The organism is Methylophilus sp. VKM B-3414 (assembly GCF_032248435.1).
GTDB lineage: Bacteria > Pseudomonadota > Gammaproteobacteria > Burkholderiales > Methylophilaceae > Methylophilus > Methylophilus glucosoxydans.
In genome coordinates, this window is record NZ_JAVTLI010000007.1 from 111,780 (window position 1) to 226,355 (window position 114,576).

Annotated in this window: 113 protein-coding genes and 2 tRNA genes (2 of these 115 running past the window's edge); 51 read left to right on the plus strand and 64 right to left on the minus strand. The window is 51.6% G+C overall.

What is annotated here, in order from left to right; translation table 11 throughout:
• The 6 genes from msbA to Q9292_RS07835 form a co-directional block, all read right to left on the minus strand.
• Positions 1-377, minus strand: partial view of a lipid A export permease/ATP-binding protein MsbA gene (msbA, locus tag Q9292_RS07810; RefSeq protein ID WP_313986557.1) — the 5' portion only. 1,378 nt of this gene lie to the left of the window's left edge; the window shows 377 of its 1,755 coding nt (coding positions 1-377); its start codon is at positions 375-377; its stop codon lies off the left edge, out of view.
• Between the two features lie 95 nt (positions 378-472).
• Entirely contained in the window at positions 473-901 is a 429-nt protein-coding gene (locus Q9292_RS07815; RefSeq protein WP_194748325.1) for an ExbD/TolR family protein, read from the minus strand.
• 33 nt (positions 902-934) lie between these two features.
• Positions 935-1,540: a MotA/TolQ/ExbB proton channel family protein gene (locus tag Q9292_RS07820; RefSeq protein ID WP_194748326.1), complete on the minus strand. Its 606-nt coding sequence runs from the start codon at positions 1,538-1,540 to the stop codon at positions 935-937.
• Positions 1,541-1,669: 129 nt separating this feature from the next.
• The gene (locus tag Q9292_RS07825) at positions 1,670-4,078 is read right to left on the minus strand and encodes a DNA internalization-related competence protein ComEC/Rec2 (protein ID WP_313986560.1); all 2,409 of its coding nucleotides are present in this window, start codon (positions 4,076-4,078) and stop codon (positions 1,670-1,672) included.
• Positions 4,079-4,083: 5 nt separating this feature from the next.
• Positions 4,084-4,788 carry a lipoprotein-releasing ABC transporter ATP-binding protein LolD gene (gene lolD, locus Q9292_RS07830; protein WP_313986562.1) on the minus strand — a complete coding sequence of 235 codons (705 nt, stop codon included), beginning with the start codon at positions 4,786-4,788 and terminating at the stop codon, positions 4,084-4,086.
• Entirely contained in the window at positions 4,781-6,079 is a 1,299-nt protein-coding gene (locus tag Q9292_RS07835; protein WP_194748329.1) for a lipoprotein-releasing ABC transporter permease subunit, read from the minus strand. Before Q9292_RS07835 ends, lolD begins: the two co-directional genes overlap by 8 nt.
• A 226-nt stretch (positions 6,080-6,305) precedes the next feature.
• On the opposite strand from Q9292_RS07835, the gene Q9292_RS07840 reads away from it, so the two are divergent.
• Positions 6,306-6,509: a CsbD family protein gene (locus Q9292_RS07840; RefSeq protein WP_194748330.1), complete on the plus strand. Its 204-nt coding sequence runs from the start codon at positions 6,306-6,308 to the stop codon at positions 6,507-6,509.
• A gap of 119 nt (positions 6,510-6,628) precedes the next feature.
• On the opposite strand, the gene ppc is transcribed toward Q9292_RS07840, so the two are convergent.
• On the minus strand, positions 6,629-9,409 hold the full coding sequence (gene ppc, locus Q9292_RS07845) for a phosphoenolpyruvate carboxylase (RefSeq protein WP_313986566.1): 2,781 nt from the start codon (positions 9,407-9,409) through the stop codon (positions 6,629-6,631).
• Positions 9,410-9,732: 323 nt separating this feature from the next.
• Here ppc and Q9292_RS07850 point away from each other — a divergent pair, with 323 nt between their 5' ends.
• Positions 9,733-9,954: a hypothetical protein gene (locus Q9292_RS07850; protein ID WP_194748332.1), complete on the plus strand. Its 222-nt coding sequence runs from the start codon at positions 9,733-9,735 to the stop codon at positions 9,952-9,954.
• 7 nt (positions 9,955-9,961) lie between these two features.
• On the opposite strand, the gene Q9292_RS07855 is transcribed toward Q9292_RS07850, so the two are convergent.
• From Q9292_RS07855 to rsmD, 5 genes are read right to left on the minus strand one after another with little or no spacing between them, the layout of a single operon-like run.
• A complete protein-coding gene (locus Q9292_RS07855) occupies positions 9,962-10,216 on the minus strand; it encodes a hypothetical protein (protein ID WP_275356031.1) in 255 nt (84 codons plus the stop codon).
• Positions 10,209-10,616: a lactoylglutathione lyase gene (gloA, locus tag Q9292_RS07860; RefSeq protein ID WP_313986571.1), complete on the minus strand. Its 408-nt coding sequence runs from the start codon at positions 10,614-10,616 to the stop codon at positions 10,209-10,211. Before gloA ends, Q9292_RS07855 begins: the two co-directional genes overlap by 8 nt.
• A 60-nt stretch (positions 10,617-10,676) precedes the next feature.
• Positions 10,677-10,931 carry a YfhL family 4Fe-4S dicluster ferredoxin gene (locus Q9292_RS07865; RefSeq protein ID WP_275356035.1) on the minus strand — a complete coding sequence of 85 codons (255 nt, stop codon included), beginning with the start codon at positions 10,929-10,931 and terminating at the stop codon, positions 10,677-10,679.
• A gap of 34 nt (positions 10,932-10,965) precedes the next feature.
• Complete coding sequence (coaD, locus tag Q9292_RS07870; RefSeq protein ID WP_313986576.1) at positions 10,966-11,454, minus strand: pantetheine-phosphate adenylyltransferase; 489 nt, start codon at positions 11,452-11,454, stop codon at positions 10,966-10,968.
• A 56-nt stretch (positions 11,455-11,510) separates the two neighbouring features.
• Complete coding sequence (gene rsmD, locus Q9292_RS07875) at positions 11,511-12,071, minus strand: 16S rRNA (guanine(966)-N(2))-methyltransferase RsmD (RefSeq protein ID WP_313986578.1); 561 nt, start codon at positions 12,069-12,071, stop codon at positions 11,511-11,513.
• Positions 12,072-12,207: 136 nt separating this feature from the next.
• On the opposite strand from rsmD, the gene Q9292_RS07880 reads away from it, so the two are divergent.
• Positions 12,208-12,405, plus strand: coding sequence for a PLDc N-terminal domain-containing protein (locus tag Q9292_RS07880; protein ID WP_194748338.1), 198 nt, complete (start codon positions 12,208-12,210; stop codon positions 12,403-12,405).
• A gap of 61 nt (positions 12,406-12,466) precedes the next feature.
• On the opposite strand, the gene Q9292_RS07885 is transcribed toward Q9292_RS07880, so the two are convergent.
• Complete coding sequence (locus tag Q9292_RS07885; protein ID WP_313986581.1) at positions 12,467-13,792, minus strand: pitrilysin family protein; 1,326 nt, start codon at positions 13,790-13,792, stop codon at positions 12,467-12,469.
• 32 nt (positions 13,793-13,824) lie between these two features.
• On the minus strand, positions 13,825-15,225 hold the full coding sequence (locus Q9292_RS07890; RefSeq protein WP_409934484.1) for a M16 family metallopeptidase: 1,401 nt from the start codon (positions 15,223-15,225) through the stop codon (positions 13,825-13,827).
• A 174-nt stretch (positions 15,226-15,399) separates the two neighbouring features.
• On the opposite strand from Q9292_RS07890, the gene ftsY reads away from it, so the two are divergent.
• From ftsY to ftsX, 3 genes are read left to right on the plus strand one after another with little or no spacing between them, the layout of a single operon-like run.
• Complete coding sequence (gene ftsY, locus Q9292_RS07895; protein WP_194748341.1) at positions 15,400-16,386, plus strand: signal recognition particle-docking protein FtsY; 987 nt, start codon at positions 15,400-15,402, stop codon at positions 16,384-16,386.
• Positions 16,387-16,388: 2 nt separating this feature from the next.
• Positions 16,389-17,066 carry a cell division ATP-binding protein FtsE gene (gene ftsE, locus Q9292_RS07900; protein ID WP_194748342.1) on the plus strand — a complete coding sequence of 226 codons (678 nt, stop codon included), beginning with the start codon at positions 16,389-16,391 and terminating at the stop codon, positions 17,064-17,066.
• Between the two features lie 10 nt (positions 17,067-17,076).
• The gene (ftsX, locus tag Q9292_RS07905) at positions 17,077-17,967 is read left to right on the plus strand and encodes a permease-like cell division protein FtsX (RefSeq protein WP_194748343.1); all 891 of its coding nucleotides are present in this window, start codon (positions 17,077-17,079) and stop codon (positions 17,965-17,967) included.
• An 854-nt stretch (positions 17,968-18,821) separates the two neighbouring features.
• On the opposite strand, the gene Q9292_RS07910 is transcribed toward ftsX, so the two are convergent.
• Together Q9292_RS07910 and Q9292_RS07915 are read right to left on the minus strand one after the other, a co-directional pair.
• Complete coding sequence (locus Q9292_RS07910) at positions 18,822-20,468, minus strand: electron transfer flavoprotein-ubiquinone oxidoreductase (protein ID WP_313986592.1); 1,647 nt, start codon at positions 20,466-20,468, stop codon at positions 18,822-18,824.
• A gap of 13 nt (positions 20,469-20,481) precedes the next feature.
• Entirely contained in the window at positions 20,482-21,420 is a 939-nt protein-coding gene (locus tag Q9292_RS07915) for a LysR family transcriptional regulator (protein WP_194748345.1), read from the minus strand.
• Positions 21,421-21,570: 150 nt separating this feature from the next.
• Between Q9292_RS07915 and Q9292_RS07920 the strand changes: the two genes are divergently transcribed.
• From Q9292_RS07920 to Q9292_RS07935, 4 genes are read left to right on the plus strand one after another with little or no spacing between them, the layout of a single operon-like run.
• Entirely contained in the window at positions 21,571-22,323 is a 753-nt protein-coding gene (locus Q9292_RS07920) for an electron transfer flavoprotein subunit beta/FixA family protein (protein ID WP_313986595.1), read from the plus strand.
• Positions 22,320-23,249 carry an FAD-binding protein gene (locus Q9292_RS07925; RefSeq protein ID WP_275356052.1) on the plus strand — a complete coding sequence of 310 codons (930 nt, stop codon included), beginning with the start codon at positions 22,320-22,322 and terminating at the stop codon, positions 23,247-23,249. The genes Q9292_RS07920 and Q9292_RS07925 overlap by 4 nt, the downstream gene beginning before the upstream one ends.
• 48 nt (positions 23,250-23,297) lie before the next feature.
• Entirely contained in the window at positions 23,298-24,077 is a 780-nt protein-coding gene (locus Q9292_RS07930; RefSeq protein ID WP_313986601.1) for a ferredoxin--NADP reductase, read from the plus strand.
• Between the two features lie 46 nt (positions 24,078-24,123).
• On the plus strand, positions 24,124-24,585 hold the full coding sequence (locus Q9292_RS07935) for a GNAT family N-acetyltransferase (RefSeq protein WP_313986604.1): 462 nt from the start codon (positions 24,124-24,126) through the stop codon (positions 24,583-24,585).
• Between the two features lie 12 nt (positions 24,586-24,597).
• On the opposite strand, the gene Q9292_RS07940 is transcribed toward Q9292_RS07935, so the two are convergent.
• A complete protein-coding gene (locus Q9292_RS07940; RefSeq protein ID WP_313986607.1) occupies positions 24,598-26,016 on the minus strand; it encodes a DHA2 family efflux MFS transporter permease subunit in 1,419 nt (472 codons plus the stop codon).
• Between the two features lie 253 nt (positions 26,017-26,269).
• On the opposite strand from Q9292_RS07940, the gene Q9292_RS07945 reads away from it, so the two are divergent.
• Together Q9292_RS07945 and Q9292_RS07950 are read left to right on the plus strand one after the other, a co-directional pair.
• Entirely contained in the window at positions 26,270-26,920 is a 651-nt protein-coding gene (locus Q9292_RS07945) for a tetratricopeptide repeat protein (protein WP_409934485.1), read from the plus strand.
• A 35-nt stretch (positions 26,921-26,955) separates the two neighbouring features.
• Complete coding sequence (locus tag Q9292_RS07950) at positions 26,956-27,510, plus strand: outer membrane protein (RefSeq protein ID WP_313986610.1); 555 nt, start codon at positions 26,956-26,958, stop codon at positions 27,508-27,510.
• A gap of 47 nt (positions 27,511-27,557) precedes the next feature.
• On the opposite strand, the gene Q9292_RS07955 is transcribed toward Q9292_RS07950, so the two are convergent.
• Positions 27,558-28,490 carry a response regulator transcription factor gene (locus Q9292_RS07955; RefSeq protein ID WP_275356059.1) on the minus strand — a complete coding sequence of 311 codons (933 nt, stop codon included), beginning with the start codon at positions 28,488-28,490 and terminating at the stop codon, positions 27,558-27,560.
• Positions 28,487-31,954, minus strand: coding sequence for an ATP-binding protein (locus Q9292_RS07960; RefSeq protein ID WP_194748353.1), 3,468 nt, complete (start codon positions 31,952-31,954; stop codon positions 28,487-28,489). The genes Q9292_RS07955 and Q9292_RS07960 overlap by 4 nt, the downstream gene beginning before the upstream one ends.
• Positions 31,955-32,184: 230 nt before the next feature.
• Between Q9292_RS07960 and Q9292_RS07965 the strand changes: the two genes are divergently transcribed.
• The 4 genes from Q9292_RS07965 to Q9292_RS07980 are packed head-to-tail and all read left to right on the plus strand — an operon-like array spanning position 32,185 to position 38,183.
• Positions 32,185-33,771: a site-specific DNA-methyltransferase gene (locus tag Q9292_RS07965; protein WP_313986614.1), complete on the plus strand. Its 1,587-nt coding sequence runs from the start codon at positions 32,185-32,187 to the stop codon at positions 33,769-33,771.
• A gap of 24 nt (positions 33,772-33,795) precedes the next feature.
• Entirely contained in the window at positions 33,796-36,453 is a 2,658-nt protein-coding gene (locus tag Q9292_RS07970; RefSeq protein ID WP_313986617.1) for a DEAD/DEAH box helicase, read from the plus strand.
• Between the two features lie 5 nt (positions 36,454-36,458).
• Positions 36,459-37,109 carry a DUF4433 domain-containing protein gene (locus tag Q9292_RS07975; protein WP_313986619.1) on the plus strand — a complete coding sequence of 217 codons (651 nt, stop codon included), beginning with the start codon at positions 36,459-36,461 and terminating at the stop codon, positions 37,107-37,109.
• A complete protein-coding gene (locus Q9292_RS07980; protein ID WP_313986621.1) occupies positions 37,110-38,183 on the plus strand; it encodes a macro domain-containing protein in 1,074 nt (357 codons plus the stop codon). It begins immediately after the preceding gene.
• 47 nt (positions 38,184-38,230) lie between these two features.
• Here the strand turns inward: Q9292_RS07980 and Q9292_RS07985 are convergent, their stop codons facing one another.
• A complete protein-coding gene (locus Q9292_RS07985; protein WP_313986623.1) occupies positions 38,231-39,466 on the minus strand; it encodes a leucine-rich repeat-containing protein kinase family protein in 1,236 nt (411 codons plus the stop codon).
• Positions 39,467-39,656: 190 nt separating this feature from the next.
• On the opposite strand from Q9292_RS07985, the gene Q9292_RS07990 reads away from it, so the two are divergent.
• Positions 39,657-39,878, plus strand: coding sequence for an antitoxin (locus tag Q9292_RS07990; protein ID WP_275356071.1), 222 nt, complete (start codon positions 39,657-39,659; stop codon positions 39,876-39,878).
• Between the two features lie 10 nt (positions 39,879-39,888).
• Here Q9292_RS07990 and Q9292_RS07995 read toward each other — a convergent pair whose 3' ends face one another.
• The 16 genes from Q9292_RS07995 to Q9292_RS08070 all read right to left on the minus strand — a co-directional run bounded on the left by Q9292_RS07995 (position 39,889) and on the right by Q9292_RS08070 (position 54,191).
• Positions 39,889-40,452, minus strand: coding sequence for a HupE/UreJ family protein (locus Q9292_RS07995; RefSeq protein ID WP_313986626.1), 564 nt, complete (start codon positions 40,450-40,452; stop codon positions 39,889-39,891).
• Positions 40,453-40,657: 205 nt separating this feature from the next.
• Positions 40,658-41,311, minus strand: coding sequence for an urease accessory protein UreG (gene ureG / locus Q9292_RS08000; RefSeq protein ID WP_194748484.1), 654 nt, complete (start codon positions 41,309-41,311; stop codon positions 40,658-40,660).
• 29 nt (positions 41,312-41,340) lie between these two features.
• Positions 41,341-42,039, minus strand: a complete 699-nt coding sequence (locus Q9292_RS08005; RefSeq protein ID WP_313986630.1) for an urease accessory protein UreF — start codon at positions 42,037-42,039, stop codon at positions 41,341-41,343.
• Positions 42,036-42,536, minus strand: coding sequence for an urease accessory protein UreE (gene ureE / locus Q9292_RS08010; RefSeq protein ID WP_275356076.1), 501 nt, complete (start codon positions 42,534-42,536; stop codon positions 42,036-42,038). The genes Q9292_RS08005 and ureE overlap by 4 nt, the downstream gene beginning before the upstream one ends.
• 43 nt (positions 42,537-42,579) lie before the next feature.
• Complete coding sequence (gene ureC, locus Q9292_RS08015; protein WP_313986632.1) at positions 42,580-44,283, minus strand: urease subunit alpha; 1,704 nt, start codon at positions 44,281-44,283, stop codon at positions 42,580-42,582.
• Positions 44,284-44,292: 9 nt separating this feature from the next.
• Positions 44,293-44,601, minus strand: a complete 309-nt coding sequence (locus tag Q9292_RS08020) for an urease subunit beta (protein ID WP_275356077.1) — start codon at positions 44,599-44,601, stop codon at positions 44,293-44,295.
• 201 nt (positions 44,602-44,802) lie between these two features.
• On the minus strand, positions 44,803-45,105 hold the full coding sequence (gene ureA / locus Q9292_RS08025; protein ID WP_018985924.1) for an urease subunit gamma: 303 nt from the start codon (positions 45,103-45,105) through the stop codon (positions 44,803-44,805).
• A gap of 36 nt (positions 45,106-45,141) precedes the next feature.
• On the minus strand, positions 45,142-46,008 hold the full coding sequence (locus Q9292_RS08030) for an urease accessory protein UreD (protein WP_313986638.1): 867 nt from the start codon (positions 46,006-46,008) through the stop codon (positions 45,142-45,144).
• 132 nt (positions 46,009-46,140) lie between these two features.
• The gene (gene urtE, locus Q9292_RS08035) at positions 46,141-46,830 is read right to left on the minus strand and encodes an urea ABC transporter ATP-binding subunit UrtE (RefSeq protein WP_194748366.1); all 690 of its coding nucleotides are present in this window, start codon (positions 46,828-46,830) and stop codon (positions 46,141-46,143) included.
• Positions 46,831-46,858: 28 nt separating this feature from the next.
• Positions 46,859-47,602, minus strand: coding sequence for an urea ABC transporter ATP-binding protein UrtD (gene urtD, locus Q9292_RS08040; RefSeq protein ID WP_194748367.1), 744 nt, complete (start codon positions 47,600-47,602; stop codon positions 46,859-46,861).
• Positions 47,599-48,888, minus strand: coding sequence for an urea ABC transporter permease subunit UrtC (gene urtC, locus Q9292_RS08045; protein WP_194748368.1), 1,290 nt, complete (start codon positions 48,886-48,888; stop codon positions 47,599-47,601). The genes urtD and urtC overlap by 4 nt, the downstream gene beginning before the upstream one ends.
• Positions 48,889-49,000: 112 nt before the next feature.
• On the minus strand, positions 49,001-49,918 hold the full coding sequence (urtB, locus tag Q9292_RS08050; protein WP_194748369.1) for an urea ABC transporter permease subunit UrtB: 918 nt from the start codon (positions 49,916-49,918) through the stop codon (positions 49,001-49,003).
• A gap of 130 nt (positions 49,919-50,048) precedes the next feature.
• Positions 50,049-51,287 carry an urea ABC transporter substrate-binding protein gene (gene urtA / locus Q9292_RS08055; protein ID WP_194748370.1) on the minus strand — a complete coding sequence of 413 codons (1,239 nt, stop codon included), beginning with the start codon at positions 51,285-51,287 and terminating at the stop codon, positions 50,049-50,051.
• Between the two features lie 61 nt (positions 51,288-51,348).
• On the minus strand, positions 51,349-51,687 hold the full coding sequence (locus tag Q9292_RS08060; protein WP_275356083.1) for an FmdB family zinc ribbon protein: 339 nt from the start codon (positions 51,685-51,687) through the stop codon (positions 51,349-51,351).
• 54 nt (positions 51,688-51,741) lie between these two features.
• Positions 51,742-52,965 carry a formamidase gene (gene fmdA / locus Q9292_RS08065; RefSeq protein WP_313986645.1) on the minus strand — a complete coding sequence of 408 codons (1,224 nt, stop codon included), beginning with the start codon at positions 52,963-52,965 and terminating at the stop codon, positions 51,742-51,744.
• A gap of 41 nt (positions 52,966-53,006) precedes the next feature.
• Positions 53,007-54,191, minus strand: coding sequence for a porin (locus Q9292_RS08070; RefSeq protein ID WP_194748373.1), 1,185 nt, complete (start codon positions 54,189-54,191; stop codon positions 53,007-53,009).
• Between the two features lie 158 nt (positions 54,192-54,349).
• Here Q9292_RS08070 and Q9292_RS08075 point away from each other — a divergent pair, with 158 nt between their 5' ends.
• From Q9292_RS08075 to rpoH, 3 genes are all read left to right on the plus strand, one after another.
• A complete protein-coding gene (locus Q9292_RS08075) occupies positions 54,350-54,976 on the plus strand; it encodes a hypothetical protein (protein ID WP_313986649.1) in 627 nt (208 codons plus the stop codon).
• A 357-nt stretch (positions 54,977-55,333) separates the two neighbouring features.
• On the plus strand, positions 55,334-55,783 hold the full coding sequence (locus Q9292_RS08080; RefSeq protein WP_313986652.1) for a hypothetical protein: 450 nt from the start codon (positions 55,334-55,336) through the stop codon (positions 55,781-55,783).
• A 545-nt stretch (positions 55,784-56,328) separates the two neighbouring features.
• Complete coding sequence (rpoH, locus tag Q9292_RS08085; protein ID WP_194748485.1) at positions 56,329-57,183, plus strand: RNA polymerase sigma factor RpoH; 855 nt, start codon at positions 56,329-56,331, stop codon at positions 57,181-57,183.
• Positions 57,184-57,270: 87 nt separating this feature from the next.
• On the opposite strand, the gene Q9292_RS08090 is transcribed toward rpoH, so the two are convergent.
• Positions 57,271-59,226: a dynamin family protein gene (locus tag Q9292_RS08090; protein ID WP_194748376.1), complete on the minus strand. Its 1,956-nt coding sequence runs from the start codon at positions 59,224-59,226 to the stop codon at positions 57,271-57,273.
• 230 nt (positions 59,227-59,456) lie between these two features.
• Here Q9292_RS08090 and Q9292_RS08095 point away from each other — a divergent pair, with 230 nt between their 5' ends.
• From Q9292_RS08095 to Q9292_RS08125, 7 genes are all read left to right on the plus strand, one after another.
• Entirely contained in the window at positions 59,457-59,852 is a 396-nt protein-coding gene (locus tag Q9292_RS08095) for a gamma-butyrobetaine hydroxylase-like domain-containing protein (protein ID WP_194748377.1), read from the plus strand.
• Complete coding sequence (gene ubiE, locus Q9292_RS08100) at positions 59,836-60,603, plus strand: bifunctional demethylmenaquinone methyltransferase/2-methoxy-6-polyprenyl-1,4-benzoquinol methylase UbiE (RefSeq protein WP_194748378.1); 768 nt, start codon at positions 59,836-59,838, stop codon at positions 60,601-60,603. The genes Q9292_RS08095 and ubiE overlap by 17 nt, the downstream gene beginning before the upstream one ends.
• Positions 60,604-60,607: 4 nt before the next feature.
• A complete protein-coding gene (locus Q9292_RS08105) occupies positions 60,608-61,204 on the plus strand; it encodes an SCP2 domain-containing protein (protein WP_313986657.1) in 597 nt (198 codons plus the stop codon).
• A complete protein-coding gene (ubiB, locus tag Q9292_RS08110) occupies positions 61,204-62,751 on the plus strand; it encodes a ubiquinone biosynthesis regulatory protein kinase UbiB (RefSeq protein ID WP_313986660.1) in 1,548 nt (515 codons plus the stop codon). The genes Q9292_RS08105 and ubiB overlap by 1 nt, the downstream gene beginning before the upstream one ends.
• Before the next feature lie 11 nt (positions 62,752-62,762).
• Complete coding sequence (locus Q9292_RS08115) at positions 62,763-63,206, plus strand: DUF2147 domain-containing protein (protein ID WP_313986663.1); 444 nt, start codon at positions 62,763-62,765, stop codon at positions 63,204-63,206.
• A 137-nt stretch (positions 63,207-63,343) separates the two neighbouring features.
• Positions 63,344-64,810: a sodium:solute symporter family protein gene (locus Q9292_RS08120; RefSeq protein ID WP_194748382.1), complete on the plus strand. Its 1,467-nt coding sequence runs from the start codon at positions 63,344-63,346 to the stop codon at positions 64,808-64,810.
• Between the two features lie 155 nt (positions 64,811-64,965).
• Positions 64,966-66,417 (plus strand): sensor domain-containing diguanylate cyclase, encoded by a 1,452-nt coding sequence (locus Q9292_RS08125; RefSeq protein ID WP_194748383.1) that lies wholly within the window; start codon positions 64,966-64,968, stop codon positions 66,415-66,417.
• Positions 66,418-66,427: 10 nt separating this feature from the next.
• Here the strand turns inward: Q9292_RS08125 and mutM are convergent, their stop codons facing one another.
• The 5 genes from mutM to Q9292_RS08150 are packed head-to-tail and all read right to left on the minus strand — an operon-like array spanning position 66,428 to position 71,346.
• Positions 66,428-67,282 (minus strand): bifunctional DNA-formamidopyrimidine glycosylase/DNA-(apurinic or apyrimidinic site) lyase, encoded by an 855-nt coding sequence (gene mutM, locus Q9292_RS08130; protein ID WP_313986667.1) that lies wholly within the window; start codon positions 67,280-67,282, stop codon positions 66,428-66,430.
• Position 67,283: 1 nt separating this feature from the next.
• Entirely contained in the window at positions 67,284-68,180 is an 897-nt protein-coding gene (locus tag Q9292_RS08135; protein WP_313986670.1) for a DUF4340 domain-containing protein, read from the minus strand.
• 33 nt (positions 68,181-68,213) lie between these two features.
• Positions 68,214-69,608, minus strand: a complete 1,395-nt coding sequence (locus Q9292_RS08140) for a GldG family protein (protein ID WP_194748386.1) — start codon at positions 69,606-69,608, stop codon at positions 68,214-68,216.
• A 30-nt stretch (positions 69,609-69,638) separates the two neighbouring features.
• Positions 69,639-70,382, minus strand: coding sequence for an ABC transporter permease (locus Q9292_RS08145; protein WP_194748387.1), 744 nt, complete (start codon positions 70,380-70,382; stop codon positions 69,639-69,641).
• Between the two features lie 22 nt (positions 70,383-70,404).
• Positions 70,405-71,346 carry an ATP-binding cassette domain-containing protein gene (locus Q9292_RS08150; protein ID WP_313986673.1) on the minus strand — a complete coding sequence of 314 codons (942 nt, stop codon included), beginning with the start codon at positions 71,344-71,346 and terminating at the stop codon, positions 70,405-70,407.
• A gap of 284 nt (positions 71,347-71,630) precedes the next feature.
• On the opposite strand from Q9292_RS08150, the gene Q9292_RS08155 reads away from it, so the two are divergent.
• From Q9292_RS08155 to pth, 8 genes are all read left to right on the plus strand, one after another.
• Positions 71,631-73,337 (plus strand): tetratricopeptide repeat protein, encoded by a 1,707-nt coding sequence (locus Q9292_RS08155; RefSeq protein WP_313986676.1) that lies wholly within the window; start codon positions 71,631-71,633, stop codon positions 73,335-73,337.
• Positions 73,338-73,344: 7 nt separating this feature from the next.
• The gene (gene lolB, locus Q9292_RS08160) at positions 73,345-73,971 is read left to right on the plus strand and encodes a lipoprotein insertase outer membrane protein LolB (protein ID WP_313986679.1); all 627 of its coding nucleotides are present in this window, start codon (positions 73,345-73,347) and stop codon (positions 73,969-73,971) included.
• A gap of 116 nt (positions 73,972-74,087) precedes the next feature.
• Positions 74,088-75,524 (plus strand): carbonic anhydrase family protein, encoded by a 1,437-nt coding sequence (locus tag Q9292_RS08165; protein WP_313986681.1) that lies wholly within the window; start codon positions 74,088-74,090, stop codon positions 75,522-75,524.
• Positions 75,525-75,562: 38 nt separating this feature from the next.
• Positions 75,563-76,465, plus strand: coding sequence for a 4-(cytidine 5'-diphospho)-2-C-methyl-D-erythritol kinase (ispE, locus tag Q9292_RS08170; RefSeq protein ID WP_313986684.1), 903 nt, complete (start codon positions 75,563-75,565; stop codon positions 76,463-76,465).
• Between the two features lie 12 nt (positions 76,466-76,477).
• Positions 76,478-76,554: transfer RNA gene (locus tag Q9292_RS08175), tRNA-Gln, on the plus strand.
• Positions 76,555-76,678: 124 nt separating this feature from the next.
• Complete coding sequence (locus Q9292_RS08180; protein ID WP_194748486.1) at positions 76,679-77,614, plus strand: ribose-phosphate pyrophosphokinase; 936 nt, start codon at positions 76,679-76,681, stop codon at positions 77,612-77,614.
• Between the two features lie 110 nt (positions 77,615-77,724).
• Entirely contained in the window at positions 77,725-78,333 is a 609-nt protein-coding gene (locus tag Q9292_RS08185; protein WP_194748393.1) for a 50S ribosomal protein L25/general stress protein Ctc, read from the plus strand.
• 99 nt (positions 78,334-78,432) lie between these two features.
• Positions 78,433-79,005, plus strand: a complete 573-nt coding sequence (pth, locus tag Q9292_RS08190; protein WP_194748394.1) for an aminoacyl-tRNA hydrolase — start codon at positions 78,433-78,435, stop codon at positions 79,003-79,005.
• A gap of 38 nt (positions 79,006-79,043) precedes the next feature.
• On the opposite strand, the gene katG is transcribed toward pth, so the two are convergent.
• The gene (gene katG / locus Q9292_RS08195; RefSeq protein WP_409934488.1) at positions 79,044-81,251 is read right to left on the minus strand and encodes a catalase/peroxidase HPI; all 2,208 of its coding nucleotides are present in this window, start codon (positions 81,249-81,251) and stop codon (positions 79,044-79,046) included.
• 223 nt (positions 81,252-81,474) lie between these two features.
• Positions 81,475-81,828, minus strand: coding sequence for a hypothetical protein (locus Q9292_RS08200; RefSeq protein ID WP_313986694.1), 354 nt, complete (start codon positions 81,826-81,828; stop codon positions 81,475-81,477).
• A 280-nt stretch (positions 81,829-82,108) separates the two neighbouring features.
• Here Q9292_RS08200 and Q9292_RS08205 point away from each other — a divergent pair, with 280 nt between their 5' ends.
• Positions 82,109-82,984: a LysR substrate-binding domain-containing protein gene (locus tag Q9292_RS08205; RefSeq protein ID WP_313986696.1), complete on the plus strand. Its 876-nt coding sequence runs from the start codon at positions 82,109-82,111 to the stop codon at positions 82,982-82,984.
• Here the strand turns inward: Q9292_RS08205 and Q9292_RS08210 are convergent.
• Complete coding sequence (locus Q9292_RS08210) at positions 82,979-85,750, minus strand: EAL domain-containing protein (protein ID WP_313986699.1); 2,772 nt, start codon at positions 85,748-85,750, stop codon at positions 82,979-82,981. The two genes, Q9292_RS08205 and Q9292_RS08210, sit on opposite strands and share 6 nt — an antisense overlap.
• 217 nt (positions 85,751-85,967) lie before the next feature.
• Between Q9292_RS08210 and ychF the strand changes: the two genes are divergently transcribed.
• Positions 85,968-87,053 carry a redox-regulated ATPase YchF gene (ychF, locus tag Q9292_RS08215; protein ID WP_194748399.1) on the plus strand — a complete coding sequence of 362 codons (1,086 nt, stop codon included), beginning with the start codon at positions 85,968-85,970 and terminating at the stop codon, positions 87,051-87,053.
• 54 nt (positions 87,054-87,107) lie between these two features.
• Here the strand turns inward: ychF and Q9292_RS08220 are convergent, their stop codons facing one another.
• Positions 87,108-87,719 carry an HD-GYP domain-containing protein gene (locus tag Q9292_RS08220; protein ID WP_313986702.1) on the minus strand — a complete coding sequence of 204 codons (612 nt, stop codon included), beginning with the start codon at positions 87,717-87,719 and terminating at the stop codon, positions 87,108-87,110.
• A 164-nt stretch (positions 87,720-87,883) separates the two neighbouring features.
• Between Q9292_RS08220 and Q9292_RS08225 the strand changes: the two genes are divergently transcribed.
• The 6 genes from Q9292_RS08225 to Q9292_RS08250 all read left to right on the plus strand — a co-directional run bounded on the left by Q9292_RS08225 (position 87,884) and on the right by Q9292_RS08250 (position 93,563).
• A tRNA-Met gene (locus Q9292_RS08225) sits at positions 87,884-87,960 on the plus strand.
• A 255-nt stretch (positions 87,961-88,215) separates the two neighbouring features.
• A complete protein-coding gene (locus Q9292_RS08230; protein WP_313986704.1) occupies positions 88,216-89,145 on the plus strand; it encodes a hypothetical protein in 930 nt (309 codons plus the stop codon).
• On the plus strand, positions 89,142-89,591 hold the full coding sequence (locus Q9292_RS08235) for a hypothetical protein (RefSeq protein WP_313986706.1): 450 nt from the start codon (positions 89,142-89,144) through the stop codon (positions 89,589-89,591). The genes Q9292_RS08230 and Q9292_RS08235 overlap by 4 nt, the downstream gene beginning before the upstream one ends.
• Positions 89,588-91,642 (plus strand): AAA family ATPase, encoded by a 2,055-nt coding sequence (locus tag Q9292_RS08240; RefSeq protein ID WP_313986709.1) that lies wholly within the window; start codon positions 89,588-89,590, stop codon positions 91,640-91,642. Before Q9292_RS08235 ends, Q9292_RS08240 begins: the two co-directional genes overlap by 4 nt.
• 31 nt (positions 91,643-91,673) lie before the next feature.
• Positions 91,674-92,762 carry a hypothetical protein gene (locus Q9292_RS08245; protein ID WP_313986712.1) on the plus strand — a complete coding sequence of 363 codons (1,089 nt, stop codon included), beginning with the start codon at positions 91,674-91,676 and terminating at the stop codon, positions 92,760-92,762.
• 366 nt (positions 92,763-93,128) lie between these two features.
• Complete coding sequence (locus Q9292_RS08250) at positions 93,129-93,563, plus strand: heme-binding protein (RefSeq protein ID WP_313986714.1); 435 nt, start codon at positions 93,129-93,131, stop codon at positions 93,561-93,563.
• A 111-nt stretch (positions 93,564-93,674) separates the two neighbouring features.
• Here Q9292_RS08250 and Q9292_RS08255 read toward each other — a convergent pair whose 3' ends face one another.
• Entirely contained in the window at positions 93,675-94,571 is an 897-nt protein-coding gene (locus Q9292_RS08255; RefSeq protein WP_313986717.1) for a LysR family transcriptional regulator, read from the minus strand.
• Between the two features lie 118 nt (positions 94,572-94,689).
• Between Q9292_RS08255 and Q9292_RS08260 the strand changes: the two genes are divergently transcribed.
• On the plus strand, positions 94,690-95,676 hold the full coding sequence (locus Q9292_RS08260) for an MBL fold metallo-hydrolase (RefSeq protein WP_313986720.1): 987 nt from the start codon (positions 94,690-94,692) through the stop codon (positions 95,674-95,676).
• Positions 95,677-95,736: 60 nt separating this feature from the next.
• Here Q9292_RS08260 and Q9292_RS08265 read toward each other — a convergent pair whose 3' ends face one another.
• The 6 genes from Q9292_RS08265 to pqqA (Q9292_RS08290) form a co-directional block, all read right to left on the minus strand.
• Positions 95,737-95,913 (minus strand): SDR family oxidoreductase, encoded by a 177-nt coding sequence (locus tag Q9292_RS08265; protein ID WP_313986973.1) that lies wholly within the window; start codon positions 95,911-95,913, stop codon positions 95,737-95,739.
• Positions 95,910-96,920: a MalM family protein gene (locus Q9292_RS08270; protein WP_275356111.1), complete on the minus strand. Its 1,011-nt coding sequence runs from the start codon at positions 96,918-96,920 to the stop codon at positions 95,910-95,912. Before Q9292_RS08270 ends, Q9292_RS08265 begins: the two co-directional genes overlap by 4 nt.
• 271 nt (positions 96,921-97,191) lie before the next feature.
• The gene (gene pqqA / locus Q9292_RS08275) at positions 97,192-97,263 is read right to left on the minus strand and encodes a pyrroloquinoline quinone precursor peptide PqqA (protein ID WP_081624291.1); all 72 of its coding nucleotides are present in this window, start codon (positions 97,261-97,263) and stop codon (positions 97,192-97,194) included.
• 130 nt (positions 97,264-97,393) lie between these two features.
• A complete protein-coding gene (locus Q9292_RS08280; RefSeq protein WP_313986724.1) occupies positions 97,394-97,747 on the minus strand; it encodes a transcriptional regulator in 354 nt (117 codons plus the stop codon).
• A complete protein-coding gene (locus Q9292_RS08285) occupies positions 97,744-98,103 on the minus strand; it encodes a DUF6516 family protein (RefSeq protein WP_313986727.1) in 360 nt (119 codons plus the stop codon). The genes Q9292_RS08280 and Q9292_RS08285 overlap by 4 nt, the downstream gene beginning before the upstream one ends.
• A gap of 156 nt (positions 98,104-98,259) precedes the next feature.
• On the minus strand, positions 98,260-98,331 hold the full coding sequence (pqqA, locus tag Q9292_RS08290) for a pyrroloquinoline quinone precursor peptide PqqA (protein ID WP_081624291.1): 72 nt from the start codon (positions 98,329-98,331) through the stop codon (positions 98,260-98,262).
• Between the two features lie 257 nt (positions 98,332-98,588).
• Here pqqA (Q9292_RS08290) and Q9292_RS08295 point away from each other — a divergent pair, with 257 nt between their 5' ends.
• The gene (locus Q9292_RS08295) at positions 98,589-100,724 is read left to right on the plus strand and encodes a TonB-dependent siderophore receptor (protein ID WP_313986730.1); all 2,136 of its coding nucleotides are present in this window, start codon (positions 98,589-98,591) and stop codon (positions 100,722-100,724) included.
• A gap of 66 nt (positions 100,725-100,790) precedes the next feature.
• On the opposite strand, the gene pqqA (Q9292_RS08300) is transcribed toward Q9292_RS08295, so the two are convergent.
• The 3 genes from pqqA (Q9292_RS08300) to Q9292_RS08310 all read right to left on the minus strand — a co-directional run bounded on the left by pqqA (Q9292_RS08300) (position 100,791) and on the right by Q9292_RS08310 (position 103,072).
• A complete protein-coding gene (gene pqqA / locus Q9292_RS08300) occupies positions 100,791-100,862 on the minus strand; it encodes a pyrroloquinoline quinone precursor peptide PqqA (RefSeq protein WP_081624291.1) in 72 nt (23 codons plus the stop codon).
• Between the two features lie 133 nt (positions 100,863-100,995).
• The gene (locus Q9292_RS08305) at positions 100,996-101,862 is read right to left on the minus strand and encodes a mechanosensitive ion channel family protein (RefSeq protein ID WP_313986733.1); all 867 of its coding nucleotides are present in this window, start codon (positions 101,860-101,862) and stop codon (positions 100,996-100,998) included.
• A gap of 418 nt (positions 101,863-102,280) precedes the next feature.
• A complete protein-coding gene (locus Q9292_RS08310; RefSeq protein WP_313986736.1) occupies positions 102,281-103,072 on the minus strand; it encodes an alpha/beta fold hydrolase in 792 nt (263 codons plus the stop codon).
• Positions 103,073-103,233: 161 nt separating this feature from the next.
• Here Q9292_RS08310 and Q9292_RS08315 point away from each other — a divergent pair, with 161 nt between their 5' ends.
• A complete protein-coding gene (locus Q9292_RS08315) occupies positions 103,234-103,542 on the plus strand; it encodes a BON domain-containing protein (RefSeq protein WP_194748498.1) in 309 nt (102 codons plus the stop codon).
• Positions 103,543-103,701: 159 nt separating this feature from the next.
• Here the strand turns inward: Q9292_RS08315 and Q9292_RS08320 are convergent, their stop codons facing one another.
• Together Q9292_RS08320 and Q9292_RS08325 are read right to left on the minus strand one after the other, a co-directional pair.
• Positions 103,702-104,004, minus strand: a complete 303-nt coding sequence (locus Q9292_RS08320; protein ID WP_313986739.1) for a hypothetical protein — start codon at positions 104,002-104,004, stop codon at positions 103,702-103,704.
• A 116-nt stretch (positions 104,005-104,120) separates the two neighbouring features.
• Positions 104,121-104,705 (minus strand): cytochrome c, encoded by a 585-nt coding sequence (locus Q9292_RS08325; protein WP_313986976.1) that lies wholly within the window; start codon positions 104,703-104,705, stop codon positions 104,121-104,123.
• Between the two features lie 456 nt (positions 104,706-105,161).
• On the opposite strand from Q9292_RS08325, the gene Q9292_RS08330 reads away from it, so the two are divergent.
• From Q9292_RS08330 to Q9292_RS08340, 3 genes are all read left to right on the plus strand, one after another.
• On the plus strand, positions 105,162-106,439 hold the full coding sequence (locus Q9292_RS08330; protein WP_313986742.1) for a cyclopropane-fatty-acyl-phospholipid synthase family protein: 1,278 nt from the start codon (positions 105,162-105,164) through the stop codon (positions 106,437-106,439).
• A gap of 74 nt (positions 106,440-106,513) precedes the next feature.
• Positions 106,514-107,926: a sorbosone dehydrogenase family protein gene (locus Q9292_RS08335; RefSeq protein ID WP_313986745.1), complete on the plus strand. Its 1,413-nt coding sequence runs from the start codon at positions 106,514-106,516 to the stop codon at positions 107,924-107,926.
• Positions 107,927-108,018: 92 nt separating this feature from the next.
• Positions 108,019-108,720, plus strand: coding sequence for a response regulator transcription factor (locus Q9292_RS08340; RefSeq protein WP_313986747.1), 702 nt, complete (start codon positions 108,019-108,021; stop codon positions 108,718-108,720).
• On the opposite strand, the gene Q9292_RS08345 is transcribed toward Q9292_RS08340, so the two are convergent.
• Positions 108,707-109,312, minus strand: a complete 606-nt coding sequence (locus Q9292_RS08345) for a Yip1 family protein (protein ID WP_313986749.1) — start codon at positions 109,310-109,312, stop codon at positions 108,707-108,709. The two genes, Q9292_RS08340 and Q9292_RS08345, sit on opposite strands and share 14 nt — an antisense overlap.
• Positions 109,313-109,594: 282 nt before the next feature.
• On the opposite strand from Q9292_RS08345, the gene Q9292_RS08350 reads away from it, so the two are divergent.
• Positions 109,595-110,062: a PA2169 family four-helix-bundle protein gene (locus Q9292_RS08350; RefSeq protein ID WP_194748504.1), complete on the plus strand. Its 468-nt coding sequence runs from the start codon at positions 109,595-109,597 to the stop codon at positions 110,060-110,062.
• A gap of 201 nt (positions 110,063-110,263) precedes the next feature.
• Here the strand turns inward: Q9292_RS08350 and Q9292_RS08355 are convergent, their stop codons facing one another.
• Positions 110,264-110,500, minus strand: coding sequence for a DUF2171 domain-containing protein (locus Q9292_RS08355; protein WP_194748505.1), 237 nt, complete (start codon positions 110,498-110,500; stop codon positions 110,264-110,266).
• Positions 110,501-110,797: 297 nt separating this feature from the next.
• Here Q9292_RS08355 and Q9292_RS08360 point away from each other — a divergent pair, with 297 nt between their 5' ends.
• Positions 110,798-111,001 carry a hypothetical protein gene (locus Q9292_RS08360; protein WP_313986752.1) on the plus strand — a complete coding sequence of 68 codons (204 nt, stop codon included), beginning with the start codon at positions 110,798-110,800 and terminating at the stop codon, positions 110,999-111,001.
• Between the two features lie 117 nt (positions 111,002-111,118).
• On the opposite strand, the gene pqqA (Q9292_RS08365) is transcribed toward Q9292_RS08360, so the two are convergent.
• The 4 genes from pqqA (Q9292_RS08365) to Q9292_RS08380 form a co-directional block, all read right to left on the minus strand.
• Complete coding sequence (pqqA, locus tag Q9292_RS08365) at positions 111,119-111,190, minus strand: pyrroloquinoline quinone precursor peptide PqqA (RefSeq protein WP_081624291.1); 72 nt, start codon at positions 111,188-111,190, stop codon at positions 111,119-111,121.
• A 138-nt stretch (positions 111,191-111,328) separates the two neighbouring features.
• Positions 111,329-112,486 carry a Na+/H+ antiporter NhaA gene (gene nhaA, locus Q9292_RS08370; RefSeq protein ID WP_313986754.1) on the minus strand — a complete coding sequence of 386 codons (1,158 nt, stop codon included), beginning with the start codon at positions 112,484-112,486 and terminating at the stop codon, positions 111,329-111,331.
• A 43-nt stretch (positions 112,487-112,529) separates the two neighbouring features.
• Entirely contained in the window at positions 112,530-113,645 is a 1,116-nt protein-coding gene (locus tag Q9292_RS08375) for a phospholipase A (protein ID WP_313986757.1), read from the minus strand.
• A 26-nt stretch (positions 113,646-113,671) separates the two neighbouring features.
• Positions 113,672-114,576, minus strand: the 3' portion of a protein-coding gene (locus Q9292_RS08380) for an aldo/keto reductase (RefSeq protein ID WP_313986759.1). The gene runs 154 nt beyond the window's last position; only the last 905 of its 1,059 coding nucleotides appear in the window; its start codon lies off the right edge, out of view — the gene reads right to left on this strand; it ends in the stop codon at positions 113,672-113,674.

Consider the following 114,576-nt stretch of genomic DNA (forward strand, 5'->3'; position numbering starts at 1 on the left):
GAATGCATGTCAAAAAAACTGACCGGCAACAACATCAGCTTGGCAAACACCTGTTTGCGCATCACTTCGACCACTAGCCTGGTCACAGCGCGCAAGCAGTAAATCGAGAAGAATGAAGCCACGGCACGAACGACCATTAAGCCAACCAGCATCAGCGGCAAAGTAAATGCTTCCTGCACCGAATGCTGGACAAAGCCTTCATCGGTGACTTTTTTAATCAGGGCCAGAAAAGCGGTGTTACTGAGCGACAACACGGTGGTTGCCACCATGGAGACCAGAAAATAAAACTTGTAACGCCAGGCATATAAAAACAGGCGCTTGTATAACAGTTTGGGATTGACGATTTTAGGTAAATCGACTTTTTGTTTGCGGGCCATGCGGGTTCTCTGATTACTTAAAAACAAGCAAGCCCGTCGGTCACAACGGGCTTGCCTGGCACTAAACGGGACAGCTCACAAACAGCCACCACACATTAGTGGCTGTTTACCTGTGTGGCAAAGGTGATGTGTGTGTAATTCGCCATCCGGGAGGCTTCCATAATATTCACCACAGACTGGTGCGAGGCCTTGCCATCGGCATTAATGATAATGGTCGGCTCTTTGTCTGCCGGACCGGCCTTGCCTGCTTCGATCAAGGCGGCTGACAAATCAGACACCACGGCGCCATTCGCTTCTTTGCCATTCACCAGGCAACGGCCGCTGGCATCGACCTCCACGGTAATTGTCAATGGTTTTTCTTGAGGGGCATTGGCATCCGCGGTCGGCAAGTTAATCTGCAACTCACTGGTACGTGAAAAGGTTGCACTCACGATCAGGAAAATAATAATCACCAGCAACACGTCAATCAACGGAATAAAGTTGATTTCGAGCTCTTCGTCGCGGCTACCACGTTTAAAGTTCATGAGACTGCCTTTTTTTATCCTGTCGCAAAATGCTTATCCGCGGTCGCCGTGGATGATTTCTACCAGTTTAACGGCTTGCTGCTCCATATCCACCAGAAAACCGTCCACTTTGCTCTTGAAATAACGATAGGCAATCATCGAGGGCACCGCCACCACAATCCCGGCCGCCGTGTTGTACAAGGCCACCGAAATGCCGCGCGCAAACTGTGCCACATCGTGACCACTGTTCGTGAATGAACCAAACAGCTCGACCATCCCGATCACCGTCCCCAGCAGCCCCAGCAAAGGCGCTACAGTGGCAATGGTCCCCAGGGTGGGCAGGTATTGTTCCAGCTTGTGTGCAACCGCACGGCCGGTTTCTTCAATCGCTTCTTTGGTAACCTCACGTGAGTGCCCCATATTCGCCAACGCACTGGCAAAAACGCGACCAAGTAAAGAGTGTGCTTCGAGACGGCTTAAGGTTTCACGTGTCACGCCGCCCTGCTTTAACCAGTTTTGCACTTCAGGCAATAACTGGTCCGGGGTGACAACTGAAGCTCTCAAGGCCCAGAATCGCTCGACAATAATGGCAAACGAGATCACAGAAGCGATAACCAGAGGCCAGATTGGCCAACCGGCCGCTAAAATAATTTCCCACACAGTGATGACTCCAATGGTTTTTTTAAACTTCCGCTACTTTAGCGTTAACCTGCCCTAAGGGCAAGTTTTGTGCGGTATCTAAGCGGTTACAAAACCGCTTTTGCGCATTGTGGGCGATCGCAGAGGCAGTCAATCCCAATAATGCGGCTCAACCTGGCGCCAGGTTAAGACCGTTGGGTGATTGCCCTGTGTAAAATCCAGCATCACCGCGCCATGTTGATCTGAGCGGTAGCGTTGACTGTCTATCGCTTCGTAGCGTGATAACACCGCCTGCTTGGGGTGGCCGAACCGGTTAAGATAGCCCACCGTGGCAATCGCGATGCTGGGTTTTACCGCCTGGACAAACGCAGGACTGGAGGAGGTTTTGCTGCCATGATGCGGCATGGTCATCACCGTAGAAGCCAGATTTTTTCCAGACTGTTCCAGCAACCGTTGCTCACCATATTGTTCGATATCCCCTGTCAATAACAGACTGCCATGGGCAGAGATCACCTGAATCACACAGCTTTTATCGTTATCTTTAAGGGGAGTTTCTGGTTGCGCCAAAGGATAAAGCACCTTGAAACTGACCTGGTCCCATTGCCAATGCTGTCCGGCCTGGCAAGCAAGATGTGGCATGCTTGCCGCCTGCGGAATCGCCTGCAGTTGCGCAAAAAAAGTCGCGTCTGCGCCCAGTGAGCTTAACAAGCGTGTGGCTGGCACGCCAGCCAACACCGAGGCCATGCCACCGACATGATCATTATCGTCATGCGAGACCACCGCCAAATCCAGCCGGGACAGGCCCAAGTGGCGCAAATAAGGCAGCACAATCCGTTGACCGGCATCACTGTCTTCATGATAGACCGGCCCCGCATCGTAAAGCATGGCATGGCTAGCCGTTTGCACCAGCACACTCAAGCCCTGGCCGATATCCAGCACAGTGACGCGCATGTCCCCTGGCTTGAGCACTGACGGGGCAGGCAAGCATAAAGGCAACCAGAGTAGCAGCCCAAACCAGCGTAATGGCCAGCCTTTGGGTAACAGCAACACCAGCATGCCTAACATTGCCAGCAGCCAGGCAGACAGTGACGGTGTAGGCAGATACCAGACTGCCCAGGATAACTGGCTGAACCAATGTAATAGCCAGGCCAGTCCCTGCCACAACTGTGCTGCCAGCATTAACAAGGCATCCACCGGCAACATAGCGCCGGCAATCGCCAGTGGCACCACGCCCAGGCTAACCAGTGGAATCGCCAGAGCATTGGCAAACGGGGACACCAGAGACACCTGGTTAAACAAGAGGATCAGGATAGGCACAAAGACCAGCGTAATCATGCTCTGTGTATGCACCGCGGCCCGCCAGGCACTCGGAGGATGCAAGCGTCCGCCCATGCCAAAAGCGAGCAAGGCCACTGCGCCAAAAGACAACCAGAAGCCCGGCGCCAGCACCGCCCAGGGATCCAGCACGACGACCACCCAGAGTGCCACACTGAGTATCCAGGAAAAAGGGAATTGGCGGCGCAGACTCAGCATACCTAGCATGGTCAGCAACATCCATAAGGTACGCTGTGTCGGAATGGAAAATCCGGCCAGGGCGGAATAAACCACCGCCACTAACGCCCCACCCACCCGGGCCGCCAGTGTGGAGGGCACATATAGCGCCCAGCGCGGTTGCTTTCGCCACACCCAGCCCGTCAATAAATAACCGAGGCCAGCCAGCATCGTAATATGCAGGCCAGAAATACTGATTAAATGATTAATCCCGGTATCGACAAACAATTGCCAGTCCGCACGCGAGATCTGGCTATCATCACCGATAACCAAAGCGCGCAGGACGCCACTGGCCGGGCTGGTTCCCAGCACCTGCTGGATTCGCGCCCCCACCAGCGCTCGCCAGCGCGCAACCATGGCAGCGGGTTGCCAGACCATGGCTTGCAGCTTGCGCATCGGTGCTTTGGAGACTATAGAACCCGCTGCGCCAATCTGGTTGGCCAGGCACCAGGCAGCATAATCAAAACCATGCGGATTGCGCGTGGCATGGGGACGTTTGAGCTTGACGGTGAATTGCCAGCGCTCTCCTGCTTGTAATAACGGTAAGACATTACGCGGCGTGGCCGGGGCATGACGATATGACTGCTCGTAGAGGTGTAAGCGCAGCCTGGGGGGCAACGGGCAATGTGCGTTGAAGGTGCGCTCAACGGCAACATCCACATGCTGGCCTCGTGCATCGCGCGCTGGCACGCTCACAATCACAGCTTGAATCTTGAGTGGCTGTTGTTCACACGCCTGAGGCAGCGCCGTTTGCAAGCGCCAGGCCGCGCGCGCCTGCGCCCAGGCAAAGCCGATGGCAGCCACGAGCAAAATACAGCCAAGCCGACGGCAAAAAAGGCGAACCGCTGAGGTTAGCCTGACACCCCCAATATGAAGACTGTTCGCCAGTAGCGCGACCAGTCCCAAGGCTGCTAGCCAGCCCAGCCAAACCGGGCGCGACCATAATTGCGCTTGTTGCTGAAACAGCCAGACACCGAATAATAATCCCAGTGTGGCGCCCGGCAACATGACGGCTACTCGTCAGCCAGTCCTTGTGCGTCCGGCAACAGGGGTTGCAAGCGCCCATCCTGCAAACGATATTGCTGATGCATGCGTGCCGCCAGCGACAGATCATGGGTGACGACCACCAGCGCAGTGCCCTGTTGCGCCTGGATCTGCAACAGTAACTCAAACACTTGTTGTGCCGTTTGCCGGTCCAGGTTGCCGGTTGGTTCATCGGCCAATATGCAGCGTGGCTGCGTGACTAATGCACGGGCCAGGGCCGCGCGCTGACGCTCACCGCCTGACAACTCACCAGGGGTATGTTGCAGACGATGCGCCAGACCGACCTGCGTCAAATAATGTGCAGCCTGTTCCAGCGCCTGTGCCCGTGGCATGCGACGAATCAATAGCGGCATGGCCACATTTTCCAACGCACTGAACTCGGGCAGCAAGTGATGAAACTGATAGACAAAGCCCAGATACTGGTTACGCATGGCACTTTTTTCAGCTTCGGAGAGCCTGGTTAACGGCTTGCCCAACCACTGCACCTCGCCATGCGTAGGCGCGTCCAGACCGCCCAGCAAATGCAACAAGGTACTTTTACCACTGCCCGAAGCGCCAACAATCGCCACATGATCACCTGCCGCCAGTTGCAAGTCGACCCCGGTCAGCACCGAGGTATCCAACTCTTCATACCGCTTGGCCAAGCCCTGGCACTGCAATACCCAATTACTCATAACGCAAGGCCTCCGCCGGATTCATACTCGCCGCACGGGCACTGGGATACAAGGTCGCGACCAGACTGAGCAGGATAGACAGGCCCACAATCGCCGACACATCCGACCACATCAGCTTGGAAGGCAAATCACTGATGTAGTAGACGTCTTTGGACAAAAACTGCACATTAAAAGTATGTTCAATCCAGGGCACCACGGTCTCGATATTGAGGGCCAGCAACACGCCCAGCACCGCCCCCGACAAGGTGCCGATAATGCCTATCATCGCGCCTTGCACGACAAACATTTTGCGTATGCTTTGCGGGGTTGCGCCCATGGTGCGCAGGATGGCAATATCTGCACGTTTGTCAGTCACCGCCATCACCAGTGTAGAGACAATATTAAATGCTGCCACCGCCACGATCAGCGCCAGGATAATAAACATCACTCGTTTTTCGAGCTGGATCGCCTTAAAGAAATTGGCATGTTGCTGGGTCCAGTCAGTGACGTAATAGTTGGGTCCCAGTGCCTGTATCAGCTCGCGGCTGACGCGGTCGGCCATAAACAAGTCATCCAGCTTGAGGCGCAAGCCAGAAACCTGATCACCCAGCCGGTAGAGCTTGGCCGCATCGTCCAAATGAATCAAGGCCAGGCCCGCATCATACTCATACATGCCAACCTGAAAAATCCCAGCCACAGTAAATTGCTTGATGCGAGGCACCAGTCCCGCCGGAGTCACCTGCCCTTGCGGCGCCATCAACACCACCTTGTCGCCAACACGCACGCCCAGCGCCAGCGCCAGGTCTGCCCCCAATACAATATTGAATTGGCCTGGCTGCAAATCGGTCAGCTTGCCAATTTTCATCTGGGTTGCCAGGTCAGAGACTTTGCCTTCCTGTGAAGGTAACACGCCACGAATCAGCAAGCCCTGCACCGCTTCGTCATGCGTCAACATGCCTTGCGCCATGATGTAAGGCGCCACACCGGTGATAGGGCTGGCAACCGCCTTGGCCGGAATCTGTTCTATCTGCTGCTGCAAATGCTGCCAGTCTGGCAACCCGGCTTCAAAACTACGCACTTCAATATGCGAAGCCACGCCTAAAATACGCTTTCTGAGCTCATCCTGAAAGCCGTTCATGACCGACAACACGACAATCAGGGCCATCACACCGAGGGCAATGCCTATCATGCTGGTGAGGGAGATAAACGAAATAAAGTGATTGTTGCGTTTGGCGCGTGTATAGCGCCAGCCTATCCAAAACTCATAAGGCAGGCGCCGCGCGAGCGCGCTGAAAAAGGTGTCATTCTTCATGGCCGCATCTTAACAGCTTTTAATGGCATCGCGATACCTGCCCACATTGAAAGCGCTGCTCAACCCAGGCGCGCCTCAATAGCTTGTCAGCCAAATCCGACCCAAAAATGCGGGCATGGCCGACTGAACCCGGGCAAGCTTGCCTTTAAGATGCACTCAGGTCGATGGCATGCACACCGACTGACACAACGATCTAAATCAAGAATGTAATCATAGGAGACTCGAGATGAACAAAGACATTTTTGAAGGCAACTGGAAGCAGCTTAAAGGCAAAGTCAAAGAACAATGGGGAAAACTGACCAACGATGACTTGGATGTAATCGAAGGCAAACGCGACCAGGTCGCAGGCAAAATCCAGGAACGCTATGGCATCACCAAGGATGAAGCCGAGAAACAGCTCAAAGCCTGGGAAGACAAACACCGCCACTAAGGCCTGCGCCATACCCACTTAGCATGATGCAACGCTTGGCGTTTTAGCATCATTGTCTAAGCAGAGGCGCCCCGCAGGACAAGCCCAGCTTGTCCTGCGTTGTATCTGCCTATCAGGCCTTAACCTGTATTGCGCAAACTGGTAGCAATGCCATTAATGGTCAGCGGAATGGCCCACTTGAGTTTTTCATCGGTTTCGCCATTGCGGTAACGCTGTATCATTTCCACCTGCAAGTGATTGAGCGGATCCAGATAGGGCAAGCGGTCGCGAATGGACTTGGCGATGACCGGCTGAGTGGCCAGACGTTGCGTGGTGCCCAGCAGCAGATTGACCGCGTCGGTGGTCAGCTTGTGTTCATGCGCAATGCGGCTGAAAATTTCTTCGCGCAAGGCTTTGTCGGCCAGCAAATGGGCATAATGGCGGGCCACGATCAGGTCGGTTTTGGCCAGCACCATATCGACGTTGTTGATCAGGGTATTAAACAGCGGCCAGTGTGCCTGCATCTCCAGCAACATTTCCAGACGCGCCTGCTTCAAGGCTGGGTCGTGCGCTAAAAACTGGTGAATGGCGCTGCCCAGACCATACCAGCCTGGCAGCAGCAAGCGGCACTGCCCCCATGAGAATCCCCACGGAATCGCCCTTAAATCCTCAATCCGTCGCGTCGATTTGCGCGCGGCGGGCCGGCTACCCAGATTGAGTCCGGCAATTTCCTCAATCGGCGTGGTATTGAAAAAGTAATCGGCAAAGCCCGGGGTTTCATAAACCAGGCTACGGTAGCTGGTCATCGCCGTGGCTGAGAGGGCTTCCATCACGCTTTCAAACGCACGCCGTTTGGCGGGCTCCAGCTGGTCGGCCGGGAACAAGGTGGCATCCAGCGTCGCCGCAATCAGGGTTTCCAGATGCTGGCGGCCGACCACCGGGTCTGCATAACGCGTGGAGATGATTTCGCCCTGTTCGGTCAGGCGAATCTGGCCATCGACGGTGCCGATGGGTTGCGCCATGATGGCCTGATAGGTCGGGCCGCCGCCGCGGCCAACCGTGCCGCCGCGGCCGTGGAACAGGCGCAACTTGACGTTGGCCTGGTTAAACAGTTCCACCAGCGAAATTTCTGCTTTATACAGCTCCCAGTTCGAGGTCAAAAAACCGCCATCCTTGTTGCTATCCGAGTAGCCCAGCATGACTTCCTGCTCATTGCCCTGGAAACGGATCACATGGCGGATGCCGATCAGGCTCAGCCATTTGCCCATGATCATGGGCGCGTCGCGCAAGTCGGCAATGGTTTCAAACAGTGGCACAATATTCAGATCGACCTGGATATTGGCCGAGCCCCACACGCCGCGCAACAAGCCAGCCTCACGTTGCAGCAAGGCCACTTCCAGCAGGTCAGACAAGGTTTCAGTGTGCGAAATAATATACTGGCGTACCGCATGCTCACCAAAGCGCTGGCGCACCTCACGTACGGCTTCCAGCACGCCGATTTCCTTGTGCACCAGCTCGGAATATTGCTGGAAAGGCGAAAACAGCAGGCGCGGTTGCTTCAGTTCTTCGAGCAAAAGGCCGATTTTCTCTTCCTCGTTAAAACTGGCGTAGTCAAAATCGTAGCCCGCCTTATGTAACAGCTCGCTAATCACCGCTTCATGCACGTCAGAGGACTGGCGGATATCCACGGTGGCCAAATGAAACCCAAACGTGACTATGGCTTTAATCAACTTGCCCAGCCGCGGATAAATCAAGGCCTCGCCATGGTGATGGCGCAAAGAGTCGGCAATGGTCTGCAAGGGGTGCAGCAAGGCCTCAGGATCTTCGTAAGGCTCGTTGCCGACTTCTTCCGGCAAACTCCAGCTGGCATCGGGTAGCAAATGGCTGGCGGTCACCAGCAAACGGTCATGCACGCCATTGAGCGCGAGCCGGTAGGGTTCATCCAGGCGATGCGATGACTGGTCGCGCGAAGCTTTCGCCAAGGCCAACACTGCCTCATCCACACCAACCACGCGCGTGGACACAGCCAGCTCGCGCTTGAGCGCGGCCAGCTCTTGCAGATAGAACTTGAACAAAGTGGTGGCCTGCAGGCGCACACTATCGCGCAAGGTGGTGCCATTCACAAACGGGTTGCCGTCACGGTCGCCACCAATCCAGCTACCCATGCGCAAAATACCTGGCAAGTCCATGCCGGGCAGCCAATCTGCCAGGTCGCGCTCGATATCCTGCAGGATTTCAGGGATCACATGTAAGAAGGTACTTTCGTAATAGGTCAGTGCGTTTTCAATCTCATTGAGTACACTGAGCTTGGAGTAGCGCATCATGCGGGTTTGCCACAAGGCCGACACCGCGCCTTGCAATAACAGCTTGTTGCGCGCCAGTTGGCGCTCAGACACCATGTGCCCACGCTGTCCCAGCAACTCCGCAATCAGTTGCTCAATGTCTAGCACACTTTTACGCTGCACCTCGGTCGGATGCGCGGTCAGTACCGGTGAGATCAACGCGTCCTGCAACAGTTGCTGGATTTTTTGCGGCGCGATGCCGGAAGCCTTGATTTGTGCCAGCGTGTGCGACAGCATGCCAGGCGCAGGTGTATTTTGCTGGCAATGGCCGAGCTCCTGTCCGTAAAGATCTTCGGCCAAATTCACCAGATGCTTGAAATAAGCCAGTGCACGCACTACGCGCACCGTATGCTCCAGACTCAGGTCAGCGAGCAACTGCTCAAGATCTAAAGAAGCCTGCTGGTCATGATTCTGGTGAAAACGCAATGCGGCTTGCCGGATGGCGGCAATTTTCTGCGCAACCGCTTCGCCCTCCACCTCCAGAATGGCCTGATCAAGTAAATCACCTAACAACTGAATATTGTTGGACAGCCGCATTTCCGCCGTTAGCATGGCGTCGGCTGCAAGTTTTTTTATCATGATGCCTCTCCTCTAGCTTAGGTTATCCCTAGCAACAAGCAGGCCATCTAAAAAAAAGATTTTTTTACTTTAAAATCAGCGTATTGGAAGAAACGAAATTCAAGTGCCTTATACGAAGTGACTCCCATGCACTGCCAACAGGCAAACCGGTGCACCGATTTGGGCCTCGAATCACATCGGCAACAGTCGCGTTGAACGCAGACTTTCCATCAGCCCCTGAAACGGCAAGGCCGCAGAGTTTGATGGATTTTTTGCGGAAATTTGCACTAGCAAAGACGCTACGACTATGCATCACACTCGGTTTCCTGAGGCATAATAGACAGATGAAATGCATCAATCTCGATCATTGGATGGCACAAATCCTGTCCGTCTGGCAATCGTTGGCCGCGCAGAGCGTTTGGCTGCAGGATGGCTTTTTGCTGCTGATGTGCCTGATCATCGGCTTGCTACTATTTCTGTTTGGGACCGTGATCGGCTTGTTTACGCAATCACTGTGGGGCATTTTTACGACGGGTCGCCAGGGCAGCGACGAAGAGCACAAGTAAATAAGCGCTATTCTGGCGTCAGCCAGCGGGCAATCGCGTCGAGCTCTGCCGCACTGTCGCTGTCAAAATCTGCATACTGATGACCGCCGGTTCTGGCATACCAGTATTCACTATTCCAACGGTCACCTTCTATTTTATGCAATACCGCATGTATCCAGTTGGCAGTGGGATCACTGTACACCTGCGCAATCTGATGTGCGCCATGCCAGTCTCCGGCTTGCGCCAGCCTCACTGCCTGCAATAACAATGTCCGGTTAGACATGCTTGGGGTATTCAATCGTCCCCTTCTGGATGAATTCGATTTTATAGCCATCCGGGTCTTCGATAAAGGCAATGACGATGGTACCGTGTTTCATCGGCCCCGCCTCGCGCACCACTTTGCCGCCCTTGGCCTTGACCAGCTCACACGCTTGATAGGCATCGTCCACCTCAATCGCCATATGACCATAGGCGGTGCCCATGTCATAATTGGTTTTGCCGTAGTTGTAGGTGAGCTCCAGCACGGTGTGGTCGTACTCGTTACCATAGCCGACAAACGCCAGTGTAAACTCGCCGTCAGGATAATCCTGGGTACGGATTAATTTCATGCCCAGTACGCCAGTATAAAAGTCGATGGAACGTTGCATATCGCCCACGCGCAACATGGTATGTAAAATCCGCATTGATGTCTCCTTGATCTCTGATTTTTTTAATCTGTTGTGGACGTAACCGGTCCACTCGGCTTAACCCCGCGTGGCAACGATGCGCTGATATTTCTCCAGCAATTGCTCCTTGGTTTCGCGCCGCTCAGGGTCTAGCGGAATGCAGCTGATCGGGCAGACCTGCTGACATTGCGGTTTATCGTAATGGCCGACGCACTCGGTACACAAGTCGGGGTTGATTTCATAAATTTCTGCGCCTTGCGAGATGGCTTCATTCGGGCACACGGGCTCACACACATCGCAGTTAATACATTCATCGGTAATAAATAAAGCCATGATTTTCTTTACATCGCTACAGAGGCGCCATCACTCAGGTGATCGCCAGTTTTTGCTTGATTGCCCGTTCGACGCCAGGTGAGACAAACTGGTTCACATCGCCTCCCAGGCGCGCCACTTCACGCACCAGGCTGGAGGAAATAAACATGAACTCTTCCGCCGGGGTCATGAACAGCGTTTCCAGTTTGGGATAGAGCTTGCGGTTCATGCCCGCCAACTGAAACTCATATTCAAAGTCACTGGCCGCACGCAGGCCACGGATCACCATCTGCCCGCCCTGCGCCTGCACAAACTGCATGAGCAAGCCGTCAAAGCCGACCACACGGATGTTATCGCCTGCAAACACCGACTCTGCCAGCGCAACCCGCTCTTGCAGGCTGAACAAAGTTTGTTTGCTGGTGCTGCCAGCCACCGCCACAATCACCTGGTCAAACAGCTTGGCCGCCCTGCGCACAATATCCTCATGCCCCAGGGTGATGGGATCAAAGGTGCCTGGATAGACGGCAATTCTGGTTTTACTCATCGCTTGCTTCCGTAATCATCGTTGTGTCGTTGCTGGCTGCCGCTGACTTGATTGCCTTAATCCGTGCCAGCAGCCGCATCGGCTGACGCGGGTTGCAGCAGGTGAAAATAGACCTGACCCGCTTTGCCCGATTTGACCACCTGCCAGCATGCATCGGATTTTAACGCATATTCGGCCTCAACATATAGCCAGCCTTCAGGCGCCAAATGTCTGGGCAGCACGGGCAACAATTGCGCCAGCCAGTCCTGGCGATACGGCGGGTCACAAAAAATCACGTCAAACGGCTGTTGATTGCTGCTCAGAAAAGTTCTGGCATCCATTTGCTGGATGCGGGCCTGGGTCGCCTCCAGCAAACGCTGGTTCTGGCACAAAGCTGCATAAGGCGCTTTGGCCAATTCGAGCATGGTGACCGCTTTGGCATTGCGAGACAGCGCTTCAAACCCCAGGGCGCCGGTCCCCGCAAACAAATCCAGGCAGGTTTTGCCTGTCAAGTCCTGGCCCAGCCAGTTAAAGACGGTTTGCCGCACGCGGTCTGGCGTCGGGCGTAGCCCTTCGGCATCGGGAAACTTGAGCACACGGCTACGCCATTTCCCGGCATTCAATCGTACCTGATTCATGAGCGGTGGTTGATTCGAATAAATAAAGCAGCATTATCCCAGATTTTGCATCCCGACTACCCATAGCCTGCGCTAAACCGAGGGTGCACCCAAGTCATCGTGTTATGATTTCGTTAATTCATCAAGGAATATTGCTATGGAGTTTTTATTTGGCTTTGGTCTGCTGGGCGGCGTGATCGCGCTGGCGCTGTCACTGTTTTGGGTATGGATGCTGATTGATTGCCTGGCCAATCAAAGTGAAGACAAGCTGGTGTGGTTTCTGGTGATTTTCTTTTTAAACCTGCTGGGGGCCTTTTTATACTACTGGCTGGCGAGAAAAAAGCGCATGGCTTAATCTGCCTCCGCTCACCGCATCAGACAGAAAAGCAAAAGCCGGCAAACTGCCGGCTTTTTTGTTATTCCGCACCAACGATCACGGTGGCAAAATGCTCAGGATGGATGCGGCGCTTGAACGCATCATTCACCTGTTGCACAGTGACAGCTGCGACCTTGTCATTAAAGCTATCCAGGTAATCCAGCTGCAACTTGTAAAAGCCGATCATGTTCAGGTACTCCAGAATCTTGCTATTACTGTCTATACGCATGGGAAAACCACCAATCAGGTTATCCTTGGCCGCAGCCAGTTCCTTTTCTGTCACGCCTTGATCGACAAATTTCTGTACGGTGGCCATCACCAGTTTGAGCGCTTCTTCACTTTGCTCTTTTTTGGTTTGCAGCCCGATCTGGAACGGTCCCAACTGACTCATGGGCATAAAGTAGCTATACACGCTATACGCCAGACCGCGCTTTTCACGGACTTCCTCGGTCAGACGTGACACAAAGCCACCGCCGCCCAAAATATAGTTACCCACATACAGCGCAAAGAAATCTGCATCGCCGCGCTTATTGCCAGGCTGGCCAACCAGGATGTGTGCCTGCATGGCAGGATGCGGCACTTTTTTCAGTTTAGGCGCAGACAACGCTGGCACGGCTGGGATATCGGCCACCGCAGGTCCTGCTGGCAGGCCGGCGCTCAGACGCTGCGCAATTTGCCGGGCCTGATCCGGGGTCAGATCCCCCATCAGGGCGATCACGGCAGACTTTGCCGTATAGTGGCTTTGATAAAACTGCCGCAACTGGCTCACCGTCAGCGATGGCACCGTACCCACTTCACCGTTTTGATCCAGGCTATAAGGATGCATGCCGTACACCGCCTGCATAAAGGCTTTTTGCGCAATGCTATCCGGCTCCGTTTCGGCCTCTTGCAGCGCGGCCACAATACGGGTTTGCTCACGGCTCACGACGGCTTCAGGAAAATCCGGCTGGTGTAACACCAGCGTAAACGCGTCCAGTGCGGCCTGCTGTTCGCTGGTCAAAGTACGCAACTTAAAGCTGGCGCGGTCTGCATCAAAACTGCCGCCCAACACCGCACCCACATCGGCAAAGCGGTTAGTCAGCGTTTCCTCTGCCAACCCGCCCGCGGCCATGCCCATCACATGATGGGTTAACGCGGCGGCACCACTGCTGTCTGGCTGGTCATAAGCGCTGCCTGCACGAAAATTGATGCTGACATCCATCATGGGCAAGGCATGATTTTCAACAAAATAGACTTCGCTGCCCTCCGCGGTGGTCCAGTGCTGAATATTCAGTGCGGCGCATGCAAGGCTGGCATAGCCTTGTAGCAGGCTGATCAACAAGACGGTGTTGAATACCCTGTGTTTAAATAAAGTAACGACTTTCATGAAATTCCCAAATCAAACGTTCAAAGAACGGATTAATGTTGATGCGGCCGACCGGCGGGCTTCTGGTTAGGATCCATCGGTTGTGGGTCTAGGCTGACCAGCGTCATTTGGTCTGCGACCAGATATTTTTTAGCCACGGCCTGCACTTGTTCAGAGGTGACCGCCTGTACGCGTGACGCATTGGTTTGCAGCAAAGATAAAGGGTAATGCATGGTTTCCAGCTGGCCGATCTGCATGGCCTGATAAAACATGGAGTCACGTTTGTAGACATCGGCGGCAATGACCGCGGCTTTCACTCGATGCAGCTCAGCCAGCGTGACGCCATTGTTTTTGACTTCTTCAATTTGTGCCCAGATCGCCTTGATCAGCGCCTCTTGCGAGACGCCTTCACTTGGCGAGGCCGCCACCTCAAATGTCGAGGTTTGACCGCGGTTGGTACTGTCATACCCCGTGTCAATTTCAAGCGCAATCGCCTGCTCACGCACCAGTTTCTGGTTGAGGCGTGACGCATCATTGCCACTCAGAATGCTGGACAACACTTCAAGCGCATAAGGCTCCCAGTCCTGCTCGCTGTAAGCCGCCGCATTTTTGAGCGCGGGCGCGTGAAACCCCATCACAAAAAAGGGCAGCTTGGCTGGCGCCTTCACAATCGCCCGGCGCTCACCAATCTGGGCGGGCTCCACCTGTGGCTTACGCACAGGTAAAGGCTTGGCCGCCAGTTTGCCAAAGTTTTTTTCAGCCAGCGCAAACACCTCCTGCGCCTTGACGTCACCGACCACCACCACTGTGGCATTATTCGGCGCATACCAGGTGCGGTACCACTCACGGGCATCATCAGCAGTCATATTTTCAAGATCATTCATAAAGCCGACCACCGGGCGGCCATAAGGATGGGCACGATAGACCGAAGATTCAAATTGTTCGTTGACACGTGATTGCGGCTTGTCTTCAGTACGCCAGCGGCGTTCCTCTTTCACCACCTCAATCTCTTTGGCAAACTCGGCATCGGTAATCTGCAAATGGGCCATGCGGTCTGCTTCCAGCGTAAAGGCCAGCGGCAATCTGGATTTTTCCAGTTGCTGGAAATAACAGGTGTAATCTTTGCTGGTAAAGGCGTTTTCTTTACCGCCCGCAGCCGCAATCTGGCGGGAAAACTGCCCGGCCGGGACTTTTTGCGTGCCTTTAAACATCATGTGTTCCAGCACATGGGCGACGCCGGTTTTGCCATTGACTTCATCCAGCGAACCGGCGCGATACCAGACTTGCGAGACAACGACGGGCGCTCGATGGTCTTCCTGCACAATGACTTTGAGTCCGTTTTTAAGGGTTTTCTGCGCAATCTCTGCCTGTGCTTGCGCGGCATGAGCGCTCATCAACAGGACCAGGCACAGCCCCAATCGTGGCAAGCGCGCAAAAGAATAAGATTTTTTCATATCTGACTTTATGAATGATGAATAGGTTGTTTTTAGCTTGATGTGTATCGCCATGCATGTGACCGACACAGCGCGGACTAAGTTCGGAGGCCTGGCGACTCAAGTGCTCAGCTTGACGTGGCGGGAAACGTCGATTCGGCTTAAAATAGTCATATTACAGAGTTTTAGATTGCCATGTTTAATCCTTTCGCCAAAAAATCCGAGCCAGCGACGCCTGCCCAACCTGAACCGACCAGCCTCAGCTGGGCGCAGCGTCTCAAAAACGGGCTGGCCAAAACCCGTCAGCAGCTGGGCGGGCAGTTAAGCGCCTTGTTTGGCGGTGGCAAGATTGATGAAGACATTTACGAAGAACTCGAAACCATCCTGCTAACTTCGGATGTCGGCGTAAGTGCCACCCAGCACCTGCTCGAACAACTGCGCAGCCGTGTCAAAAAGCATGATCTGCAAGACACCATTGCACTGAAACAGGCGTTGAAAGACACGCTGCTTGACCTGCTGACGCCCTTGCAAGTGCCGCTAGAGGTCAAGGATCACCAGCCATTTGTGATGATGATGGTCGGCGTGAATGGCGCTGGCAAAACCACCACTATTGGCAAACTGGCCAAGTATTTGCAGGCCCAGGGCAAAAGCGTGCTGATTGCCGCAGGGGATACGTTTAGGGCCGCTGCCCGTGAACAGTTGCAGGTGTGGGGCGAGCGCAACGATGTGCACGTCATTGCCTCAGAGAGTGGCGACCCGGCGGCAGTGATTTACGATGCGGTGAACTCGGCCATGGCCAGAAAAATCGACGTGGTCATCGCCGATACCGCAGGCCGCTTGCCCACGCAACTGCACCTGATGGATGAGATTAAAAAAGTGCAGCGTGTCATCGACAAAGCCTTGCCCGGTGCGCCACACGAAATTTTGCTGGTGCTGGATGCCAACACCGGCCAAAACGCGGTCAACCAGTTAAAAGCCTTTAACGAGGCGCTTGGTGTCACCGGACTGGCCTTAACCAAGCTGGATGGCACCGCCAAAGGCGGCGTCATTGCCGCGATTGCGCACCTGAGCCAGCAATCGGCAAGTAAGATTCCGGTGCGTTTTATTGGCGTGGGGGAAAGTATTGATGACCTGCGCCCGTTTGACGCCCATGACTTTATCGACGCCTTGATTGATGACTAGCCATGATTGTGTTTAAAAACGTCAGCATGCGCTACCCCAATAGCGCACACCTGTTCCGCCAGGTCAGCTTCAATATAGACAAAGGCGATTTCGTGCTCGTCACCGGCCACTCTGGCGCAGGCAAAAGCACCCTGCTTAAATTGATGGCGGGCATTGAAGCGCCTTCTAGCGGCCAAATTCTGATTAATCAGCAGGATATCGGCAAACTGCATCCCAATGCCGTGCCCTATTTGCGTCGCCGTTTTGGCCTGGTGTTTCAGGACCACAAACTGCTCTACGACCGCAACAGCTTTGACAACGTGGCCTTGCCGCTCAGCATCCAGGGCATCACCGGCGAAGAGGCTGCTCGCCGCGTACGCGCAGCGCTGGATAAAGTCGGCCTGCTCAATAAAGAAAAAGCCATGCCGATCACCTTGTCCGGCGGCGAGCAACAACGGCTCGCCATTGCGCGCGCTGTGGTCAGCCGCCCCTCGATTGTCATTGCCGATGAACCGACCGGCGGCCTTGATCAGACGGCCTCGCTTGAAATCATGCAGTTACTCAAAGCCTTTAATGAAGTGGGCGTGACCGTGGTGATTGCCATGCACGATGTCGCCCAAGTCAGCAGCATCGCTTACCGTACACTGCACATTGACCACCAAACCATTAGCACCCTGCCTGCACAGACGGCCATGTTATGAGAATGAGTGCATGAAAAACTGGCTTAACCAACACACGCTGGCCTTAGACCTGGTCTTGCAGCGTTTAAAAAATCACTGGCTCAATACCCTGATTATCTGCATGGTGATCGGTATTACCGTCACCCTGCCCGGCCTGCTGTTTGTCGCGCTGGATAACTTGCAGGACATGTCTGGCGCCATCAAGCAGGATGCGCAAATCAGCGTCTTTTTCAAACCGGCGACCTCCAGCAACCTGATTCAACGCCTAATCAACGATACACAAGGCCTGCCACAGGTCAAAGAAGTGCGTTATGTCTCCAAAGAAGATGCTATCGAGCAACTGTCCCAGCAGTTTTCGCAAAAAAACTTGCTAGTCGATTTGCCGCAAAACCCGCTACCAGATGCCGTGTTCATTACCTTGACGGATACCCAACCTGCCACCGTCAAACCGGTACAAACCCTGCTGCAAACCCGGCCAGAAGTCGATGAAATCGTCATTGATAGCGTGTGGATAGAACGCCTGCACTCCATGCTGCTACTGGGCAAACGCATTGCCATTATTTTTGCCAGTCTGCTCGGCATTGCCATGATTACCGTCATCAGCAACACCGTGCGCATGCAGGTTCTCACGCATGAAGCCGAGATTGAAGTCAGCCGCCTGATCGGCGCCACGCATAGCTTTATCCGGCGCCCGTTTTTGTATATGGGCGGCGCCTATGGCCTGGGCGGCGGCCTGATTGCCGTCGCACTCTTATTTGCCATTGTCTGGAACCTGCGGCAGCCGGTGCAATTGCTGGCTAACAACTATCAAAGCCATTTTCAGTTGGCTTTTCATCTGGTTCATGTGGGTGGGCTGATCTTGCTGTGTACTACTGCGATTGGGTGGATTGCCGCATTTATTGCGCTGACGCAGAAGAAATAGCAATATCACTCACTCGGTTAATAGCTCCAGAGCCTGACACAGCCCTTCCGTGAATAATTAAATTTTTTCTTGGGCTAAGTTGCGTTTGGTTAGTTACGATTTAGTGTCGCTCTTGAGTACAGCCAAGATAGATGTTTCATTCATTTCGCCTCTCGGCGAGTTACTTTTCTTTGCTTGCACAAAGATAAAGTAACCAAAAGAAAGTGCACCCCAGCTTCCGCTTGTTTCCTGCGTTGCTCACCAAAATAAGCGCTCGCAGAACTCATCCTAGCGGCCTGCACACATCGCAGGCCACCGCGGGATTCGAACAGCCGCTCGCTTCATCTTATTTTGTCTGCGCTACTCGGCGCGGCAGATGGGGACCCAAACACCAGATGAGCGCAACGATCAGTGGATTGAATAAAAAAATTGGTGTTTTCCAACCGTTCAAACTTGAACAGTGTGACTTTGACGAGATAAATCCCATTCCATCACGCTGAGTAGCGCAGGTGAAGTGGGAGTTTTCTGCCATCAACTGTTTGAGTTCCGCAGTGGCTTGCGGTTTGTGCAAGCCGCCAGGGCGAGTTTGATGGCAGCCCACTTTACCGAGCAACGCAAGGGAGCCGTCAGGCCGTGATGGCTGGGTGCCCTCCTCTTTGGCTACGGCCGCCACTTTGTGGCTTAACCTAAAGGTTAGCCTACGCCGCAACACTCCGTTAGTTGTGGTTACTTTCTGTGGGGCAAGCAACAGAAAGTAACTCGCCTACAGGCGAAAAGAAACGTTACTAGATGAGTTACCTACCCTACCCGCCCCCACCACACTTCATCTCGTATAAGCCATCCAAGGATCCATTCAGGTAAGGTAGCTTCGCCAATTACTGCGAAACATAATTCGGCCCACTGCCCCCTTCCGGCGGTACCCAATTAATATTCTGCGTTGGGTCTTTAATGTCACAGGTTTTGCAATGGATGCAATTCTGCGCGTTGATCTGCAAGGCCTTTTCTCCGGCCTGCTCCACAAACTCATACACACCTGCCGGGCAATAGCGCTGTTCTGGGCCGGCATATTTTGGCAGATTCACACGCACGGCCCTATCCGCCACGCCCAGTTTCAAATGGCACGGTTGTTGATGGTCATGCGAAATATTGCATAAGCTGACCGAGCTCAGTTTATCAAAGGTCAACACGCCATCCGGTTTGGCATACACGGGCGGACGGCTATTGGCAGCCTCGGCCAAAGTCGCATGGTCTGCGCTGCCATGCTTGAGCGTCCACGGCAAGGTCACGCCCCAACTGGACAGCCACATTTCGACGCCGCCCAATGCGGTGCCGCCCCAGGTGCCAAAGCGGGACAAATAAGGCTTGACGTTGCGCACCGCAGACAATTCTTGCCAGACCCAGGACGCACGCAGTTTTTGCGGATAAGCACTCAACACTTCGGGACTGCCTTGTGCGATGGCATCAAACACGGCTTCCGCCGCCAGCATGCCGGACTTCATGGCGTAATGCGTGCCCTTGATTTTGGGCACATTGACCAGCCCTGCACTGCAGCCCAGCAAGGCCCCGCCGGGGAAAGCCATTTCCGGCAAGGACTGTATCCCGCCCTCTGAAATGGCACGCGCCCCATAGCTCAAGCGTTTACCGTCTTGCAGCAAGGCCTTGAGCTTGGGATGGGTTTTATAGGTCTGAAACACGTCAAAGGGGGACAAATACGGATTGCGGTAATCCAGATGCACCACATAGCCCACGGACACCAGGTTTTCGCCATGGTGATAAATAAAGCCACCGCCACCGGTGCTGGCATCCAGTGGCCAGCCCAAGGTATGCTCGATCAGGCCTTTTTGATGCAACTCGGGTTTGACACGCCAAACCTCTTTAAAGCCGATGCCGTATTTGGCAGGGCTGGACGTTGCCCGCAAGCCATAACGGGCTTCAAGCTGCTTGGTCAGTGAGCCACGTGTCCCCTCGGCCACCAGCGTGTATTTGGCGCGGATTTCGATGCCTGGGGTGTAGTTGGCGGTCGGGTTACCTTGCTTGTCCAGGCCCATATCGCCGGTAATCACGCCAGTCATGCAGCCTTGATCGTCATAACTGGGGGCTTGTGCAGAGAACCCGGTATAGATTTCTACGCCCAGTGCTTCTGCCTGCGTCGCCAACCAGCGGCAGACTTCTCCCAGACTGATAATGTAATTGCCATGGTTGCGCATCAAGGGCGGCAGTGACCACTCCGGCATGGCCCAGGCATTTTCTTCACCCAGCACCACAAAGGTATCTTTATCGACGGCGGTATTGAGCGGCGCGCCCAAGGCCTGCCAGTCAGGGAACAACTCCTGCAGGGCTTTCGGGTCCAGCACGGCACCAGAGAAAATATGGCTACCGACTTCGGCGCCTTTTTCCAGGACACACACGCCCAGCTCCTGGCCTTGCGCCTGCGCCAGTTGTTTGAGACGGATGGCTGCGGACAAGCCCGCCGGGCCCGCCCCCACAACCAGCACATCGTACTCCATGACATCTCTTTCCATCTTTGCTCCTTCGTCAGGCAATGGCCGGGATATCGATCAGGTCGCTACGCGTCGCCCCTTGGGTAAACGCCTGGCAGAACGCCAGAAACTGTCGAATGCCACCGGTCTGGTATTTTTGCCTGTGCCATAAAAAATAAAAATTGCGGTGAAATTGCAAGCCGTGGTTCTCAATCGGCACCAGGCTGCCGCGCCTGAATGCATCCTTGAGGGCCAGCCGCGAAATACAGCCAATGCCAAGGCCCGATTCTACCGCGCGCTTTATCGCCTCGGTATGTTCCAGCTCCAGCGTAATATTGAGTTTTGAATAATCCTGTTTAAAGGCGCGGTCAAAGGTCTCGCGCGTGCCTGAGCCCTTCTCGCGCACGATCCAGGGCTGTAGCAGTAAATCCGCTTTGTGGATGGGTTTGCCGCTTTGCGCCCACAGTGCCAACGGATGCGTGGGCGCGGCAAAAATGACCAGCTCATCGGCAATCCAGGGCGCCACCGCAATATCGGGATGATTGCACTCGCCTTCTATCATACCCAAATCCAGTGTGTGATTGGCAATCTGCTCGACGATGGTACGTGTGTTCTGCACCTGCAACTGGATGTGGCTTTGCGGATACTGCTGCAAAAACTTGGCCACCAGCAAGGTGACCAGATAATTGCCCACGGTCAGCGTCGCGCCAATCTTGAGATGGCCGTAGCCCTGCTGCCCCTGCAGCATGCGCTCGATTTCACGCGCGCGGTCCAGCAATTCGACCGCCTTGGGTAACAGCTGCTGCCCGGCTTCATTGATGCGCAAAGACTTGCCGACCCGGTCAAACAACTGGATATCAAACTGTTTTTCCAGCTCGATCAGGGCGGTGCTGGCGGCTGATTGCGACAAGGCCAACTGGTCGCAGGCACGGGAGACACTGCCAGTGCGGCTAATCGCGACAAAGATTTCCAGTTGCCTGAGGGTGTATTTCATGGAGGGGGCTGCGTGGCCGAGAGTTGCGCCGCGTCAAAATCAATCTACAGAATAGATATATAATATTATAATAATCAATTTAATAAATATTACAAGCTGGCTTAAAATGCCCGGTTACGAGTAAATACCCCCAACAAAGGCAAACGTTTTATGAAAGCATTGGTAGCGATCAAACGGGTCGTTGATTATAACATTCAAGTCCGCGTCAAAGCGGACGGTTCGGATGTGGATATCGAGGGCGTCAAAATGGGAGTCAATCCCTTTGATGAAAACGCCATCGAAGAAGCCATCCGCCTCAAAGAAAAAGGCATTGTCACAGAAATCGTCGCCGTCACCATTGGTGCCGCGACGCATCAGGATATCTTGCGCCATGCCCTGGCCATGGGCGTGGACCGTGTGACGCTGGTTGAAACAGCAAACAGCCTGGCCCCGCTGGCCGTCGCCAAGGTGCTCAAAGCCGTGGTCGAGCGTGAACAGCCTGCCTTGATCCTGCTGGGCAAGCAAGCCATTGATGATGATGCCGGCCAGACCGGCCAAATGCTGGCGGCCCTGCTCAACCTGCCACAAGCTACGTATGCCTCGCAGATCACCATTGCCGATCATCAGGCGACCGTGGTGCGCGAGATTGATGGCGGCACGCAAACCTTGTCCGTGAGCCTGCCAGCTGTGATTACTGCTGACCTGCGCCTGAACGAGCCACGCTACGTCAAACTGCCCAACCTCATGATGGCCAGAAAAAAACCCATTGAGACCCTCCCGCTTGATTCGCTCAATCTGTCACTCACCCATAGTGTGCAACAACTGAAGGTCGCCGCCCCACCAGAGCGCCCAGCCGGCGTGATGGTGAAAGACGTGAATGAATTATTGAGCAAACTGCGTACGCACGAGGGACTGCTGCCATGAGAACATTGATTATTGCCGAACACGACGGTCAACATTTAAACGAACAAGTGGCACGCGCCGTGACTGCGGCCCAACACTGGCAGCAACCAGTGGATGTATTGATTGCTGCTGCACAAGCTGACGGCCTGGCAGCACAAGCCGCCGCTTTGCAAGGCGTCAGCACCGTGCTGGTTGCGACCGATGCCGCACTGCAACACCCGACCGCTGAACACCTGGCTGCGCTGGTTGTGCCGTTGGCGGCCAATTACAGCGTGGTGCTGGCTGCGCACAGCGCTTTCAGCAAAAACGTCATGCCACGTATCGCCGCCCTGCTCGATGTCAACATGCTGTCTGACGTGCTCGAGATCGTGAATAGCAACACCTATGTGCGTGGCATTTACGCCGGTAACGTGCTGGCAACGGTACAAAGCAGTGATGCCAAACAAGTACTCACCGTGCGTGGCAGCAAGTTCTCTGCCGCTGCGACTGGCGCCAATGCTGCCATTCAATCGGTGACTGTGCCAGCTGCACCAGAAGGCAGCCGCTGGTTGGCAGAAGCCTTTAACAAATCCGAGCGCCCCCCATTGGCCGCCGCTAAAGTAGTGGTCTCTGGTGGCCGTGCGCTGGGCAGTGCGGATGCATTTAAAGACGTGCTGGCCCCGCTAGCAGATAAACTGCATGCCGCCATTGGTGCCAGCCGTGCCGCGGTCGATTCCGGCTACGCCCCCAACGACCTGCAAGTCGGCCAAACCGGTGTAGTGGTCGCCCCAGAGCTGTACATCGCCGTTGGTATTTCCGGCGCCATCCAGCATGCCTATGGCATGAAAGACAGTAAAGTCGTGGTCGCCATCAATCAGGATCCAGAAGCGCAAATCTTCAAGATTGCCGACTACGGCCTGGTGGCAGATTTGTTTGAAGCCGTGCCGCAATTGACGGCTGCGTTATAATTAAGTGTTTACCAATTAACCTTTTGAATTCAGAAACCTGTTCATCTCATGAGTAAAAAATATTCCACCGAAACGGTGTTGAGCGTGCATCACTGGAACGACACCCTGTTCAGCTTCAAAACCACGCGAGACCCTGGCCTGCGCTTTGAAAACGGCCAGTTTGTGATGATCGGCCTCGAAGTCGATGGCCTGCCATTGACCCGTGCTTACAGTATCGCCAGCCCCAACTACGAAGAGCATCTGGAGTTTTTCAGTATCAAGGTGCCGAACGGCCCGCTGACCTCACGCCTGCAACACCTGAAAGTGGGCGACCCTTTGCTGGTGAGCCGCAAACCGACCGGCACACTGATTACCTCAGACCTCAAGCCTGGTAAAAATCTGTATTTCTTCTCTACCGGCACCGGCCTGGCGCCGTTCATGAGCCTGATCCAGGACATCGAAGTGTATGATCGCTTTGAAAAAGTCATCCTGATTCACGGCGTGCGTTACGTGAACGAACTGGCCTACGAAGACTTCATCACCAAAGAACTGCCGAATAACGAGTTTTTTGGCGAAGAAGTGCGTAACAAGCTGATCTACTACCCCACTGTCACACGCGAGCCATTTAAAAACATGGGCCGCCTGACAGACCTGGTGGAAAATGGCAAACTGTTTACCGATATTGGCTTGCCGCCATTGAATCCGGAAACGGACCGCGCCATGATCTGCGGTAGCCCGGCCATGCTGGTCGACACGGCCGCCATGCTGGACAAGCGTGGTTTCAAAGTCTCGCCGCGCATCGGCGAACTGGGTGACTACGTGATTGAAAAAGCCTTTGTTGAAAAATAAGGGTTAAGACACATTGCATGTTCGGCTGTCATGAAAGCACACGCGCATGACAGCCCATGCCACCCTTCAGTTTGAACCTGCCACCCTGGCTGACCTGCCCGCCTTATGCGCGCTGCTCGCGCAACTGTTTGCCCAGGAACACGAATTCTCCCCTGACCACGCTGCCCAGCAGCAAGGCTTGAGCCACATTCTGCAACACCCTAACATCGGCCATATTTTAGTAGCACGGCAACAAGGGCAAGTGATTGCGATGGTAAGCCTGCTGTTTACGATTTCGACCGCATTAGGCGGCCGCGTGGCATTGCTCGAAGATATGGTGGTCGATCAGACCTGTCGCGGCCTGGGCATTGGCTCGCAATTGCTGACTTTTGCGATTGCGCACGCGCGCCAGCAGGCGATCCAGCGCTTGACCCTGCTCACCGACCAGGATAATCAGGCTGGCCAGCACTTTTACAGAAAACATGGTTTTCAACCGTCAGGCATGCAAGTCTGGCGCCTGATCCTGTAAAGGTTTATGTCGTTAGCGCTTGCGGTCCTGCATGCCCAGTGCCACCATGATCGCCAACACAATCACGGCAGATAGCAGCAAGAAGCCTTGGGCATAGGCCTCGAAAATACCCGGCGGCAGCTGTCCATAAATACGCTCACGCCACTCCATAAATACCGCCATCATGGCCACCCCTACCACGCCGCCTAACTGGCGGGCATAACTGACCACCACCGAAGACTGGCCCAAATGCTGCGGCTCCATTTCATGCAAGGTGGCCAGATTTAATGCCGGCAAAATCAGGCCAAGACCAATGCGGCCCACAATGGTCGCTGCAACAATTTCCCAGTAGCGCACCTGATCGGCGGCCACGGCAAATACAATAAAAGATGCGCCGAAAATGACCAGGCCAGCCAGCGTAATCCGCCGTGGAGACAGTTGATCAGCCATCCGGCCAGCGATCGGGATGGTCAACACCAGGGCCATGCCTGAAGGCAACAGCAACACCCCAGCCTCTGTGGCCGAAAAGGCCATGGCATTTTGTAAAAATACCGGGATCAGATAAGTGGAGGCATACAGGCCAAAGCCATAGGCAAAGGCCACTAAGGTGCCGCGGCTAAAGGTGGGCCGCTGGAACAGATGCAGCTGTATGATGGCATGCGGTAATTGCCGGGCATGCCGCATATAACAAAGCAGCGACCCTACCGTGAGCAAGGCCTGCCCCAAGGTCCATGGCGCAAACAGCCCACTGTGATGCAAGCTGGAGACAAACTCAATCAAGCCGATGGTCGCCGCCGACAACCAGCCCAGGCCCGCCCAGTCAAACGCATTGACCGGCTGCTGCCTGGGCGCAGGTAACCATCGCCAGGCACACAGCAGGGCAATCAGCGCAAACGGCACGCCAAGCAGAAAAATCGCCTGCCAGCCAAACTGATCCAGCAACCAGCCACTGATAGAGGGCGCGATAGCAGGCGTAAACGCAATGCCGACGATGAGGATCCCCGACGCGCGTCCCTGAATGTCTGGTGGGAACAGACGCATGAGCGCCATCACCCCCAGCGGCTGCAACACGCCTGCAGCCAGCCCTTGCAGCAGCCGCGCAATCACCATATGCACAAAGCTGTGCGCATAAAAACCTGCCACGCTGGCCGCCACCAACAGCCACAGCGTCCACATAAACACGCGCCGCAAGCCAAAGCGCTGCAACCACCAGGCGGCAGGCAACATGCCTATGGTCATCGCCGCCAAAAATGCCGTCATGGCCCACTGCACATGATCCTGCCCCAAATGAAACGTGCGCGTCAACGCTGGCACCGCCACGTTAAAGCTGGACGTACATAACACCCCCGCCATCGTGCCGACGCCAATGATCAATAACACCATCCATTTGTAGCGCTCCCCATACCGCTGGGACAAGGCTTCAAAAGAATGTGGCAACAGGTGCAGGGACATGGGGTGGATGGCTTGAGTGGGCTAACAAGAAAGAGGACCTTAGCATGCATTTTTTGCAGTGTCACGCTGTCCGACCCTGCAAAAAAAGCAGAGTTCGCGCACCCTAGCTTACAGCCAGCTTTCAAGCGCGCGAGGACAAAACAGCAACTGTTTGATTTTTATACCTATTCAATCAGCGGCGCAGACTGGCATCGTTTTTGCAAAAATGGGATGACTCAACTGCATTTAATTCAATAATTTACGAGGAGTGATTGTGAAACGCTGGATGATCTATACCTGCCTGGCATTGCTGACCAGTGCTGCTTTTGCCGATGAAATGTTAGACAACGAACTGGCCACGCTGCAGCATGCCTGGGCCAAAGCGACCTATCAAACAAGCAAAGACCAGCAAGAACCCGCCTTCAAAGCCCTGACCGAGCAAGCCCATCAACTCACGACCCAGCATCCTGACGCCAATGAAGCCATGATCTGGGAGGCGATCGTGTTAAGCGGTTACGCGAAGAGCATGGGGCCACTGCATCCGGTGAATGCCTTGAAAGCGGCTGAACAAGCCCGCGACCTGTTGCTGGCCAGCATCAAAACCAACCCGCAAGCGCTGCATGGCTCCGCATATACCACACTGGGCTCGCTCTACTTCCGCGTCCCTGGCTGGCCGATTGGCTTTGGTGACAAGAAAAAAGGCCGCGAGTATCTGGAGAAAGCACTGCAACTGAACCCGACCGGCATAGACAGCAACTATTTCTATGCAGACTTTTTACGTGCCCAAGGCGACTACAGCCAGGCCGTGACCTACTACCAGAAAGCCCTGCAAGCCCCTGCCCGCCCCGGCCGCGAAGATGCCGATGCTGGCCGCAAGCAGGAGATTGAAGAAGGCCTGCGCCTGGCACAAAGCAAACTGAAATAACCGTATTTGAAATAACGTCACTTGGAGAAGCACTGATGCGTCAATCTGTTTTCAATCTGTTGGTCAGCAGCCTATTGCTGACAGCCCCGCTGCTTGGGCATGCCGAAGGCTTTTATGGCGGCTTTAATGTCGGTGTAGCCAACAACAACCTCAGCACGCCAAATGGCGTGGACAAGGAGAACCAGGCGATCGCTGGTGTCGTCGGCGGCTATCGATTCAATCAATATATTGCTGTCGAAGGCCAATATACCGGGATAGGTAAGGTGACGGATAACCTCAGCGGCAGCGCCAAGGCCGATGCACTCAGCTTGACGGCTGTGGGCAGCATACCCCTCAATGATTCCTTTGATTTTTATGGCAAACTCGGTGTCGCCGCCACCAAAAGCAAAGTCTCCTCTGGCTTGAGCGCCTATAACGATGCAACACACACCGGGACCACCTATGGCCTGGGTATGGAATATCACTACGACAAAACCTTGTCCATGCGCGTAGGCTGGGATCACTACCGAGCAGAAGTGGATGTCACTGGTGGGGGCAGTAAAGGCTTTGATACCAACGTCGGTACGGTGGGTCTTATCTACAACTTCTGATATTGAGCCGGCATGCGGCTGGCAACGATGACTCGCCTGCCAGCCCGCTAAAACTTGATTTTTGAGGCGACCAGCGAAGCAGCTGCAGTTCTGGTTTCAACCCCCAGCTTCTGGAACACATGCTCAAGATGTTTGTTGATCGTGCGCGGGCTGGTGCCTAAAATTTCGCCCACATCCTTGTTGGTTTTGCCTTTTACCGTCCAGTACAACACCTCGGATTCACGCTTGGTGAGTTGAAACAGCTTGCCCAAGGACTCGATCTGCGCCTCGTCAGAATACTCGCGCAACACTACCACCCATTGCTCTTCGCTGGTATTAGCCACAGTCAGGCTCAGGCGGGCGTTGCCCTGATTCACATTCAGCGTCTGCATGGACTGGCCTTCGGATAACTGTTGCACACAGTTTTCCAGCCATTGGTAAATCATGGGCGGCAAGGTTTGCACGGCATGATAAGCCTCTTTGGCGGCCCACTCTGCAAAGTATTGCTCCAGATATTGCTTGGCCAGCGGGGTTTGCCATATCAGGCGCTTGTCGCCGGGCAAGATGGCAATGGTCGCCTGACCAAACGCATCCAGCGCCGAGGTGGCCTGATGCATTCTGGTGGCATTTTGCACATGCGCCTTGAGGCGGGCCAACACTTCTGCCGGCCTGACCGGCTTGGTGACATAATCCACGCCACCAGCATCAAACGCCATGGTCACGTGCTCCACTTCGGTCAAGCCGGTCATAAAGATGACCGGGATATGCTGGGTTTCTGCCGCAGCTTTAATCCGCCGGCAGGTGGCAAAGCCGTCCATCCCGGGCATCATGGCATCCATGAAAATCACTTGCGGCTGCATCAGGTGCGCGATTTGCAAGGCCATCTCGCCAGAGTTGGCCACCAGCACCTGATAACCGGACTCATCCAGCGCGTCGTGCAGATAGGCCAGGTTTTCTGGCACATCATCCACAATTAACACGGTATGGCTGGGACTGGTCATTTGGCATACTCCTCAATCAAGCGCAGCAGTTTAGCAAAATCAAAGCGTTCCATGGCCTGTTGCAGTGCGTAAATAAATGTTTGATGTTGCGGATGCTCGCGGCTCAGTGTGGCCAGCACCTCGCGCACGCCTTTGACATAGCCCATGCGGGCAAACTGCACCAGGTTATCCAGTAATACCTGCGGAATCGCTTCCGCAGGCGTGGCCGCAGCCTCAGCACTCGCTTGCGGCGCCAGCACAGGGGCGGCTAACGCCGGTGCAGTGCCCTGGCTAGCTTCATAGCGCCAGGTCAGGTTTAACTGATGGCCTATCCAGTCCAGCACCTCTTCGAGGTTCACCGGCTTCACAAAAAAGTCGCGCGCCGGAATCTTGGCCTGATTATCCAGGTTACGGTCATAGGCATTGGCCGACACAATCGCAATCGGCAACTGTGCGTGATGCACCTGGCGGATGATGTAGGCAGCCTCCCAACCATCCATCACCGGCATCGCCAAGTCCATTAAAATCGCATCCGCCTTAAGCATCTGGTATTGATTGACGCAGGCCTGGCCATTGGCGGCCTCATGCACAATAAAGCCCAGCGGCTGCAAGGTGTTGCGCAACAACTCGCGGTCCACCTCTTCATTATCCACCACCAGGATGGTTTTCACCGGCCCTTCATAACCCAGGCGCTGGCGCACCGTTTTCTTGGGGAGATGCGCAGTTTCACGGATCTGCGGCAAGAACAGGCGAATTTCAAAGCGCGTGCCGTGGCCGAGCACGCTCTCAAACTGCATTTCGCCACCCATTAACTGCGTCAACAACTTGCTAATGGTCAGGCCCAGGCCGGTGCCGCCTATGCCAACCACATCGGCCGCGCTACCGCGCTCAAACGGCTCAAAGATTTTTTCCACCTCATTAGGGGCGATACCCGGCCCGGTGTCGGCAATATCAATTTGCGCAATCTCGCGCGCATAACTCACCTTGAATGTCACACTGCCCTTGCTGGTAAACTTGACCGCGTTACCGACAATATTGACCAGAATCTGCATCAGGCGCTTATGGTCTGCCCGCACGTACTCGGGCAGGTTGCCTTGCTTTTCAAAAATAAATGCCAGGCCTTTGTTTTGCGCCTGAATCTCAAACATGCTGACAATCTGGTCGATAAACTCGGGGAAATGCAGCGGTTTGACATCAAAGGTCATTTTGCCGCTTTCAATGCGCGCAATGTCCAGCGTACTTTCGATCAATGACAGCAAATGCTCGCCGCCGCGGCTGATGGTTTTAATCGCCTGCTTGCGGTGCTCGGGGATGCTGGCATCGTTAGTGAGCAACTGTGCATAGCCCAGAATACTGTTGAGCGGTGTGCGCAACTCATGGCTAATACCGGTAATGTAGCGGCTCTTGGCCTGGTTGGCCTCTTCCGCCAGTCGGCGCGCCTTTTGTAGCTGGGCATCGGTTTTTTTGTGCGACTCGATCTCTTCAAGCAACAAGCCGGTTTGCCGGTTGGACTCTTCCTGTGCCACCCGGCGGCTAGCCGAGGTCAGCACCAGCCACCAGGCGACAATGCCGCCCAAAAACAGCAAGGCGACAAAAATCTTCAAATAGCCCAACCTGAAGTGACGCATCAACTCGGGATATTCGCGGCCAATGGTCAAGGCATCATGCAGGTAAATCAGGCCAATGGTGGCACCAAACAGCACCACGGCAATCACCATCAACAACAGAAAATGCGCCACGCCGCCATTCAGGTGTGGCCACAAGCGCTGCGGCAAAAAGCGTTTGTTTAACGCCTCCCACTGCGCACTGAGCCGCGCTTGCGGCTTGCACGCGTCATGGCAGCGTGCATCGAGGCAGCAGCATAACGAGCAAATGGCCCCGCCATACGCCGGACAATGCGCCATGTCATTCATTTCATATTCACGCTCGCAAATCACGCAGCGCTGGGTCTTGGTCGGCTGCAAATACTTGGGCCGCGGTCTGGCCAGGTAATACTTGCCCTGGGTCCACCAGGCAATCAGCGGTGACATCACCAATGCAGTGATCAACGAAATAAACGTAGAGAATGACTGCGCCACCACGCCCATCGCCCCGGTGTACGCCGCAATCGACACCGCCGAGGCAATAAACATGGCGCCCACACCCACCGGGTTAATGTCATACAAATAAGCGCGTCTGAACTCGATGCCCTTGGGGCTGAGCCCTAACGGTTTATTGATCACCAGATCCGCCACCACCGCCGCAATCCAGGCAATCGCCACATTGGCATACAGGCCTAAAATCTCTTCCAGCGCCTGGAACACATTGAGCTCCATCAGCACAATGGCAATCATCACGTTAAACGCCACCCACACAATGCGGCCAGGGTGGCTATGCGTCAGCCGGGCAAAAAAGTTAGACCACGCCAGCGATCCGGCATAGGCATTGGTCATATTCACCTTGAGCTGCGACACACAGACAAATAGCGCAGTCACCGCCAGCGCCACATGGTGGTTGCTAAACACATGCTCAAAGCCTATCCAGTACATATGCGTCGGATTCACCGCCGAACTTAAAGGCATATCGCGGTTAAACACCAGATAAGCCAGCAAGGCCCCCGCCAGCATTTTGAGCATGCCCAGCACCACCCAGCCCGGCCCAGCCATCAGCACGCCCAAATTCCAGCGCCAGTAGTTTTCTTTATTGCGCATCGGCATAAAGCGCAAAAAGTCCACCTGCTCGCCAATCTGCGGGATCAACGCCACGCCCACCGCCGTCGCCGCACCAAACATCACCCAGTTAAAATGCCCGCCCTCAGGCGAGATCCCGGCAAAATGGCTGAGCCGGTCAATCACACCCGGATCCATCTTGAAAATCGCAAAAAAGGGCAGCAGCATCAGCGCAATCCACAGCGGCTGCGTGATCATCTGAATGCGGCTGATCAGCGTCACCCCATGCGTCACCAGCGGAATCACAATCAACGCACTGACCAGATAACCCAGATAAAGCGGCAAATGAAAATACAATTCGAGCGCATAGCCCATAATCGCCGCTTCCAGCGAAAACAGGATAAAGGTGAACGAGGCATAAATAAACGACGAGATGGTCGAGCCAATATAGCCAAAGCCCGCCCCGCGCGTCAGCAGGTCCATATCCAGGCCATACTTGGCCGCGTAATAACTGATCGGCAACCCGGTTAAAAAGATAATCAGGCCCACCGCCATAATCGCCCACAAGGCGTTCTGAAAGCCATAGTTGATGGTAATGGTGCCGCCAATCGCCTCCAGCACCAAAAACGAAATCGCCCCCAGCGCCGTATTAGAGACCCGCAGAATAGACCACTTACGAAACGCCCGCGGCGTATAGCGCAAGGCATAATCCTCAATGGTTTCATTCGCCACCCAACTGTTATAGTCTCGACGAATTTTCACGATCCGCTGAATCGGCTCAGCGCGTGTAGGGGTCTCTGGTTCGGTGGTAAATCCGGTTACGGACGGGTTAGACAATCAACAATCCTTAGTATCAATAGCCAAGCGGGGAACAAGGCCAGCTTTCCCCGAGCATATACTAGGAGAGTTGGCTCATGCAATCACTACGTTAATTGACGTACAGCGCGGACGCAAATGGCTGAGATCAGACCAAAGAAGATTGATCTGTCATTAGAACAGATATAAATCTCATTGAGCTATCAGGTTTCCCACCAAACTTGGAGACTTAATGAGATTTAGCGGCATGAGTGTTAAACTTTGGCTTTAAAAAATTACAATTCAGAAAAACATCAGGTTCATCCATGCCATTCTTAGATTGGGTCAATAAAAATCAAGCTGTCTCTAGTGCTGCGAACGTGCCTTATCACCTGCTGCAACTTGAAAAAACCTTTGGGGATGCACGAGCCGCACAACAGAATCTGATCATTCAAGGCGATAACCTGCAAGCGCTCAAGGCGCTTTTACCGTTTTATACCGGCAAGGTGAAATGTATTTTTATTGATCCACCTTACAACACTGGCAGTGCTTTTGAGCATTACGATGACAAGCTGGAACATTCGCAATGGTTGTCGATGATGTATCCGCGATTGGTTTTGTTGAGGGAGTTGCTATCGAACGAAGGCAGTATTTGGGTAACAATTGATGATCGAGAATCACATTATCTTAAAGTTTTGTTAGACGAAGTTTTTGGAAGAAATAACTTTGTCAGAAATATTGTCTGGCAAAAGAAATACACTTCAGCAAGTGATGCTAGTGGCATTCCTGACTCTCACGATCATGTTCTTGTTTATCGGAAGTCTGATAAGTTTTTGCGAAATCTGTTACCCAGAACTGAGAAACAAAACTCTCTCTATAAGTACGATGATTATGACGGTAGGGGTCCATGGCGTACTGATAATTTAAGTGTTAAGACATACTCTGAAAATTATGACTATGAAATAATCAATCCAACTACGGGTAAAAGCTATTGGCCGCCAGCAGGTAGATGTTGGATGACTAGTAAAGAAAAAATGCAGTCTTTAATTTCAGAGCGTAGAGTATTTTGGGGGAAAGATGGAAAAGGTGCTCCGCAATTAAAACGCTACCTTAAAGAGGTTCAACAAGGAGTAGTGCCAATTTCTTGGTGGCCTCATGATGAGGCCGGACATAATGACGAATCACGTAAAGAACAAAAAATTTTTTTTGGCGAGAATGCTTTCTCTACGCCAAAACCAGAGAGATTGCTCGAACGAATAATTTATTTAGCATCTTCCGATGACGACTTAATCCTTGATTCATTTTTAGGGAGCGGGACAACAGCTGCTGTAGCCCATAAAATGGGACGAAGGTACATTGGCGTTGAAATGGGAGACCATGCGCAAACCCATTGCATCCCCAGACTACAAAAGGTAATTGAAGGCGAACAAGGCGGGATTAGCTCAAGCGTCAATTGGCAGGGTGGCGGTGGTTTTAGTTTTTACACACTAGGCGAGGCTGTCTTTGATGAACGTGGGCATATTTCACCCAATGTCCGTTTTAAAGCACTTGCCGCTTATATCTGGCTTCTTGAGACCAAAACAGCAATTGCTGCACAAGCGTCTGAACAATCTACGCCATTTATTGGTGAACATGAAGGGGTAGCCTACTATCTGCTCTATAACGGAATTTTAGGTGACCGTCGCCCGAACGGTGGAAATGTGTTGACCAATCCGGTATTGGCTTACCTGGAGTCAGTACATCCGCATGCGGGTAAAAAAGTGATTTTTGGTGAGGCAAGCCGCATCAGCGATGGCAAACTGGCTTTACTCAATATCAGCTTTAAACAAATCCCATACGAATTACACGAGCGTATCTAATAAGTAGGGTAATCAATAAACATCATGGCATTTATCTTAAAACAATATCAAAAAGATGCATTGAGTGCTCTACAAAGCTTCTTAGTCGATTGCCAAAGTCAGGGCCCTAAAGTGGCATTTGAGGCTGCAACGTCACTACCTTATAAAAGCAAACTGGCGGGCGTGCCCAGTGTGTGCTTGCGCGTGCCAACTGGCGGAGGTAAAACGGTGCTGGCGGCCCATAGCATTGGCGTCTGTGCAGATAATTATCTCAACACCAATGCGCCAGTAGTGTTGTGGCTGGTGCCTAGCGACATGATTAGGCAGCAAACGCTCAAAGCGCTGAGTGATGTTGCCCATCCTTATCGCCAAGCCTTGGCGACAAAGTATCAAGACCGTATTAAAGTTTGCGATTTGGAGAGTTTGCAAACGATTAACCGCCATGATGTAGGCAAAAGCTGCATTGTGATTGTGACGACCATACAAGCGTTTAGGATCAGCAAAACCGAAAAGCGGAATGTGTATGCGTTTTTTGAGGAACTAAGTCCACACTTTGCCAACTTGCCACCACAGCTTGAAGCGCAACTGGAAAAAGTGACGGCTGAAACCCTTGTCGAACAGCCTTATTTGACGCAAGCCGATATTGGTCGCGTGAAACATTCATTGGCTAATTGGCTGGCCATGCTTAACCCGATGATTATTCTGGATGAAGCGCACAACGCCAAGAGCAAGCTTTCGTTTGAAACCTTTGCCCGCCTTAACCCTAAATGTATTGTGGAGCTGACCGCCACACCTCAAGACAGCAATGTGATTTATCACGTCTCTGCTGCCGAGTTAAAAACGGCTGAAATGATCAAGTTACCTGTGGTGCTGACTGAGCATCCGGATGGGTGGCAGGCCTGCTTACGCGATGCTTTATTGCAACGTAAGAAGTTAGAGCTGGAAGCGCAAAAAGAGGCGGACTATATTCGACCAATTTTGCTGGTGCAAGCGCAGGATAAAAACGGCGAAGCCAATATTGAAGCTGTAAAAGCGCATTTACTCAGCCAAGAGCATGTGCCACAAGTTGAAATAGCTGTGGCTACTGGCTCAGTGAAAGACTTGGAGGGTGTGGATTTATTTGCACGTGATTGCCCTGTGCGTGTGGTGATAACGGTTGAAGCACTCAAAGAAGGCTGGGATTGTTCTTTTGCGTATGTGTTGGCGAGTTTGCAGAATATGAACTCTGCCAAAGATGTTGAACAATTGCTTGGGCGCGTGTTGCGGATGCCTTATGCACGGGCTAGACAATCTGAACCTTTAAACAAAGCTTATGCGCACGTGATTGCTGAAAATGTAGCGCAAGCAGCTGCAACTTTAAAAGACCGCATGGTGGAAAACATGGGCTTCAATAAGTGGGAAGCTGACTTGGTTGTTCAACCAGGCTTAGATTTAGATGCGCCACTTCAACCTGGCTATCAAACGCCCATCACACCAGCAGTCAGTGTCAGCTTGTCTCATGTTCCGGATACGACTTTTTTTTCAGAGGAAGTGAAGCAGGCTATTAAAGTCCTGCCAAACTCTCAGGGCGCTACCGTATTCATCGCAAAAGGCACTGATATTGAGACCTTTAAGCAAATTGAAAACTCAATTGTAAAAAGTGCGCCCCTCAAAGCGCAGCAAGCCGCACAAGAGGCGTTTAATGAAGCAAGAGCGTCAAGACAAGCCAGCCATGCTGCTGAAAACTGGAATGCAAAATTCGCCTTGATTCCGCAACTTTGCCTTGATATTGATGGCGACTGGCAAGTCTTAGATCAAGAAATCATAGAAGACGCGTATGAATGGGACTTGCTGGATTTTCAGGTACAGCTAGCCAATTTCAACATCATAGAAACTGCAAACTCTTTTGAAATAGATATGAAAGGCGAAAAGGTAAGCTACAAGCATATTGATGCGGCACAACTAGCCTTTGACGCCATGAGCACATCAATCACTGAAAACGAACTGGTGGAATGGCTGGACAGAAAAACTAGACGAAGTGGTCTAACCCAAGCACGACTCAGAGCCTACTTACTTAAGCTCATTGCACACCTGCTGCACGACAGGAAATTTAGCCTGACTGCTTTGGTACGCGCACAGTTTCAACTGGTTCGCGCAATCAATGACGAGATTGACAGGCTATATGTATTGGCAAGAAAAAAAGCCTTTCAAGGTGACCTCTTCAGCAAAATGGCTGTCGCCCCTGTTGCAGACCCATTCAATCAGTTTGAATTTAAATCTGGCATTTACCCAGTTAGGAAACCCTACCGTGGCAGCTATGAGTTTCAAAAGCACTTTTACGCCCAGATTGACGACTTAAAAGAAAAAACAAACAGCGGCAAGCTTTCAGAAGAGTTTTTGTGTGCGCAAGCCATTGATTTAAATGCTAACGTTAAATACTGGATTAGAAATATTCCCCAGCAACGTCAACACTCGTTTTGGCTGCCTACTTCAGATGATTATTTTTACCCGGACTTTGTAGTGGAACTCACTAATGGCGCGATTGCGTTAATTGAATACAAAGGTGAGCCATATGAAACCAATGATGACTCCCGCGAAAAAAATGCCGTTGGTGAGCAATGGGCCAAAGGCAGTGGTAACAAGAGATTATATTTAATGGCTGTCTCGCAGGATGATTGTGGCAGAAGTGTTACTGATCAGATTAATGAGCTTTTCAAAATTTAATCTAGATGGCTTACAACTATACAAAACTTAATCCTGAAAATGCCTTTATCTGGCGTATCGTCCACAGGGATAATTTACCTTGGATATTAAGCAATGGTTTGTATTGTCGAAACTCACCAGAGTTTGACCCTAACTTTGTTTCAATTGGCCATGCGGACTTGATTAACAGGAGAGCTAGTAGACGTGTAGAAGTGGCACCTGGCGGCACTCTAAGCGATTATGTACCGTTTTATTTCACGCCATTTTCACCAATGATGTACAACATATTTACTGGTCGAAGTGGTGTAAATAAACGCGAGAAAGAAGATATTTGTATATTAGTGTCCAGTCTACACAAGGTTAACAAATTGGGTGTACCATTCGTGTTTAGTGACAGGCATGCTTATACAAGTCTCGCAAAATTTTCGAACAATTTATCAGATTTACATCGTATTGACTGGCCTTTATTGAGGGCACGTAATTTTCAGCGTAATCCAGATGATCCAGAGCAGATTGAACGCTATCAGGCTGAAGCCCTTATCTATCAACATTTGCCTGTTACAGGTTTATTAGGGGTGATTTGCTACAAAGATACGGTAAAGGCCTGGCTGGATAAACATGTTACAAAATCAGGGATTGCACTTGATGTGCGCGTTTTACCAAAATGGTATTTTTGAATGATTAAGTTTACTCAAGGTAATTTACTAGAAGCAAAAGTCGATGCACTGGTGAACACAGTGAATACTGTGGGCGTCATGGGCAAGGGGATTGCTTTGATGTTTAAAGAGCGCTTTGACTATAACTTTCAGCAATACGCCAAAGCATGCAAAGCGGGTCTGGTACAAACGGGCAAGATGTTTGTCACTGAGGTGAACGAGCTTGACGGCCCTAGATGGATCGTTAACTTCCCAACCAAACAACATTGGCGTGCTGACTCTAAAATGGAGTGGGTTGTTGATGGTTTGCATGATTTACGCAGATTCATTGTCGAGCATGATGTCCACTCGATTGCGATTCCTCCATTAGGTGCGGGAAATGGTGGACTCAACTGGTTAGAAGTGCGGCCACAAATCGAACAGGCTTTAGGTGATTTACCTATTGATATTCTGGTATTTGAACCAAGCCAACAATATCAAAATGTTGCAAAACGTGAAGGGGTAAAAGAGCTAACGCCAGCGCGGGCACTGATTGCCGAGCTCATTCGGCGCTATTGGGTGTTGGGGATGGAGTGCAGCCTGCTGGAAGTACAAAAGCTTGCCTGGTTTATGGAACGGGCGATTGAGCGATTTAACCCAGAGAGCAATCCACTCAAGTTAAATTTCAAAGCACATATTTACGGCCCTTATGCTCAAAATCTAACCCATTTGTTGAATGGTTTGGATGGTAGCTATCTGCATTGCGAGAAACGCATCGCTGATGCAGATAAGCTTGATGTAATTTGGTTTGAGGACAATCATAAAACGGTTGTACAAACTTACTTGCAGACTGAGGCGAAGGAATATCTGCAAGCGCTCAATTACACTGAGTCATTAATCGATGGCTTTGAATCCCCCTATGGGATGGAGCTTTTGGCGACCGTAGACTGGTTACTGTTTAAGGAACAGATTAGCCCTAACGTGCAATCTATTCGTGAAGGTCTTAAGAAATGGGCCGGGGGCGCTGAGGCGGGTGCTCGCAAAAATAGACTGTTTGATGACCGAGCATTACAAATTGCATTGGATAGGTTGATTAGTCAATCATCCACTCACTAAAAGCTTTCTGAATAACCTAATTAAATCTCAGCGGGGTTCTGGCTATATTATGAATCACCGCTTTTTCTCACAACCGCTGCCAACTCCTCAGCCAACACCGCTAGTGCCCTAGCCTCCAGTTGCAGTATTTTTTGCGTAAGTGCTGGGTTATCTACAGGTAAAAATGACGCACCACCCAAATCACTTAACACCACTTTTTCAGCGCCCCACAAAATATTGTGTGCGTATAAATCGCCGTGCATAAGACCATGGGCATGCAAGTGTTCTGCGGCTTGAGTAACGCCGTTCAAAATCATTTGTGCTTGCTCTGGCGTGAAGGTGAGGTCATCAGCGTACACATCCCGTGTGCAGCTCTCATAGCTGGGCGGCTTGGCCAGCACTTTTAAAGCGGCGTCCAGCAAAGGCATGACCAATCCTTGCACAGCTTGCGGATGATGGTGGATCACGCCTTTAACACCGACTAAATTCGGGTGCTCGCCTGCCAGCATACTGGCGTGCATTTCACAGCGTGGCAGGCCGTCGCTGGTGAGCCCACTTTTGAAGAGCTTGACTGCCACAGATTCATGCATGTTTTTGTCTTGCATTACCGCCTGGTAGGTAACACCAGAGGCACCCTCGCCTAAGACCTGTTGCAGCGTGAGGGTTTGCCAGTCGATGTGCTGCATGGGATGTTGGCTGATTAACGCTTGCTCGATGGCGTTGCAAAACGGGTTGCCGGCATAGGCGAGCCAGGTGAGTTTGGGGAGATCAAATAAAAATTCGGGCAAGGTCTCAAACTGGTTAGCAGACATCCGCAATAACTCCAGTGCATGACAATTTGCCAGACTGGCGGGCAAGCTGATGAGCTGGTTACCTGCCAGCATGAGTTTTTGCAGTTTGCTGCACTCACCCAAGGCATGAGGCACCCTACTTAATGCGTTATCGGTGACGATAAACCAGCGTAAGGTGTGGGTGGGGATGGCGGCTTCCGGGATGTGTTTGATCTGGTTGGCTTTAAAACCAATCATGCTTAGGTTTTCGCATTGGCCCAGCACTTCTGGCAGGTGCGTAAACTGGTTGTTTGAGCAAAACAGAATGCGCAGTTTTTTCAGGCTGCTTAAATCACTAGGCAAGTCAGTGAGCGCATTGCCGGACAAGTCCAGGATTTCCAGGCTATCGGCTACGTCAAAAATCTCAGCGGGGAACTGCGTTAACTGCGCACTTAATTTGAGCTGTTTAGCCCCTTGAAGTTTGCCTGCCTTGAGTTGAGCGAGAGTGTCGTCGGGCGCTGGGGTGGGTGTCATCACAATGCATGTATTTTATGGATGCGCTATGTTACTTCAATTACTTTGCAGATTTTCATCTCGGCCAGGAGATTCAGCGGCGACAAAAAACCTAGACTAGTCTCTTACAACCAGAGGTTGCATTATCTCCACCCGCTTTTAAAATACATACAATCTCTTGTACACAGTTAAATTAACGAGGGGAACGTTTATGCAAACCTTAAAAACGCGTGTTTTTAATAATGGGAATAGCCAGGCCGTGCACATTCCACGAGCTTTCCAATTAGATGTTCAACAAGTTGAAATAAGCCGTGCAGACAATGGTGATCTGGTGATACACCCCATCAAACCTAACAGAGGGGATAGGCTGATGGAAGCGCTAAATCAATTTGACGACGACTTTATTCGTGCGCTTGCAGATATTAGCGCGTAATCAACCTGTTTTAAGCCAACATCCACACAGCGCCCAAGCCCAGCATCAAGCCGCCCAGTAATTGCGTGGCTTTTTGCAGTTGCGGATTGGTCTGGCGACCCAACACCCAGCCCAAGCCATGAAGCACAGCGGTAGCCAGCACCATGCCCGCCAGGCCTGACCACTGGTTGCCAATTTCCATGCCATGCAAATAGCCATGTGCAGCTGCAGCGATGCTGACAACACCGATTTGCACGGCGCGGTTCACTTTTAAATCGCTAACCAGTAACAAGCCCATGACTATCACACTGGCCGCCACCAGGGTTTCAGCCAATGCAACCGGCAGCGAGGCCATGGCGAATGAAGCAGAGGCTGCCATCACAGTCACAAACAGCACAGGCAACTGCCAACCTTGTGCGGCCGGACGGCGTGCCGCCCAGATCCCCAGCGCGAACATCACCAGCAGATGATCCCAGCCACTGAATGGATGCATGAAGCCAGCGGCAAAGCCAGACTCCAAGCCATGGCCCGGATGGGCAACCGCGCTGGTTGAAGCTGCGAGCGCACCTAAAAATAAAAGAATACTTTTTTTCATTGAATCTTCTCCGTTTTAATTTCGGGATACTTGTGGTCTAAACCACTTTAGTCTGCATTTGGTATTTCAACCCAATTCAAGATGAACTACCTTCAAGTGTTCAAGCGAATGATATGCGTTTGTGGCAAGGCGTGCGGGCGCAGACAGTACAAACTAGTATGGCAAGCCCGCGCAACACCGCCACGGACGCATAGCATTTGCTTGATTAAAGCATCAGGCCTTGTTTTTCGATGAACCTGACAATTTCTTCTAATCCCTGCCCCGTCTTCAGGTTGCTGAAAATAAACGGTTTCTCGCCGCGCATCTTCTTGGCGTCACGGTCCATCACTTCCAGAGAGGCGCCCACCATAGGCGCCAGGTCTATCTTGTTGATCACGAGCAGGTCAGACTTGGTAATGCCGGGGCCACCTTTGCGCGGGATTTTTTCACCGGCGGCGACATCAATCACATAAATGGTGAGGTCGGACAATTCGGGGCTGAAGGTGGCGGCCAGGTTATCGCCACCGCTTTCGACAAACACAATATCCAGCGTCTGAAAACGTTTGCTGAGTTGCATCACCGCTTCGAGGTTCATGGAGGCGTCTTCACGGATGGCCGTATGTGGGCAACCGCCGGTTTCGACGCCAATGATGCGTTCTGGCACCAGCGCTTCGTTGCGGGTTAAAAATTCGGCATCTTCTTTGGTGTAAATATCGTTGGTGACCACGGCAATGTTATATACCTCGCGCAAACGCTGGCACAGCGCCAGGGTCAGCGCGGTTTTGCCGGAGCCCACCGGGCCACCAATGCCCACGCGCAACGGCTCTTTGAACTCGGTGACTTCAGGCATGGGGCTATCAAATTGGGTATGTATTTTCATCATGGGTTAAACGCTCTTTAACAAACAGGTTATGACCTGAACAAACGGCTGTACTGGGTCTCGTGCAAACAGCCCGCGATACTCAGCAATGGATTAAAGTTACTCATCTCTTCATCTTGCAGGGCCATGGCGCTGGCGACCACTTGCGGCAGCTGTTCGCCCAGCGCCAGTAAAATGGTCTGCCCGGCCACTTGGCCCAGTGGCACGGTTTTCATGGCGGCGCTGGCCTGATTTTCACACCAGCCCCAGGCGTAGCCATGCAGCATGTGCTCTGGCGCAATCTGCCAGTGTTGGGCGATGGCGGCATACATGGTGGGGAATGCCGGGCTCGTCAGGGTGTTGAGTTTTGCCACCAACGCAAGTGGCGTGTCTTTGAGCTCGGACAGCAGGCGACGCAGTGAATAGCCCATTTGCCGGGTTTCAGCATAGCCTTCGGCGGTATCACGGCCCGCCTGGTAAAAATCATCCCATGCCTGCACTTGCGCCAGGTCATCGGCTTGCCAGGCTTGATACAAGCGGTAGAGCACGGGCAACTCGAAACGCGCCTGATACACCTGCAAGCTATCGCCTATCCAGGCTTGTGCGCTCGGCACATCTTTGACCTGGCCGGATTCAATCGCCCACTCCAGCCCCTGCGAGTAACAATAAGCCCCCACCGGCAGCAACGGGCTGGCCAGCTGCAGCAAGCGGCTGAGGGCCAGGCTCGCGTTTAACGGGCTGACACTCATTCGCTGCCCTGCCCGCTTTTCACGCGTGGGCGCAACGCTTGCAAACTGTCCTCATCATGCCCATGCCGGTGACCGCCACCATAGGCGCCAGCTTCCGGCTCAAACGGTGCCTGGACTTCGCTCACTTGCATACCCAGCCCAAGCAACATGTCGCGCAACACATAATCCTGCTCCAGCCGTAGCCAGCCATCACCAATTTGTAGCGGCACGTGCCTGTTGCCCAAGTGGTAAGCCGCGCGCATCAAGTCACGTGGCGTCGGTGCAATCACGTTATACACCGGCTCCTGCGCCGCCACGATCTGCACCACCACACTGCCGTCTTCAGACTGGATCAAATCGCCCCCGCGCAGAATCAGGCCGCGCGATAAAAACAGCGCCGCTTCACGGCCTGAAGCCAGGGTCACGCGCAAACGGCTTTTCTGGCGCTGGTCAAACGGCAGCTCCAGCGTGTCGTCAATATGGCCACTGAGGGCGATGCGTTCGGTTAAATGAATCATTTTTTAATTTCAATCACAATCAATATGCCTGCACAGCCATTGATTAAAACAAGAAGTACCGCTGCGCCATTGGCAGCACCTCCGCCGGCTCACACACCAGCGGCATCCCGTCTGCCAGCACTTCATAGGTTTCCGGGTCCACATCTATCTTGGGCATCCAGGTGTTATGCACCATGTCAGCCTTTTTGACGTCGCGCGTGCCTTTGACCGCTACCAGTGGCTTTTGCAGGCCGAGCGCTTTAATTTCAGGATTTTCGAGCGCGGCTTGCGAGACAAAGGTCAGGGCAGTTTTGAGACCGCCGCCATAGGCACCAAACATAGGGCGGTAATGCACGGGCTGAGGCGTCGGGATAGACGCATTCGGGTCGCCCATGGCCGCGGCCGCAATCATACCGCCTTTAATAATCGTAAATGGCTTCACGCCAAAGAAGGCGGGTTTCCACACCACCAGATCAGCCAGTTTGCCGACCTCGACCGAGCCGACCACATGACTGATACCATGTGTCAGCGCCGGGTTAATGGTGTATTTGGCGATATAGCGTTTGACGCGGAAGTTGTCGTTGCCCGCCGCATCTTCAGCCAATGGCCCGCGCTGGATTTTCATTTTGTGCGCAGTTTGCCAGGTGCGGATAATCACTTCACCGACACGGCCCATGGCTTGCGAGTCGGATGACATCATGGAAAATGCGCCCAGGTCATGAAAAATATCTTCGGCAGCGATGGTCTCACGGCGGATACGGCTTTCGGCAAAGGCAATATCCTCGGCAATCGCCGGGTCCAGATGGTGACACACCATGAGCATATCCAGATGCTCATCTATAGTGTTGACGGTAAATGGCCGCGTCGGGTTTGTAGAGGATGGCAGCACATTAGGCTGGCTGGCCGCCTTGATAATATCTGGCGCATGGCCACCGCCCGCGCCTTCGGTATGGAAGGTATGGATGGTGCGGCCCTTGAACGCGCCTATGGTGGTCTCAACAAAGCCGGACTCATTCAGGGTATCGGAGTGGATCGCAACCTGGATATCCATTTCATCCGCCACACTCAGGCAGTTATCAATCGCGGCGGGCGTGGTGCCCCAGTCTTCATGCAACTTGAGGCCGATGACCCCGGCGCGTACTTGCTCTCTGAGCGGTTCAGGCAGGCTGGCATTGCCCTTGCCTAAAAAGCCCAGGTTCATGGGGAAAGCATCGGCTGACTGCAACATACGGTGAATGTGCCAGGGGCCGGGCGTACAGGTAGTCGCAAAGGTGCCGGTCGCAGGCCCGGTGCCGCCGCCTATCATGGTGGTGACGCCAGACATCAGGGCTTCTTCAATCTGTTGCGGGCAAATAAAGTGGATATGGGTATCAATGCCGCCGGCCGTGATGATCATGCCTTCGCCGGCAATCACCTCGGTGCCCGCACCTATGGCAATGGTCACCCCAGGTTGGATATCCGGGTTACCGGCTTTACCGATGGCAGAAATATAACCGCCCTTGATGCCGATGTCGGCCTTGACGATGCCCCAGTGGTCGATAATCAGCGCGTTGGTGATGACGGTATCTGCCACTTCGGCGGCCAGCCCCTGGCCTTGGCCCATGCCGTCACGGATGACTTTGCCGCCACCAAACTTGACCTCTTCACCATAAATGGTGAAATCCTGTTCGACTTCTACCCACAGCTCGGTGTCGGCCAGCCTGACCTTGTCCCCCACGGTGGGGCCAAACATTTCCGCGTATGCGCGTTTATCCATTTTCACTGTCATTGCTACTCCCTACTTTAAGGCGCCCATTACGCGGCCAGCAAAGCCATACACTTTGCGCGCACCCGCCAGTTTGACCAATTGCACGGTACGGGTCTGCCCCGGCTCAAACCGCACCGCAGTGCCCGCCGCAATATTCAAGCGATAACCATAAGCCAGCGCCCGATCAAACGACAAGGCATCGTTGGTCTCATAAAAATGGTAATGCGACCCGACCTGAATCGGCCGGTCACCGGTATTGGCCACATCCAGCGTGACCGTTTCACGCCCAACATTTAATTCGATGTCGCCTGCTGCGACCTGCATTTCGCCGGGAATCATATGCTTTCCTCGTTTTTAATATGCATTCTTAATACCTTTTTTTACCGCCGATATACGCAGATAAACGCCGATATTTTGTGCATCCGGTTTCGACAGGGTGTTTACACAAACCCACCACTCCAAAACCAGTGCTGGCCAAAGATGATATTGATTTTATCGGCGTGCATCGGCGTTTATCGGCGGTTTAATTTTTTGTATCTATTAGGGAATCGGATGATGCACCGTCACCAGCTTGGTACCGTCTGGGAAGGTGGCTTCGATTTGTATATCCGGGATCATTTCCGGCACGCCTTCCATCACCTCATCGCGGTTCAATAGCGTGGTGCCATAGCTCATCAGCTCGGCCACGGTTTTACCGTCACGCGCACCTTCCATAATGGCGGCGGAAATAAATGCCACCGCCTCAGGATAATTCAGTTTCAAGCCACGCGCCTTGCGCCGTTCAGCCAGCAAGGCCGCGGTAAATATCAATAACTTGTCTTTTTCTCTGGGAGTTAATTCCATAGGATTGTTCTCTGACTATATTTTTGTGCACGCAGCTTATGTATTCCAAATCCGCGGTCTGACTGCGTCTTTTTGATAATACCATGGCCGCAGTAACTGCCAGCACTGCTCAAAATACTGCCTGGCCTGCTGTGAAGCCTGGCCAACATAACGGATACATAACACCTCTGGCAAGGCGGTCACACCAGTATTGGCATCAGGCAAAGTAATCTCGCGACAAGCTTGCAGCACCTCTGCGGGCACGGCCCCGGCACACACCAGAAAAGTACCGAACACCACCGAGCCACCCAGGCCAACAGGGCTGCTTTTTAAGCGGTCATTGCCGTGCATGCGGGCACGCTCATTCCAGATCAAGCGGCCATCGCGACGGATGCGCTGATTGAGCTGATAGGCGCCGGTCTGCCAGACCTCCTGCTGCGCCTGACGGCCCAAACAGACGATGTCCCAGGCCGCAAGGGTGGCATCGCCCGCCAGATCAATCTCGGCATTAAAACCAACTTCAGCGGCATCAAACAGGATATTTTCTTGCGGCAGCCACTCGAGGCCACTGCCGGACGCCAGCTGAAAATGCAGCGTTTGTGTGGCGATCGTGCCATTGGCCTTATACCACTTGCCAGCGCCGGGGGTGGTCAACAAGGCGTTTGCGCCCTCCCCCACGTGCACTTGCAAATGCAGCGCATCGCCCCCTGCGACCCCGCCAGGCGGATGCACAATGACTGCATGACAGACAGCTTCGCCTTCAGGATGCAGGCTTTTTTGCACCACCAACGGGCCTTTATGTAAGCGGTGTGCCAGGTAAGAACGTGCTTCACGCTTAGCAAAGCCAAGCTCTAATCGGGCTTGCCAGTGTTTTGTTGCGATCGTTTGCGCTAGCGATGGTGGCGTATGCTTTAAATCATCCATAACGGCATCATGCCACAGACAAATCAGGAATATTACTTTTTAATGCTTGCCACAGAGGACACAGTGCGTACAGAGGAACTGCAAATTCGTTTTGCTCTGTGGACGCCGTGTCCTCTGTGGCTAAAAAAGCACTTATACAGACAAATAACTTTTTACCTTAGCTGCATCCACGTTGTCGCGCGTATCCTCATGGATAAAACGGCCTTTATCAATGACGATAATGCGGTCTGCCACTTCCATGGTGAAGCTCAACACCTGCTCGGAGACGATGATGGTGATTTCACGCATTTTGCGGATTTCGTTGAGGACCTTGGCGATGTCCTTGATGATGGACGGTTGAATCCCTTCGGTCGGCTCATCCAGCAGTAATACTTTTGGATTGGTCACCAGCGCACGGGCAATCGCCAATTGCTGCTGCTGACCACCAGACAGGTTACCGCCCTTGCGTTTACGCATTTCATGCAACACCGGGAACAGCGCAAAAATATCATCCGGGATCTCGCCTGAAGCCGATTTTTCGAGACCGGTTTCAATGTTTTCCTGCACGGTCATATTAGGAAAAATCCAGCGGCCTTGTGGCACATAGGCCAGCCCCTTCATGACGCGTTCATGGGTAGCTGAGCCTTGCAGATCGACCCCATCAACGGTGGCTTTACTGGCTTTGCTTGGCAAAATGCCCATCAGTGATTTGAACAGCGTGGTTTTGCCCATGCCGTTGCGGCCCATGATGGCCAGTGTTTCGTTTTTGTTGGCTTTGAAATTCAGGCCATGAATGACCTGACTTTGGCCATAACTCACCTGCAAATTTTCAATTTCAAACATGCTGTGCTCCTTGAATGGCCTAATCCAATTAATGTCCTAAATACACTTCAATGACTTTTTCGTCTGCCTGGACTTTCTCCATCGGCCCCTCGGCGAGGATTTTGCCCTGATGCAGCACAGTCACCTTGTGCGCAATTTTCTTCACAAACTCCATATCGTGCTCGATCACAATCACCGAGCGGTTCTGGCAGATGCGGTTGAGCAAATCGGCGGTCTGGTCGCGCTCCTTGGCGCTCATGCCTGCCACAGGTTCATCCAGCATCAACAGCTCAGGCTCTTGCATGAGCAACATGCCGATTTCCAGCCATTGTTTCTGGCCGTGACTGAGCAAGGCAGATTCCATCTCAAGAAACTCGGTCAACATGATGTCTGCCGCCACTTTGCGTACACGGTCTTCCACCTCTTGTGTCCGTTTGAAGGTCAGGCTGCCAAACACGCCGCGGCCTTTGGGGTAAGACACTTCCAGGTTTTGGTAAACCGTCAGGTTTTCATAAATGGACGGGTTCTGAAACTTGCGGCCGACGCCGGAACGCACAATTTCGTGCTCGGACAGCTTGGTCAATTCAGTGTTTTTAAACTTGATTGAACCGGCTGTGGATTTGGTTTTACCGCAAATCAGGTCCAGCACCGTGGTCTTGCCGGCGCCGTTAGGCCCCACCAGCACACGCAGTTCGTTTTTGTCGATATACATGGTGAGGCTATCCACCGCTTTAAAGCCATCGAAGGAGACGGTCAGGTCTTCTACTGCCAAGACGAAGTCGGTATTACTCATGCTTCTGCTCCTCTCATTTTATTGCTTTCGATCGCGGACGGCTGATCAGTGCTGGCCGCCGCTTTCTTACGTGATGTTTTCTTGACGCCCGCTTCGGTAGAGGTTACGGCGCCCGTGGTTGAAGATTCGGTAAGTACTGCTTGTGCTTCTACCTCAGAAGTACTTACCTCAGGCTTTTTTGCGTCAGCCTTGTCTTTGAACCAGCCATATTTGGTCGCCAGGTTGTCCCAGATACCAGCCAGGCCATTCGGGAAGAACATCACCACAGAGATAAACAGGCCACCCATGAGGAACAACCACAACTCTGGATAGGTTTCTGAAAACACGGTTTTACCGTAGTTAACCAGCAAGGTGCCATATACGGCGCCAATCAGCGAGGCACGCCCACCCACGGCACAGAAAATCACCATTTCAATCGAAGGCACAATACCGACAAAGGACGGTGACATAAAGCCCACTTGCAAGGTAAACATTGCACCACCAACGGCAGACATCATCGCCGCCAGGCAGAAGATAAAGATTTTAAAGTTGGAAACGTCGTAACCAGAGAAACGCACCCGCTCTTCTTTGTCACGCATGGCTAGCAACAACATACCGAACTTGCTGCTCATGATGTATTTGGACAGGAAGATCGCCCCGAACAGCAACAAACCATTCACGTAGTACAGGATATATTTCGCAGAATCGGTGCGAATATCCCAGCCCAACATGGTACGCAGGTCTGTCATGCCGTTCACACCACCGGTATAGCCTTGCTGACCAACAATCAGAATACTCAGGATCAGCGCAATCGCTTGCGTGATGATGGAGAAATATACCCCACCCACACGACGCTTGAACATGGCATAACCGATGATGTAGGCAAAGATGGCTGGCACGGTGAGTACGGCAATCAGCGTGAAGGGTAGGCTTTTGAACGGCTCCCAAAACCATGGCAAGGCCGTGAGCTGGTTCCAGTCCATAAAGTCAGGAATGCCTGGCGTAGACTGGATTTTAGTGGTTTCTGGATCGGACGCTTCCAGCTTGAGGAACATCGCCATCGCATAGCCCCCCAGACCGAAGAAGATACCCTGGCCCAGACTCAAAATACCGCCATGCCCCCATAACATCACCAGGCCGACGGCGACAAAGGCGTAGGTCAGGTATTTACCAATCAGGTTGAGGCGGAAAATATCTACCCCCAGTGGCAACACGACGAAGATCAGGGCGGCCAGCGCAGCCAGGCCTATCACGCCTTCCTTACCACCCAGCACAGGACTGGCTTTCATTTTTTCCCATAATGTCATCAAAAATCTCCTCTATTGATGCGTTGATTCTAGTGCGACAGATACAAAGTACTAATACGTCTATTTACTTATGGCAACGCGTGAGAAGCATGCTCACACGTTGCCGTATCTGTTATTTACGCAGTTTGGAGGCAAACAAACCTTCAGGTTTCATCATCAAGATTGTGACGATGGCAAGCAGCGTGGACACTTTACCCATGGAGCTAGTCATAAAGAACTGCAGGATAGATTGCGCCTGGGCGATGCCGAAGGCTGAGGCAATCGTCCCCACAATGCTGGCTGCACCGCCAAACACCACCACCATAAAGCTGTCTACGATGTAGAGCGTACCCGTGGTTGGGCCGGTAGAAGCAATCGTGGTAAACGCAGCGCCCGCGATCCCGGCAATGCCGCAACCCAAGGCAAAAGTAACACGGTCGACTTTTGCAGTGTTAATGCCCACTGCACCCGCCATGGTACGGTTCTGCACCGTGGCACGCACACGTAGGCCCCAGCGTGATTTATACATAAACATATAGACACCGAGGGTCACCAGCGCAGCCAGGGCCATCACAAAAACACCGTTGATCGGGATATCAATGTCTGGCGTCGGCTTGAAAGAGCCCAACATCCACTCAGGCAACTCGGCACTCACCTCTTTGGCGCCAAAGGTGGAGCGGAAGATCTGCTGCATGACTAGGCTTAGCCCCCAGGTCGCCAGCAAGGTATCCAGTGGCCGCTTGTACAGGTGCCGGATCATGCCGTATTCAACAACATAGCCGACCGCGAATGCCAGCCCGAACGCAATGAGGATGGCAAACAAAAAATAGTAATTGGTGAAGCCGTAAGTGGCAGCCACCTTGGATAGCATGACTGTGGTATAGGCACCGATGGTCATAAACTCACCATGCGCCATGTTAATCACACCCATCTGCCCGAAAATAATCGCGAGACCCAGTGCCATGAGTAGCAACACTGTAAACATGCTCAGGCCGGAAAAGCCTTGCATCACCACAATATTGCCTATATCTGCCATCGAATAACCAAACATATCGGTCTCCTTAAAATGCAACTTCTCAAAATTGCTGACTGCTTGAAATTGTTTACAACTTGAATGCTGTTTGCGCCAAACGGTAGCCGGAGTAACCGGCTACCGCTTAAGCATTTACGAGAGGACTAGCTTATTGATAGCCTTTTGGAAATGGATCAGGTTTGATGTAATCAGAGGTGTATACCACTTTGGCCTGGCCATCTTTACCCCACTGACCAATACGCAGTTTGGTGGTCAGGTGGTGGTTGGCTTCCACAGTAACAGGACCTTCTGGTGCATCTTTGAAAGTGTAGCCTGGCAATGCTGCTTGCACTTTGTCTACATCGAAGCTACCTGCACGCTCAACGGCTGCCTTGTACAACCATGGACCCAGGTAAGCAGCTTGTGTCACGTCGCCGATCACAGACTTCTCACCCCAGCGTTTTTTGAACGCCTCTACAAATTTCTTGTTAGCCTCATTGTCTTGAGACTGGAAGTATTTCATCGCAGAGTAGAAACCAGCCAGGTTTTCACCACCAATACCCAACACTTCGTCTTCGGTCACGGAGATGGTCAACATGGTTTGTTTGCTGGAGTTCAAACCGGCAGCGTTCAATTGTTTGAACCATGCCACGTTACTACCGCCCACCACCGCTGCGTAGATCACGTCAGGTTTTTTCAGTTTGATTTTGTTGATCACAGAACCGAACTGGGTATCGCCCAAAGCGATGTACTCCTCACCTACTACGGTGCCATGCAAGTGTTGCTCGATGTGCTTACGTGCAATCTTCATGGAGGTACGTGGCCAGATGTAGTCAGAACCAATCAGGTAGAAAGTCTTGGCTTTTTTCTCTTTAGCGATCCAGTCCAACCCTGCCAGAATTTGTTGTGTCGCTTCTTGACCGGTGTAGAACACGTTTTTGGATTGCTCCAGACCTTCGTAGAAGGTTGGGTAGAACAACAAGCCATTGTCTTTTTCAAACACTGGCAAAGCCGCTTTACGTGAAGCAGACGTCCAGCAGCCCATCACAGCAGCCACTTTGTCTTTTTCCAGCAGTTTCTTCGCTTTTTCTGCGAAAGTTGGCCAGTCAGACGCACCGTCTTCCTGGATAATTTCAATCTTGCGGCCCAGAATACCGCCCATGGCGTTGATCTGTTCGATCGCCAGCTTTTCAGCCTGGATAGAACCGGTTTCACTAATCGCCATCGTGCCGGTGGCAGAGTGCAGAATACCTACTTTTACTGTGGAGTCAGTCACTGCCAAGCCAGTCGTATTCACTTTTGCAGTCGGATAATCCGCTGCAAATGCATGACCGCTGATAAGGCCTGCGGCCATCATGGCACCGACCAATGCGCCCTTCATAAAACCGCGTCTGTTTGAGGTACTCATTACTTCTTCTCCTTTATGGATAAATCAATAAAATCAATAATTAAGGGATTGATGTCGCTGATTAATGCCCGACCATCCACGGCCGTGCCGTTTTCTTGGTCTGCATTTGCAAGCCCGGTTTACCTGTATCCTGGTTGACCGGAGGCTTGGTTTTACACGTGTGTGATCCGGTACAGCCACAGCTGGAACGTCTGGCTGTACGCGGCTCGTTGGCAGATTTCTCGTTACGTTCATGCGCAGACCGTTGCATTTTGTCCATGATGGCCAGTTTAGGCACAGATAAAATCCGTGGACTCTCTGCCCCGCAACAATCGCAGTAGGCAGGCAAACTCGACTCACTCATTTTGCGTAGCGCAGTAAACACGCCACAACTGTCACATTCATATTCGTAAAGAGGCATCTTGGTTTCCTATCAAGTCTGATCAAATAAACTGCACGCGATCAACACTCATTGTTATGTGCAAGTGGACACATCGATGCCTGGCGGCACCATGATCTTCGGTCCATCCGCGTTAGGTCGGATATCAAACTCAAAGATCTCGGTCGGGACCCACAAGGTGGCGCAAGCGTTAGGGATATCAACGATGCCGCTGATATGCCCCTCTACCGGCGCAGTCCCCAGAATGGATACCGCTTGTTCGCCGCTGTAACCAAATTTTTTCAGGTACTCAATCGCATTGAGGCAAGCCTGGCGGTATGCAACATGCACATCCAGGTAATGTTGCTTGCCTGCTTCGTCAACCGAAATCCCTTCAAAAATCATGTAATCACGGTAAGTCGGTGTGATCGGGCTGGGCTGGAATACAGGGTTTTTAATCCCGTATTTCTTCACACCATCCTTGATCAGGCCAACCTTGATATCGAGGTAACCGGCCATTTCAATCGCACCGCAGAAAGTGATTTCACCGTCGCCTTGTGAGAAGTGCAGGTCACCCATGGAGAGACCGCCATCCTTCACATAGACCGGGAAGTACACCCTTGAGCCTTTGGTCAGGTTCTTGATATCGCAGTTACCGCCGTGATCACGTGGTGGCACGGTACGCGCGCCTTCAGCCGCTGCTTTTTTGGCAGCATCACCACTCAAACGGCCCATGACGGCAGATTGTGAAGTCGGAGGGCAAGCCAGTGGCGGGACACGATCCGGATCCGTTGCAATCAGGTCGCCTTCACGCTTGTTCCAGGTTTCGAGCAGTTCTTTGGATGGCAGGCAACCAATCAGACCCGGGTGCATAATGCCGGCATACCGCACCTTAGGCACATGACGGGAAGTGGTATACACGCCGTGGAAATCCCAGATGGTTTTGCTCGCTTCAGGGAAGTGGTCGGTCAGAAAGCCCCCACCATTTTCCTTGGCAAACAAACCGTTAAAGCCCCATTGATATTCATCAAAAGTACCCACATCCAGAATATCCACCACCATCAAGTCACCCGGCTCAGCACCTTCCACGCCAATCGGGCCACTCAGGTAGTGCACCTGGGTTAGATCAACGTCACGCACATCATTGGCGCTATCGTTATTACCGATCTGACCACCTGTCCAGTCCATACACTCAACACGGAACTCATCCCCTGGCTTGACCATGGCAATCATCGGCAGGTCGGGGTGCCAGCGGTTATGAATCTGGCCGTCCTGCTCCCATGGTTTTTTATCCAAATCCAACTTCACTATTGTTTTCATTACGCTCATCTCCTTTGTGGGAAAGGGTTATAAGGTGTTGATTAGAACTGCATCTGCAGGGCGACTCGGACGAAATCTTTATTAGAAGCCGTCGCGGTATCTTCTTTGCCGTAGGTGGCTGTCAAAGTCGCGTTGTAAGGTGCAATCACGTAATTGGTGCCCACTTCAAAGCGTTTGCTTGCGCCACCGCCGGTGGTATTGGTAAAAGCTGTCGTTGTCGAGTTGTAGCTTGTCACACCATCGGCGTTAAATTTCTGGTAACGAATGATAGGCATGAATTTGCCCCAGCCTACTTGTTCCTGGAACAGGTAGCCTAAGCCAGCGGAGTATGCATGACCTTGCTCACCTTTAAACACACCATCGGTGCCGTAGTAGTAGTAAGCAGCTTCAGCAGAAAAGGTACCAGGACCCACATCTTTTTTCTCTAACAGGAAGTCCACGCTGTAAGCTTTGTAATCACCCACCACATTGGTAGGGCTGACAACACCATCTTTTTTGTAACGTCCAGCAACCCCGATGGCAAGAATGTCTTTAGCACCAAAGTAGTTGCCTGTACCGTAGTAGCCTGGTTCTGCATCCCAGAAATCGTATTGCACACGACCGGCATACATCAGGTTATCTTTATGTGTTGAAGATTGTGACTGCGCGCCAACCCCACTAAAACGGAAAATCTGGTTACCTTCAAAGGCACCGAATGAAACATTAAGATGATCCTCAAGAAAGCTGGTAACCATAGCCACACCGTCATCACGACCAATCACACCACCGTTCCAGCCATAACGTGAAGCAATGTTGGCCCAGTAGCCACCACCCATGGAGTAGTAAGGACCTGCCATGTTGGCACGGTCACTCGGAGACAGGAAACGACCTGCCCAGATGGCCACTTCAGGGGTTAACTGAAATTGCACGTTGGCATCAATCACTTCAACATTAGAGCCTGCAGAGCCGCCACCTGATTTTTCAGTGTTCAGCATGCCTTTGATATACTTGTTAAAAGAACCAGAGATATAAATACGAGCACTATCCAGAGCGAAGTCGTTTGAACGATCGCTGCCTTGATTCACAGCGTCCTCTTTTGAGTTATAGCTGCTGATAAAGCCAAACCCAAGGCCAATATATTTATCTTCGCCAAAGTTGATTGTTGCACCCGCATTTGCCAGTTGTGCACCCAGGCCACAAGCCATTGCTACCGCAGTATGCAAGGCACATTTTTTCAAGTTCATCATCTAAGTTCCCTTTCTCGTTAAATTCAAATCACAGTTGATCAAAACTTGCGCTCAGCTTAACGAGAGGGGGGTGTAGGACAAATACGTCAATTTGCGTAGTGGCGAGGGCGTGAAAAGCCCGCTAGACTGCGCATAACAAATCACGAACAGGACTCGCAATGCGTCTTTTAACTTACCTATTCATGACCGCTGTATTGGCAGGATGCGGCCAGATTTCTTACAAGCAAGGCGGCAACCAGCAGGACATCGAACGGGCGCATCAAGCCTGCCGTGGCAGCGGCGATCAGCTCTCGGCATGCCTGGCCGAGCATGGTTGGAAAAAACCCAAGCTAGATGCGTTTGACCCTTTGTTTGCAACCATAGAGGCTTCGGATAACCGCGGTGGCATGCAAAGCAAGCCCAGTCCTTTTATAGACTTATCCAAAGAGAATGCAGCGAAAGCGCAAGCTGCAGCTGTTGCAAAAAAACCACAAGCAAGCCCGGCAGCAACCAGTGGTGCCTCTGCCCCAGCCAGCTCGGCACCGTTAACGCCAGCGGACGACGCACCTGAATCAGCCCCTGCTGCGCCACACAGCACCGTGAATGACGGTCCCGATGTAGCGTATTCGATCAATTCATGGTGGAAAATGGGGGCTTTCCCCAACCAGCTATCTCGTGACCAAGCCAGCTGCGAGAAAAAGCTGGGAGAAAACTACCTGCCTGATTACAAGACACAGACTTTTAAACGTGCGTTTGTCTCCTGTATGCATGACTTGGGCTGGATGGCCGTACGCAATGTGAAGTAAAAAATTGCTTGCCAGTCGCCGTCCGTCAATCGGATGGTGCCATTGGCAGGCACGCGAGGCTGTCAATAGAGACCACTTTACACTCGCGCCAAGACAGAAGCATCACAAGCCAGAAATTAACAAGCTATTGATTTAACCATCTCATCCTGCCCAGGTGCCCTGACCTGAGCCTGTTGATCCGCCCCATGCCATTAGTTCTCTCAAAAATCATTCATCATAAAACCCAGGCAATGACTGTCAGCACCCTCTGACAACGCTATCAGAATAATCAGACTGCTCTGCGGGGCATAGCCTTTCTAAAATCCGCCTATGCAAATCAATCTGCATTTTTCTGAAACAGATAGAAAGAAGGTAACCATGCTCAGAATACTCATGGCAGGTGCATTATGTTGGACAATTGCCCTGGCCACGACCGCAGAAGCCGGTGTCGCGGTCAGCGTGGGGCAACCCGGCTTTTACGGCCAGATAGTCCTCGGTGATGCTTATCCAGTGCCGCAAGTGGTCTACCCGCAACCCGTGATTATCCAGCCACCACCGGTGGCCGTGGTGCAGCCCCCCATGTATCTGCATGTACCGCCCGGCCATATGAAGCGCTGGGCACGCTATTGCGGCGGCTATGGCGCTTGTGGTCGTCAGGTCTATTTTGTACAGGATGGCTGGTATCAGAATGTTTATGTGCCACATTACCGGGCACATCCTGGTCCACCTGGGCCTGGTCCCGGTTGGGATCACTGGCATGATGGCCCACCGGGGCCAGGAGGCAGACCTGGCGGCCCGGGACGTGGCCATGGTCACGACAGGGATTAATCTGAAACCATTCAATACCGTGAGCCTGATGACAGACCGGATACTGTAAGCACAGTGTCAGCCAAACCGATTATGATGCTTTATCCTTTATCAGGCTCAGCACATTGCTGTGCCGCGATGAAGGATAAAGCACGCAGGCGTAACAAGCGGCGATGCCCCACCCAACATCACAACGGATTGCAGTGACTGGCTTCAAGCGGTAACTATTAAGGTTCAGCTTCATGCAACCGGTTCTGCGCCTTGTGTTGCATAGGATCCAATAAGTTGCACAACATATTTGCCCCACTGCCCCATGCCCTTGCTAACGTCAGTATTGCCTGCCCGCCATATGAATATCCCCCCATTATCCCGATCTCCCTGCCAACGCCTTCCGGCAGTGATTGATCCTCCAAAATTGAGGTTGAATTCCGGGTTTTATTCTGCTTTTCGAGCCGGATTTAGTTTATAAAATGCGATAGCCAGTTGGAACTTTGCCAGAGACTAGCACTCTCATACATTGAGTGCTAAAATTGTTTTAAATCTCTTTTGATACCAAGGAGTTTGTTATCAACGCTTTTACATTACCTGTCGTTGCATCGGCAGACAGCCTGGATAAATACCTGCAGACCATCAAGCAGTTTCCGGTGCTGACCGCTGAAGAAGAATACGGTTATGCGACCCGCCTGAAACAAAGCGGGGACCTTGAGGCTGCGCGTGCGCTGATTGTGTCGCACTTGCGTCTGGTCGCCAGCATTGCTCGTGGTTACAGCGGTTATGGCCTGCCCCAATCAGACCTGATCCAAGAGGGTAATATTGGCTTGATGAAAGCAGTTAAACGCTTTGATCCCGATCGCGGTGTGCGTCTGGTTTCTTTTGCCATGCACTGGATCAAGGCTGAGATTCATGAGTACATTGTGCGCAACTGGCGTTTGGTCAAGACCGCCACCACCAAAGCGCAACGCAAGCTGTTCTTTAACTTGCGCAGCATGAAAAATGGGTTTGAGACCTTAAGCCAGGAAGATGTTCAACGCATTGCGACTGAACTCAATGTGAAACCAGAAGACGTGACCGAGATGGAATACCGCCTCAATGGTCAGGAAATCTCTCTGGATGCGCAAGTGGACGAGGATGGCGAAGAAGTGTACAGCCCAATCGCTTTTCTGGAGGATGAAGGTCCAGAACCTTCTACCTTGCTGGAAAACCTGCAGACTGAGCACATGCAGACAGAAGGCCTGAGCATGGCTTTGCAGCAGCTGGATGAGCGTAGTCGTCGTGTACTGCAAGCCCGCTGGCTGACCGAAGGCAATACGGCGACCTTGCATGATCTGGCCGCAGAATTTAGTGTTTCGGCTGAACGTATCCGCCAGATTGAGCAAAAGGCGATGCAAAAGATCAAAACCTATATGCTGGAAAGCAAATAAAAAAACGGGTGCCAGTCACCCGTTTTTTTATGTTCGTGTTTCAGAGGTCTTACCTCTTCCCCCCAAAATCTTGGCCTCAATCACCGCTTAGGCAGCTTTCACGACGACCTCTTCATGCATCAACGCCGTCATGGCTTTGGCATGCAAATGATCCAGATCTGCCAACTGCTGGCGAATAGAGAGTTCCACCTGCTCCAGGTCCGCAATACGCTCTTCCAGGGTATCGGTGGCCTGATAAATACGTTTGATACTTTCGACCCGGCGCTTGAGTTGCACATGATGCTCACGCATCTGGCTTTCCATAGGTGCCATCACGGCTTTAAGCCAGCTTTCCGTATCGCGGTTAGCGGCTTCATACTCGATAATGACATGGCTGGCCAGGGTCTCAAAGAATTTACTGGTCAGCGTCAGCTTTTCATGCGCAATCATGTTAAAGGTGGTATTGAACTGATCGCGGTAAATCGCTTCGAGTTTATTCAGGGCCTTGAGGTAACGTGAAGTGGAAAATGGGGGGGGCGACTTTTGCAACAGGCCATGTTCTTTGGAGAATTTTTCATACATGGCTTCCATCATTTTCTTGATCTCAAGCACATGCACGTCTGCATCCATCATCCGGCGCTTGAGGTCACTGAAAAAGTCATCCATGGCCTGACGCATGGTTTTGGTAAATGCGGCTTTCATCATGGTCTCACGCGTTTCACGCACCTTGTTCTTGAGTGCTGGCATGCCGAGATGGTGAAATAACTGGTTGGATTGCACGGAAAACACACTACGCAAAGCCTGGTAGCGTTGCAAGCCGACTTCAAAATTGACCTTATCCTGTTTGACCTTGCGCATCATCTGCGCAATAACGTCTTCATTTTTACCTTGCAGGCAACGCAACTCGTCCGACTGGTCTAGCACGCTTTGCAGTCGGGTTTCCAGGGTCACCCGCGTTTGCTGCATCATGTCGTCAATCTCACCCTGCAGGCTCTCGCGCACAATTTCCTGTTTGGCCGGGATCAACTCATCCGAGAGATTTTTCTCCAGCTGCAACAAGCGGCTCTTTTGCAGCAAGGCCACATCACCTTTGACCTTGGCCAGCAAGCCTTTTTGGGCAGAGGTTGGCAAGATCTGGTCGCGCGACAAGCCCAATAACTCAGCAGTATGTTGCAATTGACGATAAAGCTCTGCCTCCACCTCATCATCTGTCTTGAGCGGATCCCACAAGCCATCAATCTTGTTGAGCACCGCCATGCGGCCTTTTTGCTTCCAGCGTGCGCCACTGATATAACGGCGCCAGACTTCCATCTCGGATTTGGTAACCCCGGTATCCGCGCCGAGAATAAACAGCACGGCATGCGCATTCGGCAGCATGCTCATGGTTAACTCAGGCTCGGCACCGATGGCATTGAGGCCGGGCGTATCAAGGATTACCAAGCCCTGCTTGAGCAAGGGATGCGGGAAATTAATCATGGCATAGCGCCAGCATGGAATCTCCATCAGGCCATCTGCGCCGATCAACATGGCATCGTCAGAATTGTCAGGATGATACAAACCCAGCGACTGCGCCTCTTGCACTGTCACGCGACGGGTACGACTGACCTCCTTGAAGGCTTCAACCATGCTGTCGCGCGAATGGGCATCGAACTCCACCACAGACCAGGCTTGCGGCATGCGGCGATATTCAGTAATGGAAATCTGGTGGGTATTGGTTTCAATCGGCAGCAGTGACAGGCTAACGGGTTTGCCGGTGTCATAACGCAGTTCGGTGGGACACATGGTGGTACGGCCTGCACCGGATGGCAACAACCGGTGACCATACCCTGAAAAGAAAATGGCATTGATGAGCTCTGACTTGCCGCGCGAGAACTCTGCAACAAAAGCGACATTGAGCTTGTCTTCACGTAAGCGGTTGAGTTGCTGCTGTATGCGCTCATCTAACTGCACATCACTGAGCTGCTTGTCCGCAATCCAGCGTCGATACTCTCCCAGTACATCAGCAATCGATTGACGCCAGCGTGTGTACAAATCAAATTGTTGTGCCAGTCGGTTATTTTCCATAGGACCTGCTGCAATTTTATTAAGGTGACCTACTTGTTGTTATTTTTCTATAATCTAACATGAATTGTTAAAAGATCAAATAAATCATGCAAGTACAGCTATTAATTCACAAATAAAATGAATTATCAACCCTAACATGAAACATTTGCTTGCCATGCGGTAGATGCGTGCATCTGCTATCATGCGCAATATTCAAGTTAACGGCCCCAAACACGGTTTTCTTCAATCATATGAGCGGTCTACATCCTGATTGCCCCATCCCTACCCTGATCCAACTGCATCAGGGCTCGCGCTTGCTGGAAATTCATTTCGATAACCAGACGGAATGCATGCTGTCATGCGAATTTTTACGTGTCTACTCGCCCTCTGCCGAGGTCCGCGGGCATGGCGCAGGCCAGGAAGTGCTGCAACTGGACAAGCAGGATGTGAACATCAGCGCCATTGAACCGGTTGGCCGCTATGCAATCAAACTGATATTTGATGATGGTCATGATACCGGGCTGTATTCATGGGATTATCTGTATTATCTGGCACAACATTATGAAAGCCTGTGGCAAGACTACATCGCCAAACTCACCATGGCAGGCCATACGCGCAAGGAACCCAAGCATGCAATCCAACACTGAGCAGCAAAAAACCACCCACTTTGGCTTTGAAACCGTCGATGAACGGGAAAAACAGAAAAAAGTGGGCGAAGTCTTTCATTCGGTGGCGCAAAAATACGACATCATGAATGACGTCATGTCTGCGGGCATGCATCGGCTGTGGAAACGCTTTGCCGTGGATGTCAGCGGCGTTGGGCAGGGTGACAAAGTACTCGATATTGCCGGCGGCAGCGGCGACCTGTCGCGCCTGTTTGCCAAAAAAGTGGCGACCCAGTCTCCCAGCAATCCCGGCACGGTCATTTTGACCGACATTAACGCCTCCATGCTGGGCGTGGGCCGAGACCGCATGATTGATGCCGGCCTGACCATTCCGGCCACCCAATGTAATGCCGAAGGACTGCCGTTTGCTGATGAAACCTTTGACTGTGTCATTGTGGCGTTTGGCCTGCGCAACATGACACATAAAGACGTTGCGCTCAAAGAAATGCAACGTGTGCTCAAGCGTGGCGGACGCCTGCTGGTACTTGAGTTTTCCAAGGTTTGGCAACCACTGGAGAAACTTTATGACACCTACTCTTTCAAACTGCTGCCTAAGTTTGGTAAATGGATCGCCAACGATGAGCCCAGCTATCGCTATCTGGCAGAAAGCATCCGCATGCACCCTGACCAGGAAACCTTGAAACAGATGATGCATGCAGCAGGCTTTGAAAAAGTCGATTACTACAACCTGACTGCAGGCGTGGTCGCGCTGCACAAAGGCATCAAACTCTAACCCCATGTTCAAGCCCTTGATTCAATTCGTGCTGCAGCACTTGATGCAGCAAAACCGCTGGACCGCTCCCAGGTTACAGCCGTATGCGCACAGTCATCTTTGTATAGACTTTAAAGTGGCCCGCGTCATGCTGACAGTGTTAAGCAATGGTGAGCTGGCAGTTGCAGGCGATACCGCCACAGCAGATGCCACCATTCACTTGCCGCCCAGCCTGGCCATGCGGCTACTGAGGCAAAATCCGCAGGCGCATAGCCTGATTAAAATTGATGGCGACAGTGCGCTAGGCATGGAAATCGGCAAGATTCTGGCGGCCATCCGCTGGGATGTCGAAGAAGACTTGAGTAAAGTGGTCGGCGATGTGGCGGCTTTTGAAGTCGTCCAACTCGGTCAGCAAACCATGCAGCGCTTGCAAGGCCAGGCCAAAGACCTGGGAGAAATGCTGGTGGAATACTGGCAAGAAGAGCAGCCGTTACTGGCAAAAAAAAACCGCATCACGCAATTTAACCAGGCCGTCGACCAACTCAGGGAAGACACAGACCGCTTGCAGCTGCGCGTAGAAAAACTGTTGGCCGCTAATGCCCCCGCAGAAAGTCAGCCCTGATGCACTGGATACGCTTTTTTCACATTATCGGCATGCTGATCTGGTATCGGCTGGATATTTTCTTTGTCCGTGACAATCAACCTGGCCTGGGCTCGCGACTGCTCAACGGGTTGTTATTCTGGCGCCATGCGCCGGAGAAACGGGCCGTCCGCTTGCGGCTGGCCCTTGAAAAACTCGGCCCGATTTTTGTCAAGTTTGGCCAGATGCTGTCTACACGCCGCGACTTGCTGCCACCGGATGTGGCCGATGAACTGACCAAACTGCAGGATCAGGTGCCGCCATTTGCCTACGCTGAAGTGGAGCGTATTATTGAGCAGGCCTTTGACGCCCCGCTGACGAAGGTTTACGCCGAGTTTAACGCGGTTCCGGTCGCAAGCGCTTCGGTGGCCCAGGTGCATTTTGCCAAACTGCATAGTGGCGAGCAGGTAGCTGTTAAAGTGTTGCGTCCCAATATTGCCGCCATTATTCATAGAGACATCGCCTTACTCCGCACGCTAGCCTGGTGGGTCAAAAAACTCTCCCGTGAGGGGCGCCGTCTCAAGCCGGATGAAATGGTGGATGAATTTGCCCGTCACACCGAGCACGAGCTGGACCTGACCCTGGAAGCTGCACAGTGCGCACAGCTTGGCCGCAATTTCAGTGACCGCCGCCTGCTGGTGCCTACGGTTTACTGGGACTATTCTCGCAAGCAAGTGATGACCATGCAGCGTATGTTTGGCACGCCTGTCCGCGAAACCGCCACGTTGCAAGCCTATGGTATCAACCTGACCCAATTGGCTCACGAAGGCGTAGAGGTATTTTTTACGCAGGTATTCCGTGATGGTTTTTTTCATGCCGACATGCATCCGGGCAATATCCAGGTGGTGACCGCGGGGCCGGACAAAGGCAAATTCATTGCCCTGGATTTTGGCATCATGGGTAGCCTCACGCCTACCGACCAGTATTATCTGGCGCGGAACTTCCTCGCTTTTTTCAACCGTGACTACCGGGATGTGGCAGTGGCGCATATTGAGTCTGGCTGGGTGCCGGCAGATACCAATGTAGAAGCCCTCGAAACAGCCGTGCGCGCCATTTGCGAGCCGATCTTTGAAAAGCCGCTGAAGGAAATTTCATTTGGCCGCACCCTGCTCAGCCTGTTTCAGATGTCACGCCGCTTTGGCGTGAATATTCAGCCGCAACTGATTATGTTGCAAAAAACCCTGCTCAATATTGAAGGCCTGGGCCGTGAACTGGACCCGAATATCGACTTGTGGCAAAGCGCCAAACCATTTCTCAAGCGCTGGATGAGCGAGCAGATCGGCTGGCGCAGCCTGCTTAAATCTGCAAAACGCGAGCTCCCCTACGTACTTGCCCATGCTGCAGAAATGCCACGCCTGCTGGAGCAATATCTGCGCAATCAAAGCGAGCTGGCCAAACAGCAAACCCATATTGATACCTTGCTAAACAGCCAGCACAAGCAGGCCACCTGGCAAAAATGGGCGACGATGGCCATTCTCGTGCTGGTATTGCTTCAATTTGCCAGCTTGTTTTTACTGTTCACTCACTAAAGGAGTACATGATGGCATCCCCCACGAAGCTACTTGTTGCAGTATTGATGATGTTACCCATGGCCTTGCAGGCAGCCGACTTGAGCGGTCTATGGCAAACGACGGACGATAAAACCGGCAAACCTCGCTCACTGGTACGCATTGCCGAATCCGGCGGGGAATACCATGCCGTTGTCGAAAAAGGCTTGCTAGCCACAGACACCGGCGATGCGGTGTGTGACAAATGTACCGACGAGCGTAGAGGGCAAAAAATCATAGGCATGACCATCGCCAAACACCTCAAAGCCGGTAGCAAGCCCCATGTGTATGAAAATGGCGAGATTCTGGACCCGGAAAACGGCAAAACCTACCAATGTAAAATGACATTGAGCCCTAATGGCAACGAACTGGAGGTGCGTGGCTTTATCGGGATTTCACTGATTGGCCGTTCGCAAACCTGGAAACGGGTGGAGTAGTGGCTATCAAACGTGCAGATTTGTAAAAAAGGCCTGATTTTCGGGCCTTTTTTACTACAGCCAGATTGAGAACCCCTGTGTAGGCCAGGTTTTGTTTTAAAATCGGCGTTTTGCAACTGACTCAAGGGAAACGGACTGTGCTGATCTGGTTTGTGGTGGCGTACTTACTTGTCTCTATCGGGATAGGCCTGTTCGCTGCCAGGAATGTACATAGCACCAAGGATTATGCAGTCGCTGGCCGCCACTTACCCTTGCCGGTGGTGACCGCCACCGTATTTGCCACCTGGTTTGGCGCAGAAGCGGTCTTTGGCGTGTCCGCCACCTTTGTGCGTGAGGGCTTGACCGGGGTGGCCGCAGACCCGTTTGGCTCCAGCATGTGCCTGATTCTGGCCGGGATTTTTTTCTCCAGCCGCCTGTATAAACTCAACATTCTGACCTTGGGCGACTTTTACCGCATGCGCTACAACCGTAGCGTAGAGGTGCTGACCACCCTGGCCATCGTCGTCTCCTACATGGGCTGGGTAGCGGCACAGATCAAAGCCCTGGGCCTGATCTTTAACCTGATCAGTCATGGCGCCATTTCAGAGCAGGCAGGCATGATGCTGGGGACGGCCATTGTCCTCACCTACACCACACTCGGCGGGATGTTGTCTGTGGCTATCCTCGATTTTGTGCAGATGATCGTGGTCATTGGCGGCCTGCTGTTTATCGCTTATCTGGTTTCCGGCCAGACCGGCGGCATCGCGCCAGTCATTGCCCATGCGCGCGACGCAGGCAAGCTGCATTTTTTCCCGCAAAGTACAGACTGGAGCGTATGGCTGACCTTTATGGGGGGCTGGCTGACCATGATGCTGGGCTCTATCCCGCAACAAGATGTGTTTCAACGCATCACCTCGGCAAAAACCGGGAAAATCGCCTTGTGGGGCTCGCTACTGGGTGCCAGCATTTATTTCTGCTTTACCTTCGTGCCCATGTTTATTGCCTATGCCGCAACACTGATAGACCCGGCGACTTTTGGCACCTTGGTCGCCACTGACTCGCAACGCGTGCTGCCGACGCTGGTGTTAACGCATACCCCCCTGCTGGCGCAGGCCATCTTCTTTGGGGCAGTGCTGTCTGCCATCATGAGCTGCTCGTCTGCCACCTTGCTCGCCCCCTCAGTCAGCTTTGCCGAAAACGTGGTCAAGGGCTTTATGCCACAGATGAGCGATCATCACTTCTTGCGCGTGATGCGCTTGTGCCTGGTCGGCTTTGCGGCCATGGTGCTGTTTTATGCCCTTAACTCTGAACTGTCTATTTTTGGCATGGTAGAAAGCGCTTACAAGGTAACGCTGGCCGGGGCCTTTGTGCCGCTGCTGTTTGGTGCGTTTTGGAAGCGTGCCACCAGCCAGGGGGCGCTGGCTGCCATTTTACTGGGCATTACCAGCTGGATCCTGATAGAGGTGATGGTCAAGGACAGCCTGATTCCGGCACAATTGATCGGTCTCATGGTCAGTACCGTCGCCATGGTCATCGGCTCCCTGTTGCCACAAAAACTGGGCGGCACGCCTGCCCCTGCCGCTGGCTACTTACATGAACATGCTGCCAGATCCCATCCGCACTAGCCTCGCCATACACCATGGTGAATCATTCATGCCAATTGTATGAATACGGCATTAAAAAGCGGACTATTCAGCCGAACAGTAGAATGGGGATTTTGTGATAATCCACAGTTATCTCAGCCTTTGGCTGTTCAAGCATCTTCAGGTCATTGGTCGTTATGGTCGTAAACAAGCGTTTCTATACCGTTATTCTCAGCGCGATTGTGCTGGCGGGGTTTGTGGCGACCAGTCTGATCGGCTATTTCGTGGCCAAGGACTCGCTGACCGAGCGCTTGGAGCAGGAAATGCTGCCGCTGACCAGCGACAACATCTACTCTGAAATCCAGCGCGACCTGCTGCAACCCTTGCTGATCTCTTCGCTGATGGCGAATGACGTATTTGTGTTTGACTGGGTCAATGATGGTGAGCAGGATGCCAGCAAAATGACCAGTTACCTGGCACAAATCCAGAAAAAATATAACACCATCACGGCATTCTTTGTCTCTGACAGTTCGCTGAACTACTACCACCCCACCGGCGTGATCAAGCGGGTTTCAAGAAGTAATCCGGACGACAGCTGGTATTTCACGGCCAAAGATTCACCGCATCCTTATGTCATCAATATTGACCGCGATACCGCTGACCACAAACGCCTCAGCATTTTCGTCAATTACCGTATCGAAGATAAATCCGGCAAATTTATTGGCGTGATCGGTGTCGGCCTGTCGTTGCAGACGGTGGTCGAACTGATAGAAAACTACCAGAAACGCTATGGGCGCGAAATTTATTTCGTCAATCGCCAGGGCGAGGTAATGCTGCAAAGCAGCCATTACCACTCCGAGTTACACTTGCAAAACAAGTCTGGCCTGGACAAAGCGTTTTTGAAAGTGCTGACCTCGCCCAGCGCATCATTCTCATTCAAAGCCAACAATGGCAGCATGCTTTATCTGAATAGCCGTCTGGTGCCGGAGTTTGACTGGTATCTGATTGTGGAGCAAGTGAACGACCCAAGCTCCGAGCGTATTGAAACCGCGTTTATGATTAACCTGGCCGTGGCGCTGGTGATTAGTGCTATTGTGTTGTTCCTCGCGCATGTCGCAGTACGCGGTTACCACGACAAACTGGAGACCATGGCCACGCAGGATAAACTGACCGGGGTCACCAGTCGCCAGGTATTTGAGTTTTACTTCAAGCAGGCCGTGGCCCGCCGTAAGCGCCGCGATGAAGCCTTGTCACTGGTTCTGATTGATATTGACCTGTTCAAGCAGGTGAATGACACCTATGGCCACGAAGCAGGTGACCGTGTGCTGTCTCGTGTGGCACAACTGATCAAATCGCATGTGCGCGAAGAGGATGTGGTGTGCCGTTGGGGCGGTGAGGAATTTTTACTGTTGCTGTCGGGATGCAATATGCAGCATGCGCGCGACATCACCGAGTTGATCCGTTCCGCGGTGGCCGGATTGCAGTTTCACTTTAGCAACCAGGTGGTACATATCACGGTGAGTGCTGGCGTGGCCGAGATGCACAATGATGAAACGCTGGGACAAGTGGTTGAACGGGCTGACCATCATTTGTATGCCGCCAAACGCGCCGGGCGCAACTGCATCCGGCCAGATACGGATGAAGCCTAAGGCTGCTTGATCAAGGCTTTATCAAGCCTAGATCCGCTGGTCTGGGCTGACAATGCGCACAATAGAACGTTGAACGTTGCCCCAGGCGGATATTCTGAATCGGGCGGGCGCATATACGGCAGGGCTCTCCGGTGCGTCCATAGACCGTATAGGTCTGCTGGAAATAGCCTGGATTGCCGTCTGCGCCAAAAAAATCGCGCAAACTACTGCCCCCCGCCGCGAGTGCCGACTGCAACGTCGCCTTGATTTCTTGTACCAGCAAGGCACACTGCGCCTCGGTCAACGCCTTGGCAGGCGTTTCGGGATGAATCCGGGCTCGGAAGAGTGATTCACTCGCATAAATATTGCCGACCCCCACCACCAGATGTCCATCCATGATAGTAGTCTTGATCGGCGCATTGCGCGTGCGTAATTGCTGGTAGAGATATTGGGCGTTAAATCCAGCCTCAAGCGGCTCCGGTCCGAGACGGTTCAGCAGCGCATGTTGCAGTGGATCCTGCCCCAGCCACAACACGGCACCAAATCGGCGCGGATCACGCAAACGGATCACCCGGCCATCGGTAAAACGGATATCAAAGTGATCATGTTTTTCTGCGGGGAAATCGCGCTCAAGCAAGCACAGGCGGCCAGACATGCCCAAGTGTAATAACAACACGCCCGCGGTCGCATCGGTGCCGATCTCGGCAAGAATATATTTTGCCCGGCGCGTCAGCTTGAGCAAGCGCTGCCCTTGCAGGTGCTGCGGCAAGTCGGCAGGAATCGGCCAGCGCAAGCCATGATGCCGTATGGTGACCTGTTCAATCAACGCGCCCTCTACCGGCAACAAGCCGCGGCGCGTGACCTCAACCTCGGGTAATTCAGGCATGCTACTTCTGGAGATTGATGGGCGGGTTCACCATGGTAAAGCCCGTGTCGTTACTAAAGTGATAAATAATGCCTTCATCTGGACGTGCCAGTTGGTACTCAGGCGATTCCTGCAATTTTTCAAAGTGGATTTTCTTGCCATCCCGCAGCAACACCTCAAAAGAAGGATAAGTTTGCTTGCGGTCTGGGGTGTAAAATTCGACCGAGACCGCCTGCGCCTGCACCCAGCTAAAATCCATCCACTCATTCAACTCATTTTGCGTGGGTTTGGCCTTGGGGTCATTCACCGCCCATTTGCCGTCAGTCGCCAACTGCACTTTCAAGGCATTTGCTTCCCACTGCTCCAGATGCCCCAGGTCAAAGCCAGCCAACTGTTTGCGCTCAGCGGGTGCCAAAGGCATTTTATCGACCATCTCAATCGGTTGGGTAGACGCGGCCTCGCTATACTGACCAGCCAGCAAATACACCTGTCCGGCATAGCCCACATACTGTTCCTCGGTTACCGGATTATAGGTGCCAAAACTAAAAACTTGGTCGCCTTTGGCGCCGGACAGCGTCAGCTTCAACATGGGCTGATCCAGACCATATTTAGACGCATCCTGTAGTGGCAACCTGGTGGCCGTGGTAGCGGCGATAATCGAAATGATGCGCTGCACCGAGGCCTGGTCGGCACGCGCCGCATAGGGTTTACGCATCATCCAGTAGCCATTCTGCTTTTCAAAGACCGTGGGCGCTTTGGCCGGAAATTCGGCTTTGACGGCATCAAAGTCTGCCATCTTGAGCGTGGAGACTTCAAACTTGGCCGCGGGCGCCTGCGCTTGCGGTTGCAAATGCAAAAACACCGCAATGCCCACTACCACCGCCAGTAACAACAGATTCAATAACCATCTTTTTTTCATGACTGCCCTACTCCACCCTCAGCTCACCAGGCATTAAGCCTTGCGGCGTCTCCACCACAAGAACAAACCTGCCACAAACAACCCGACCGGAATGAAATACTGGAAGGCATGAAAGACGCTCCAGGCCACCAGCCGTCCCTGATCAGTGGCGGGAATCGTGACGTTGATATCCTTGAGCGGCATCGGCTGAATGGTGATCAAACGGTCATCGCCTGCCAGCCAGTTGATGATATTGATGCCCAAATCGAGGTTGCCACCGTTGGTGATAAAAGTATTGGCCAGGAAGTTGGCATTGCCTATCACCACGACGCGCTGGCCTTTTTTGCCATATTGGCGCTCTAACGCCACGCCCACATTGATCGGACCGGCTTTATCCTTGCCTTGATCAAAGCGCACCTTGAGGTTCTGTGCTCCGGCAGGAATCTTGTCAGACTCCAGCCAGCCATTCGGTGCCACATCAATCAGGCGCCCGACTTTCCAGCCCAGATCATCCGAGGCCTGGCCATCGACTTCGTGCGCTTCCGGGAACACGGTACGCAGCATAAAGTTGCGAGTGATCGGATGATCGCCATACAGGCTGGCAAACGCCATTTTCGGATCGGCACCATACTGCTCGGCAGCGCGGTCAACCACAATCCCCGCAGACACTTTGATACCCAGATAGTCAGCCACTTCTTGCAAGCCATGCAGATTATCGTCATCCAGCAGCCACAACACGTTACCGCCTGCCTCAATATACGCCTTGATTTTTTTGGCCTCTACCGCAGAGATATCCACTTGCGGTGCCGCAATCACCAGCATGGCGCCATTGGCGGGTACGTCCTGGGCAATAGTCAGATCCGGGTTGGCAAACTTGAAGCCCTTGCTTTCCAGTTGCTTGCCAAACTCACCCAGGTCATGATTCTTGACGCCCTGCAGCAGACGCTCACCATGGCCATCCAGATACATGACTGGCTGGTTGTTGGTACGCGACAGGCGCACTAGCAAATTGGTCATTTCCTGCTCGGCAAACGGTGGTGTGATATGTTCACTGCGCTTGTTGTATTCAACGATGGTTTCACCGTCAACTTTTACCCCGGCCTCCTGCGCCATCTTGGGCTCTTCAGACGGGTTGATAAACTTGATGAATACATTTTTCTTTTCGCGCTGGTAGCGTGCAACAAAATCCAGCATGCCTTTACGGAAAGTGTCGCCGTTGTTGGCGTCATCATTGGTGGCAAACACGGTGATATTGATGTCGCCATCCATCTGCTTGAGCACATTGACACTGCCCTGGGTCAGGATGTTGCGGTTGGCCTGGGTAATATCCTTGGCCCAGCGGTATTGGCTGGACAAGTAGCCCAACATCACCACCAGCGCCAGAAACACCAGCACAAACATCCAGTTTTGTGCCAGCAGCTGCCATCTAAACTTACTGTTAATTTTCATAGTGCTTTCAAACTCGACAACAACGCGGGCTTAGCCGCGTAAACGATCTGCATCCAGACGACGAATCGTCAGGGTAATAAAGGTAAGAATAAACAAGCCAAAATAGGCCAGGTCAGCCGTATCAATCAAGCCACCGGCAAATGACTGAAAGTGACGCATCAACGAAAACTTGAGCATGGTGCTGGTCGGGTCGCCGGCAAAAAAGCGGTCCAGAATCATGAGCACAAACAAGGCAATAAAACTCAAAATGCCGGCAATGATCGGCTGTGCCGTCAAGCTGGAGAAATACAGGCCCAGCGCGGCAAAGCTGGAGACCAGCAGCAACAGCCCCAGCGAATTGGCAAAAATATAGCCAAAATCAATATCTGACCAGATATTCAAGGTTGTCAGCATCACGCCGATGTAAACCACCAGAATGCTCAGGAACACCACCAGGCCTAAAAACTTGCCCATCACAATTTCGCTGATGGACAACGGCGCACTGAACAAAAATGGCAGTGTCTGGCTGCGGCGCTCCTCTGAAATCAGGCGCATGGAAAGCAAAGGCACGGCAAATAACATAATGAAGGAGGCCAGGCCGTAGACAGTTTGCCCGACAAACTGCGTGACCCCAATCCGCTCGGCCGGTCGGATGGAGCCGGACATGACTTCAAAGTAATTATTCACGCCATTGAGGTAGTAAGTGCCAAACGAAAACGTTAGCAGGGCCAGAATAATCCACCCCATGGGCGAGGCGAACATACTCTTGAGTTCTTTTCTTGCAATATTCAACATACTTTATGCTCTCTAAATCGACTTAAGCTGCTTTTGCAACGTCTGCCTCGTGATAAGTCAATTGTACAAACACATCCTCAAGGCTGGTTTGATCGGGCGCAATGTGGAACAGGCCCCAGCCTTGCTGCACAGCCGCCTGCACAATCGCTTCGTGCGGCTGGCTGCCTTCATGAAAACGGATCCGCCACATGCCCTCGGCAGGCTCAACTTCAGCCACGCCTGCAATTGCAGCCAATTGTGCTACTGGCGGCGGGTTACGCAGGCCAACCAGTAATTTGTTACCAATACGCTGCTGCTTGAGCACATCAATGCCGCCATTAAACACCAGCTTGCCCTTGTCAATAATTTGCACGTGGTCACAGACCATTTCCACTTCGGGCAAAATATGGGTAGAGACGATGACGCTGTGTGCCTGGCCGATTTCCTTGATCAAGGCGCGGATATCACGAATCTGGATCGGATCCAGGCCCACGGTCGGCTCGTCCAGAATCACTACCATGGGGTTATGAATAATGGCCTGGGCAATGCCTACGCGTTGCTGATAGCCGTTGGACAGGTTTTCGATCAAGCGTTTGCTCATGTGGGTCAGGCCACAACGCTCTTTGGCATGTTCCACCGCTTTTTTAATGTGTTTGCCAGAGACGTTGTGCAGTCTGGCCGCAATGGTCAGGTACTCGTCTACCGTAAACTCTTTATATAAAGGGCGCATTTCCGGCAAGTATCCGATCAAGGCTTTTGCCTCTTTGGGCTGCTCTATCATGTCGATGCCGCAGATTTTGACGCTGCCTGCACTCGGCGCGAGGTTGCCCGTCAACATTTTCATCGTGGTGGACTTGCCAGCGCCATTTGGCCCCAAAAAGCCCAGCACCTGGCCTTGCTGCAGGCTGAACGTCACATCACTGACGGCGGCACGTCCGCCATACAAACGGGTCAATTCAATTGCTTCAACTGTCAAATTTGCCATGATTTCTTCACATACCTCGCGACTGGGAAAGATGCTTTCAAGCCTGACTTTACAACGCCAGACCGCAAATCCCTAGACAAATATTTCACCAAAAAGTTATAGTGCTGTAGACGACGCTTTCACCTGTGTTTAAACGCCAATTACAATTTAGTTACAAATCGCACATTATGGATGAACTTGCAGCAACTGTCACGGACTAAACTAAAATTCCAGACGGATTAAGCGCCCCTTCTGCCCCAGTGACGACATCATTCATGCAACCTCTTTTTAAACAGGAATCCAGTATGCCTCTTACCCGCCGCCTCAACTTGAAAACCCCGTCATTACGCCGTCCGACACTGGCATTATGGCTGGCGTTGATGAGCAGCCCGGCCTGGTCTGCCAGCGGCACCCCCACCATTACTACCCCCACCGCAGAGTTTGTCTACAAATACCTGCTCGGTGAAGTGGCCGCGCAGCGTGGCGAATTTGTACTGGCCGGGCAGCTATTTCTGGATTTGGCCAAGCAAACGCGTGACCCTTTGCTCGCCGAGCGCGCCACACAGGCGGCAACCATTGCCCGCACACCGCAGTTGGCATTGCCCTCTGCCGAATTATGGTCTGAGCTGGCCCCGGATTCTATTCCGGCAGCCCAAACCGCCAGCCAGTTGCTGATTGCCAATGGCAACCTCGAAAAAGCGATTCCACAGATCCAGAAAGTGCTGGCCAATGAAAACATTCGTGCCAATGCCTTTATGGAACTCAATAGCCTGATGGTGCGCATCACCGACAAAACCAGCGTGCTCAAAACCATACAACAGCTGGCCAAGCCTTATCCCAAGCTGGCTGAAGCCCACTTTGCCATTTCGCAAGCCGCTTACTTTGCGCACGACGAGAGCCTCATGAAAGCGGAGCTCAAACAAGCGTCCAAGCTGCGCCCAGGCTGGGAACCGCCCGCGCAGATTTACGGGCAAATGCTGATGGAAAAAGATGTCCAGAAAGGCATGGCATTTTACCGCGACTTTTTAAAGACCTATCCTGAGTCCGATCAGATTCGCTTATCGTTAGCGCGCGCCTTGCTCTTGCAAAAAAATACCACCGAAGCCAAGGTAGAGTTCACCAAGCTGCTCGAACGCCACCAGAACAATCCTGACATGAACGTGATTGTGGGCCTGCTGGCACTGGACGCCAAAGAATACACTTTCGCCGATCGTTATCTGGAACACGCGCTCGAAGTCGGCTTCAAGGAGCCGAACAAGGTCTACTTCAACCTGGGCCGCTCAGCCATCGAGCAAAAAGACGATGCACGCGCTTTGCAATGGTTTGACAAAATCACCGATGGCGAACAATACCTGGCCGCTCGGATGGCCGCCGCCGGCATTATTGCCCGCCGAGACGGCGTCGATGCTGCGATTACCATGCTGGACAATGTGGATGGCCTGACGCCTGAACAACAGGCGCTGGTGATTCAAAACCAGGCACTCATGCTGAGCCAGGCCAAACGCGGCGATGAAGCCTACACCCTGCTTGAAAAAGCCGCCAAAACCTTCCCGGAAAGCCCCGAGTTGCAGTACGACTACGCCCTAAGCGCCGAGCGCAAGGGTAAATATGACATCATGGAAGACACGCTGACCCGGGTCATTAAAATGAAGCCAGACTTTGCCGCGGCCTACAATGCGCTAGGCTATTCCTATGCAGACCGCAATATCAAGCTGATTGAAGCGAAGAGCCTGATTGAAACCGCCACCAAGCTCTCCCCGGAGGATCATTACATCATGGACAGTCTGGGCTGGGTCTATTTCCGTTTGGGCGACTTGTCGCGTGCCACCGAAGAGCTACGCCGCGCCTATGCGATTCAGCAAGATCCTGAAATTGCGGCCCACCTGGCCGAAGTCCTTTGGAAACAAGGCCAGCGTGAAGAAGCACAACGCATTCTGGATCAGGCCTTGTCGGCCAACCCCGGCAACGAGATTCTGGTCGCAGTCGCGCAAAAACTGAAATCCGCCCTGTAGTGTTTGTATGCCGTCCACATCTGCGCTAGCGAGGCTGGCCCAAGCTTTTGCCATCTGGTTAGTACTAAGTCTGCTGGCAGGCTGTGCCAGCCAGGCCGTCGCCCCTACTCAAACCAGCGTGCCACCCGCCGCCCAGCACAGGTTTGCCACACTGCAAGCCGTGCAATCCTTTGACGTGGAGGCGAAGCTGGCCGTGCAATATGCGGGCAAGGGCTACACTGCCAGGCTGGAATGGCAACACAGCCCGGCACTGGATACCCTGCGTATTTTTAGCCCGCTCGGCCAGCAAGTAGCCCTCATCGAGCGCAGTGCGCACAGCGTCACCCTCACCGACCAAAGTGGCAACACGCACCAGGCGGCAGATGTTTCCAGCCTGACAGCGCAGTTGTTAGGCTGGCGCCTGCCTTTGACCGGGTTAAGCCAATGGATTTTGGGGGCTCCGCACATCAATAGTCCGTTCCAGGCCAGCTATCTTGCGCAGGGTGAACCTGCCCGCCTCATGCAGGACCAATGGCAAATCGATTACGACGATTACCGTGAGGTTCAATTGCAAGGCGTGCAGTCATCCCTACCGCACATCACACGCTTGCAGCAGCAAGATGTCCGGCTAAAGCTGGTCATTCAACACTGGTAAGCTACCCCACGCAGCAATGACGGCGCGGATCCGCGCCGTCATTAACACGCAAAGCATACGGGCCCCTTAACAGCTTTCGCGTTAAAGATTCAGGCCATGCCGTCGATAATGCCAGTATGCGCTGCAATCTGTTTACCCCTCTCTCGTTTCGAATTTGGCTGCTGGCCTGCCTGTGGCTGGGCCTGAGTTTGCCTGGGTACAGCGTGGCCGCACAATGGCTGTCGATCAAAAAAACGGACGATAGCCAACTCATGATAGACAAGCAGTCCCTGCTCGAAGAAAAACCCTATGTCAAAGCCTGGATCAAGGTCGATTACCGCCAACCTCAAAAAAACATAGAGTCTGTAGACCGCGTTTACACCCATGCAAAAGCGCTCTGGTACTTTGATTGCGACAAGCGCAAGGCAGCGACCATCCAGGTGTTCCAGTACGAAGGGGAAGAGCTGGTCTACTCTGCGGGCATTACTGCCAAGCAGGCAGATTTTATTGAGCCCTTGCCGGATTCCGAGGTAGAGATCACACAGCAGTACGTCTGCAAGTGGCAGAACAAAGAGAAGCAGCGCGCTGAAGCCGCAGCCAAACGTGCCGCCAACCTGGTCATGCCTGCCGTTGCCAGCAGCAAAGACAAGCCCGCTGCACCAGATAGCGTCGCCGAGCCTGCCCCTGCACCAGATGCAGCACCTGCCAAACCGGCCGACAAAAAGGCTGACGGCAAGCCAGCTAAAGACGCAACGGCTACAGAAGCCAATGCGACTAAATCCAAGGAAACCACTGCCAAGTCCAAAGAAGACGCTGCGAAAACGGGCAAGCCTGAAAAAGCAGAAGCAGCAGCAGCTGATCATCAGAAACCTAAAGACAAGAACAAAACCGGTGCCGCGGATGATAAGTCCTGGGCCTACAGTGGTGAGCACGGTCCAGACAAATGGGGCAGTCTGAATCCTGAATTTGCCGTCTGTAATGCAGGTAGCCAGCAATCGCCTATCCACGTGGATAATACGATCACAGCCGCCCTCAAACCGATCAAGCGACTGCAAAAATTCCCGATCAAGAATATTGCACTCAAGGACCACAGCCTAGTATTGGATGCGGGCAGCGGCAACATGATGGTGCTAGACCAGAAACCCTACCAGCTCAAATACATTAGTGTGCATATGCCCGGCGAACACCAGGTCAAACAGAAGTCCTATGCCGCCGAGATGCAAATGGTGCATGAAGACAAAGCCGGACACCGTGTGATTATTGCCATCATGATAGAAGAAGGGAACGCCCATGCTGGTATAGAGAAGCTGTTAGGCAGCCTGCCCAAAGATAAAGAGCAAAGCAAACCGCTGACCATCCGTGTGACACCGGCCGACCTGATGCCCGTCAAGCCTGCCTACTACCGCTACAGTGGCTCGCTGACAGCCCCGCCCTGTACTGAAGGCGTGCAATGGGTGATCATGAAAGAAGCGCTCAAGGTTTCCAAGTTCCAGTTGGCCAGCCTGCAACAAGCCATCGGTGCGCCCAACCAGCGCCCGCTGCAGGACAGCCAAGGCCGCATGGTCCTTGAATAAGCCTCCCAAGCAGGCGGGCATGCTTTACAATAGCGGCCATGCATACCTTGAGCTACCCTGCCCCCTGCAAAATCAACCTGTTTTTGCACATTACTGGTCGCCTCAGCAATGGCTACCATACCCTGCAAAGCCTGTTTTTACTGCTAGACCACGGCGACACCTTGCACATCCGCCCGCGTCAGGACGGGCAAATTCTCCACATGAATCCCATGGCTGGCGTCCCGGCCGAACAAGACCTTAGCATCCGTGCTGCCCGCCATTTACAGCAAGTCAGCGGCTGCACTCTGGGCGCCGACATTGGCTGTGATAAACGAACGCCCATGGGTGGGGGATTAGGCGGCGGCAGCTCGGATGCGGCCACCGTCCTCATGGCACTCAACCAGCAATGGCAGTTGGGCTACACCCGGCAGCAGTTGATGCAGATTGGCGTTAGCCTGGGTGCAGATGTGCCCGTCTTTATCTTTGGCCAGCCCGCCTGGGCCGAGGGTATCGGCGAACAATTATCTGCGGTTTCACTGCCACCCCCACTACTCGACCAATATTACGTGGTACTCACGCCGCAGGTGGCCGTGCCCACCGCACAAATTTTTGCACATCAAGCATTGACAAGAGACTCGAAACCATTGAGAATAGCGGACTTTTCAAACGGCGCTAATTCCAGCGCGTTCTGGCAGCAAGCCAGAAACGATATGGAAGCGGTTGTTTGTATGCTTTATCCTCAAGTTGGCGAAACGCTGGCCTGGTTAAAACAATACGGCGATGCCCGTATGAGTGGTTCCGGCGCTTCAGTGTTTGTGGCCGTGGATAGTGCAGAAAAAGCGGAGCAGTTAATTGCAAATAGACCAGAAAACACTTCTGGTTTTTGGGCAAAAGGGTTAGAATATCATCCGCTTTTTGCTTCGGTCACTGACGGTGACCAAGCCACACAACAAGTGTGTTAAAGACAAGTTTTTTGGGGAGTCGCCAAGCTGGTTAAGGCACCGGATTTTGATTCCGGCATGCGAAGGTTCGAATCCTTCCTCCTCAGCCAAACATAAGCGTGTAGATTTTACGATTTACACGCTTAAATTTTTTATAGCGCCCAGCCAAGCGCATGGGCGCAGGTTTCAAGACATCGTCATCGCAAAAAGGGTACAACGTTGAGTAACGCCAACATGATGGTATTTACCGGCAACGCCAATCCGGTACTGGCACAAGAAGTGGCTCAGCATTTGGGCATTGAATTGGGGCGTGCCGATGTCGGCCGTTTTTCTGACGGTGAAATCATGCTGGAACTGCTGGAAAACGTGCGTGGCCGCGATGTGTTTGTGCTGCAATCCACGAGCTACCCGACCAATGACAGCCTGATGGAAGTCATGGTCATGGTGGATGCACTGCGCCGCTCATCCGCCGGCCGCATTACCGCTGCCATTCCTTATTTGGGTTATTCACGCCAGGACAGACGCCCACGCTCTGCCCGTGTTGCCATTACGGCCAAAGTAGTGGCCAACATGCTGACCAGTGTCGGTGTGAACCGTTTACTGACGATGGATTTGCACTCTGATCAGATTCAGGGCTTCTTTGATATCCCGGTCGACAATATTTATGCCACGCCGATTTTGCTTGATGATCTGGTCACGCTGAATCACGAAAACCTGGTCGTGGTCTCGCCAGACGTGGGCGGTGTGGTGCGCGCGCGTGCTGCGGCCAAACAGCTGAATGCGGATTTGGCAATTATCGACAAACGCCGCCCCAAGGCCAATGTGGCCAAGGTCATGAACATTATCGGCGAGGTTGAAGGACGCACCTGCGTCATCATGGACGACATGGTGGACACCGCCAACACCTTGTGTGAAGCTGCCGCTGCCTTGAAAGATCGCGGGGCGACCAAGGTGGTGGCTTATGCCACCCACCCGGTCTTGTCCGGGGGCGCGGGTCAGCGCATTTCTGCTTCAGCACTGGATGAGCTGGTCGTTACCAACACCATCGCGCTGAATGCAGAGGCGCAAGCCTGCAGCAAAATCCGCCAACTGAGTGCGGCGCCATTGCTGGCAGAAACCATCAAACGGATTAGCCAGGAAGAATCTGTGTCTTCCCTGTTTATGGATTAACCCTCCATCAACCAATTCTGAACGCATGAATTAAGTTTTTGTGCTGCAAGCTGGTCGCGGCTTGCAGTTTTTAGTGCAGTACCGCCTTCGGGCGTTTTTAGGAGTCTCATATGAGTATCGAAATTAAAGCCGTCAAACGTGACGTTAAAGGTACGGGTGCGAGCCGCCGCCTGCGTCGCGCTGGCAACGTGCCTGGTGTTGTTTATGGTGGCGATCAAGCTGCTGTGTCTATTGAGTTGGACCACAAAGAATTGTTCATGCAATTCCGTCACGAAGCGTTCCACGCTTCCATCCTGAGCCTGGTGCTGGATGGCAAGGCTGAAAGCGTTTTGTTGCGTGACTACCAACTGCACCCAGTACGCAATACCATTCAGCACATCGATTTCCAGCGCGTATCCGCGACTGAGAAAATCCACGTGAAAGTGCCTTTCCACTTTGTGAACGAAGAAGTGGCTCCTGGTGTTAAAACAGGCGGCGGCAGCATTTCACACATCCAGACTGAAGCTGACGTTAGCTGCCTGGCTAAAGATTTGCCAGAGTTTATCGAAGTGGACCTGGGCAACCTGGAAGCGGGTCACGCCATCCACCTGTCAGAAATCAAACTGCCAAAAGGCATTGAGTTTGTACAACTGGCTCACGGTGATGACGCGGCTGTGGTTTCCATTGCCAAACCACGCGGTGGTAGCGACGAAGCAGCAGAAGAAACCCCTGCTGCGTAAGTGGCTCAGGCGGTTATCCGCTACAATGAACGCGCACAGTCATGTGCGCGTTTTTTTTGGTGCGTATCGCACCCTCCTACATTTGCTTAGCGTGTGAATATGAGTGGAATAAAACTGATTGCAGGCCTTGGTAACCCTGGCGATAAATACACCATGACCCGACACAATGCGGGCTTCTGGTTTGTAGACCTGCTGGCACAACAATCCGGTAGCCGCCTGACGGCCGAGGCCAAACTGTTTGGTATCGCCGGCAAATGGCAACCGCATGGCGACAAATGGTTACTGAAGCCAACCACGTTTATGAACGCCAGCGGCAAAGCTGTCGCCGCCATCGCCCATTACTACAAGATTTCCCCGGCCGAAATTCTGATCGTGCATGACGAACTGGACTTGCCGCCTGGCCAGGCCAAGCTCAAGTTCGGCGGCGGGCATGGCGGCCACAATGGCTTGCGTGATATTCATGCCGCACTTGGCACCCCGGATTACTGGCGTTTGCGTATCGGTATCGGCCATCCGGGCAACAAGGCCGAAGTCGTCAATTTTGTCTTAAAAGCAGCAGGTAAAGAGGAGCAGCAGGCGATAGATGACAGCATCATTAAGGCCACCACGGTTATCGATCTGCTCGCCCAGGGCGAATTTGAAAAAGCCATGCTGCAACTGCACAGCAAATAAAAAAGGGCGCACATGCGCCCTTTGACTGCTTGTCTTCCCTAAAAGCGGTCTGCCTCCATGACCTTGCTCCATGCCTGCACAAAATCTTTGATCAGCTTTTGCTGACCATCGTTTGCCCCATACACCTCCGCCACCGCCCGCAATTCGGAGTTCGAGCCAAATACCAAGTCCACAGGTGTCGCCGTCCATTTCAACTGTTTGGTTTTACGGTCTAAGCCATCATAGGCGCCATCGGTTGCAGACTTTTTCCACTCCGTAGACATATCCAGCAAGTTCACAAAAAAGTCATTACTCAATGTGCCTGGCCGAGTCGTGAAGACGCCCTGCTTGCTACCATTGGCATTAGCATCCAGCACACGCATTCCGCCCACAAGGACCGTCATTTCTGGTACCGTCAGGTTTAATGTCGTAGCTTTCTCAACCAGCATTTCTGCCGGAGACAACCGGCTGTCAGCACTATAGTAGTTACGGAAACCATCCGCGCTAGGCTTCAGGTAATTAAACGATTGCACATCTGTTTGCGCTTGTCTGGCATCCATGCGGCCAGGTTTGAATGGCACATTGACCTTGATGCCAGCCTTCTGTGCCGCCTGTTCAACGGCAGCATTGCCGGCCAGCACAATTACATCCGCCAATGAAACCTGCTTGCCTCTGGATAATTTGCGGTTGAATGTCTGCTGCACTTGCTCCAGCTTTGCCAGTACTTTTTGTAGCTCAGCCGGATTATTGGCTTCCCAGTCTTTTTGCGGTGCCAGCCGCACCCGGGCACCGTTGGCGCCCCCACGCATATCCGTACCACGGAAAGTGGAAGCTGAAGCCCACGCAGTCCTGACCAGCTCAGGCCCAGACAAACCACTGGCCAAAATCGCCGACTTGAGCAGGCTGATCTCTTGCGCATTGATAAGCAGATGATTCAGTTCCGGGATAGGGTCCTGCCAAATCAGAATTTCTTTTGGCACCTGTTTACCCAAATAGCGTGCACGCGGCCCCATATCGCGATGTGTCAGTTTAAACCAGGCCTTGGCAAACGCCAGCTGATACTCTTCGGGATGCTTCCAAAACCGCATGGCAATCTCTTTGTACGCTGGGTCGGTTTTCAGGGCAATATCGGTGGTAAACATAATGGGCGCGTGTTTTTTGTCTGGATCATGCGCATCAGGCACAAACTTGACTTGATCTGCATTTTTAGGCTCCCATTGAATCGCCCCTGCCGGGCTTTTGGTTTTTACCCACTCCATGCTGAACAGATTATCCAGGTACTGTGTCGTCCACTTGGTTGGATTGACTGACCATGCGCCTTCGAGGCCGCTGGTCACAGTATCGGCGCCATGACCACTCCCACATTTGTTTTGCCAGCCCAGGCCCTGCGCCTCTATTGCTGCCGCGGCCGGCTCTTTACCGACACACGCCTCTGGCTTGTGTGCCCCGTGTGCTTTACCAAAGGTATGGCCCCCGGCAATCAACGCGACCGTCTCTTCATCGTTCATCGCCATCCGGCCAAACGTTTCACGGATATCTTTGGCCGCGAGCATCGGGTCAGGATTGCCATTCGGGCCTTCGGGATTCACATAAATCAAGCCCATTTGCACCGCGGCTAATGGTTTGGCCAACTCACGCTGCCCAGAATACCGCTTGTCTTCAAGAAAGGCTTTTTCTGGCCCCCAATTGACAATTTCCGCCTCCCAGTCGTCCGCACGTCCGCCAGCAAAACCAAAGGTTTTAAAGCCCATGGACTCTAACGCGACATTGCCGGTCAAGACCATCAGGTCTCCCCAAGACAGCTGGCTACCGTACTTGGCTTTGACAGGCCACAACAGTCGACGCGCCTTGTCCAGGTTGACGTTATCCGGCCAGCTGTTCAATGGCTCAAAACGCTGCTGGCCACCATTCGCTCCGCCACGACCATCAAATACGCGGTAAACGCCAGCACTATGCCATGCCATGCGGATGAAGAAAGGTCCATAATTTCCATAATCCGCCGGCCACCAGTCTTGTGAAGTCTTCATGACTTGTTCAATATCTTTTTTGACAGCTTCAATATCCAACTTTTGGAATTCCTGGGCGTAATTGAATTGCGGCCCCATCGGATTCGACTCAAGCGCATTCTGTCGCAAAGGCCTCAGGTCCAGTTGTTCCGGCCACCAGAACTGATTGTTGCTTTCCGACATGGCAACAACCGGGGTAGAAGAAAAAACCGTTGCCATGACCATGGCGACTGCCGACAGAATAAGTTGATTCTTTTTCATCATCTTTTATGCTCCTTTGATCCAAAAAAACCTGGCCACCACTGTAGATGCCCTCGGTCGTTCATACGCAAAGATAGATAGCCAATGGCTGCTTGCGTCTTTTTTTAGCTTACTGTGAGTAAAATACTGTCCGGCTCGGAAAAATCACGTGCCCTACAGTCAGAAAATCAATGATTCCCCAGCCAGCAACATCCTTATTGCCAGCCAGGGAAACCCGCTTGGTCTAATTCAATTTAGAAGCATTATCAGAAGTGGCATGCAGTGCTGGCTGCGCTTGGCGGGCATTTAACTGGCGCTCGGTAACGCTTTGGATAAACCCATTTTTCGCGACATCGCCATTGGCGACAGTGCCGAGGGTTACTTGGGTCTGGCGTGGGAAGATGCCGAGGATACTGCGGGCACCGATTGCGAGCGACTGATCAACATTCGGCACTTCCCCCGCAGGTACGGCCGTCACGCGTTCAAATCTGCTCAAAATCGTATTCACACCAATCGCCAGGTTACTATCGGCAGTGACTTCGCCCGCAGACGCAGACATCGCAGCAACCATCAATGCACTAGATACAATCCATTTCATTTCAACCTCCTAAATTAAGAAATAGCATTTCGCTATGGCTGCCATTTAATCGCTTGCATGCCTGGTTTGTGAAATAGCTAATCTGAATTGCCCCATTGATAATAGAAATGGCACTTATAAGCGGGTGCAGACTCCATCTAAAGCAAGTCTTGGAAACAGGAAACACTCCTGCACCGGGTTCAATGATTTGCTGAGATAAGAATGTGTAGTTTTTTGCATGTGCATGCATTGAAAACTTTTTAAGATCACTGCATGAAAACCGCATGCTTTTGGAGTAGGAATGAATTTAAGAGATTTACAATATTTGGTGGCTGTGTCAGAACTGAAAAACTTTAGCAAAGCAGCAGAGTACTGTGCCATCAGCCAACCCACGCTGAGTAACCAAATCAAAAAACTGGAGACTTACCTGGATGTGCAGATTTTTGAAAGGGACTCTACCCTTATCAGGGTCACCCCCGTCGGCGCCAGCATTATTGCCATTGCCAAAAGCATCACCGAGAGTGCTGAAAAAATCCGTGAGATTGCGCGCTATTCCACACGCACCTATGTCAACAAAATCATTATGGGTGGCTTTCCCACCCTGGCAAATTACGTGTTCCCGGAGTATGTGTTCCGCCTCAAGCAGCATTTTGAGGACCTCAAAATCCAGCTGATCGAAGAAAAAACCGATGATTTGATACAGCTGCTCACCGCCCGGAAAATTGATGTTGCGTTATTGGCCCTGCCTATTACCGATGAAACGCTGGAAGGCGTTACCTTATTTGAAGACCCGTTTTACGTCGCGGTACCAGATGACCATGCCTTTGCCCAGCGTAGCCATATTGATGTTGATGAGTTGTTTAACCAGCCCTTGCTATTGCTGGATGAGGGGCATTGCCTGCGTTCGCAGATTCTAAAGTTGTGCTCCCCCCGCAAAGCAGCAGATGATGACTTCAGGGCGGCCAGCCTGGAAACATTGCGGGTGATGGTCAAGCACGGCTTGGGCATCACTCTGATGCCCAGTGTCGCGGTGAGCGAGGGGGAGCAGGATATCTGTTATGTGCCCCTGAGTTGCAATGCCTCGCGCACCATAGGCCTTTTCTGGCATCAATCTCATGAAAGAGCCCACTACTTCCGCAAGCTGGCTGAGGTTATTTCTTACAAGCCTATTTCATAATGAGCGCGGCAACATCGCTGACTGCTGCCATGTCTGATACCAGGCCACAAAATCCTCAGTACGCAATGGCGGTGAGAAATAATAGCCCTGGCCAAAATCACAGCCCATCTCCTGCAAGATGCGTAACTGGCGCAGGTTTTCGATGCCCTCGGCAATCACCTGCATGCCCAGGCTGTGGGCCATGACGATAATGGCCTGGCACAAGGCACCATCTTGACTGGAAACCCCCAATTCACGCACAAATGAACGGTCAATCTTGACGTAATCAATCGAGAATTTTTTCAGGTAGGACAACGCAGAATAGCCGGTACCAAAATCATCGAGAGCCACTTGCACCCCCGCTTGCCGGTATTGGGCCAACCGCTCACTGACGTGCGTGTTGGCATCCAGCAGCAAGCGCTCGGTAATCTCAATCACCACCATGCCATTGAATTCAGGGTGCTGCCCCATCTCTGACAACCAGTCCTCCTGCTTGCGATGATCCGGCGCAAATTGCACAGGCGACTTGTTAATCGCCATCTGAAACTGCGGATGCAAGGACAGTCGCCAGGATTTGCATTGCGCAATGGCGGTTTTAAATACCCATTCCCCAATCGGCGCAATCAGCAGGTTATCTTCGGCAATGCCAATAAACTCCATAGGTGGAATCAGTCCCTTGACCGGATGCTGCCAGCGCAACAACGCCTCGGCCTTGACCACCTGGTTGGTTTGCAAATTCACCACAGGCTGGTACTCAAGAAAAAACTCCTGGTTGGTGATCGCCTGGCGCAAGTCGTGCGACAAGCGCATGCGGTTTTCAGCGTGCTGCTGCATGCGTGGCGTAAAGTAGGTAAAGCAGTTGCCGCCTTTTTGCTTGGACGCATACATGGCCTGATCCACCCGCTTCATCAGATCTTCTTTATTGCTGGCATCATCCGGAAAAATGGCAATCCCCAGACTGGAAGACACATAAGCCAACGTATCATCCAGCTGAAACGGTTGCGACAAGGTCTGCAATACACGCTGCGCCAGGGCCTCAACATAGCCCGCAGTGGCATCGCCGAGCATGAGCACAAACTCATCGCCGCCCAGACGAGCGACCAGATCCTTGTTGCCGACGCAGGCCGACAAGCGTTTACCCGCCTGCATCAGCAAACGGTCGCCCTGATCATGCCCCTGTGTATCATTGACCTCTTTAAACCGGTCCAAATCGAGAAAGATAATGGCCAACTTCTGGCTGCTGCTTTTAATCGTTAACAGCGCCTGCTCCAGGCGCTCGAAAAACATGCGCCGATTAGGCAAGCCAGTCAGCGTATCCACATTGGCAAACTGCCAGACCACCTCTTCTGATTGTTTGATCTTGGAGATATCGGCCAGCGTGCCCAGAATCCGTGTCGGCTTGCCCGCCTCGTCACGCATCAATACCATGCCCCGGTCAAACACCCACTTCCAACTGCCATCCTTGCAGAGCATGCGGTATTCAATCGCATACTGCTCACGTTCGCCATCCAGCACCTGCTGCTGCAAGGCTTGTACTGACTCGATATCTTCCGGATGAATCCGCTGTTGCCAGGTGGCCGGGTTATGCGCCAGTTCATGCGGCGCAAAACCAAACATTCTTTTCCAGTGATCAGAAAACACGACACGGGAGTCAGTCACATTCCAGTCCCAGACACCATCGCCGGTGCTTTCCATGGCAAACTTCCAGCGCTGCTCACTACTGGTCAAGGCCTGGCTATATTTTTCAACGATTTCACGTGCACGGCTGCGCACCATGGATAAATAGGCGAGCCCCGCCAGCAACACGCTGGTCAGCACGCCCATCACGGCGACCTGATTGGCTTCGCGCAAATCAGTGACCGCCTCAAAGGCCGGGGTAGACCGCGCGCGCATACTCCACAAATGGCCATGCATATTCATGGTTTGTGCGGCGCTAAAGCGGGCGGCATGCTCATGGGGATGTGCCTCCTCCCCGCTCGGGCTATGGTAAAGCGGTGTCTGCCCCTCTTTGCCATTCAAATCAAACACATCAAAATGCACTTGCCGCAGCTCGACCACCTGCAAGGCCTCAGCCAAAAAGGCATGGACATCAAAGCGCAAAAACACCCAGCCGTTCAACATGCGACGGCGATCCGTCTCAGAAATCTCATCCGGCCGCCCGTGGTACACCGGCGCATGCAAGAAATACGGATGCCCCATCTGCGGACTACCGGTAGACTGGCCCGACATCACGATTTGCTGGGTTTCGCTGGCTTGCAGCAAATCAGCACGCAGCCTCGCATCCAGAAAAGTATTCTTAAGCAAAATTTCCTGATTCTGGTCATTCCGCGGCTCAATATACAGCACCGGCGCCAGCTCATCATCGCCCTGTACAAACTCAAGCCTGGCGAGCAGGCTTTTCACTGGCGTTTCCAGATCTTTAAACGTCTCTGGATAATTGAGGTGGATGTACTTGATAAAGCCTATTGCATTCAAGCTGCCGTACTGGTCACTTTGCGTGTAATCATTGACATACTCGCGGAATTCTTTGGAAGAAACAAACTGCGAAGAAAGATAAAGATGCTCAACCCCGGTCAACACCTCGCGGTAAGCGTCCATACGGTGCTGGACAGCCTCGGTCGCTGACAACACCGCCTGCCGGAACTTGACCGCCTGCAAGGCTTCCGCATGTTCACGAGCATTCATCCACAGCAAAACAGTCAGCTGCAAGCCACAGGCCAAAATCACCAGGGCCAGCCAGCGCGAGGTCAGCAGTTGCTGCCATGATGCAATTCGAATACGAAACATCTATCCTCCTTCGTCAGGAAGTCGCATGACACACACCAGCATCCCCCGGTCATGCGATGAATTTATTTTTGAGTTTAAAACTTAATCCTGTTCAGGATTTAAGTCAAATCAAGATTGTTTCTAGCTCTATCTTGTGACTAACGGTAAAATATTGGTTTTATTGACTCTTTGCCGCAACTTCACACTGCGGCAATTCTCACGCTAAGGTTCATCCATTATGAAATGCGGTATTGTCGGCCTGCCTAATGTAGGCAAATCCACCCTGTTTAACGCCATCACCAAAGCGGGCATCGCCGCAGAGAACTATCCTTTCTGCACGATTGAGCCGAATGTCGGCATCGTAGAAGTCCCCGACCAGCGCATGCAACCGCTCATCGACATCGTCAAACCACAAAAAACTCAACCAGCCATTGTAGAGTTCGTTGACATTGCCGGCTTGGTGGCTGGCGCCTCCAAAGGCGAAGGTCTTGGCAACAAGTTCCTCGCCAATATCCGTGAAACCGACGCCATTGCCCACGTCGTGCGTTGCTTTGAAGACGGCAACGTGATTCACGTCGCAGGCAAGGTAGACCCACTCGCCGACATTGAAGTGATCAACACCGAGCTGGCGCTGGCCGACATGGAAACCGTTGAAAAAACCATGCAGCGCGAAGGCAAAAAAGCCAAGAGCGGCGACAAAGACGCCATTGCCCTGATCAAAGTGCTGGATAAAGTGCTGCCCTGCCTTAACGAAGCCAAAGCGGTGCGCACCCTCAATCTGGATGCCGAAGAACTCAATCTGCTCAAACCGCTGTGTCTGATTACCGTCAAACCCGTGATGTACATCACCAACGTGACCGAAGACGGCTTTGAAAACAACCCGCATTTAGACAAAGTGCTTGCCTTGGCCAAAACCGAAAAAGCCCCCGTCGTCACCATCTGCGCCAAAATTGAAGGCGAAATTGCTGAGCTGGACGATGCCGATAAACTCGAATTCTTACAAGAACTTGGCCAGGAAGAGCCCGGCCTCAACCGCGTCATTCGCGCCGCCTATGACCTGCTGGGCCTGCAAACCTACTTCACCGCTGGCGTACAAGAAGTGCGCGCCTGGACTGTGAAAAAAGGCGCGACCGCACCACAAGCCGCTGGCGTCATCCACACCGATTTTGAGCGTGGCTTCATCCGTGCTGAAGTGATTGCCTACAACGACTACGTGCAGTACAAAGGCGAAAAAGGCGCACAAGAAGCCGGTAAAATGCGCCTCGAAGGCAAAGAGTACATTGTGCAAGATGGCGACGTCATGCACTTCAGATTCAACGTCTAACCACGTATCAAGCTAAAAAATCAAAGGCTGGAGATTTCCAGCCTTTTTTATGCCTCACGACGCCTTGAACTCGGCATAGCCTGGATCATGAATCACCTTAACAAACCGCTGGAACAAATCGGGATCCAGCTTGCTGCCAGACTCACTCTCCATAATGCGCAAAATTTCATCGTGTGGCCGCGCCTCCTGATACACGCGCCGCACCGCCATTGCATCATAGTTATCCACCACCGTCACAATGCGTGACAATAACGGGATCGCCTCTCCAGCCAAACGATCAGGATAACCGCTACCATCAAACCACTCATGGTGATGCCGCACGACTTGTGCAACCTTATTCGCCTCATTATGCGCGTAAGCTGCAATCAGATTGGCCCCCACCTCAGGGTGCACCTGCATGATTGCCCGGTCATCAGCATCCAGCCGGGTTGGCTTCATCAACACCGCATCTGGCACCACAATCTTGCCAATATCATGCAAACAAGCGCCCAGCTCCAACGCATCCAGCTCTTGGCTGGTTAAGCCAATATCCAGCCCTATCCCTCTCGAAAGCGCCATTACCCGGTCACTATGCAAACGTGTATAAGCATCGCGCAGTCGCAACGCATCGGCAAATACCTTGCTCAAATGCAATACGCCGCTATGCTTGCTTGCAGGCTCGCTCATCCTTTTCCCGGTCTTTTAATAGGTTTAAGTTTTAGCATACTCCCAAAACTAAACGGATGAAAAGCCTACCACCCCGCAATTCAAGAAAATGCGTAGTAAAAAAGGTCGCAAAGGAATGTTGTCGTGCCCTGATACAACTGCTATAATCGCGGTCTTTCAAATCTGGTGATGTAGCTCAGCTGGTTAGAGCACAGGATTCATAATCCTGGGGTCGAGGGTTCAAGTCCCTCTTTCACCACCAATACCAGTAAGGGCTTACAGCAATGTAAGCCCTTACTCACATCTAAGCCTAAAAATCATAGGCAATGGCAAAAACCACTTTATCCTTTAAATTCATTGAGATATGTACACTCCACAGGCAACGGTAGGAGTGCAGTCTGTCCAGCACAGGACTTTAAGTCCTGAGCGTTGTGTATGAGATAAATACTTAACAACAATTACAATTACTGTTACATTCACATAAAAAATTGTTTTCATATAACTAAAATGAGTTCTTATGTTTAACACTTGTCATGGTCTTTTTGATGGCCCTTCATGGGAAGCTTTGTGCCAGAAAGTATTTAAATATAAGTATGGTGTAGAGGGTTATCAATCAATCCCAGCCTCACCTGGTGACTTTGGTTTAGAAGGGTTTACAATTCACTCAGGATTAGCATTCCAGTGTTATTGCCCTGAAAAGAACTATTCAACAGCAGATCTGCTAACAAAGCATCGTGCAAAGATATCAACTGATATCAAAAAACTCCAAACATATGAAAAGGAACTAAGTATTCGGCTTGGATCCACAAAAATAAGGGAGTGGCACTATGTAACTCCGGTTATTTCTTCTCATGAACTTCTAAGTCATGCAAAAAATAAAGAGACAGAGGCTCGCAGTTGGGGCCTTTCTATTTTAAGTAATGACTTTACAATTCATTTGCGAGATGCTGACTTCTACGCGACTGAAATAAATCAAATCAAAACATCAAGTGGTGAATGTCTTACATTTGATACTTCATCGCCTGAGTTAGCAGCAACTGATGGACCAATGCACGAGTACGAGGGGAACATTAGCAGAAAATCAATTGCGCGCGTTGGAGGCAATGGTGAGCCGAAATATCAAACTCAGGCATCGAAATTGACACAATTGACAATAGAAGATTTTATACATTCAACTCCTTATTTAAAGAAGATTGAAGCGGATGCTCCTTATGTATACATAAGGATTGTCAGATCAGTCATGCAGTTCGAATTACACATACAAGAGAAATGCTTAACTTGGAACGATACCCCTGAAGCACTGACGACCTGCCTTAAAGAGGAGTTTCTCGATCTGCTAAAAACTGACTTTCAAGATGTACTAAACCACACTGAATCAATGAAAATTGCTAGAGCATTTATCTCACGATGGTTAGCAGTTTGCCAGTTGGACTTTATTGACTTATGAGCCAACTAAAATTCACAATCAGATCCTCTCCTGTCTTTGCAGAACATAGGACAGTTTATAAAATTGCGCAGGTTTTACTCATATTACATTACTGTTGCAGAAGCTCTCACGCATCATTACCAAAACTACAACTATTTAACTGGGGTTTAAAAAGTGACTCCAGAAGATTAATCTTATTAAATGCAGCGCAAAAAAATAATCTGAATATTCCAACCTGGGGGTTTGATCCACTTCTAACAATCGCTGTAAATTTTGCTATTGCAGATAATCTTATTTCATCCACTAAAACTGGATATCAGGTTACTGAAAAAGGCTCAATTTATGCAAACGCAATATTAGAAGATATTGAAATCATGCAAAAAGATAAAAGCATGCTCAAGTCAATAGGTAAAGGCATTACCGAATCTATGATAGAAACTATAACTAAAAGCTGGACCTCACAATGAGAATATGTGCTCTTAAGATTAAATTAGATACTCCTGAAGGTTTATTCGGATTTGAAACAACGTTTTCAGAGCACTTAAATATTATTCGAGGTAATAACTCATCAGGCAAAAGTACTATCTATAACTCAATTATCTACTGTTTGGGGATGGAGGAAATAATAGGATCCAAGGGGCCCAAGTCTCTACCATATGCTTTGAAAGAACACTTTAATTACAATGGCAGAGAGATAAAAATCGAGTCTTCCAAAGTCATGTTAGAAATTAAGAATCATGAAGGTAAAACAGTAACAATTTCACGCGTAATCATTGATAAAGTCAAAAGCAATAAGTTAATCGAAGTAATCGACGGACCAATACTTACTCAGAAATTAACTCCAACAGAAGTTAGACCAACATACGTTCATGATAGTGGCGGAGCCTCGAAAGAAGAAGGATTCCACTTCTTTCTGGAGAAGTTTCTTAACTACAACTTACCCACAGTTCCTCTCTCAAACAGCACCGCGCAAACAAAACTATACTTACAGACAGTTTTCGCTGCTTTGATAATAGAACAAAAAAGAGGTTGGTCAGACTACTTAGCCAACATACCTTATTATGGCATTAGAGATGCCAAAACACATGTTGCTGAATTCCTACTCAATTTAAATGTATTCGAAAACAACATATTATTAGATAGTTTAAACAAAGAATCCATAAAACTACATCAAGAGTGGGATTTCAAACTTCGAGAGATTGAACGAGTTTCTTCAGAGAATAGTGTATTTATTTCAAACCTACCTACCAAATTAGTTTCTGACTTTGATCGTGACAAGTTATCAATTAATAAGAAAACTTTTACACAGTCAATAACACTAGAGGAGTACATAAAGGAATTACAATCAGAGAGAGCGAAACTGGATCATCTAGAGACCTCTAAAGCTAGCAGTGACACAGAGCAACAACTGAGTGAGCTAGATAAGTTAACGGCTGATATTGAAAAACTAAGTAACTCATACGAGTTGCTAATATCTCGTGAAAACCTATCAATTTCATCACTTAAAGAATATGAACACTTTATTCTCGAAATCAGAGAAGACTTAGAGCGTAATAAAGCCGCTTTCAAGCTAAAGAGCTTAGGTGCAGAATTAAACATTAGAACTGCTAGTGACTTTTGTCCTACCTGTAGCAGCCCAATCAGTGACTCGCTTGCGCAGCAATTAACGAAAGCTAACGAGATGAGCTTGGAAGAAAATATCAACTATTTAAACAAGCAATCTGAAATGATCACTCGGCAGATTAGAGGTCTTAGATCTGAATTGAAAGATATTGAGTCAATTAAATCTGACCTATCAAAAAGAATTGATGAAAAACGTAGACTTCTCTCAACAATAAAAAAAGCTGTAATTCTAGGAGAAGGTAATGTTAAAGCTATTTATATGCGTCAAATTCAGGTTGAGGATGAGTTGAAGAAATTGGACTCAGCGGCTTTGGAGCTAGAAGCTGCTATCGAATCGCTGAGCAATCTCTCAAAAGATTTTTCTACTAATCAAAAAGCAAGGAAGGAATTACCAGAAAATCTCCTTTCTGATGAAGACTCTAAAAAAATTAGTGTATTTCAATCGTTCTTCAGGGCCAATGCATCAGCATTTGGCTACTCCAGTGCAGATATTAATCTTGTAGAAATTAACAAAGGCTCCTTGACTCCGTATCTCTTCAGTACGGAACTAAGGGAAATGGCGGACATAAAATCAGATTCAAGTGCTAGTGATTTTGTAAGGCTAATATGGAGTTATTTAATAGCGCTTTATCAAACATCTACCTTCAGTTTGAATCAAAAGACTTTTATCGGAAATCATCCGAAATTTATTCTATTTGATGAACCTGGTCAGCATTCCATGGGAGAAGAAAGCCAACGAGCACTATTTAATTTGCTCGGCTCAGAGAAAGGATTACAGAGTATAGTGGCTGCGTCATTCGATGAATCAGATGCCGTATTCAATGAAGCTACTCACGGAGTCAAATTCAATTTAATTTCTTTAGATATCAAATGCATCAAGCCGCTACAGAGTTAAAAGTTAGGCATTAAATTGGGGGCAATCTGAAATGGCAAGAGAATTTGAAGTTAGGATCTTAATCACCCTTGATAGCGAGGATTTTGATTCAAGAGTGATTTTAAATAAAAATGTTGAATATCCATTTTCTAAAGTATACAAAGATAGATTTCATATAACAAATCAACAGATAGAAATCACTGCTTTAAGAAGCCAAAAAGTCGATATAGATTCAATTTTCTCAAACTACAACAGCGCGCTCAATAAACAAGTTACAAAAGCCTTAACATATTACTATTGCTCAGTATGCGCACCAATAAAGATTCGTCAGATTCAAATTTCTCAATCCAACATTCGTAACAAGGGTAAATTCACTCCTATAAAAAAAATAATCGGCCATAAAGACATATATCAAATTATTGAGAAAAACTCATCATTGGTAGATTTGTGCAAGATAAAGAGTAATGAACTTGAAGCTATACTTAATGAAGACTCAAAAGGGCATGCAATACTAATTGCAACGACTCACTTAATTAAAGCATGTTGCTTGTCCAATCCTTTTGATAAATTTGACAAACTCTGGAGAAGCTTCAATGCTCTGTATAAATGTCTAGCACAAAAAACAAAGGATTCAGAGTGCCTGATACACCTACGAAAGCATATGGATGCAAACAACGCTTTATATCCGCTATCTCAAGGCTTAATCTCATCTACTCAATCTAATGAAATTAGGGATAATATTCGCTGGATAGCAATGATTCACAATGACTTCCCTACAGAAAAACAAGCTGAAGCCTTCAAAGGTTTCGTTTTACAAATTAAAGACTCTAGATTTATTTCAATTGTTAATGACGCCTTATCAGTAAGGAAGACACATCTGATTAATAGAGGGTTTTGGAATCAAGTTGAAAACCATATTAAAATTAACCTGGCTAGCCCAAAAAAATACGACACAGATGTTGTTGCTATCTTATGCCTGAGATATATGTATTTTGTTAGAAACAAAAGCTTTCATGCAGAAAAATTAGACTCGTCATTTAATATTGTTGCAAATAATAAAGAGGAAAAAGAATTGATTTGGCTTTGTAAAATCTTAAAATTTTTAATAATTGATGTGATTAATTTTAACTCTAAGTTTTAAGTGCCCTTTTTTGAATCGATTCCATCATTTCCATAGGCAACGGTATAGCCGTAAATAACCAGTAACAACCGGTAATAACCAGAAACAATGTGGAACGCAACACATTGTATTTAAAATGAAAATTTAAAAATAGCAAATAAATCAGTGGGTTAAAAACGTGCGCAAAGTATTCATAATCCTGGGGTCGAGGGTTCAAGTCCCTCTTTCACCACCAAATACAAAAACGGCTTCCAGAAATGGGAGCCGTTTTTATTTATCGCTACCTTCTGCAAAGCCCCCTATTTCAAGCGAGTGCAAAGTTAAATGAATTTAAACCTGTGGGCATAGTCACATTGATACCAATCAATTAGACAATAAGGAAAACACATGCACGTAAGCTTTGAAGTCGCACAAGAAATCATTGAAAAAGCAGTTGAAAAATCCAAACAAATCGGCGTCAAGATGTGTATCGCCGTACTAGATTCTGGTGGCAACCTGAAAAGCTTCACAAGAATGGATGATGCCTGGGTTGGCAGTATCGACATCGCCATCAAAAAAGCAAAAACCGCCTGTTACTTCGCCATGCCCTCTGGCGAAATCGGCAAACTTTCAGTGCCTGGCTCGCCTTTATACGGTATCGAGCACTCCAACGATGGTTTGATTACTTTCCCAGGTGGGTTACCGATTGTGGATGAAGACGGGATATTGATTGGTGCAATCGGCGTGAGTGGAGACACAGTTGAAAATGATCACTTAGTTGCACAGGCGGGTGTGAATGTGGCTGGTGTCTGTGATGTGCCTAAGCATCCTTGGCGGACCTGATTAAATCACTTAGAAAATCCTCTTTCACAACTAACTACAAAACGGATTCCATTTTAAGAAGCCGTTTTTATTTGCCAAACTCATCTCATTTGAGAGTCTAAGCTATCCTAATTATTTATTCACAAACTGCTGCCTCAACCATACCATCGCTTCATCATCCTGAGACTTCACATGCCACGCCATGCCTAGCTCAAAAGGCGGGATTGCAAATGGCAGCTCAATCAAATCCAACGTGTCTTCATACTTTTCGAGTAGCTGTTTAGGTAAGGTGGCGACACAATCGCTATTGGTGAGCACCAAAGCAATTTGGTTGTAACTGGGCACAGAGGCCACGATGTTCCGGGTTTGCGACTGCTCGGACAACAAGTGATCAATTGAGCTGGATAAGTCCCCCTTTGCAGAGACGATGACATGCGAGAGTTGGCAATATTCATTGAGTGTCGGTTTTTTTGTGCCTCTCGCATGCCCTTTTTTCTGCGCCATGATAAAGCTGTCTTTCATTAAATACCTGACCTTGAGGCTGTCTGGCATTTTGTTGATATCGCCAATGTATAGGTCAATATGGCCTTGCTCCAGGTCTTCTTTCACATTGACGCCAAACACTGACACGAATGAAATTTGCAGCCCTGGATTATTAAAGGAAAGCACCTTTTTTAACACTGGCAGGCCAAGGATCGTGAACACACTATCGTTGGTTGCAATGGTGAATTTGCGGCGAGAGGTCAGCGGATCAAAGCTGGATTTGAAATTAACGGCAAACTTAAGCTCGTTAATGGATGCGCGTAATTTATGCTGAAGGTTTAATGCCCTTTCAGTCAGCACCATACCGCGCCCCACTTCAGCCGGTACAAGCAACGGATCCTCAAACAACACTCGCAGCCTGGCTAATTGCGTAGAGAGCGCTGGCTGGCTGATATTCAGTCTCTGCGCCGCCTTGGTGACGTTTTTTTCTTCCAGCAGGATATCCAGCGAAATCAATAAAGGCAGGTCTGCTCTTTTTATATCCATAATATTTATACATCCAATACAAATATTCAATTTTAAATAATCATTAATTATACGTATTCTGATGGTAATTTAAATGAACCGGAGAATATGGATGAGCAATGTGCAAGGCAGAAAAAGAATGGCATTCAAGAAGACGGTTTTAGCCATTGGCTTGTTGTTACAGTGCCTGGCCTATGTAAATACTTCTGTTGCCGGAGCTGAATTACCAACGGCTTCAGTGGCTAAATACCATGCTGAAACTGGTTACTACACGTTTAAATTAGGCACGTATGAAATCACGGTGATTTCGGATGGCACGGTGCCGCAAGACTTACATGTATTGTTAAAAGGCGCGCCCCAGCAAACGGTGGATGGCTTGTTAAACCAAGTGCATTTACATAACCCGGTTGAGGCATCCATCAATGTGTTTTTAATCAACACCGGCAAGAAATTCATCCTGGTGGATACAGGTGCAGGAGATTTTTTTGGCAAGGGGTTTGGTGGCAAGTTTAGTGAGCGTTTAAACAAGTTAGGCGTTAAGCCGGAAGATATTTCTGACATATTGATTACCCATATCCATACCGACCATACGGGTGGCCTGGTGCATGAGGGCAAAGCGGTTTTCCCCAATGCGAATATCTATGTGGGTAAAGCCGATATAGACTTTTTTCTGGATGCTAAAAATCAAAATGGGGTGAATGGCTACGACAAAGCCTATTTCCAGCAGGCGCAAACTGCGATGCAGCCATATGTGGCGTTGGGTCATGTAAAACCGCTGAGTGGCGTACAAAAAATTCTTGCTGATTTTAATGCTTACCCCACACCAGGCCATACGCCGGGGCATTACTACTACCTGTTAGAAAGCCAGGGCCAGTCGATTACATTCATTGGTGACTCCGTGCATGTTGAAGCGGTGCAGTTCCCTCATCCTGACATCACCATTACTTACGATGTTGACCAAGCCAGTGCCGCAAAACAGCGGCAGACCCAATTCAATCGATTAGCTAAAAGCCGTGTCATGATTGCGGCACCGCATTTGCCCTATCCTGGGGTAGGCTACATTAATACGCAAAAAGACGGGTTTGCATTTATTCGTGCCGAATACCATGATAGACAGGGGCTGTGATTAAACATATTTAGACTGTGAAAGGCCCTCTAAACAGAGGGCCTTTAGTTCTGGTCAAACTTAAATCTGCGCCTGGCTACCATCCACAAAGAACTCAATGCCATTAATGAAACTGGCATCTGGTGATAATAAAAATGCCACGGCGTTCGTCACTTCATCTGGGTCACCCACTCGGCCCATAGTTACTTGAGCACCTAAATAATCGAGCAGGCCTTGTTTGGGCAGGTCAAATCCTATTTACCATTCCCTTGTATTTTTTTATCAATCACTTGATGAGTTTCTTCATCTTCTAACCATACTGATGATGCGCCTGCACCCAACTCACCTTTTACAATATATTTTTTACCCTTTTCAGGCGTGAATGTGATTTCTCCCTTCACCTGATAAACCTTGCCAAATAGCTCCTGGATAGGCGCACCGTATTGTGTTTTTGCCGCCAGAGTTAACTTCACCGGTTTGTTTGCTGGCACTTGTCTGTCAATTAAATATGGGTTGAGGCGAAAGCCTTTTCCGCGATTTAATTCAACAGAACGCTGCAAACTGTTTTTGACATATTTCCCATCGATGCTTTCAACATAAAAGAAGTCAGACTTTTCTGCATCATAGGCTTGATATGAGTCTTTAATCGTGACTTTAGAAAAGTCGGTTTCTAATGGTAGTAACTGACCTGCTGTGATGTGGAGCTTACCTGCTGGCGCTAATGGCAATACATATTCAGTACCATTCTCAGAGTACACATAGATATTCTCGGAATGTGTTGGTGCCGCGTATACGACCAGATAGGCTGCGTTTGCTTGCAATGGCAGGTCAGCGTAGTAAGTCATGCCCGTAAAGAAATTCGAATCACTTTCAATACGGTAGTTTTCGATCTTCCCTATCTGTTGTTTATCTTTATCCAAAACCAATAAATTTGGTACCAGAATTGAAGCTGACGGCAAATAACTGGCACTTAGGTAAGTTTTAACTGTGACCAGCCTGGGCTGACCTGTTTCTGTTAATTCAAAAGCAGCATAGTAGCCTTTGCCATGTGGAAACTGGAATGTCGGTGTTTTGTCACCAAACAAAATAGATTGCTCTACACCCGTTTTCAACGGCGTATAGGCCATATCATTAATGCTTGAAGCTTGAGGTGCTTTGGATTGCGATAATTGTTGATGCATTTGATCTACAGATGCACAACTGGTCAGTATAGAGGCTGCCAGTACAACGATAAAATAGTTAAATTGGGAGATGAGGCCAGACATTATTGTTATCCTTATTATTAAATTTGTTATCAAATCACTAAGTGATCTAACGATTTTTATCACCAAAGAATACAACTAGTTTAACGTACAATCAATCGTGCCCTCTCTGTTTGAGGGGCTACTGCTTTGGCTTACCACCTGGTGGTGAACTCTGTTATCGATCTTAAAACCATGATGGAGAACTCTCATGTCTTATAGTAAAACAGGCACCTCCTTCAAACAAAAAACCCGACACTTGGTCGGGTTTTTGTCATTTTAGCCTCAGCTAAAATTATTTGTTCATGACGTACATGGTTACTTCAAAGCCAAAACGCATTTCGGTAGCTGCTGGTTTAGTCCACATGGTGTTTCTCCTGAGTTTGTTGGGGGGTAATCTGTACAACGTGTGCACAGTATGCGCTGCGTTTTGATGTTTGTTCAGGGCTGTTTTACTTGAACCTGGCTCATGATTTTCACCAGCGCAGGGTAAAATTTCAGGCAGCTAATATTTGAAATTCTGTTGCTTTTACAACAGGTTTTACCTGACGGTTTTCGCGTAACATTTCCACCAGTCCATAACGGGACATGGTTTTTAAAGTGCGCGATAAATTACTTTGTTTTCGGCCCGTAATGATGGCGAGCTCGGTAATCGATGCGGGCTGTGAATCTTGGATGACTCTCAATAATGCACGGTTCTCGTCACTCAATACTTCAGCCAGCGACTTCATGGATGAAAACCAGATTTTGGGTTCATCTGCGGCGGGCTGGTATTCACCACGCGCTATCGCTAGCATGCGCTCACGAAACTGCACTTCAGACATGATACCAATGGTGATTCGATGATTCATTTCAGTTCCTTTAACAGGCGCTCAACTTCCGCAAAAAAATCAGTGAGCAATTGCCCGGCATCTTTGAATGCATAGGGCACACCTTGATCAGTGGCGTGTCTGTGCTGATGGTCATAAGGCAGGCGTTGCCCCGCATATTTAAACTTTTTGGGCGGTTTGACGGCATGACTATTGTCATAACCCATGAGCCGCTTTCCGTGCTTATCATGCAATGTGAGTGAATACCGGATGCCGTGGGTAATGGCATCAGATACACGCACTTGCCATACTTCAAACTTGAGCCAGTACCCCCCTTCTAAGACATAGAGGGTGTCATGCATTTCCAGCAATGTATTTAATGTATGATCGTCTTGCATTTATATATCATCGGATGATAAATGTAAAATTACCCAACTGTCACTCCCTAATGTTTCAGGCAAATCAGCCATAAAAAATTAACATAAGTTATCAAATTAGAATACAAAAAAGCCCGACAGCGAGTCGGGCTTTTGTCATTTTAGCCTCAGCTAAAATTATTTGTTCATTACGTACATGGTTACTTCAAAGCCGAAACGCATTTCAGTCGCTGCTGGTTTAGTCCACATGGTAGATCTCCTAGATAAAGTTAACAATCAATCAAACGTGTAGCCAGTATGCCTGCCCGCCAGCCTTTTGTTGAGCGCGCTTTTACGCGAATGCAACTCATGATTTTCACCAGCCTGATGTTAACAGAAGCAAATTCTTTGCTGTATCCTTCAAATTATTAATGTAAATCGTTATCATTACTATTAACAGAAGTTGAGCCTAGACTCAACCGCACGCCTCTCTGCCTGGCAGAGCCTTTTATCCAATGGGAGTTCTCATGTATTACCACTCATCGACATTACGGCCGATTGCGCTGGCTTTGCTTTTGGCCAGTGCAACCCAGGCGACATACGCGCAAGCAGCCGACGCTGCAAAAAATGATACCGAGTCTGACACTTTGCCCGAGGTCACGGTCAAGGAAAAGAAAACCAGTCGCACGGACTATCAACCACTGGTGAATAGCACGGCAACCAAGATTGCTGCACCACTGCGAGATATTCCGCAAACGGTGGATGTGGTCCCTGCGCAAATTATTCAGGACCAGGCCGCGCACTCGTTACAGGATGTATTGAAGAACGTGCCTGGCGTCTCGCTGAATCTGGGTGACGGCCAGCGTGATCAGTTTGTGATTCGTGGTTTTGATGCGATGGGTGACATGTATATTGATGGTATGCGTGATGACGCGCTGTATTACCGTGACCTGTCGAATATTGAGCGCGTGGAAGTGCTCAAGGGGCCAGCCGCGGTATTGTATGGCCGTGGCTCTTCTGGCGGCTTGATTAACCGTATCACCAAAAAACCTGGCGAGACCATCCGCACCATTAAACTCAACGGCGGCTCTTACAAACAGCGCCGCGGCGAGTTTGATGTCGGCGACAAACTGGGGGATTCAGCGGCCTTCAGGATCAACGGCGCGGTAGAGGATTCTGGCAGTTTTAGAAGCCAGGGCTTTCTGGAACGGCAAAACCTCGCCCCTTCATTGCACTTGCAACTGGGAGAAGATACCAGCTTGTTGTTGCAGGTAGAAAAACTGCATGACCGCCGAGTGACCGACTTCGGGATCCCGGCTTATCGGGGCAAGCCACTCAACATTGATCCAGACACCTACTATGGCTCACGCAATGCCCGCGATGATGATTACACCGACTCAGATGTGTTGTCTGGCCGCGCGGTGTTGAAACACCAGATTAACGACCAATGGTCCGTGCGCAATATGGTTGGCGCCTATCATTACGAAATGGATCGCAACAACACACTGGTTTCAGGGGTGAATGATAATTTGCGCACAGCGACCCTGACGCACAACCAGCTATGGCGCCAGGATGATGGCTGGTTCAACCAGTTTGAAGTATTGCAAAAAGCCGAATGGGCTGGCATGCAGCATCAATTACTCTACGGCCTGGAGGTGGGCGAGCAACGCAAAACCATGAAACGCTGGGCCTGGAGCAATCCGACGGTGACCGTCTCCCTGTTTGATCCGGTATTACCCAGCCTGTCACAGTTTGGCGTGCGCGGCAGCAATCCCAACCTCAGTAACCAGACCATCCTGCAAGTGACTGGCGTCTATGTGCAGGACATGATTACGCTTTCCGAGCACTGGAAGGCGCTGGTCGGCAGCCGCCATGACCGCTTCGCGCAAAAGGTTGAAGACCGCTTGTCTACGGTGAGCCCCGAGCGCACAGATCATACCTGGAGCCCGCGTGCTGGCCTGGTCTACCAACCCACGGATTGGCAGTCTTACTATATTTCATTGAGTCGCTCTTTCCAGCCCTCTGGCGAAACCTTGAGCTTCTCGCAGCAGCAAAGCCAGCTAGCCCCGGAAGAGACCAATAATATTGAAATCGGCAGCAAAACCGATTTTTTCAATGGCAAATTGTCTACCACCGCCGCCCTGTTTCATCTTGAGCGCGAAAACATCAAAGGGACTAATCCAGTCAACAATGCCTTGATAGGCGTGGGGACACAATTAACAGAAGGACTGGAGTTGACCATGACGGGTGAACTTGCGCCACGCTGGCAAGTGTTTGCTGGCTACGCCTATTTGGATGCGCGCATCACTGACTCAGTAGCGATACAAAACGGCGTTGCCTTACAAGGCAAACGGGCAGCCCTCACCCCAAAAAACAGCGCCAACTTGTGGGTAATGCATCAACTCAATGAAGGCTGGAGTGTGGGCGGTGGCCTGAATTATGTCGGTAATCGCTATGCGTCGAATGACAATCTGGTGGCCCTCGGTAGTTATATGACGGCAGATGCAGCAGCTATTTATCATAGCTCACGTTACGACCTTGCGTTCAATCTGAAAAACCTGACCGATAAGCGTTACTATGCTTCTGGCCACGGTACCAGCAATAACCTCAATGGTCCTGGTGCGCCGCGCCGCGCAGAAGTCACACTGACCATGCATTTCTAATGCCTGTGCCCCAAACAAAAAGCCCGACATCGAGTCGGGCTTTTGTCATTTTAGCCTCAGCTAAAATTATTTGTTCATTACGTACATAGTCACTTCAAAGCCAAAACGCATTTCGGTCGCTGCTGGTTTAGTCCACATGGTAGATCTCCTAAAAAGTTAACACTCAAACGTGTGACTAGTATGAGCGCCTGCTTGAAAATTGTTGAGCGCAGTTTTACGCGAATTCGGCTCATGATTTTCATCAGGATTGCGCTCTTAAGCGGTATGCAGTTTAAGTCGACTGGGGTTCTGGCAGCGTGGCCAAATGCAGCGTTTGAGTTGGAAAAGCCACTTTAGCCCCAAGCGCCGAAATGACTTCCCCCACTTTGATCAACACGTCCTGTTTTACATGGTGATACTCTTCCCAAACCCTGGTGCGGGTAAAAGCATAGATCATGATATCCAATGAAGACTTGTTGAAAGTGACAAAATTCACGATCAGGGTTTGAGACTGATCAATCTCTGGGTGATGTTGCAACATGTCTCGAACTGCACTGACAATCCCAGCAATTTTATCAAGGTCAGCATATCGAATACCTATGGTTTCACGGATACGGCGGTGACTCATGCGCGAGGGGTTCTCAACCGCAATGGTCGTAAATAACATATTGGGGATATAAATCGGGTTTTTATTGAAGCGGCGAATCCGTGTATGCCGCCAGCTGATCATTTCAACGGTGCCTTCAATGTCCTTGTCAGGCGAGCGTATCCAGTCGCCGACACTAAACGGACGGTCAAGATAAATGGTCAATCCGCCAAAAAAGTTCGCCAAAATATCTTTTGCGGCAAAACCAATGGCGATGCCGCCTATGCCCCCGGCAGCCAATAATCCAGAAATACTTATCCCTATGGTCTGCAAAAAGGTGATCAGCGTAATCACCACGACCAACAAATAACCTAGCTTACAAAGTGCATCGATGGTCGTTTGATCAACCTGACTGTCACTGCGCGTGTCGCGGGTCATGAACTGCTGACGAAACTCACTGATCGTACGCCAGAAAAACCAACTCACAACCAGCAAAAAGCCAATATCCCGCACCAGCGAAATCATCTCCAGCCACTCTTCAGGATGATGGGCTTTGGCATATAGCTTAGCCATGTAAGCCAACCCTAATAACCAGATGAGCGCTGGTAACGGGCGGCTCGCACCATAAACAAGTGCATCATCCAGATAACTGCGGCTATATTCGGCAACGCGTTTCAGTCTATGCAGTAGTAGGCTAGAAACGCCATGAAGCACTGCTGTGATCGCAAATATGACCAGAAGCCGTATGTATAACGGCTCACGTAACATCGAAACAACCCATACCTCATGCCACCACTGCACTACTCAACCTCCAATACATTAATGCCAATGCATTTTAGAGCAATTTTCATAAATGCCCAATTGATTACTGACTACATAGATTAAATGTCATTGGAGGCGCAAAAGCGGAGACGGCGTCGCTTCTGGCGGTTAATCGTCCCCAGCATCGCAAGCGGCACGCCGTTTTTACCGATGCACAATCATACGCATACTAGGCTAAAAATGCGTCGACAGCCTGGATAAATAATTGCGGCTGTTCTGCATGCACCCAATGATCGGTGGGCAGGCTGACAAAGCGGGCTTGAGTGAAGTGCTGGCTAATTGTGTGCATGTCTTGCGCATTGACATAATCACTCCGCTCCCCGCGAATAAACAGACTAGGCATCGTCAGGCCAGTCGCCACTGGCGGCAAAAGTGCTGACTGCAGTTGCCCATAATTGGCTTTGAGGGCCGCGAGATTGAGCCGCCACTGCAAGCGACCATCCACCTTATGCAGATTGGTGAGCAAGAACTGGCGCACCATCAGGTTGGGGATAGCAGGAGCGAGCGCTTTATCCACGTCACCGCGGGACGCGCACTGGTGCAAGTCTACCGCCAGCATGGCGTCTATGAGCGGCGTGTGCACGTCGGCATAAGCGCGCATGGCCATATCCACCACCATCAGCTTGCTCACGCGTTGCGGCCATTGCATGGCAAACTGCATGGCCACCTTGCCGCCCAGCGAATGGCCTAATACATGCACTTGCGTCAGCTTCAAATGCTCACACACGGCCAGCACATCCGCCGCCATTTCGGAATAGGTTTGCGACTCATGGTGCGGTGAGCGGCCATGGTTACGCAAATCGACACTGATCACCGAGCGCTTCTGGGCGAAATACCTGGCAATACTGCCCCAATTGTCGGCGGAGCCAAACAGACCATGGAGCAATAACAAAGGCGTGCCACTGGGTTCAGTGGACGCGTTCAAGACTTGATGATGTAGCAACGGAAAAGTGGTAGTCATGGTAAAAAAGATTTCAACGGTGAGTGAAGCGCTAAAGCGCTATCTTATCGTACTTACAAACTTCGTCAGTCAACTCCTACGGCAGGATCAGAATCCGGTGTATGGCTGGCCCTGCGCATTTTTTGAATAATGAGAGCTCGATGATTTTGAAAGGACTGCACATGAAAACGACATTGAAATCCATTTTGCTGGTAAGTGCTTTATTGTTGCCGATGGCAAGTTTTGCCGCGGATGGCGACTCCATTGGTACCAAGGTAGAAGACACCGTGATCACGGCCAAAGTAAAGGCGGCCTTGGCCAAGGACAAAGCCGTGAGTGCCACCGATATCAAAGTTGAAACCGACAGCAATGGCCTGGTGCAATTATCTGGCGTGGCTAAAACTAAGGCCGAAGCAGATAAAGCAGTGCAATTGGCTAAAAATGTCAAAGGTGTGACTGCTGTGAAAGACGATATTGTGGTCGCACAGTAAGTCCCCACGCTACGATCTTCTCTCCGTTGCCCCTGTGCCAGCCATGGCCAGGGGCATTTTTTTATGCCGCGTAACCCATGGATGAAGATAGGTTCGGGGCCTCACTGGTCTGTTGCTACCGCCACTCAGTATGCAGCAAGGGGCTTAAGCTCGTGATCGTTACTTGACGTCGGTGCCACCCTGTTTCGGATCCTGCTGAAAGCGTTTGCTTTTTTCCATATTGCCAGGCTTGGAAGACTGGGCATTTTGCGGCTGGCTGGCGGTGTCTTTGGTGTTGGGCGGCAGATTATTATTATCTTGCTGCGGCTCCAGATAGTTACCGTTTTTGGTGGTATCCGGCACCTGGTTTTTTTGTTTTTGCGCCGGAGGCACGGCATCGGGAGAGACATGATCCGCAGCCAGGCTGGGCACACTGCTAGCCACCAACAGGGCTGCGATCAAAAAAGAAAGGGGATTGTTCATAGGGGCATCCTTATCAAAGAAGAAGAAAACCTGTCTGGTCAGACAGGCATGCTTCTATGCTAAGGATGCACGGGCAGGCTGTATGTCAGCCTAGCGACCTCAAATTTGTAGGATTATCACGAAGCGGCGTCTTCATTGCCGGTCAGTTGGCCGTGGCTACGGATCCAGGCAATGACTTTGAGTAACTCATCCGGGGTGATGCCGTTATTCGGGTCTGAAGGGTCCATCAAGCCTTTGCCTTTGGCCCCCATGCCGCCATTGGTGCCATGCCACACGGTTTCAAACATGCCTTTATTGGTGGCGTCTTTGGCATAGTTATAGTTGGGGCCGGTGAGCGCAGGGCCCACTTGCCCACCCGCTTCCGGGCCATGGCATTGGGTGCAAGAATATAGTTGGAAGATTTTTTTACCTGCTGCAATCGCATCTTCTTTACCCACATAAGGGTTCTTACCTGTCGCTAAAAATTCTTTGGCGGCTGGCGTATCAAACAATTCGGGCTTGATTTCCAATGGCGAGCCATCCTGGGTGGTGACAAACTTGATCGTTTCAGTGCTGGCAGCCGCCTCGGCTTTAGCAGAGGGATCGCCGGAAGCCGTGGTTTGCTTGTCGCAGGCAGCCAGGCCGGTGACTAACACCAGCAAGGCCAGACTTGTTTTAGCACGCAATGTTGCATTCGGGCTTGCTTGAGGCAAGGTAGCCATTGGACGATTTTCCAGGCCAGTTTTTAATCTCATGATGGTCTCCTCAATGGTAAGGGTGATTGGAAAAATGAATGTGTAAACGATTATGGAGAAAAGCGAAACCAGTGCCCATGTCACAACGGCGCAATTTATTGTAGGAGTTGTCGGACAGGAAAACGGGCAACATTCAGGGGCGCCACGGTATTGAGTTAAGCATGACAGAACGAGGGATTCCGCCGGCAAAAGACACCCCGTCTGCACTGTCAGACAGGTCTGACATGACAATCAGTCATGTGCCTATATTGGCTGCTTGGGCGCTTTTCTTACACTTCAGGCCTGAAGACACATTCAAACCACCTGCTTTTTTACTGCGGCGGCGACGCGAAAGTTCATCGACATCTTCATTTGACGCAACGCAGCAGTCAAAGCGGGGCTTTATTTTTTGACGGAAACACGGACAACTGTGAGGAGTCACCCATGTACAACCGCCCTATTAATGTGCTGCCTCTGGAAGCACGCCCACTGGATGCCCTGACGCTGGAGCAGTTCTGGCATTGGCATCAGGCCAAACAACAAGAAGAACAACAGGCCTTGACCCAGGCCCAATTACTGCTGAATCAGCTATTTGAAGACTATACAAATGCGTTTGCCCTGCGTTTATGGAATGACCAGTTGATTTATGTGGGCGAGCAATCACCGGTATTTACGCTGTCACTGTCTGCAGAACTGGTACGTGATCCTCACTTGTTGACCAACCCCGTCCCCTGGATGACTGCGTATATAGACGGTCACATCCAGGTCGTGGGCGACTTTCACGCCGCACTGCAATGCCTGGAATACTTCCAGTCTCTGCCTGTCCCCTTGGCCACCACACTCGCGCGTGCATTACGTGCCCTGGCACCATTACCACCTAGCCACGGCGCCGCACCAAAGTCTGGGCTGTTGCCACTCAACTACGATGCGCCGGCTGAGTTTTATCGCCATTGGCTGGATGAACGTATGCTGCATTCCTGCGCCTATTTTTGTGGCCAAACGCGTGAGCTCGGGCAGGCGCAACAAAACCAGCTGGAACTGATTTGCCTGAAGCTGCGTTTGCAACACGGTGACCATTTGCTCGACCTTAGTGGCGGCTGGGGCGGACTGGCCTGCTGGGCCGCCAAGCATTACGGGGTCTTTGTGCATGCTTATATCCAGAACCCTGCCCAATATGCCTATGCCAGCCAGCTGATCCAAAGCGAACAACTCACCCATCTGGTGACACTGATCCCTGGCGACTATCGCGCTGTGGCGGCACAAGGCCAGTACGACAAAGCCGTGTGTATCGGGGTCGCCGAACACGTAGGTGAGCCGCATTTGACTGCGTTCTTGAATACAGTCCATGCCGCGCTGACACCGGGCGGCTTGTTTTTGAGCCATGGCATGACCAACGAGCGCGCAGCCTGGCAGCCAGAGGACCCAACCCATACGCTGGTGAATCAGCAGTTGTTCCCGCAAGGCAAGCTGGCCACCTTTCCACAGCTGTTGCAGTGTATGGATGCCGCCCAGTTTGAGGTGTTTAACATTGAGGGACTGCGCCAGCATTTTGTTCAGACCCTGCGCCACTGGCTGAGTGGACTGACGTCGCAACACCAGGACATCACCCGCACCCTGGGCGAACGCAGTTACCGTGCGTGGCGACTGTATCTGATGTCCAGCCTGATCCAGTTTGAACAGGGACTCACCGGCATTCACCAGATTGTGGCGACCCGGCGCTAGCTGCCATCTGGCAGGCCATGCCATGAAAACCAGTCTGGCAAAGACCAGAAACAGATGATAGAGAGGAGTACACGATGCATACCGCCACAGACCGTCCGCCCCGTTTTCAACTGTCCCTGATCAGCGGTTGCCTGCTGGGACTGAGTGCCTGTTCGCCACCGGCCCAACTGCCTGAGTCGGCCAGCTATGGGCCAGCACCAGATCTGTCCTCCTATCATGCCAGCTGGCTTCCCACCGTCCATGTGGCAAAAGCGGTTGGCTGGCCGCAAGGTGAAAAACCAGCCTCTGCGCCAGGCACCCATGTGGTCGCGTTTGCCAGCGACCTGCATCACCCGCGCTGGCTGTATGAGTTGCCTAATGGCGATATTCTGGTGGCAGAAACCAATCACCCACCTAACAAAGAAGGGTTCAGCCTCAAAAGCTGGATTGCCAGCCTGTTTATGAAAGACGGCGGCGCAGGGGCTGAGAGCATGAACCGCATCATGCTGCTGCGCGACAATGACGGCGATGGCGTGGCAGAAGAACGACATGTCTTTATCAAAGACCTGCATTCGCCGTTTGGCATGGCCCTGATTGGGGACACCTTTTATGTGGCCAACGCTGATGCCTTGATCAAATTCCCTTACCAGCCAGGCCAGACTGAAATTACCGCCGCCCCCACCAAAGTCACCGACCTGCCCGCAGAACGCAATCATCATTGGACCAAAAATATTTTGCCCGCGCCAGATGGCAGCAAACTCTATGTTAGCGTCGGCTCCAACAGCAATGTCGGTGAAAACGGCATGGACGAAGAAAAAGAGCGGGCGGCTATTTGGGAGGTCGATGCAGTCTCTGGCCAGCATCACATCTATGCTTCCGGCTTGCGCAATCCGAATGGCATGGTATGGGAACCGCATACTGGCGACTTATGGGTCGTGGTCAATGAGCGAGACGAACTCGGCAGTGACCTGGTGCCGGATTACATGACCTCGGTCAAACAGAATGGCTTTTATGGCTGGCCCTACAGCTACTACGGCCAACATGTAGATGAGCGGGTACAACCGCCCCGCCCAGATCTGGTTGCCACAGCGATCCCTCCTGATTATGCACTGGGCACACACACGGCTTCACTGGGCCTATTCCCGGCCAAAGGCAATCAGCTGCCCGAGCAATTTCAAAACGGCATGTTTGTCGGCCAGCACGGCTCCTGGAACCGTCAGCCTTACAACGGCTATAAAGTCATTTTTGTGCCATTTGAAGCAGGCAAGCCCGCTGGGCAACCCATTGACGTACTGACCGAGTTTTTAAATGCAGACGGACAAGCCCGGGGGCGTCCCGTCGGTGTGATTGTTGATAAAAAAGGGCAGTTGCTGGTGGCAGATGATGTCGGCAATGTGATCTGGAATGTCAAAGGCAGCCATAAAACTGCCCGACATACCGACTCGAACGCCTCTGAGAATAGGGAAGCAACCAGCGGTGTGCATGCGACCGTAGCCGCACAAGATTAAAAATTAAAAACATTAAAAAATAACTGGAAGGCGTTTTAAGCCCCGGTATTCGCGTGCCGGTTTTGATCACACAGAAACGAGACGAGACCGCCATGAAAAAATTATTACTGGTTTATGGTCATGCCCTGAGCCATCACGCATTACACACCCTGTTACAAAATGACCTGCGCCTGCAGCTGCTTTACGAAGTGCCGACGGTGCGCGAAGCGATTCGCCTGATCCATCAGCAACCGCTGGATGCGATTATTCTGGACATTTCGGCCCCCAACCAAAATGGTCTTGAAGTTTTGTGCGATCTCAAACATGCCGCACCGGGGCTGCCGATTCTGGTGATTAATGGCAGTGAGCGGCCTGACCGCATGATTCATTTCATCCGTCTGGGCTGTCAGGGCTATCTGCCTTACACCACGCAAAGTTCGCAGGTGATACCAGCCATCCGCAGCATTGCATGCGGAAAATCCTGCCTGATGCCGCGCCACCGCCAACTGTTGACGGAGTCACAACCCATGCGGCATGAGCAGTTATCGTTGCGGGAGTTACAGGTCTTGTTCAAGCTGATCAAAGGCCAACCGGTCAATGCCGTGGCAGACGAGCTTGCCATCGCGCCGGGCTCTGTCAGTGTCTTCCGCGCCAAAATCTTGCGCAAAATGGGGGTGACCAATAATGCGGCGTTGATCCGCTATGCGCTGACGCATGGCCTGATCCCGGCCCCGACCACGTTGAGCCGTCAGACCCGGCAGAACCCTGACCAGACGGATTCAAATAACACCGGCAGCCTGGCTAAAGTTTTTTGACGGCAAATTGGAGTTGTTCAATGGTTTCCCACGAAATCAACGAGCCGATCAGAATCACGCCAAAACCCAGCCCGGCGGTGCAGACGATGGCCAAGGTGAGCGAGAACATTGCCCCGCGTTCACGGATGCCAAACACATAGCGCACACCGCGGTACACCAGCGCAATGGCAATCAGTGCCGCCACCCCATGCACCAGCACATTAACGCTCAGGCTGGGGACCAGGTAAAACAACGAAGTGAGCCACAGCGGTATTGTCGCCAGCGTGATTAACAACAGCGCATCCCGGAAGCCCGGCTTCACACCCACCATCTGCGCCAGATGCTGTGTAATCCATGCCATCACCAGCACCAGCAGCAATTGCAGAAACAACAACTCGACGCTCACCATCAGCAAGCGGTTACCTGGTAATTGGTCAAAAAACAATTTGGGCACCTGATGATCCAGCCGCAAGTACATCGTGATACAAGGGATCAAGGACAGTGGCAATATATAAAATATCAGCAACTGCGTGACACCGGGTTTGGGCATCGCGAGCACCTTGGGCTGCTCACTACGCGGTGTCACATAGTCGAATAAACGGATGGGATTCATCATCATCTCCTGTAAAGAACGATGCGCCATTATGCAAGCAGGACAGCCGCATCCATACCCGCAACAGGCTGATCTGACTGTCAGAATTTACGTTGGCCGACGGAAACATAAGCAGCCCCTTGGCGTGGCCTGGTGGGAGAAATGGGCCTATCTGCCCAGATAAGCGGGCCTATAGATAGCCATTCTTACACCAGCTTGCGCATTCATCCGATGGGGGGCCAGGCTGTGCTGTCGCATACTCAGATCTTCTCACCATCAACAAACGCTTTTGGAGACTGAGACATGACAGACAGAGACGATTTCATTGCTACCCTGAACGATTTGATTGAGGTGTCCCGCGATGGCGAAGAAGGTTTTCGCGCATCGGCTGAGAATGTAGATCATCCCCAACTCAAGGCTTTTTTCATGCGGCGCTCGCAAGAGGTGGCGGCCAGCGTACAAGAGTTGCAAGGGCTGGTGCGCTCGCAGGGGGGCGAACCCGCCGCCTCAACCAGCTTGGGCGGCGCGCTGCACAGACACTGGATAGATCTTAAAACAGCCCTCACCAGCAACAATACGCTGTCGGTGCTTAATGAAACCGAACGTGGCGAGGATGTGGCGCTGAAGGCTTACCAAGAAGCCGCTGAAATGGATTTGCCAACCCATATCCGTACTGTGGTTGTTCGTCAGCTCGAAGGCGCAAAACGCAATCATGACGAGGTGAAGAAATTGCGGGATGCCGCGCAGGCAGAGGCCGATGCGCATTCTTAAACCAGGCCAGAAAGTCACACCCTGCACTGGCGCACCCTGATAGCGAAGACCTGCTTACCGCAGGTTTTTGTTTTGGCTGTGTGCGCGGCTTAGAAGCGGATTTTTAGCGATGTTTCACGTCCAACACATTGAGCTCACGGGCAAGTCCAGGCAAGCGCCGTCCACGTGTGCACATCGCCTAAGCCTTGATGCAGGGCAAACTCAGGATGATGCCTCAGTGGCCCAGTCTGTGGTCACCTGCGCCAGCGTCCGGTTAATTTTCACGATACCGCCCTCAGTCGAAATCACCCAGCTCACCGGGATAAAGTGATGCACGCCAGACGTGTCTTGTTTAAGTTTGATCAGGTCGTCGCTGACCATATGATCAACCACAGCGACATGCTCGGACTGGGCGGTGGTGACGGGCATATCGGGTTTAATTTCACGGGCATCTATCATGTCTGTCTCCTCTCAACGGTGATGGTTCATGCAGTGACCTTAAGCGGAGAGTGTGGCTGGCGAGGGTTCCCCTCACTATCGCGGCAAGACTGAGTTTGCTGTAAGAATTGTGAGCCCCGATAACGCTGGTCAGCGGGCATGGGCCAGGGGACACCACAGCGAAAGTCACAGGTAAAATCGCACGAGCGTCTGACCGGGCAGCGCGATACTTTGCTGATATTCTTACTGACACGTTCTATGTGTCTCAACCGCATGCAGACGGCCTGTGGTCTGTGGCATGTTAATCAAGGAGTGAGTATGGCCATTTTTTATATCAGCGCCTGGCAAGGCGCACCCGATGCCAGTGAGCGCGTCTGGGAAACCAATGTATTGGCGCTGAGTGTAGAAGAAGCCTACCGACTTGGCCGTAGCCGCCTGGCAGCAGAACAGCCTGACTGGGACTTGACGAAACTGACCCTTCTGTCTGAAGGCGATAGCGTCACAAAATCCATAGAGATTTAACCGCCGCAATAGCGGTTGTATTGCGCGTTGCTTTTTAACCTGACCACAACAAAACGTCGGCCCAAAACAAAACACCCGGTTAACACCGGGTGTTTTGCAATAAAACCTTGGTCAGAATTATTTGTTCATGACATACATGGTGACTTCAAAGCCAAAACGCATTTCAGTCGCTGCTGGTTTAGTCCACATAATAAATCTCCTTGAGTGATTAAGAGAGGCAACGGGCATCTCGTTAAGGATCACTATACGCCGCAGGGCAAGAAAGCACTTGCGTAGCTGGCTTAAAAACAGCTCATGATTTTACTGAGAACCACCTGCTGCCAAAAATCAGCGCGGACTGCGACTCAGCGACCACTTCAGCCATCCCCAGCCAAGGAGTCCAGACAGCAGCGAACCGGTCAAAATCGCCATTTTTGAAAGATTGATTGCCTCGTCCATGCCGTCAAAAGCCAGGTTGGTAATAAAAATGGACATGGTAAAACCGATACCACCCAACATGCCAGCGCCCAGAATGTGCGCCCAGCGCAAGGGCGGATGTAACTTGCACAGCCCGAAAACCACTGAAAGCCACACTGCCAGCATAATGCCGACCGGCTTGCCCACAATCAACCCAGCCATAATGCCCAGGCTGTTGCTATGCGTAAACACCGATTGCACACTGTCCGCTGCCAAATGAACACCGGTATTGGCAAAGGCAAAAACCGGCAGAATGAAGAACGCAACGGGCAAGTGCAAGGCATGCTCCAGCCGTTGCGAAAGCGAATCCTCGTCTTCGGCCAGCTGCTGAAAGGGAATGGCAAACGCCAGCGCAATCCCCGCCAACGTCGCATGCACGCCTGATTTCAGGGTCAGCCACCACATAAAGGCCCCGCCGAGCAGGTATGGCAGCATAGACAGCACACGCAAGCGATTGAGCGCAAACAGCAAGGCAAGCACAGTGAGCGCGGCCAGCAAGTGCGGGAGCGAGATTGAGGCGGTATAAAACACGGCGATCATGATGGCTGCGCCAAGATCGTCAATGACGGCAAAAGCCACTAAAAAGACTTTCAAAGGCGCCGGCACACGGTTGCCTAAAATGGAGAGCACACCCAGGGCAAATGCAATATCGGTGGCCATCGGGATACCAACGCCGGACTGGTAAGCCGTGCCATGATTCATCTGCCAAAAGATCAAGGCAGGGGCAATCATGCCGCCCAGGGCGGCAATCGTCGGTAACAGCGCGTTGTTGACGCTGGAAAGTTCGCCTACGTATAACTCGCGCTTGAGCTCCAAGCCAATTAGCAGGAAGAACACGGCCATCAAGCCATCATTCACCCACTCTTCCAGGCTGAGCCCCAAGCCGTGCAGATGCCAGAACGCATGATAGTGGCTGGCAAACACACTATTGGCGATCAGCAGTGCCAGCACGGTAGCCAGCATCAGCAAGACACTGCTGGCCTGCTCCGAGTCTAAAAAGCGTTGAAAGGTTTTGGTGATCAGTAACATAATTCAATAACCCTGATTGGATTTGACCGTCAGCTGCGGCGAGCTATTCGCCAATGGCAAAGCCGATGCCAAACATGTTTTGTGCCTGGTTGTAGTCCAGGAGCGAGACGCCATAGCCACTGGCCAGCATGGCATAAAACTTCACGCTCTCGTTTTTAAACGGCTTGTATTGCAGATCGGTGCGGATATAGCCCTTGTTGTCACTGCGCATGTTGTTACGCAAAGTCACGCTGGCGGCCAGGGTGTGGGGTTCATTGTCCCAGTGCAAGGTCACATCGCCATAGCCCATATACTTGCTGATATCCGGGTTGTCATCGTCTGACTTGTTCTCAGGGATGCGCCACCATGGCCTGACCAGCAGGCTATATTGTTCATTCAATTGCCAACCCCCTTGCAGGTAGAACCGGTTCCAGCTGCGCGATAACGGTTGTGAGCGGCCATTCGACTCATGCACTAGGCCCAGATTGAGCATATTAGGCATGGCGGTCCACAGCCCCCCCTCTGCCGGCTTGTTGAGCCCCAGCGACAAAATCAGCTCGGGCGAATAGTTATGATCGCGCATGGGCCGAGATTGTGCCTCGTTGTAAACCTGCCAGAACGATTGCTGGGTATAAGCGCCCCATAAGCGCGCGCTCTGCACCCACTGATTTTTGGGCAGCCAGTCTGACATATTCATCAGCTGGGTTTTCAGGCTGATCTGAAAATGCAGGTCGTTGTGTCCGAGGTCACGGTTTTGCGTGTTGGGGCGTGACGGCGAAACCGGGACCTCGTTAGGGTTGCTCGAATAGCTGGTGACAATGTAATTGAGCTGGTGCGTTTCAAGGTCGGTAAAATGCAACTCATCCTGGCTATTCAAATGCCATTTGCGTGACAGGTAGCCGGTGTCAGCACTCACGCTTTTGACCAGTGCTTCCTGGCTGGGCGCCAAGATAGGCGCCACCACATGGCTGGGCGCGAATTGCTCGGCCACTTTATCAAAGCACACCAGTCGCCGGCCAGCATCGTCTGCAAACTCGGTTTGGCAAGTACGCAAAGCGGATTGCATGTCGTTCACCAGGGCTGCCTGTGCTTGACCTGCCAGCAGCAGGCCACTCACCAGTAGCGCATTCAACAGCCGCTCATGTCGCCACTGGCTGCGCAGTCTGCGAAAAAATAGCATATGGATTCCCTTCTATTGCGCCCAACTTAAGGGGCTGGATTCATCATGACGAGATGTTGTTGCTCGATGGCCGCCAGCACCTCTGCGCTCAGGTGGACCTGATAAGCCGCCACATTTTCTTGTAACTGTGCCAGGCTGGTCGCGCCGATAATGGTGGTGCCAACAAACCAGCGGTGATAGACAAAACTCAAGGCCAGCTGTACCGGCGTCAGGCCATGGCTACGGGCCAACTCGGCATAGGCTTTGGCCGCCGCCGGCACCGCGGGCTTTTTATAGCGCTTGGCATAGCCCTCAAACAAAGTCACGCGGCCGGGCGTGGCCGGATCATCGACATACTTGGCCGTGAGGTGCCCAAAGGCCAAGGGCGAGTAGGCCGCCAGCGCGACCCCTTCCCGGTAAAGCACTTCGGTCATGCCAAACTCCATACCACGGTTCATGAGGTTATAGCAATTTTGCAGCACGGCAATGCGCGGCAAGCCCTGCTCGCGCGCAATACGCAAAAACTCCATCAACCCCCACGGTTGCTCGTTACTAAGACCGATTGCACGGATTTTGCCTTCTTTGACCAACTCATCCAGCACTTCAAGCTGGGTCTGGATAGGTACCCAGTTGATCGCCTGACCTTCTGCATCCAGTTCCGCATGCGGGTCAAATTGATATTGGCCAAACATGGGCACATTGCGCTCGGGCCAGTGCAGATAGAGGACATCCAGGTAATCGGTTTGCAATCGCTGCAAACTGTCATGCACCGCCTGGCGGATATTGGCACGGTCCATGCCACTCGGGCCACCGCGGATCCAGTGCATGCCGCGGCGGGGTCCAGCCACCTTGCTGGCCAGCACAAACCGGTCGCGAGACTGCTTCTTGATCCAGTGCCCCAGCATGGTTTCGGTACGCGTCACCGTTTCTGCACGGGGCGGCACCGGGTACA

What these genes read in the sequence shown, in the direction of transcription:
- Q9292_RS08080 (WP_313986652.1), top strand. Translation starts at nt 55,334, where the DNA reads ATGCTCAGAATACTCATGGCAGGTGCATTATGTTGGACAATTGCCCTG.
- Q9292_RS08135 (WP_313986670.1), bottom strand. Translation starts at nt 68,180, where the DNA reads ATGAAAAAAAGATGGTTATTGAATCTGTTGTTACTGGCGGTGGTAGTG.
- Q9292_RS08350 (WP_194748504.1), top strand. Translation starts at nt 109,595, where the DNA reads ATGACAGACAGAGACGATTTCATTGCTACCCTGAACGATTTGATTGAG.
- Q9292_RS07930 (WP_313986601.1), top strand. Translation starts at nt 23,298, where the DNA reads ATGAGTAAAAAATATTCCACCGAAACGGTGTTGAGCGTGCATCACTGG.
- Q9292_RS08255 (WP_313986717.1), bottom strand. Translation starts at nt 94,571, where the DNA reads ATGGATATAAAAAGAGCAGACCTGCCTTTATTGATTTCGCTGGATATC.
- Q9292_RS08295 (WP_313986730.1), top strand. Translation starts at nt 98,589, where the DNA reads ATGTATTACCACTCATCGACATTACGGCCGATTGCGCTGGCTTTGCTT.
- Q9292_RS08245 (WP_313986712.1), top strand. Translation starts at nt 91,674, where the DNA reads ATGGCAAGAGAATTTGAAGTTAGGATCTTAATCACCCTTGATAGCGAG.
- Q9292_RS07940 (WP_313986607.1), bottom strand. Translation starts at nt 26,016, where the DNA reads ATGTCCCTGCACCTGTTGCCACATTCTTTTGAAGCCTTGTCCCAGCGG.
- ychF (WP_194748399.1), top strand. Translation starts at nt 85,968, where the DNA reads ATGAAATGCGGTATTGTCGGCCTGCCTAATGTAGGCAAATCCACCCTG.
- ubiE (WP_194748378.1), top strand. Translation starts at nt 59,836, where the DNA reads ATGCAATCCAACACTGAGCAGCAAAAAACCACCCACTTTGGCTTTGAA.
- Q9292_RS08235 (WP_313986706.1), top strand. Translation starts at nt 89,142, where the DNA reads ATGAGCCAACTAAAATTCACAATCAGATCCTCTCCTGTCTTTGCAGAA.
- ureG (WP_194748484.1), bottom strand. Translation starts at nt 41,311, where the DNA reads ATGAAAATACATACCCAATTTGATAGCCCCATGCCTGAAGTCACCGAG.
- Q9292_RS07995 (WP_313986626.1), bottom strand. Translation starts at nt 40,452, where the DNA reads ATGAAAAAAAGTATTCTTTTATTTTTAGGTGCGCTCGCAGCTTCAACC.
- Q9292_RS08220 (WP_313986702.1), bottom strand. Translation starts at nt 87,719, where the DNA reads ATGAGCGAGCCTGCAAGCAAGCATAGCGGCGTATTGCATTTGAGCAAG.
- Q9292_RS08310 (WP_313986736.1), bottom strand. Translation starts at nt 103,072, where the DNA reads ATGACTACCACTTTTCCGTTGCTACATCATCAAGTCTTGAACGCGTCC.
- urtE (WP_194748366.1), bottom strand. Translation starts at nt 46,830, where the DNA reads ATGTTTGAAATTGAAAATTTGCAGGTGAGTTATGGCCAAAGTCAGGTC.
- Q9292_RS08155 (WP_313986676.1), top strand. Translation starts at nt 71,631, where the DNA reads ATGCCTCTTACCCGCCGCCTCAACTTGAAAACCCCGTCATTACGCCGT.
- ftsY (WP_194748341.1), top strand. Translation starts at nt 15,400, where the DNA reads ATGTTTAATCCTTTCGCCAAAAAATCCGAGCCAGCGACGCCTGCCCAA.
- Q9292_RS07970 (WP_313986617.1), top strand. Translation starts at nt 33,796, where the DNA reads ATGGCATTTATCTTAAAACAATATCAAAAAGATGCATTGAGTGCTCTA.
- Q9292_RS08185 (WP_194748393.1), top strand. Translation starts at nt 77,725, where the DNA reads ATGAGTATCGAAATTAAAGCCGTCAAACGTGACGTTAAAGGTACGGGT.
- gloA (WP_313986571.1), bottom strand. Translation starts at nt 10,616, where the DNA reads ATGCGGATTTTACATACCATGTTGCGCGTGGGCGATATGCAACGTTCC.
- coaD (WP_313986576.1), bottom strand. Translation starts at nt 11,454, where the DNA reads ATGAGTAAAACCAGAATTGCCGTCTATCCAGGCACCTTTGATCCCATC.
- Q9292_RS08230 (WP_313986704.1), top strand. Translation starts at nt 88,216, where the DNA reads ATGTTTAACACTTGTCATGGTCTTTTTGATGGCCCTTCATGGGAAGCT.
- Q9292_RS08315 (WP_194748498.1), top strand. Translation starts at nt 103,234, where the DNA reads ATGAAAACGACATTGAAATCCATTTTGCTGGTAAGTGCTTTATTGTTG.
- Q9292_RS08005 (WP_313986630.1), bottom strand. Translation starts at nt 42,039, where the DNA reads ATGAGTGTCAGCCCGTTAAACGCGAGCCTGGCCCTCAGCCGCTTGCTG.
- Q9292_RS08020 (WP_275356077.1), bottom strand. Translation starts at nt 44,601, where the DNA reads ATGATTCCCGGCGAAATGCAGGTCGCAGCAGGCGACATCGAATTAAAT.
- Q9292_RS08320 (WP_313986739.1), bottom strand. Translation starts at nt 104,004, where the DNA reads ATGAACAATCCCCTTTCTTTTTTGATCGCAGCCCTGTTGGTGGCTAGC.
- Q9292_RS08145 (WP_194748387.1), bottom strand. Translation starts at nt 70,382, where the DNA reads ATGTTGAATATTGCAAGAAAAGAACTCAAGAGTATGTTCGCCTCGCCC.
- mutM (WP_313986667.1), bottom strand. Translation starts at nt 67,282, where the DNA reads ATGCCTGAATTACCCGAGGTTGAGGTCACGCGCCGCGGCTTGTTGCCG.
- Q9292_RS08270 (WP_275356111.1), bottom strand. Translation starts at nt 96,920, where the DNA reads ATGTCTGGCCTCATCTCCCAATTTAACTATTTTATCGTTGTACTGGCA.
- Q9292_RS07855 (WP_275356031.1), bottom strand. Translation starts at nt 10,216, where the DNA reads ATGTCTAACCGGACATTGTTATTGCAGGCAGTGAGGCTGGCGCAAGCC.
- Q9292_RS08150 (WP_313986673.1), bottom strand. Translation starts at nt 71,346, where the DNA reads ATGGCAAATTTGACAGTTGAAGCAATTGAATTGACCCGTTTGTATGGC.
- Q9292_RS08165 (WP_313986681.1), top strand. Translation starts at nt 74,088, where the DNA reads ATGCGCTGCAATCTGTTTACCCCTCTCTCGTTTCGAATTTGGCTGCTG.
- ftsE (WP_194748342.1), top strand. Translation starts at nt 16,389, where the DNA reads ATGATTGTGTTTAAAAACGTCAGCATGCGCTACCCCAATAGCGCACAC.
- Q9292_RS08200 (WP_313986694.1), bottom strand. Translation starts at nt 81,828, where the DNA reads ATGAAATGGATTGTATCTAGTGCATTGATGGTTGCTGCGATGTCTGCG.
- ppc (WP_313986566.1), bottom strand. Translation starts at nt 9,409, where the DNA reads ATGATAAAAAAACTTGCAGCCGACGCCATGCTAACGGCGGAAATGCGG.
- Q9292_RS08345 (WP_313986749.1), bottom strand. Translation starts at nt 109,312, where the DNA reads ATGAATCCCATCCGTTTATTCGACTATGTGACACCGCGTAGTGAGCAG.
- Q9292_RS07990 (WP_275356071.1), top strand. Translation starts at nt 39,657, where the DNA reads ATGCAAACCTTAAAAACGCGTGTTTTTAATAATGGGAATAGCCAGGCC.
- Q9292_RS07850 (WP_194748332.1), top strand. Translation starts at nt 9,733, where the DNA reads ATGAAATGCATCAATCTCGATCATTGGATGGCACAAATCCTGTCCGTC.
- Q9292_RS07950 (WP_313986610.1), top strand. Translation starts at nt 26,956, where the DNA reads ATGCGTCAATCTGTTTTCAATCTGTTGGTCAGCAGCCTATTGCTGACA.
- ureA (WP_018985924.1), bottom strand. Translation starts at nt 45,105, where the DNA reads ATGGAATTAACTCCCAGAGAAAAAGACAAGTTATTGATATTTACCGCG.
- urtA (WP_194748370.1), bottom strand. Translation starts at nt 51,287, where the DNA reads ATGAGTACCTCAAACAGACGCGGTTTTATGAAGGGCGCATTGGTCGGT.
- Q9292_RS08335 (WP_313986745.1), top strand. Translation starts at nt 106,514, where the DNA reads ATGCATACCGCCACAGACCGTCCGCCCCGTTTTCAACTGTCCCTGATC.
- Q9292_RS08280 (WP_313986724.1), bottom strand. Translation starts at nt 97,747, where the DNA reads ATGAATCATCGAATCACCATTGGTATCATGTCTGAAGTGCAGTTTCGT.
- Q9292_RS08355 (WP_194748505.1), bottom strand. Translation starts at nt 110,500, where the DNA reads ATGATAGATGCCCGTGAAATTAAACCCGATATGCCCGTCACCACCGCC.
- katG (WP_409934488.1), bottom strand. Translation starts at nt 81,251, where the DNA reads ATGAAAAAGAATCAACTTATTCTGTCGGCAGTCGCCATGGTCATGGCA.
- Q9292_RS08125 (WP_194748383.1), top strand. Translation starts at nt 64,966, where the DNA reads ATGGTCGTAAACAAGCGTTTCTATACCGTTATTCTCAGCGCGATTGTG.
- Q9292_RS08030 (WP_313986638.1), bottom strand. Translation starts at nt 46,008, where the DNA reads ATGGATGATTTAAAGCATACGCCACCATCGCTAGCGCAAACGATCGCA.
- Q9292_RS08285 (WP_313986727.1), bottom strand. Translation starts at nt 98,103, where the DNA reads ATGCAAGACGATCATACATTAAATACATTGCTGGAAATGCATGACACC.
- Q9292_RS07840 (WP_194748330.1), top strand. Translation starts at nt 6,306, where the DNA reads ATGAACAAAGACATTTTTGAAGGCAACTGGAAGCAGCTTAAAGGCAAA.
- nhaA (WP_313986754.1), bottom strand. Translation starts at nt 112,486, where the DNA reads ATGTTACTGATCACCAAAACCTTTCAACGCTTTTTAGACTCGGAGCAG.
- Q9292_RS08090 (WP_194748376.1), bottom strand. Translation starts at nt 59,226, where the DNA reads ATGGAAAATAACCGACTGGCACAACAATTTGATTTGTACACACGCTGG.
- pth (WP_194748394.1), top strand. Translation starts at nt 78,433, where the DNA reads ATGAGTGGAATAAAACTGATTGCAGGCCTTGGTAACCCTGGCGATAAA.
- Q9292_RS07920 (WP_313986595.1), top strand. Translation starts at nt 21,571, where the DNA reads ATGAAAGCATTGGTAGCGATCAAACGGGTCGTTGATTATAACATTCAA.
- fmdA (WP_313986645.1), bottom strand. Translation starts at nt 52,965, where the DNA reads ATGAAAACAATAGTGAAGTTGGATTTGGATAAAAAACCATGGGAGCAG.
- lolD (WP_313986562.1), bottom strand. Translation starts at nt 4,788, where the DNA reads ATGAGTAATTGGGTATTGCAGTGCCAGGGCTTGGCCAAGCGGTATGAA.
- Q9292_RS08250 (WP_313986714.1), top strand. Translation starts at nt 93,129, where the DNA reads ATGCACGTAAGCTTTGAAGTCGCACAAGAAATCATTGAAAAAGCAGTT.
- Q9292_RS07835 (WP_194748329.1), bottom strand. Translation starts at nt 6,079, where the DNA reads ATGAAGAATGACACCTTTTTCAGCGCGCTCGCGCGGCGCCTGCCTTAT.
- Q9292_RS07935 (WP_313986604.1), top strand. Translation starts at nt 24,124, where the DNA reads ATGACAGCCCATGCCACCCTTCAGTTTGAACCTGCCACCCTGGCTGAC.
- Q9292_RS08105 (WP_313986657.1), top strand. Translation starts at nt 60,608, where the DNA reads ATGTTCAAGCCCTTGATTCAATTCGTGCTGCAGCACTTGATGCAGCAA.
- Q9292_RS07910 (WP_313986592.1), bottom strand. Translation starts at nt 20,468, where the DNA reads ATGGAAAGAGATGTCATGGAGTACGATGTGCTGGTTGTGGGGGCGGGC.
- Q9292_RS07865 (WP_275356035.1), bottom strand. Translation starts at nt 10,931, where the DNA reads ATGGCTTTATTTATTACCGATGAATGTATTAACTGCGATGTGTGTGAG.
- Q9292_RS07890 (WP_409934484.1), bottom strand. Translation starts at nt 15,225, where the DNA reads ATGAAAAAATCTTATTCTTTTGCGCGCTTGCCACGATTGGGGCTGTGC.
- Q9292_RS08075 (WP_313986649.1), top strand. Translation starts at nt 54,350, where the DNA reads ATGCGTCTTTTAACTTACCTATTCATGACCGCTGTATTGGCAGGATGC.
- ureE (WP_275356076.1), bottom strand. Translation starts at nt 42,536, where the DNA reads ATGATTCATTTAACCGAACGCATCGCCCTCAGTGGCCATATTGACGAC.
- ftsX (WP_194748343.1), top strand. Translation starts at nt 17,077, where the DNA reads ATGAAAAACTGGCTTAACCAACACACGCTGGCCTTAGACCTGGTCTTG.
- urtC (WP_194748368.1), bottom strand. Translation starts at nt 48,888, where the DNA reads ATGACATTATGGGAAAAAATGAAAGCCAGTCCTGTGCTGGGTGGTAAG.
- Q9292_RS07985 (WP_313986623.1), bottom strand. Translation starts at nt 39,466, where the DNA reads ATGACACCCACCCCAGCGCCCGACGACACTCTCGCTCAACTCAAGGCA.
- Q9292_RS07815 (WP_194748325.1), bottom strand. Translation starts at nt 901, where the DNA reads ATGAACTTTAAACGTGGTAGCCGCGACGAAGAGCTCGAAATCAACTTT.
- Q9292_RS08205 (WP_313986696.1), top strand. Translation starts at nt 82,109, where the DNA reads ATGAATTTAAGAGATTTACAATATTTGGTGGCTGTGTCAGAACTGAAA.
- Q9292_RS07885 (WP_313986581.1), bottom strand. Translation starts at nt 13,792, where the DNA reads ATGAAAGTCGTTACTTTATTTAAACACAGGGTATTCAACACCGTCTTG.
- Q9292_RS07915 (WP_194748345.1), bottom strand. Translation starts at nt 21,420, where the DNA reads ATGAAATACACCCTCAGGCAACTGGAAATCTTTGTCGCGATTAGCCGC.
- Q9292_RS08260 (WP_313986720.1), top strand. Translation starts at nt 94,690, where the DNA reads ATGGCATTCAAGAAGACGGTTTTAGCCATTGGCTTGTTGTTACAGTGC.
- lolB (WP_313986679.1), top strand. Translation starts at nt 73,345, where the DNA reads ATGCCGTCCACATCTGCGCTAGCGAGGCTGGCCCAAGCTTTTGCCATC.
- urtD (WP_194748367.1), bottom strand. Translation starts at nt 47,602, where the DNA reads ATGAGTAATACCGACTTCGTCTTGGCAGTAGAAGACCTGACCGTCTCC.
- Q9292_RS08095 (WP_194748377.1), top strand. Translation starts at nt 59,457, where the DNA reads ATGAGCGGTCTACATCCTGATTGCCCCATCCCTACCCTGATCCAACTG.
- Q9292_RS07825 (WP_313986560.1), bottom strand. Translation starts at nt 4,078, where the DNA reads ATGTTGCCGGGCGCCACACTGGGATTATTATTCGGTGTCTGGCTGTTT.
- Q9292_RS07955 (WP_275356059.1), bottom strand. Translation starts at nt 28,490, where the DNA reads ATGACCAGTCCCAGCCATACCGTGTTAATTGTGGATGATGTGCCAGAA.
- Q9292_RS07980 (WP_313986621.1), top strand. Translation starts at nt 37,110, where the DNA reads ATGATTAAGTTTACTCAAGGTAATTTACTAGAAGCAAAAGTCGATGCA.
- ispE (WP_313986684.1), top strand. Translation starts at nt 75,563, where the DNA reads ATGCATACCTTGAGCTACCCTGCCCCCTGCAAAATCAACCTGTTTTTG.
- Q9292_RS08210 (WP_313986699.1), bottom strand. Translation starts at nt 85,750, where the DNA reads ATGTTTCGTATTCGAATTGCATCATGGCAGCAACTGCTGACCTCGCGC.
- Q9292_RS08330 (WP_313986742.1), top strand. Translation starts at nt 105,162, where the DNA reads ATGTACAACCGCCCTATTAATGTGCTGCCTCTGGAAGCACGCCCACTG.
- Q9292_RS08240 (WP_313986709.1), top strand. Translation starts at nt 89,588, where the DNA reads ATGAGAATATGTGCTCTTAAGATTAAATTAGATACTCCTGAAGGTTTA.
- rsmD (WP_313986578.1), bottom strand. Translation starts at nt 12,071, where the DNA reads ATGAATCAGGTACGATTGAATGCCGGGAAATGGCGTAGCCGTGTGCTC.
- Q9292_RS08360 (WP_313986752.1), top strand. Translation starts at nt 110,798, where the DNA reads ATGGCCATTTTTTATATCAGCGCCTGGCAAGGCGCACCCGATGCCAGT.
- Q9292_RS08140 (WP_194748386.1), bottom strand. Translation starts at nt 69,608, where the DNA reads ATGAAAATTAACAGTAAGTTTAGATGGCAGCTGCTGGCACAAAACTGG.
- Q9292_RS07880 (WP_194748338.1), top strand. Translation starts at nt 12,208, where the DNA reads ATGGAGTTTTTATTTGGCTTTGGTCTGCTGGGCGGCGTGATCGCGCTG.
- Q9292_RS08325 (WP_313986976.1), bottom strand. Translation starts at nt 104,705, where the DNA reads ATGGCTACCTTGCCTCAAGCAAGCCCGAATGCAACATTGCGTGCTAAA.
- ureC (WP_313986632.1), bottom strand. Translation starts at nt 44,283, where the DNA reads ATGACAGTGAAAATGGATAAACGCGCATACGCGGAAATGTTTGGCCCC.
- Q9292_RS08070 (WP_194748373.1), bottom strand. Translation starts at nt 54,191, where the DNA reads ATGATGAACTTGAAAAAATGTGCCTTGCATACTGCGGTAGCAATGGCT.
- Q9292_RS08060 (WP_275356083.1), bottom strand. Translation starts at nt 51,687, where the DNA reads ATGCCTCTTTACGAATATGAATGTGACAGTTGTGGCGTGTTTACTGCG.
- Q9292_RS08180 (WP_194748486.1), top strand. Translation starts at nt 76,679, where the DNA reads ATGATGGTATTTACCGGCAACGCCAATCCGGTACTGGCACAAGAAGTG.
- ubiB (WP_313986660.1), top strand. Translation starts at nt 61,204, where the DNA reads ATGCACTGGATACGCTTTTTTCACATTATCGGCATGCTGATCTGGTAT.
- Q9292_RS07925 (WP_275356052.1), top strand. Translation starts at nt 22,320, where the DNA reads ATGAGAACATTGATTATTGCCGAACACGACGGTCAACATTTAAACGAA.
- Q9292_RS07975 (WP_313986619.1), top strand. Translation starts at nt 36,459, where the DNA reads ATGGCTTACAACTATACAAAACTTAATCCTGAAAATGCCTTTATCTGG.
- urtB (WP_194748369.1), bottom strand. Translation starts at nt 49,918, where the DNA reads ATGTTTGGTTATTCGATGGCAGATATAGGCAATATTGTGGTGATGCAA.
- Q9292_RS08115 (WP_313986663.1), top strand. Translation starts at nt 62,763, where the DNA reads ATGGCATCCCCCACGAAGCTACTTGTTGCAGTATTGATGATGTTACCC.
- Q9292_RS08305 (WP_313986733.1), bottom strand. Translation starts at nt 101,862, where the DNA reads ATGGCTAAGCTATATGCCAAAGCCCATCATCCTGAAGAGTGGCTGGAG.
- Q9292_RS08340 (WP_313986747.1), top strand. Translation starts at nt 108,019, where the DNA reads ATGAAAAAATTATTACTGGTTTATGGTCATGCCCTGAGCCATCACGCA.
- Q9292_RS08375 (WP_313986757.1), bottom strand. Translation starts at nt 113,645, where the DNA reads ATGCTATTTTTTCGCAGACTGCGCAGCCAGTGGCGACATGAGCGGCTG.